The sequence below is a fragment of the Streptomyces cyaneofuscatus genome (assembly GCF_000718135.1).
Classification (GTDB): domain Bacteria; phylum Actinomycetota; class Actinomycetes; order Streptomycetales; family Streptomycetaceae; genus Streptomyces; species Streptomyces cyaneofuscatus.
This window is the reverse complement of record NZ_JOEM01000012.1, coordinates 1-112887: the sequence shown is the minus strand read 5'-3', so window position 1 is coordinate 112887 and position 112887 is coordinate 1. Positions and strand designations below refer to the sequence as shown.

The window sequence follows — 112887 nt, the reverse complement described above, 5'->3', positions numbered from 1 at the left end:
CAGCTCGCGCCGGGCGTCCCTCCTGGAGGCGCCCGGGCGGAACTCCTCGGCGAGGGCGGCGGCGGTGCGCAGCGCCTCGGCGTCGTCGCGGATCACCCGCGCGGTGAGGGGTGGTCGTCGGGTCGGCGCGGTCACGGGGCCAGCCTCCAGGAGCGGTACGGATCAGGAGTGGTACGGGTCAGGAGCGGTACGGATAGGGAGCGGTACAGGGGTCAGCGGGTGGCGGGGACCGGAGCGGTCCGGTCCAGGGCGGCGGCGAACTGGGCGACCACCTGGTCGAGCGGGGCGGCGGACGCGGGGTCGAGGACGACCGAACCGTCGTCGCCCGCCGTGATGTGCCGGTCCAGGACGAACCAGCCCGGGACGATGTGCGCGGCGCCCATGGAGGAGAGCACCGGGCGCAGGGCGTAGTCGAGGGCCAGGACGTGGGCGGTGGTGCCGCCGGTGGCGAGCGGGAGGACGGTCTTGCCGGTCAGGGCGTACTGGGGCAGCAGGTCCAGGAGGGTCTTGAGGAGCCCGGAGTAGGCGGCCTTGTAGACGGGGGTGCCGATGACGATGCCGTCGGCGCGGGCGAACAGTTCGGTGGCCCGGACGATCTCGGGGTGCGCGAAGTCGGCGCCGAGGAGGGCCTCGGCGGGCAGCGTACGGACGTCGAGCGGTATGACCTCGTGGCCCTGGGCGCTCAGGTCGGCGTCGAGGTGACGCAGGAGGCGGGCGGTGCGGGAGGTGGCGGAGGGGCTGCCGGAGACCGACAGGACGGTGGCCATGGGACCTCGTTTCTGGGCCGGGGGCGGTGGATGGTCCGCCCCCGGCCCGGCGGGAGCGGGTCAGGAGTACCAGGTGGGTTCGGGCAGTTCGCCGGTCAGGACGTGGCGTCCGACCTCGCGGCGCTTGTAGGCGACCGGGTCGTGCAGGGTGTGGGTGCGGACGTTGCGCCAGAAGCGGTCAAGCCCCTCGGCGGAGGCGGTCGCGCGGGCCCCGGTGACCTCGAAGATGCGGCTGGTGACCTCCAGGGCCACCTCGGTGGCGCGGGCCTTCGCCGCCGCGACCCGGACCTCGAACTCGCCGCGTGCCTGCTCGGTCACCTCGTCCGGGGCGTCGTGCAGTTTCTGCCCCTCGGCGGCGACGGCGTCGGCCAGGGCTTCGACGGCCCAGAGTTTGGCGGTCAGGTCGCCGTACGTGTCGATGACGTACGGCTCGTCGACCGCCTGCTCGTACCCGCCGTGCAGCCAGGAGCGGGCCTTGGTGCGGGTGTAGGTGGCGGCGGTCTCCAGGGCGCCGGCGGCGATGCCGAGGTAGAAGCTGATGAAGACCAGCTGGATCGTCGGCACGTTGAGGGTGTTGTAGACGCGGGGCCGGAACTCCTTGTCCACGTAACCGGCGGCGGAGGCCCACGGGGTGCGGACGCCGTCGATGGTGACGCCGCCGCTCTCGGTGAGGCGCTGGCCGATGTTGTCCCAGTCGTCGTGGAAGACCAGCCCCTCGCTGTCGGAGGGCACGATGGCGAAGATGTGCTGGTCGGTGCCTTCCAGGACGCCTTCGAGGACGGTGACGTCGGAGACCTTGCTGCCGGTGGAGAAGGTCTTGGCGCCGGTGAAGACGAGGTCGTCGCCGTCCTCGGTGACCACGACGTCGCTGTCGCGCGGATTGACGGCGCCGCCGAAGAACCAGGTCTGCCGGACGGCCTCGGCCTCGACGTGCTCCCACTGCTCGCGGGTGCCGACGAGGCGGGCCGCCCAGTTCCAGAGGTAGTGGTAGCCGAGGAGCTGCCCGATGGAGCCGTCGGCCTTGGCGACCTCGCGGATCACCCGGTAGGCGGTCGTCCAGTCCTGGCCCCCGCCGCCGTGTTCGGCCGGGCCGAGCAGGGTGACGAGCCCGGAGTCCTTGAGCAGCTGGATCTCGGTGTACGGGGTGGCGCCCGCCTTGTCGCGGGCGGCGGCGTCGGTGGCGAGGAGGGCGGCGACCTCGGCCGCGCGGCCGATCCACCCCTGGGGGCTGTCGGGGGCGGGGAGGGTCTTCCACTGGGTGGGTGCTGCGGTGCTCATGCTGAACCTTCCGACGACGAAGTGGCCTGGTGGTGCTGCGGCCCGTGTTCCTCCAGCTCACGGACGAGCGGCAGGACGTTCTTGCCGAAGTACTCGACCTCCTCGTGGTAGTGCAGGAAGCCGAGGAGCAGCAGGTCGACGCCGAGGCGCTTGTAGGCGACGATGCGCTCCGCGATCTGTTCCGGGGTGCCGATGAGTCCCGTACGGAAGCCGTCGTTGTACTGGACGAGGTCCTCGAAGGAGGAGTCCTGCCACATGCCCTTGCCGTCGGCGGTGGAGCTCCCGGCCTGCTTGACGGCCGAGCCGAAGCCGTGGACAGCCTCGGTGTCGGCCTTGGCGACGATTTCGCGGAGGGTGTCGCGGGCCTCCGCCTCGGTGTCGCGGGCGATGAGGAAGCCGTTGAGGCCGAAGCGGGGCGGGGTGCGTCCGGCGCTCTCGGCGGAGGCCCGGACGTCCTCGATCTGCTCGGTGACGCCGTCGAAGTCCTTGCCGTTGGAGAAGTACCAGTCGGAGACCCGTCCGGCCATCCGCCGGGCGGCGGTGGAGTTGCCGCCCTGGAAGATCTCCGGGTGCGGGCGCTCCGGCGAGGCGATCGGCCTGGGCTTCAGGGTGAAGTCCCGGATGCGGTAGAAGTCCCCGGCGAGTTCGGCGTGGTCCTCGGTCCAGACGGCGCGCAGGGCCCGGATGAACTCCTCGGAGCGGCGGTAGCGCTCGTCGTGCTCCAGCCAGGGTTCGCCGAGCGCGGTGAACTCGTCCTTGAACCAGCCGCTGACCACGTTGACGGCGAAGCGTCCGTTGCTCAGGTGGTCGGCGGTGGCGCCCAGTTTGGCGAGGACGCCGGGGTGCCAGAGGCCGGGGTGGACGGCGGCGATGACCTTGAGCCGCTGGGTCGCGAGCAGCAGGGCGAGGCTGAAGGAGGTGGACTCGTGCTGGTACTCGGCGCCGTAGCTGGCCATGTAGCGGACCTGGCTGAGCGCGTAGTCGAAGCCGTTGTTCTCGGCGAGGACGGCGAGTTCGCGGTTGTAGTCGTACCCCCAGTCGGTGCGCTGCTCGATCGTGCTGGTGACGAGGCCGCCGCTGACGTTGGGCACCCAGTACGCGAAGCGGACCGGGTCGGCGGAGGAGGACGTGGGCATGGGGTTCTCCCGGAAGGCTGAGCATGGCGGAGGGGCCCCGGTGATCGAGAAACCCGATCAGGGGCGAGGGGCGCGGGAGGAGAGGAGCGTCCGGGCTGCGGTGGTCACCGCACGAGCGCGACGGCGTACGCGGAGGTGCACGGCGTACGCGGAGGTGGACGGCGTACGGGCACGGCTCACGCGGGCGGGCACGGCTCACGCGGGGGCGCGAAGGAGGGAGGCGCTCCTCAGACTTCGCAACAACAGAAGGCGCTGGAAACGCGGCCGAGGTCGATGTGGCGGCGACGGGTCAAGCGGCGCACATCCCTCTCCTTTCGCGTTCCGCGGCGGACTCCCGGTGGACCCGGGGACGCCTTCGGGTTCCAGAGTAGGGCGCCGGAACGCTCCGGGTCGAGAAGGCATCGACGAGGGAGCGATAGGGTTTCCCTTCCACCTGATGCCCGGTCGAGGGAAGGGCCGCCGTGCGGATCGAACAGCTGGAGTACATCGAGGCCGTCACCCGGCTCGGGTCGCTGCGCCGGGCGGCGGAGGAACTGCACCTGTCCCAGCCCGCGTTGAGCGAGACCGTACGGAACCTGGAGCGCGAGCTCGGGGTGGCCGTGCTGGACCGGAAGCGGTCCGGGGCGACGATCAGTGACGCGGGGCGCGAGCTGCTGCCGCACATCATCGGGGTGCTGGATGCGGTCGACCGGCTGCGCCGGGCCGCCGACGAACAGCACCGCACCAGCCGCACGGTCCGGCTCGGCACGGTCTTCGCGGCGACGGTCCCCCTTCTCGTACCGGCGATCCGGGAGTTCCACGCGCTGCACTCGGCCACCGAGGTGGAGGTGATCGCCGCCCAGCAGTCGGTGATCCACCGCTCCCTGCTGGAAGGTGGTGTGGACCTCGGCCTGGTGAACTACCTGGAGGGCGACGACCTGGCCCCCGACCTGCACACCACGGAGCTGCTCCGCGGCCGTCCGGTCGTCTGCCTGCGCCCCGACAGCCCGCTGGCGTCGCTGGAGTCGGTCGGGGTGGACGACCTGCTGAGCGAGCCGCTGATCGTGATGCGGGCCGGCTATCTGATGCACCGCTTCACCCACCGGCTACTGAAGGGCCGGGTGCCCTCGTTCTCGTACTCCGCCGACGGTGCCGAGATGGGCAAGCTGATGGTGGCGGAGGGGCTCGGGGTCACCGTGCTCCCGGACTACAGCGTGGTCGGGGACCCCCTGGAGCGCACCGGCGCGATCACCTGCCGCCCGCTGAAGGACGACACGACCACGGTGCTCCTGGTGGTGCAGCGCAGCCGCTCGGGCTCGGTCACCCGGGCCGCCCGCGACCTGCACCGGATCTTCGTGGAGCGCGCGGAGGCGCACCGCACGGCGCAGCCGTAGGGCATCCGCCCGATGCCCCCGGGCCGCCTTACTCCCCAGCATGAGCCGCACGGGCAACAGGTGCGAGGGGCGGGGCGGCGGCATGGGCGGCGGCATGAGCGGTTCGGCGACGATGCGGGTCCTGCGGGACCGGACGGCGGGGCGCTGCCTGGCGGGGGTGGTCGTCTCCGGATTCGGTACGTCGGCGATGTGGCTCACCGCCGGGATCTGGGTCAAGTCGCTGACCGGCTCGAACAGTCTGGCGGCGCTGACCGTCTTCGCGCTGTGGGCCCCTGTGCTGGCCGGACCCGCGCTCGGCGCCCTCGCGGACCGGCTGCCCCGCAAGGCCCTGCTGGTCCGGGTCAATGCGGCGCTGGCCTGCCTGCTGGCCTCGCTGGTGCTGGTGGATTCGGTACGGAGCGTCTGGCTGCTCTTCGTGGTGCTGGTGCTCTACGGCACGGGCGGGGTGCTCCTCGACGCGGCGGAGTCGGCGCTCGTGGCGCGGGCGGTGGACACCCCGCTGCTGGCGGAGTTCAACGGGCTGCGGATGACGGCGAACGAGGGCATGAAGCTGGTCGCCCCGCTGGCGGGGGCGGGCCTGTACTCCCGGTTCGGCGGCCCGGCGGTGGCGCTGCTGGACGCGGCGACGTGCGCGCTGGCCGCCCTGCTCTTCGCCCGGCTGCCGGTACGGGAGCCTCCCCGCCCCCCGGCGGGCGCGCGGCGCGGTGATCTCGCCGCCGGGCTGCGGCGGATCCGCACGTCGGCTGTGCTGCGCCCGCTGGTGGCGGCCGGGGCGGCGACGATGCTGGTGGCGGGGGTGAACGGGGCGATGACGTACGCGTACGTGGACGAGGTGCTCGGGCGGGCGCCGGCGTACGCGGGGGTGCTGTACGCGGTCCAGGGCGCCGGTTCGGTGGCGGTGGGGCTGCTGGCGGGACCGCTGCTGCGCCGGCTGCCGGAGCGGGTGTTCGCGGCGGGCGGGATGGCGCTGTTCGGGCTGGCGGTGGGGGCGCGGGCGGTGCCGCAGGAGGCGGTGGCGCTGGCGGCGAGTACGGCGATCGGGTTCGGGCTGCCGTGCGTGCTGGTCGCGGCGGTGACGGCGGTGCAGCGGGAGAGCCCGGACGCGGTGCTGGGCCGGACGGCTGCCACGGCGGGCTCGCTGATGACGGTCCCGAACGCGGTGGCCCTGGCGGTGGGGGCTGGGCTCGTCGCGGTGGTGGACGCCCGGGTGATCGCGGTGGTCGCGGGGGCGGTGGGGGTGGTGGCCGCGGCGGTGCTGGCGCGCGGGGCCTTCGTACGGCTCTGACCACACCGAAGTCGGCCGCGCGCACTCCGGCGCGCCTGACACGTCCACTTATATGAATGGACGCGGGGGCGACCGGAGCGGCAGGATACGGACATGCCGCGACCTTCCGGATTCCAGTACGAACAGCACGGCGACCGGAGTGTCACCGTCACCCACCACGGCCGCCCGGCGGGCACCCTGCGGGGCGGCCGGGCGGAGAAGTTCCTGGCCGAGGTGGCGGCGGGCGACGCCCAGCTGGTGATGGCGCGCTGGACCGGCGCGTACAAGCACGGCAACGAACGTACGGCCCGCGACCATCCGCGCAACCGCCGCTGAGGACGCCCCGACGGCCGCGGAGGCGGACGCCGGCAGAAGTGGCTGCCGAACGGCCAAAGGTAAGGGAACGGCAAAGCGGGGTCGTTCGTTACCCCGTGCATGACCGCAATGACCCCCGGCTCGAACATCCCTCTCTCCGCCGTCCGTGTGGCGGTGGACGTCGCCGCTCCGGTGCGGCTCGACGTCTCGGGCCTGCTGCTCACCGCCGACGGCAAGGTGCGCTCCGACGACGACTTCATCTTCTACAACCAGCCCTCCGGCCCCGGTGTGACCTATCGCGCCGGCGGGGGCTCCGCACCCGACGCCATCGTGGTGGACACCACCGCGGTCCCGCCCGGCATCGAGAAGATCGTGGTCACCGCGAGCCCCGACGCCGCAGACCAGACCTTCCAGGGCATCGAGCCCACGGCCACCGTGCGCAACGCCGACGACGGCACCGCGCTGGCCACGTTCACCCCGCCCCAGCTGGGCGGCGAGACGGCGCTCGTAGTCATCGAGGTCTACCGGCGCAACGGTGCCTGGAAGGCCCGCGCGGTCGGCCAGGGGTATGCGAACGGGCTGGCAGGCATCGCCACGGACTTCGGCGTATCGGTCGAGGAGCCGGCCGCCCCGCCGGTCCCGGCCGCAGCCGCCCCGCCGGTCCCGGCCGCGGCCGCCCCGGTGGCTCCGGCGGCCGCCCCGGTCGACCCGAGGATCGCCCCGCCGGCCCCCGCCGCTCCCCCGGCACCGCCCGCCGCCGCGCCCGTGGGCGCCGGGAAGATCAACCTCGACAAGGGCCGGGTCAACCTCCAGAAGAACCAGACGGTCTCCCTGGTCAAGGGCGGCGCCCCGCTCCTCTCCCAGGTCAAGATGGGCCTCGGCTGGGAGCCCGCGTTCCGCGGCAAGGACATCGACCTGGACGCCTCGGTCATCGCCTACGGCCCCAACCGGAACCACCTGGACAGCTGCTACTTCGGCAAGCTCTCCATCCTCAACGGGGCGATCAAGCACTCCGGCGACAACCTCACGGGTGAGGGCGCCGGGGACGACGAGACGATCGTCGTGGACCTGGGCCGCATCCCGGCCGAGGCGACGGGCCTGGTCTTCACGGTGAACTCGTTCACCGGCCAGAAGTTCAACGAGGTCGCCAAGGCCTACTGCCGCCTGATCGACGCGGCCACCGGCGAGGAGCTGGTCCGCTTCGACCTGACCGGCGCCGAGCCGCAGACCGGCGTCATGATGGCCAAGCTGATCAAGCAGTTCACCGGTGAGTGGGAGATGACGGCCATGGGCGAGTTCGTGAAGTCCCGCACCGTACGGGGCATGGTGAAGCCCGCCGCCAAGTCCCTCTGACCTCCGGGGCCCGGTAGCCCTTCGGGGCCCGGTAGCCCTTCGGGGCCCGGGCCACAACGGCATCCGGGGCACCTGATGTGATTCAGGTGCCCCGGATCCGGAGGAGGAGGAGACGGGCGCTGGCGCTGCTCGTGCTCGTCCGGTCTCTCAGAGCTTGGTCAGCTTGGAGTACGGGCTCAGGATCCTCCCCTGTCGCCCGGAGAAGTCGATGAGGACTGCGTCGTTGTCGCCCTCGACAGCAAGGATTCTGCCGAGCCCGAACTGGTCGTGCGACACCCTGTCGCCCACATCGAAGCATTCGACCGGTGGGGCCTCCTGGGCCGGGCGGTTGAAGGGACTGGAAGGCAGGTATCGCCGGGAGCCGGCTGACTGTTTCATTAAGTCGAGTATGCGCCCTGTGAAGGCCCGACGCCATGCCCGTTTGCCGCCCGAGCCCCAGAAGTGCCGGATTCGTGACCCGTGCTCACCAGGGCCGGTCAGCGCTTACCCCCGCCTCCAGCAGCGGAACCATGCGGAACGCGGCGTCGGAAAGCCCCCCGAACGTGTGGCGGTTTCCGTCGCCGGACGGGGCGTGGCCGAGCCGGTATCCGGCCAGGTTCCAGGTGTAGACGGGCACCGTGTCCGGAACGCTGCGGGTGGCATCGCCACGGTAGGTGTACGAGGCCTGCTCGTCGGTGACGATGAGCACCCGGTCGTGGCCCCGGTAGTGGCGCTCCACGGCACGTACGGTGTCGGTGCCGCCCAGGTTGCCGAAGCGCTCCAGGACCCTGAGCACCGATTCGCCCGTGCGGTACGCCACCGGCGCGCTGGTCGTGCCGAACTCCACCAGGTCCGCGTCGGCGGCGCGCAGCGCGAGGGCGGCGCCGAAGACGGCGGCGGCGTCGGCCCGGTTCAGCTGGGAGCGGTCGGAGAGCGGCGACCACATGGAACCGGAACGGTCGACCAGGACCAGGGTGCGCCCGGGCAGCACCGGAACTTGGCTCAGCGAGTGGCCGAGCGCCTGCTCCAGCGGGTACGCCCAGCGCAGCGAGGGCGCGTGCCGGTGGGCGGCGAGGTAGCGGAAGGGGAACTGCCGGGACGCGGCGACGGCCTCGGGGTCGCGGATCCGCTCCGCCGCCCCGGCCGCGACCTCGTCGCTCACTCCGGCCTCGTCGAAGTTCCGCAGATTACGCACGAGCGCCATCGTCCCCATGGACGGGATCACCGCCTCCCACGCCTCCGCGTCCATCGGCCCCTGCAGCCAGCCCGCCAGCGCCTCCCAGGTCATCCCGGCCTCGGCCAGCCGCTCGGCGCCGCCGGGCCCGGTGACGACCGCGCGACGCTCGGCGACCGGCAGCTCCATGAGGGCCCGGTGCGCGTTCAGGGTGCGGTCGCCGACGGGCGGCACGGCGCTCTCGGGCCGGTGCCTGCGGTCCAGCGCGTACCGGAACAGCTCGCCCTGCCAGGGCTTGGCCGGGTCCGGAGCGGCGTGCACCAGGTTGAGGACGTCACCGAAGCGGAACCCCTTGGAGGCGGTGTCGTACTTCAGCAGGGACCGGCCGCTGTAGAGGCGGCGTACGGCATCGGCGATGCCCCGCTTGAGGGGCTTGGGCAGGGCCCGCCCGTAGCGGGAGGTCCAGTAGCCGAGCAGCTCGCCCGGCTCGTCGGCGCGCAGCAGTACGGAGTCGATGACCTGCCGGTTCGCCGGCCCCTCGGTGCACCCCGCGTCCAGCCGCGCCTTCACGTACTCCGCGCCGCCGACCAGCGAGGCGGTCCGCATCTGCCCGTCACGGCGCAGCCAGTGCAGGAGCCCCGCGGTCCAGGCGGGGTCCTCGACGGCGAGGCGGCGCACGAGGGCGGCGAACCGGGTGTCGCGCTCCTCGCCGCCCTCGTAGAAGGTCTCCTGCGCCACGAAGTTGGCGACGGCCAGAAGGAAGAGCTCGGACCGCGCGTCCCGCACCCGCCCGGTCCCGCCCTGGTGGTTGGCCGCGAGCGCACCGGTCGTGGTGACGGGCGAGGTGGGCCGCGAAAGGGCGGAACGGAGCTGGGTGACGCGCTGGTTGAAGCGGGCCATGAGAATTCCCCCGAATTCCTGAATCCTGGTTCGTGGTTCCTGGGGGAGGGCGCGGCGGCGGAACGGGGTGCCCGAGATCGGGGCCGGTGAACGGCCCGGGGTCGACGACGGAGAACATTCTGGTGCTCTACCCGCTTGAGCTACCGGCCGGAGCCGGGCGGGACTCGAACCCGCAACCGCCAGATCAAGGAAGTATCCGTTGTCTGCGCACCGGGCACCCCGGCGCTCGCGCCTCCCGAGATCAACAGTGGCTGCGGCGTATTTCGTGAAAGGAAGGAGCCGCGGCCTTCGCACCGGGAGGTGCATGTCCATGACCTTAGGGAACAACTTCCGTGGACGCGAAGGGATTTCTGCGCGCAATCGCATGTGATGGTGCGGGCACCGCTGGCCCGGACCGTTGTCAGTGCCGCCTGTGTCAGTGCCTCTTGCTAGATTGCCTGGTGGATGGAGACCGGTCAGAGAACCTTCGAGGTCCGCGGTCAAGGGGGGTGGGCACAAAGGTCCCCGGGAGCCACCTCGGGACTATGTTGCAGGCCGTAGATCCCCACCTCCCTCATCGCGGCCTCGACAGATGCACGCCGCCGGTCACGCCTCGGACTCGTGCCACCAGTTCAGCGGCTCCTCGTCCGCTCCGAACACGTTGCTGAAGCCCCACTCGACCAGCACGCTCACGCTTGCTGCCCACCTTTCCATCACGGCTTCGACCGCGGGGAATCCGGCAGCGGCCGACACCGTCACCACGATGAACCGCCGGTCGGCGGGCGCCTCCACCAGGCCGCCCAGGGGGACGAAGCCGCTGTTCAGGGATTCAAGCGACTCGGCGTCGAAGGACGGCCGGCCGAATGCCTGGATGCAAAGGTTCGGGCCTCGTCGCACGACCTGGAACAGGCCATCGGCATCGATCTCCAACAGGTCACCTGCCGCGCAGCCCTCGACCAGCCCGGGCTGCCGGTCAGTTCGTAGCTGCCGGAACCGACGGCCCTGGCAGGAAGTGTCTCGAACACCGGCTTCCCGGAACTGGCAACGCCGACGCGGAGTGCCACGTGGCAGTGGCGGGGAGGGTGCGGGGCTCTCGATGTTCATGTCAGCATCCTCGCGTAGGCCGTTCGGAGCTGGGAAACCCACCTACTTCGTCGTCGGGCTGCTCATGAGGCGCCCTGTCCGAGGCAGATGTCGAAGGCCATCCAGGAACGTTCCTGGATGGCCTCTTCGCTCGCACCCCCGGCAGGATGCGAACCCTCGACATCTGCTTTGTAAGAGCAGCGCTCTACACCAGAGCTACGCTCCTCAGCCCCCCGCGCGCGACCGGGCCTTGAACGCCGCCTTCCGGGCCTCCTTCGCCGCCTTCTTGTCGCTGTGCAGGCGGCCCATGGCCTCCAGCACGTCGGCGGTGGCCGGGTGGTCGACGCGCCAGATCTCGTCGAAGAAGCCGCTGTGCTGGGCGGAGAGCCCCTCGACCAGGCCTTGGAGCTCGTCGAGTTCGCCGTCGGCGTCCAGTTGGGCGGCGATCGTGTCGATGGCCAGCCAGAAGATCATCGCCTCCGGCGGGGGCGGGACGTCGGTCGCGCCGTGCTCGGCGAGCCAGACCCGGGCCAGGCCGCCGAGTTCCTGGTCGCCGAGGACCGCGCGTACGGCGGGTTCGGCCTCCGCGCCGGCGAGGGCGAGTGCCTGCTGGCAGTGGAGGCGGCGCAGCGGTGCGCCCTCGTCCGTGCCGCGTGCCGCCGCCAGCAGTTCGGCTGCCGCCGCGACCGCGCCCTGGCTGCCGCGCCCGGCGAGCCAGAGCTGGATCTCGGCGCGGGCGGCGGCCTCCGGGTAGTGCGCGATGCCGTCGAGGAGGGTGTCGGCGCCCTTGTCGGCGAGGTCGCCGACGGCGGGGGCGTCCACCCCGGCCTCCAGCATCCGGGCCCGGACCCCGTACAGGCCGAGCGGGGTGAGCTTGACCATCCCGTATCGGGTGACGTCCTCCTCGTCGGCCCCGGCGGCGGAGGCGTCCACCGCCTCGCCCTCCTCGACCATCAACGCCTCGTCGACCGGCTGGTACGCGACGATCCCGATGGGTTCGAGGAGCCGGAACTGGTCGTCGAGGCGCATCATCGCCTCCGACACCTGCTCCAGGATGTCGTCCGTGGGCTCGCCCATGTCGTCGGGGACGATCATCGACGCGGCGAGGGCGGGCAGCGGCACCGGGCCGTCGCCCGCGCCGTTGTCCGCGAGGGTGAGCAGGTAGAGGTTGCCGAGGACTCCGTCGAGAAACTCCGCCTCGGCCTCCGGGTCCCAGTCCAGGGCGTCGAAGTCGATCGAGCCGTCCTCGCCGACGAGGTCCGCGAAGTCGTCCAGGACGGGCGCGGTGGCGTCGGCGTGCACGGCGTCGAGGCCGTCGAGCCAGATGGAGAGGATGTCCTGCGGGGAGCCGGAGGTGATCAGCGCCAGGTTCTCGCCCGCGGTGACGGTGCCCTCGGTCTCCGCTTCCTGCGAACCGCCCGTGCCGTCCGGAAGCGCCCCCTCCTCCGGGTCCGTCACGTCGAGGAGCCCGGTGTCCACGGCGAGCCGCCAGGCCTCGCTGGCGTACGCGGCGCCCTCCTCGTCGGCGGGGAGGCCGAGGTGCTCGGCGGCGGCGGGCAGGTGAGCCTCGACGAGTTCGCCGCCCGCGCCGACACGGGTGTCCGGGCCGGCCCAGCGGGCGAGCTTCACGGCGCGGACGAACAGCGGTGCGGCGAGCGCCTCCCGCGCCAGTTCGGCCTCGGAGTGCAGCCGCACCGGCGGCAGGATGGGGCGCTCTGCGGACATCGGGAGTTCTCCTCGGTGCGTGCTCGGGAGCGTACGGAGGGCGTACGCGGTTCAGCCGTCCAAGCCTAGACGTCATTCGCCGCCCGCCGCCCGGCGCGCCCTTCATGCGCCCGCGCCCGCCGCCATGCTGAGCGCGGGCGTGTAGCGGTTCACGCCCCCGCCGGCCATCCCCGGGTACTTCTGGACGCGTTCCCACAGCGGTGACGGGGAGCCGATCCTTTCGCCGGGTGCGGCCAGTGCCGCGATGTGGTGTCCGGCGCTCTCCCACTCGGCATAGTTGAGGACCCGGGTGCCGTCGGTGCTGACGTGGAAGTGTGCGGCGATGCCGCCGGCGGGGGTGTGGGGGTCCTCGCCGAGCGCCTCGAACACGGCGTCCACCCAGTCCCGTTGCCGGGCCGGGTCGGGGCCGGCGAACTCCACGTCGACGATCACGACGCACCCGGGCTCGCGGGTGTCGCCCTCGGCCCGGAGCCCGGAGCGGTACAGCTCGTACGTGTGCAGGGCGAGGCGTTCGATGCCCGGCACGGCGGCGTCGATGTCGGCGTTGCGGGCGTCACGGCTCTCCCGGACGAAGTCCTGGTAGGCCTGCTCGCCGGACCACTGGGAGTAGTGCAGCAGGGTCCTGCCGTCCTCACCCGCGTAGACGCTGTACGAGAGCAGCCCGGGGTGCGGCCACTCCCGGCTCTCCCACGCCTTCCGGATGGCGTCGACGGCCTGCCGCTGCCGCTCCGGCGTACCGACGTCCCAGGTACTGGCCTTGGCGATCCCCGCGTCGTCACGGGCCGGGTCCGGGCGGTCGGTGAAGTGCACGGTCATGGTGGCTCTCCCCTCTCACGCGCACCGTCCGGTGCGCCGTCGCCACCACCGTCACACCTCAAGTCCGCTCGAGGTCAAGAGAGCCCTGCCCCTGCCGCCGTTCGCCCCCGGCGAGACCGCGTGCGTCGGGGGAACACCCGGGGAAGGGCCGGGGCAAGACCCTCTCCGTGGCGCACCTGAGCAACCCCCACATCACCACCGGCCCCTCGGCACAGGCCCCGGCGGCAGGGCTGCGCGCCGCCCTGCACCACGTGCTCGCGCTGGACCCGCCCCCGGAGTGCGTCGTGATCACCGGCGACCTCACCGAGCGCGGGGAGCCCGAGGAGTACGCGGCGGTGGGCGAGGCACTCGGCGCGTTCCCGCGGCCGCTGCACCTGGTGACGGGGAATCACGATGCGCCGGAGGCACTCGTGGAGGCGTTCGGCGGGACGCGCTTCCTCGGTGGGGGAACGACGACGACGTACGAGGTGGAGCACCCGGCGCTCACCGTCGCGGTGCTGGACTCGAAAGTGTCCGGTTCACCCGGCGGCCGCCTGGGGCCCGCACAGCTGTCCTGGCTGGACCGGGTCCTCTCCCGGCGCCCCGGCGTACCGGCCGTCGTGTGCCTGCACCATCCTCCGGTCCCGGTCGGCATCCCTTTCCTGGACGCGATGGGTCTGGCGGACGGCCCCGCACTGGCCGAGGTGGTCGCCGCACACCTCCGGGTCGTCCGCGTGCTGGCGGGCCATGTGCACCGCCCGGTCACGGCGGCCTTCGCTGGCAGCACGGTGGCCGTCGCGCCGAGCACGTACCGGCAGAGCGGGCTGGTGCGGCGGGAGGGGCCGCCCGGCTACACCGGCGAACTCGCCTCGTTCCTGCTGCACGTGGCGCCGGAGGGGCCGCCCGGCACGGCCTGGGTCACCCACACCGTGCCGGTGGACGGCGGGTGAGGACCGGGCCCCCGGCGTCACTCGGGCAGCTCCGCCCGCCAGGCCGTGATGTTCAGCTCGTCCATGTACCGGATGTCATGGCCCTCCAGCGGATAGACCCGCGCCCCGGCGTCGGGCGCGGCGGCCAGTTCCAGCGCGTCGGCCATGACGAGTTCGCCGCCCTCCTTCGTGGAGACCCAGGCGAGCATTGACTTCACGGCGGCGCCCGGCTTCAGCGTGCGCGGCTCGGGGCCCTTGTCCTGGCCGAATACCGACCCGGCCGGGTTGACCTTCACCGGGAGGCGCTCGCCGTCCTCGCCGAGCGCCTGGACCGAGGGGTAGCCGTCGACCCGGTAGGGCTTCGAGCCGCAGTTGGTCAGGGTGAGGACCACGGCACGGCTCATCATCACGGCCTGCACCTCCCCCATGGTCACCACGGCGCCGGAGGCGGGGCACGTGCCGGTGGGCGTGGGGGTGGCGGTGCGGGACGGCGTCGGGCCCTGCGCCGGTACGTCGGCGACCGGTGGCGGGGTGACGGAGGGCGGGGGCGGAGTCGCGGCCGGGGCGGTCGGGGTGGGCTCGCGTTCGCCCTCACCGGCCGGGACGAGGAATCCCGAGCAGCCGGTCAGCGCCGTCAGGAGCACCATCACCGCGGCCGGTCTCCACGCCTGCGCCCGTCCCCGCTCCCGCCCCGGCACTCGCGCCCGTCCCCGCACCCGCTCGCCCATCCCGCCCATCCCTCGCCCGCCCCTCATCACAGCCCTCCGGCCGTACGCCGTCCGCGTGTTCGATCATGTCAGGGGCGGGCTCCCCACGGCACTGTTCAGCATCTCTTCCCGGTCCGGACAAGCAGATCTAAGTGGACCTTCACGCTCACCGGAGCCGACACTTCGGACATGACTGCCACCGCGCCCCGCCCCTTCGGCCGCACCCTCTGCGCCATGATCACGCCGTTCACCGCCACCGGGGCGCTGGACCTCGACGCCGTCCGCGCCCACGCCGCGCATCTGGTGGCCGAAGGGTGCGACGGACTGGTGCTCAGCGGCACCACCGGGGAGTCGCCCACCACGTCGGACGCGGAGAAGTCGGACCTGCTGCGGGCGGTCCGGGCGGAGGTCGGTGACGGGGTGCCGCTGCTCTCCGGGGTCGGCAGCGCGGACACCACGCACGCGGTGCGGCTCGCGCGCGAGGCCGAAGAGGCGGGCGCGGACGGGCTGTTGGTGGTGCCGCCGTACTACAGCCGCCCACCGCAGGCCGCCGTGGAGACGTACTTCCTGCGGATCGCCGAGGCCACCGGCGTACCGCTGATGCTGTACGACATCCCCGGCCGCACCGGCGTCCGGATCGAACCGGAGACCCTGCTGCGGCTCGCGGACCACCCGCGCGTCGTCGCGGTGAAGGACTGCGCGTACGACCTGCTCGGGTCGACGAAGGTGATCGCCCGCACCGGGCTGGCGTACTACTCGGGGTGCGAGGAGCTGAACCTCCCGCTGTACGCGCTGGGCGGCGCGGGCTATGTCAGCACGGTCGCCAACGTGGCCCCGCGTCAGATGCGGGCCCCGCTGGACGCGTTCGACGCGGGGCGGACGGACGAGGCGGCGCGGCTGAACGGGCTGACGGTCCGGCTGGCCGAGCTGATGATGGCGGGCGGGCTGCCCGGCACCGTCACCGCGAAGGCCCTGCTGGACGCGGGCCCGGTCCGGGAACCGCTGCAGCCCGCCGGCCGCGAGGCGGTCGACGGGCTGCGTGCGGCGTACGAGGAGCTCCTGGCCTCCGCCTGAAAAGCTAGTTGTGGGCGTGCAGGACGTCGTTCAGGCCGCCCCACACCGCGTTGTTCGGGCGGGCCTCGACGGTGCCGGTGACCGAGTTGCGGCGGAAGAGGATGTTGGAGGCGCCGGAGAGCTCGCGGGCCTTGACGACCTGGCCGTCCGGCAGCGTGACGCGGGTGCCGGCCGTGACGTACAGCCCGGCCTCCACGACGCACTCGTCGCCCAGCGCGATGCCGACGCCGGCCTCCGCGCCGACCAGGCAGCGCTCACCGATGACGATGCGGACGTTGCCGCCGCCGGAGAGGGTGCCCATGGTGGAGGCGCCGCCGCCGATGTCGGAGCCGTCGCCGACGACGACGCCCGCGGAGATGCGGCCCTCGACCATGGAGGTGCCGAGGGTGCCCGCGTTGAAGTTGACGAAGCCCTCGTGCATGACGGTGGTCCCGGCGGCGAGGTGCGCGCCGAGGCGGACCCGGTCGGCGTCGGCGATGCGTACGCCCTTGGGGGCCACGTAGTCCGTCATGCGCGGGAACTTGTCGACCGAGGTCACCTGGAGGTGCAGCCCCTCGGCGCGGGCGTTGAGGCGGACCCGCTCCAGGTCGTCGACGGCGACCGGGCCGAGCGAGGTCCAGGCGACGTTGGCCAGCAGGCCGAAGAGGCCGTCGAGGTTCTGGCCGTGCGGCTGGACGAGCCGGTGCGAGAGCAGGTGCAGGCGCAGGTACGCGTCGTGCGCGTCGAGCGGCTTGTCCTCCAGCGAGGAGATGACCGTGGAGACGGCGACGACCTCGACGCCGCGCCGGGCGTCCACGCCGATGGCCTTGGCGGCGCCCTCACCGAGGCGGTTGACGGCCTCGTCCGGGGTGAGCCGCTGCGTACCGGCCGGGCCGGGCTCGGGCTTGAGCTCGGGGGCGGGGAACCAGGTGTCGAGGACGGTGCCGTCACCGGCGACGGTGGCGAGGCCGGCGGCGACGGCGCCGGTGGTACGGGAAGTGGCCTGGGAAGTCGTGTCGGTCATGGACAGAAACCTAACCGGCCGGGGCCCGCTCGGGCGAACCGGTCTCAGCTTCCGGCCCCTCCCGCGGCGGCCCCCGCGACCGGGGCGCACACCGGCCGGAGCAGCGTGCGCGCCGCCCTGGAGACCGTACGCGGCCTGGGCTGACCCGCACCCGCCCGCCGCCGGCCCGGCCCGCGCCCCTCAGGCCCGGCCCCGGACGCTCAGGCGCAGCCGTCCACCACCCGCGCCAGCATCTCGCGGGTGTAGGCCGGATCGAAGGCGGAGCCGGTCAGCAGCACCTGGAGGCAGACGCCGTCCAGCAGCGCGACCAGCGCCCGCGCGGTGGCCGGGTCCGTGCGCGCGGACAGCACCTCGACCGCCGACGCGGTCCACTCCGCGGCGACGGGACGCAGGGCAGGGCGGCGCAGGGCCGCGAGGTACAGCTCGTACTCCAGCTCGATCGCGCCCCGGTCGCCCTCGAACCACTCCCCCAGCACCCGGGTCAGCTCATCGGCGAGACCGGAGGCGGAGGACGCGTCCCCGGCGCACACCTCGCTGGCGCGCAGCGCCCGGGCGAAGTTCTCGTTGGACCGGCGCAGGGCGGCCGTCAGCAGCTCGTCCAGCGAGCCGAAGTGGTACGTGGTCGAGCCGAGCGGCACGTCGGCCTCGGCGGCCACCGTCCGGTGGCTGAGCCCGGCTATCCCGTCGGCCGCTATCACCCGCAGCGCCGCGTCGATGATCCGCGTCCGCCGGTCGGGGTCGTACCGGCGGGCCATCAGTGGGCTCCTCCCAGGTTGAGCACGACGACCCCGACGACGATCAGACCGACCCCCACGATCTTGACCAGGCTGCTGGACTCCCCCAGGAACAGGATCCCGATGAGGGCCACGGCCGCCGTGCCGACGCCGGCCCAGATCGCGTACGCGGTGCCCACGGAGAGCGTCTTGAGGGTCTGCGCTAGCAGGGTGAAGGCGATCAGATACCCCACCGCCGTGCCGATCGAGGGCCAGAGCCGGGTGAACCCCTCGCTGTACTTCATGGCCGTCGTCCCGGCCACCTCCGCCGCGATCGCCGCGGCCAGCAGTCCGTATGCGTATCCCATGTGTACGAGTGTACGCATCGTTGCGTACGACCGTACATATCATCGGCCCACACCAGGGGCGCTACGGTGTGCCGACCGATGACACGGCCCGGGACCACGGGCCGACGACAGGAGCGGAGTGACAGTGGCGCAGGATGCAGGGTGGGGCGGTGGCCCGTACGGGGGCGCGCCCCACGGTGGGGGGCCCTTCCACGGGGGAGCGCAGGGACCGGGTGACTGGATGGGCGGATGGGCGGCACCGCCCAAGCCGGGGGTGATACCCCTGTCGCCGCTGAGGGTCTCGGACATGCTCAGCGGCGCCTTCGCGACGATCGGCGGCTACTGGAAGCCGCTGGTCGGGATAGCGCTGGCGCTCTTCGGCGCGGCGACGGCCGTGCTGGGCATCGGGGTGGCCATCGCCTTCTCCACCGTGGCGGCCAACTGGGACGACCTGACCGGGCCCGGCGAACCGGACACGGCCCAACTGGTCCCGCTGGGCATCACGTTCGGTGTCCTGATGGTCATCGGCGTCATCGCCTACCTGCTGGCGTCGGCCGTCGTCCAGGCGGCGGTCCCGGTCGTCCTCCAGGAAGCGGTCCTGGGCCGCCCGATCGGCTTCGGCACCGTCTGGAAGCGGGCCTGGTCGCGGGTGTGGGCCATGATCGGCACGGTGTTCCTGCTGGCCCTGGCCGTGGCCATCCCCTTCCTGGTCATCATGTTCACCATGGTCGCGACCGTGGTCTATTTCGTCTCGCTCGGTGACTCGGACACCGGGGGGACGCTGCTCCTGTTCGGCCTCCTCGGCTGGCTGGTGCTCGCCCCGCTCTCGATCTGGCTCTGGGTGAAGTTCTCCCTGGCCCCGACGATCGTGGTCTTCGAGGCCCAGCGCCCGGTCGCGGCGCTCCGCCGCTCGGCCCGGCTGGTGCAGGGCAGCTGGTGGCGGGTCCTCGGCATCACCCTGCTCGCCTTCGGGCTGGCGTCCGTGGTCGGCTACATGATCCAGATGCCGTTCCAGGCGCTCGGCATGATCCCCGGCTCCCTGGACAGCACGGAGATGACAGGCGAACCGAGCGGCGGGGAGATCCTCGCCCTCTTCGGCGGCTTCGTGGTGCTGTCCATGATCAGCGGGCTGGTCAGCCAGCTCTTCTCGTCGATCTTCCCGCCCCTGATGACCGGACTGCTGTACGTGGACCTCCGGATGCGCAACGAGAACCTGGCCCCGGTCCTGGCGGAGGCGGCGGCACAGAATGTGCCGGAGCAGTACGGGCCGCCCCCGACCGCCCCGGCGTAAGGCCGCACAAGCCCGGCGTAGGTCCGCACCGGCCCGCCGGGGCTCAGTCGGTCAGCGTCCGCTTCGGGCGCAGCACACAGAACTCGTTGCCCTCGGGATCGGCCAGCACCACCCAGGTGGCTTCCGGTCCCTGCCCGACGTCCAGCCGCCGTGCGCCGAGCGCGAGGATGCGCTCCACCTCGGCGTCCTGGTCGTCGGGGGTCAGGTCGATGTGCAGCCGGTTCTTGACGGTCTTCCCCTCCGGCACGGGGAGGAAGCACATGCCCGGCAGCGCGGTCTCGTGCGCGCCGATGACGATCTCGTCCTCGTCCTCGAAGAGCACCTGCCAGTCCAGCACCGCGCTCCAGAAGCGGGCCAGGAGCGGCAGGTCATGGGCATCGACGGCGAGGTGGTACATGCGGACGGCCATGCCGGACAGTGTGCCCGGCGGTCACGGCGCCCGCACCCGCACCCCACTTACGAAGCACCTTTCGGAGACCACACGTGAAACGCCTGCTCATCCACGGGGTCGCGCCCGTCCTGCTCTGCCTCCAGGTCGCCTACCTGGGCTTCTTCGGGCTGCTGTTCGCCCTGTCGGGGCACGGCAGCGCCGAGATCGACCACACGGACCCCTCGCCCGTCGCCCACGCCCTGTTCGACGGGCTGCTGCTGGCGTTCGTCCTGCCGGCCGTCGGCGGGGCGGCGCTGCTGGGCTCGGAGGCCGTACGGGCCCGGGTGCCGGGTGGCGCACGGGCCGCGTGGCTCGCGGTGCTCGGGGTCACCGAGATCGTCGTCGCGGTGAGCTTCGCGACGACGGCCCTGCGGGAGTCCCCGGGGCCGGACAGCCTGGTCGCGGTGGTGGCCGTGGCGGCCTGTGCGGTGATCGCGCTGGTCTGCGCCGGGGAGGTCCGGGGCACGCTCCGTGCCGCACGGCCCGCGCCCCCGCTCGCCTGAGCGCTTCCCGTACGACGCGCTTCCCGTACGACGCGAACGGCCGTGCCCGCCAGCAGGACTGGCGGGCACGGCCGTTCGTGTGGTGCCGAAAAGCTCGGGGTCAGACGTTGAAGCCGAGCGCGCGGAGCTGCTCGCGTCCGTCGTCCGTGATCTTGTCCGGGCCCCACGGCGGCATCCAGACCCAGTTGATCCGGAGCTCGTTGACGATGCCGTCCGTGGCGGACTTCGCCTGGTCCTCGATGACATCGGTCAGCGGGCAGGCCGCGGACGTCAGGGTCATGTCGAGGGTGGCGATGTTGGCGTCGTCGACGTGGATGCCGTAGATCAGGCCCAGGTTGACGACGTCGATGCCCAGCTCGGGGTCGACGACGTCGTACAGCGCCTCGCGGACCTCCTCCTCGGAGGCCGGCTTCATGGTCGCGGTCTCGTTCTCGCTCATGCGGTCTTCCCTTCGGACAGCGCCTTCGCCGTCGCGTCCTTCCACGCCATCCAGCTCAGCAGCGCGCATTTGACCCGGGCGGGGTACTTGGAGACACCGGCGAACGCAACGGCGTCCTCCAGCACCTCCTCCATCGCGTCGTCCGGCTCCAGCTGGCCCTTGGACTGCATCAGCTCCAGGAAGGCCGCCTGGATCTTCTGCGCCTCGGCCAGCTCCTTGCCGACGAGCAGCTCGTTCAGCACGGAGGCGGAGGCCTGGCTGATGGAGCAGCCCTGGCCCTCGTAGCTCACGTCGGCGATGGTCTCGCCGTCGTACTTCACCCGGAGCGTGATCTCGTCGCCGCACGTCGGGTTGACGTGGTGCACCTCGGCGTCGCCGTCCCGCAGGCCGCGCCCGTGGGGGTGCTTGTAGTGGTCCAGGATCACTTCCTGGTACATGGAATCAAGCTTCACCAGTCAGCCCTCAGCCGAAGAAGTTCCGGACGTGCTCCAGCCCGTCCACCAGTGCGTCGACCTCGGCGGGCGTGGAGTACAGATAGAACGACGCTCGCGTCGTCGCGGGAATTCCGTACCGCAGGCAGACCGGGCGGGCGCAGTGGTGGCCGACCCGGACGCAGATGCCCATCTCGTCGAGGACCTGGCCCACGTCGTGCGGGTGGATGTCGCCGAGCGTGAAGGAGATCGTCGCCCCGCGGTCCTCGGCCGTCGCCGGACCGATGATCCGCAGGTCCGGGACCTCAAGGAGGCGCTTCACCGCGTACTGGGTGATCGCCTTCTCGTGCTGGTGGATGTTCTCCATACCGATCGAGGTGAGGTAGTCCACGGCCGCGCCGAGGCCGACGGCCTGGGCGATCGGGGGCGTACCGGCCTCGAACTTGTGCGGCGCCGGGGCATAGGTGGACGAGTGCATCGACACGGTCTCGATCATCTCGCCGCCGCCGAGGAACGGCGGCAGGTCCTCCAAGAGCTCCTGCCGTCCCCAGAGCACGCCGATACCCGTCGGGCCGACCATCTTGTGGCCGGTGAAGGCCACGAAGTCGGCCTGGAGCGCCTGCACGTCCAGGACCATGTGCGGGGCGGCCTGCGAGGCGTCGATGCAGACCAGCGCGCCGACCTGCTGGGCGCGGCGGATGATCTGCTCGACCGGGTTGACGGTGCCCAGGATGTTGGAGACCAGCGTGAAGGAGACGATCTTCGTCTTCTCGGTGATGATCTCGTCGATGTTCGACAGGTCGAGCCGGCCGTCGTCGGTGATGCCGAACCACTTCAGCTTCGCGCCGGTGCGCTGCGAGAGCAGCTGCCAGGGCACGATGTTGGAGTGGTGCTCCATCTCCGTGGTGACGATCTCGGTGTCGCGGTCCACCCGGTAGGGCTCGTCCGCCCAGCCGAGCATGTTGGCCACGAGGTTGAGCGACTCCGAGGCGTTCTTGGTGAAGATCACCTCGTTGCGGCTCGGCGCGTTGATGAAGGCCGCGACCTTGTCACGGGCGCCTTCGTACAGCGCGGTGGCCTCCTCGGCGATCGTGTAGACGCCTCGGTGCACGTTCGCGTTGTGGCGCTCGTAGTACGTGTTGAGCGCGTCGAGGACCTGGCGCGGCTTCTGCGAGGTCGCCGCGGAGTCCAGGTAGAGGATCTTCTTGCCGTCGTGGACCGTGCGGTCCAGGATCGGGAAGTCCTTGCGGATCGCCTCGGTGTCGAGGAGGCCGGTGAGCCCCTGTCGGGCGTCAGTCACGCGGAAGCGCCACCCTTCGTGTATGCCTCGTAGCCCTCGTTCTCCAGCTGGTCGGCCAGCTCGGCACCGCCGGAGGCCGCGATACGGCCGTTGGCGAACACGTGCACGAAGTCGGGCTGGATGTACTTCAGGATGCGGGTGTAGTGCGTGATCAGCAGCGTGCCGACCTCGCCGGTCGCGCGGACCCGGTTGACACCCTCGGAGACGGTCTTGAGCGCGTCGACGTCCAGGCCGGAGTCGGTCTCGTCCAGGACGGCGATCTTCGGCTTGAGGAGCTCCAGCTGAAGGATCTCGTGGCGCTTCTTCTCACCGCCGGAGAAGCCCTCGTTGACGTTGCGCTCGGCGAAGGCCGGGTCCATCTGGAGCTCGGCCATCGTCTCCTTGACCTCCTTGACCCACGTACGCAGCTTGGGCGCCTCGCCGCGGACGGCGGTGGCGGAGGTGCGCAGGAAGTTGGAGACCGAGACACCGGGGATCTCGACGGGGTACTGCATGGCCAGGAAGAGGCCGGCGCGGGCGCGCTCGTCGACGGACATCTCCAGGACGTCCTCGCCGTCCAGGGTGACCGTGCCACTCGTGATCGTGTACTTGGGGTGACCCGCGAGCGAGTACGCGAGGGTGGACTTGCCGGACCCGTTGGGGCCCATGATGGCGTGGGTCTCGCCCTGCTTCACGGTCAGGTCGACGCCCTTGAGGATCTCCTTCGTGGCGTTGTCGGCCTCGACGGAGACGTGCAGGTCGCGGATTTCAAGCGTTGCCATGGGTGACTCAGGACTCCTGGGTGACGGAGACGAGCACATCGTCCCCTTCGATCTTTACGGGGTATACGGGGACGGGGCGCGTCGCGGGAAGGCCGGACGGCTTGCCGGTGCGGAGGTCGAACGACGAGCCGTGCAGCCAGCACTCGATCGCACAGTCCTCCACCTCGCCCTCCGAGAGCGACACGTTCGCGTGCGAGCAGATGTCGTTGATCGCGAACACCTCGCCCTCGGTGCGGACGACGGAGACCGGTGTGCCGTCGAGCTCCACCCGCTTCGGGGTGTCGTCCTCCAGCTCACTCAGCGCGCACGCCTTGACGAAGGACATCAGACGGACGCCCTCAGCTCGGTCTCGATCTTGTCGAGCAGACGCGCTTCCACGTCGGGCAGGCCGATCTGCTGGACGAGCTCGGCGAAGAAGCCGCGCACGACCAGGCGGCGGGCCTCCTCGGCCGGGATGCCGCGGGACTGGAGGTAGAACAGCTGCTCGTCGTCGAAGCGGCCGGTCGCCGAGGCGTGGCCGGCGCCGACGATCTCGCCGGTCTCGATCTCCAGGTTGGGTACGGAGTCGACCCGGGCGCCGTCGGTGAGGACGAGGTTCCGGTTCATCTCGTAGGTGTCGGTGCCCTCGGCCGCGGCCTGGATGAGGACGTCGCCGATCCAGACGGCGTGCGCGCCGTCGCCCTGGAGTGCGCCCTTGTACACCGCGTTGGACTTGCAGTGCGGGGTGTTGTGGTCGACCAGGAGGCGGTGCTCCTGGTGCTGGCCCTTGTCGGTGAAGTACAGACCGAAGAGCTCCGCCTCGCCGCCGGGCGCCGCGTAGGCGACCCGCGGGTGCAGGCGGACCAGGTCGCCGCCGAAGGTGACGACGATCGACTTGAAGGAGGCGTCCCGGCCGACCAGCGCGTTGTGCTGGCCGACGTGGACGGCCGTGTCGTCCCAGTCCTGGACGGAGACGACGGTCAGTTTGGCGCCGTCACCGAGGACGTAGTCGACGTTGGCGGCGAGCACCGCATCACCGGTGTGGTCGATGACGACGACGGCCTCGGCGAAGGCCTTCAGCTCGATGAGCTGGTGGCCGTAGGCGGTGCCGCCCTCGCCGTGCACGGTGATCCGGATCGGCTCGGCGAGCACGGCCTCCTTGGCGACGGTGACGACCGAGGCCTGCTCGAAGGAGCTGTACGCCTGGGCGGCGACCCGGTCCACCGGCGTACCGGCCTTGCCGAGCCGCGCGTCGTCGCGGCCGACGGTCTCGACGGTGACGCCGTCGGGCGCGTCGATCGCGACCTTCACGCCGCTGCCCGTGGCGACGGCGGTGCCGTCGTGCAGGCCGCGCAGCCGCTCCAGCGGGGTGAAGCGCCACTCCTCCTCGCGACCGTGCGGGACGGGGAAGTCCGCGACGTCGAAGGACGGGGGTGCGCTCATGCGCGTGGCGACGGTCGACTCGGCGGCCACCGCGATGGAGCCGGCGGTGGTGGAGCCCACCGGAGTGTTCTGAGCCTCAGCCATGGCTGTCGTAGTGCTCGCTTTCTCAGTCAAGAAGGGGGGTGGTTCGGTGGGGGCGGGGGCGGCCGCGAGGGCCGCCCCACAGGATCCTCGTACGAGGACCTAGCCGACCGAACCCTCCATCTGCAGCTCGATCAGCCGGTTGAGCTCCAGGGCGTACTCCATGGGCAGCTCCTTCGCGATCGGCTCGACGAAGCCGCGCACGATCATCGCCATGGCCTCGAACTCGGTGAGTCCGCGGCTCATGAGGTAGAAGAGCTGGTCCTCGGAGACCTTGGAGACGGTCGCCTCGTGGCCCATCGACACGTCGTCCTCGCGGACGTCGACGTAGGGGTAGGTGTCCGAGCGGGAGATCGTGTCGACGAGCAGAGCGTCGCAGAGCACGTTGGACTTCGCGCCCGGCGCGCCCTCGCCGATCTCGATCAGACCGCGGTAGGACGTACGGCCGCCGCCTCGCGCCACCGACTTGGAGACGATGTTCGAGGAGGTGTTCGGCGCCATGTGGACCATCTTGGCGCCGGCGTCCTGGTGCTGGCCCTCGCCCGCGAAGGCGATGGAGAGGGTCTCACCCTTGGCGTGCTCGCCCATCAGGTAGATGGCCGGGTACTTCATGGTCACCTTGGAGCCGATGTTGCCGTCGACCCACTCCATGGTCGCGCCCTCGTAGGCCACGGCGCGCTTGGTGACCAGGTTGTAGACGTTGTTCGACCAGTTCTGGATCGTCGTGTAGCGGCAGCGGCCGCCCTTCTTCACGATGATCTCGACCACGGCGCTGTGCAGCGAGTCCGAGGAGTAGATCGGGGCGGTGCAGCCCTCGACGTAGTGGACGTAGGCGTCCTCGTCGACGATGATCAGCGTCCGCTCGAACTGGCCCATGTTCTCCGTGTTGATACGGAAGTAGGCCTGGAGCGGGATCTCGACGTGGACACCCTTGGGCACGTAGATGAACGAGCCGCCGGACCACACGGCCGAGTTCAGCGAGGCGAACTTGTTGTCACCGACGGGGATGACGGTGCCGAAGTACTCCTTGAAGAGCTCCGGGTGCTCCTTCAGCGCGGTGTCGGTGTCCATGAAGATGACACCCTGCGCCTCCAGCTCCTCGTTGATCTGGTGGTAGACGACCTCGGACTCGTACTGCGCGGCGACACCGGCGACGAGGCGCTGCTTCTCCGCCTCGGGGATGCCGAGCTTGTCGTACGTGTTCTTGATGTCCTCGGGCAGCTCCTCCCAGGAGGCCGCCTGCTTCTCCGTGGACCGCACGAAGTACTTGATGTTGTCGAAGTCGATGCCCGACAGGTCCGAGCCCCAGTTCGGCATGGGCTTCTTGCCGAAGAGCTTGAGGCCCTTGAGCCGCAGCTTCAGCATCCACTCGGGCTCGTTCTTCTTCTCCGAGATGTCGCGGACGACAGCCTCGGACAGGCCGCGCTTCGCCGCCGCGCCTGCCGCGTCGGAGTCGGCCCAGCCGAATTCGTACGTACCCAGACCCTCGAGCTCAGGGTGGGCAGTCTCCGTGGGGAGCGTCATGCGGGGTTCCTCCCGGCCGTGCTTGCAGATGCTGAATGGGTGGTCTGTGGGGGTGCTGCCTGGCCGCTGCGCGGCACATATGTCGTGCACACGCCGTCGCCGTGGGCAAGGGTGGCCAGACGCTGCACATGGGTCCCGAGGAGGCTGGAGAAGAATTCCGTCTCCGCCTCGCACAGCTGTGGGAACTGCTCGGCGACATGCGCCACCGGGCAGTGGTGCTGGCACAGCTGCTCGCCCTGCTGCGGGCCCGGCGCGCTGCGCGCCGTAGCAGCGTACCCGTCGGCGCTCAGGGCCCTGGCAAGGGCCTCGGTGCGCTCCGAGGGCTCCGCGGCCTCGACCGCGGCGCGGTACGCCTCGCCCATCGCCGCCATCCGGGCCCGGGCGAAGGCGGTGACCGCCTCGTCCCCGCCGGATTCGGCGATGAAGCGCAGGGCGTCCGCGGCCAGCTTGTCGTAGGACTGGTCGAAGGCGTCCCGGCCGCAGTCCGTCAAGGCGAACACCTTGGCGGGCCTGCCGCGGGTCCGCGCCCCGTAGACCCGCTGTTCACGGGCTTCCACGACCCCGTCGGAGACGAGGGCGTCCAGGTGGCGGCGGACGGCGGCCTGAGTGAGACCGACGCGCTTGGCCAGATCGGCGGCTGTGGACGGACCGTGGTCCAGGATGGAGCGCGCGACCCGGTTGCGCGTCGAGCGCTCACCGGTCGCGAGTTCCTCCTGAGGAGACCCACCGTCGTATTTCACAACACCATTGTTGCGTAATTCATTCGGCCATGACAACCACGGTCCGAAACGATCTACGGTGTGGTTCGTCACTTAGGGTTACCTAATCTGGCCCCGGCAGAGGGGCGGCCTGAACCCCTGCCTAGACTTACGCGCCATGGAGAACGAGCCCGTCGTACAGGTCAAGGGCCTGGTGAAGCGGTACGGCACGAAGACCGCGGTGGACGGCCTCGATCTGGTCGTGGCGTCGGGCGCGGTGACGGCCGTCCTCGGCCCGAACGGCGCCGGGAAGACCACCACGGTCGAGACCTGCGAGGGTTACCGCCGCCCCGACGCCGGCACCGTACGGGTCCTCGGACTCGACCCGGTCGCCGACGCGGAGCGGCTGCGCCCCCGGATCGGGGTCATGCTCCAGTCCGGCGGCGTCTACTCCGGCGCCCGCGCCGACGAGATGCTCCGCCACATGGCCAAGCTCCACGCCCACCCACTGGACGTGGACGTCCTGATCGAGCGCCTCGGCCTCGGCTCCTGCGGCCGCACCACCTACCGCCGGCTCTCCGGCGGCCAGCAGCAGCGCCTCGCCCTGGCCCTCGCGGTCGTCGGCCGGCCCGAGCTGGTCTTCCTGGACGAGCCGACCGCCGGGCTCGACCCGCAGGCCCGCCGCTCGACCTGGGACCTGGTGCGCGAGCTGCGCGCCGACGGCGTCTCCGTGGTGCTGACGACCCACTTCATGGACGAGGCCGAGGCCCTGGCCGACGACGTCGCGATCATCGACGCGGGCCGGGTCATCGCCCAGGGCTCCCCCGAGCAGCTCTGCCGGGGCGGCGCCGAGAACACCCTGCGCTTCACCGGCCGTACGGGGCTCGACCTCGGCTCCCTGGTCAAGGCGCTGCCCGACGGCTCCGAGGCCGCCGAGCCGGTCCCGGGGACGTACCGCATCACCGGGACCGTCGACCCGCAGCTGCTGGCCACCGTCACCTCCTGGTGCGCCCAGCACGGTGTGATGCCCGAGGGCATCTCGGTGGAGCGGCACACCCTGGAGGACGTCTTCCTCGAACTGACCGGCAAGGAGCTGCGCGCATGAGCGCCGGTACGTACACCCCGCGCCCCGGCGCCGCCCCGCTCCCCCGGATGATCGCCGCGCAGACCGCGCTGGAGACCCGGATGCTGCTGCGCAACGGCGAGCAGTTGCTGCTGACGGTGATCATCCCGACGCTGCTGCTCGTGCTGTTCAGCGCGGTCGACATCGTCGACACGGGCTCGGGCGCGTCGGTCGACTTCCTGGCCCCGGGCATCCTCGCCCTCGCCGTGATGTCGACCGCCTTCACCGGCCAGGCCATCGCCACCGGCTTCGAGCGCCGTTACGGAGTCCTCAAGCGCCTCGGGGCCTCCCCGCTGCCCCGCTGGGCGCTGATGGCGGCGAAGACCCTGTCGGTGCTGGTCACCGAGGTGCTCCAGGTGCTGCTGCTGACGGCGATCGCCTTCGCGCTGGGCTGGTCGCCGCAGGGCAACCCGCTCTCCGTGCTGCTGCTCCTGGTGCTGGGGACCGCCGCGTTCTCCGGGCTCGGGCTGCTGATGGCCGGGACGCTGAAGGCCGAGGCGACGCTCGCCGCCGCCAACCTGGTCTTCCTGCTGCTGCTGGTCGGCGGCGGGGTCATCGTGCCGCTGGACAAGTTCCCGGACGCGGTGCAGTCGGTGCTGGGGCTGCTGCCCATCTCGGCGCTCTCCGAGGGGCTGCGGGACGTCCTCCAGCACGGCGCGTCGATGCCGTGGGCCCAGGCCGGGATCCTGGCGGTGTGGGCGGTGCTGGGGCTAGGCGCGGCGGCGAAGTTCTTCCGCTGGGAGTAGCGGGACCAGCCAGGGCAAGCCGCCACGAACCCACCCCTCGTGAAAACGCGCACAAGCCCCGTCCTACGATGGTCCGCGTGGAAACCCCCATCTCTGCCATCGCCAAGCGCTGGACGCCCTCCACCAAAGTGGTGAAGCGTGCCGCGCTCTCCGCCGTGATGATGAGCGTCTTCATCATCGTGACCGGCGGCGCCGTCCGGCTGACCGGTTCCGGTCTCGGCTGCGACACCTGGCCCAAGTGCACCGACGACAGCCTCTTCGCGACGCCCGAGCAGGGTCTGCACGGCGCGATCGAGTTCGGCAACCGGCTGCTGGCGTACGTCCTGTCGGCCGCCGTCGGCTGGGCGATCATCGCCGTCAGTTCGATGAAGCCGCGCCGCCGCAAGCTGACCCGGCTGGCCTGGTTGCAGTTCTGGATCGTGCTGGGCAACGCCGTCCTCGGCGGGATCACGGTCTGGGCGGGACTCAACCCGTGGACGGTGGCCGGGCACTTCCTGCTGGCCAACGTGCTCCTGGCGATCGCCGTGATCACCTGGGTCCGGATCGGCGAGGGCGACGGCCCGGCCCGCCCCCGCGCTCCCCTGCCGGTACGCCGGCTCTCCTGGGCCATCCTGGCGACCACGGTGGTCCTCATCGTGCTCGGCACCTCGGTGACCGGTTCCGGCAAGCACGCGGGCGACAGCAGCGACGTACCGCGCATGCCGTGGGACTGGTCGGCCGCCGCACACGTCCACGCCATCGCCGCCTGGGTGGTCTGCGCGCTGGCCATCGCGATGTGGCTGGCCCTGCGGGTGGTCGACGCCCCCGCCGACACCCGGGCGCGCGCCCGTGACCTGCTGGTCGTGCTGCTCGCCCAGGGCGCGATCGGGTACGTGCAGTACTTCAGCGACGTCCCCGAGATCCTGGTCGGCATCCATATGTTCGGCTCCGCCATCCTGTGGATCGCCGTGATCCGCCTGGTGATGAGCATGCGCGAGCGCGGCGACGAGGAGCTGGCCGTGCTGCCGGGCCCGTCCGCCTCCGACGAGCAGCGGGAGTCGGCTCAGGCACTCTGAACGGCCGTACGACGAAGGGGCGGCGGGCCTGTGCCCGCCGCCCCTTCGTCGTACCCGCTCAGCTGTCGTTGGACGGGCCGCCGACCTGGATCCCGGCCATCCGCGACCACTCGTAGGGACCCGTGCGGACCTTGAGGGCGAAGTCGCCGTCGAACTCCTCGTGCATCGTGATCCCGGACTTCTCCGCCGCGCTCTCGGCCACGGCGTACGTCGGAGCCACCAGGTCGCCCCAGGCGCCGTCCTGGCCGACCAGGACGATGCGGGCGCCCGCCTGGCCGATGTAGGCGAGCTGCCCTTCGGCGCCGCCGTGCTCCTTGGCGAAGGACCCGATCTCGCGGGCCAGCTTCGCCGCCCTGCGCTCCGCGCGGGCCGCCTTCCTGGCGTCCGTCCGCGAGGTCTGCCCGGTCTCTGCTGCGTCTGCTGCCGTCTCTCCCATGAACAGGATGCTACCGACGGGTAGGGGGAACGGCGACGGGCGGGTCACGTGGCTTGTGCCACGTGACCCGCCCGGGAAGATCTGGGCTAGCGGAGGAAGGGATCCACCGCGACGGCCAGGAAGAGCAGTGAGACGTAGGTGATGGACCAGTGGAACAGCCGCATCTCCTTGAGCTTGGCGCCGCTCACCCCGGCCCTGGCCCGGTTCTGCAGCCCGTGGGCCTCCCAGAGCCAGAAGCCGCCCGCCAGCAGCGCCACCGACAGGTAGAACCAGCCGGTGTAGCCCAGCGGGGTGAGCAGCAGCGAGACGCCGACCATCACCCAGCTGTAGATGACGATCTGCCGGGCCACGACCTGGTTGGAGGCGATGACCGGGAGCATCGGGACGCCGACCCGGGCGTAGTCGTCCTTCACCTTCATGGAGAGCGGCCAGTAGTGCGGCGGCGTCCAGAAGAAGATGACGGCGAAGAGGATGACGGCGGCCCAGGAGAGGGAGTTCGTCACGGAGGACCAGCCGATGAGCACCGGCAGGCAGCCGGCGATGCCGCCCCAGATGATGTTCTGGGAGGTGCGGCGCTTCAGCAGCATCGTGTAGACGACGACGTAGAAGAGCAGCGCTCCGAGAGCGAGCGCGGCCGACAGCCAGTTGACGAGCAGTCCGAACCAGAGCGTCGAGATCACCGCGAGGGCGATACCGAAGGCCAGGCACTCGCGCGGGCTGACCATGCCGGTGACCAGCGGACGCTGCGACGTACGGTCCATCAGCGCGTCGATGTCGCGGTCGATGTACATGTTCAGCGCGTTGGCGCCGCCCGCGGAGAGATAACCACCCAGCGTGGTGGCGAGCACCAGCCACAGGTCGGGTACGCCCTGGGCGGCGAGGAACATCACCGGAACGGTGGTGATGAGCAACAGCTCGATGATCCGTGGCTTGGTAAGCGCCACGAATGCCTTGACACGGGCCCCGTACGGGCGATGGCCCCTTGGGCTGGGAGTCAAGGCGACCCCTGCGGGTCGGGACTCGACGGCCGTCACGCACACCCCTGACAGAGAAATCCCAGCAAGCTCCGGGCCGAGCGGCCCTTGTGAAGACTTGCGCGAACTCGACCACTCTAGACGCTGGGGATACACCGTCCTTCGCGGGGGTGGGGTCGTGTTGAGGGTGACTGTGCGATGTACGGAGTCCGTCCGCCGGGAGGCGAAGTGCGCGGGCCGCCCGCACCCTGGAAAGTGCTCGGGAAGTGTGCCCCGCGGCGGGGGTAGGCTCGGCAACGCCCGGTGCGGTAACAGTCACCGGTTTACAACAGTGGAGAGGAGCCCTGACTCAGGGTGAGCAACAAGCCGACCACCACAGACCTCCAGTGGACCGATTTGGACCAGCGGGCCGTGGACACCGCCCGCGTCCTCGCCGCGGACGCCGTACAGAAAGTCGGAAACGGCCACCCGGGTACGGCCATGAGCCTGGCTCCCGCCGCGTACACCCTGTTCCAGAAAGTCATGCGGCACGACCCCGCGGACGCGGAGTGGACCGGCCGCGACCGGTTCGTCCTCTCGGCGGGCCACTCCAGCCTGACCCTGTACATCCAGCTCTACCTCGCCGGTTACGGCCTGGAGCTGGACGACCTGAAGGCGTTCCGGACCTGGGGCTCCAAGACCCCGGGGCACCCGGAGTACGGGCACACCACCGGTGTCGAGACGACGACCGGCCCGCTGGGCCAGGGTGTCGCCAACGCGGTGGGCATGGCCATGGCCGCCCGCTACGAGCGCGGCCTGTTCGACCCCGAGGCGGCCCCCGGCACCTCGCCCTTCGACCACACGGTCTGGGTCATCGCCGGTGACGGCTGCCTCCAGGAGGGCATCTCGGCCGAGGCGTCCTCGCTGGCCGGCCACCAGAAGCTCGGCAACCTGGTCCTGCTCTGGGACGACAACCACATCTCCATCGAGGGCGACACGGAGACCGCGGTCTCCGAGGACACCCTGAAGCGGTACGAGGCGTACGGCTGGCACGTCCAGCGCGTCGAGCAGCTGCCCAACGGTGACCTGGACCCGGCGGGCCTGTACGCGGCGCTCCAGGCGGCCAAGGCCGAGACCGGGCGCCCCTCGTTCATCGCGGCCCGCTCGATCATCGCCTGGCCCGCCCCGAACGCCCAGAACACCGAGGCGGCCCACGGCTCGGCGCTCGGCGACGACGAGATCGCGGCGACCAAGCGGGTCCTCGGCTTCGACCCGGAGCAGACCTTCGAGGTCTCCGACGCGGTCATCGGCCACACCCGTGAGGCCCTGGACCGCGGCCGCGAGGCCCGTGCCGAGTGGGACAAGTCGTTCGCCGCATGGCGCACCGCCAACCCCGAGCGCGCCGCCGACTTCGACCGGATCGCCGCGGGCGAGCTGCCCGCGGGCTGGGAGGAGAAGCTCCCGGTCTTCGAGGCCGGCAAGTCCCTGGCCACCCGTGCCGCCTCCGGCAAGGTGCTCCAGGCGCTCGGCGATGTCGTGCCCGAGCTGTGGGGCGGCTCCGCCGACCTGGCCGGCTCGAACAACACCACGATCGACAAGACGTCGTCGTTCCTCCCGGTGGGCAACCCGCTGCCCGAGGCCGACCCGTACGGCCGCACGATCCACTTCGGGATCCGCGAGCACGCGATGGCAGCCGCGATGAACGGCATCGCGCTGCACGGCAACACCCGCATCTACGGCGGCACCTTCCTGGTGTTCTCCGACTACATGCGCAACGCGGTGCGGCTCTCCGCGCTGATGCACCTGCCGGTGACGTACGTGTGGACGCACGACTCGATCGGCCTCGGCGAGGACGGCCCGACCCACCAGCCGGTGGAGCACCTGGCCGCGCTGCGCGCCATTCCGGGCCTGAACGTCGTGCGCCCGGCCGACGCCAACGAGACGGCCATCGCCTGGCGCGAGATCCTGCGCCGCTACACCAAGGAGTTCGGCGTGGGCGCCCCGCACGGTCTGGCGCTGACCCGCCAGGGCGTGCCGACGTACGAGGCGAACGAGGACGCGGCCAAGGGCGGTTACGTCCTGTTCGAGGCCGAAGGGCCCTCCGGGCAGAACACAGAGCCGCAGGTGCTCCTCATCGCGACCGGCTCCGAGGTCCACGTCGCCGTCGAGGCGCGTGAGCAGCTCCAGGCGGCCGGTGTGCCGACCCGGGTCGTCTCGATGCCGTCCGTCGAATGGTTCGAGGAGCAGGATCAGGGTTACAAGGAGAGCGTGCTCCCGCAGTCGGTCAAGGCGCGGGTCGCCGTGGAGGCGGGCATCGGCCTGACCTGGTACCGGTACGTCGGGGATGCCGGCCGGATCGTCTCGCTGGAGCACTTCGGTGCCTCGGCCGACGCGAAGGTCCTCTTCCGCGAGTTCGGCTTCACCGCCGAGAACGTGGCCGCCGCCGCGCGGGAATCCCTCGAAGCCGCAGCGCGCTGACGCCGTATATACGACGTAGATATACGACTAGTAGGAGATGCAACCCATGACAGACGCACTCAAGCGCCTCTCCGACGAGGGCGTGGCGATCTGGCTCGACGACCTGTCGCGCAAGCGGATCACGTCCGGCAACCTGGCCGAGCTGATCGACCAGAGCCACGTCGTCGGCGTCACCACCAACCCGTCGATCTTCCAGAAGGCGATCTCGCAGGGCGACGGTTACGAGCAGCAGCTCACCGACCTCGCCGCCCGCCGGGTCACCGTCGAGGAAGCGGTCCGCATGATCACGACGGCGGACGTCCGCGACGCCGCCGACATCCTGCGTCCGGTCTTCGACGCGACCGGCGGCCAGGACGGCCGGGTCTCCATCGAGGTGGACCCGCGCCTGGCGCACAACACGGTGGCCACCGTCGCCGAGGCCAAGCAGCTGGCGTGGCTGGTCGACCGGCCGAACACGCTCATCAAGATCCCGGCGACCAAGGCCGGTCTCCCGGCGATCACCGAGACCATCGGCCGGGGCATCAGCGTCAACGTGACGCTGATCTTCTCGCTGGAGCGCTACCGCGCGGTCATGGACGCCTACCTGGCGGGCCTGGAGAAGGCGAAGGCCGCGGGCCTGGACCTCTCCAAGATCCACTCGGTGGCGTCCTTCTTCGTGTCCCGCGTGGACACCGAGATCGACAAGCGCCTGGACGCCATCGGCTCCGACGAGGCGAAGGCCGCCAAGGGCAAGTCCGCCCTGGCCAACGCGCGCCTGGCCTACGAGGCGTACGAGGAGGTCTTCTCCTCCGACCGCTGGGCCCCGCTGGACAAGGCGCAGGCCAACAAGCAGCGCCCGCTCTGGGCCTCCACCGGCGTCAAGGACCCGTCCCTCAAGGACACCCTGTACGTCGACGACCTGGTCGCCCCCAACACGGTGAACACCATGCCGGAGGCGACCCTGGAGGCCGTGGCCGACCACGGCGAGATCACCGGCAACACCGTCGCCGGCGGCTACGACCAGGCCCGCGCCGACCTCGACGCGATCAAGAAGCTCGGCATCTCGTACGACGACGTCGTGCAGGTGCTGGAGGACGAGGGCGTCGAGAAGTTCGAGGCGTCCTGGACCGACCTGCTCAAGTCGACCGAGGCGGAGCTCTCGCGCCTCGCCCCCTCGGAGGGCTGACCACTTTGTCTGCTGTTCCCGGAGCCAACCCGCTCCGTGACGCACAGGACCGACGGCTCCCGCGTATCGCGGGGCCGTCGGGCCTGGTCATCTTTGGCGTCACGGGCGATTTGTCCCGTAAAAAGCTGATGCCTGCTGTCTACGACCTGGCCAACCGCGGCCTGCTGCCACCGGGCTTCTCGCTCATCGGCTTCGCGCGCCGCGACTGGGAGGACGAGGACTTCGCGCAGGTCGTCCACGACGCCGTCAAGGAGCACGCCCGTACGCCGTTCCGCGAGGAGGTCTGGCAGCAGCTCATCCAGGGGATGCGCTTCGTCCAGGGCAACTTCGACGACGACGAGGCCTTCGAGACGCTGAAGTCCACCATCCAGGAGCTCGACAAGGCACAGGGGACGGGCGGCAACTTCGCCTTCTACCTCTCCGTGCCGCCGAAGTTCTTCCCCAAGGTCGTCCAGCAGCTCAAGAAGCACGGCCTGGCCGACCAGAAGGAGGGCTCCTGGCGGCGTGCCGTCATCGAGAAGCCCTTCGGCCACGACCTGGCCAGCGCGCAGGAGCTCAACCAGCTCGTGCACGACGTCTTCCCGCCCAACGAGGTCTTCCGGATCGACCACTACCTGGGGAAGGAGACGGTCCAGAACATCCTGGCGCTGCGGTTCGCCAACACGATGTGGGAGCCGATCTGGAACCGGTCCTACGTCGACCACGTACAGATCACGATGGCCGAGGACATCGGCATCGGCGGCCGGGCCGGCTACTACGACGGCATCGGCGCCGCCCGTGACGTCATTCAGAACCACCTGCTCCAGCTGCTGGCGCTCACCGCGATGGAAGAGCCCGGCTCCTTCCACCCGAAGGCCCTGGTCGCCGAGAAGCTCAAGGTGCTCACCGCCGTCGAGCTGCCCGAGGACCTCGGTCTGCACACCGTGCGCGCCCAGTACGAGCACGCCTGGCAGGGCGGCCAGGAGGTCCTCGGCTACTGCGAGGAGGAGGGCATCGACCCCAAGTCGACGACCGACACCTTCGCCGCGATCAAGCTGACGATCAACAACCGCCGCTGGGCGGGCGTGCCGTTCTACCTCCGTACCGGAAAGCGGCTCGGCCGCCGGGTCACGGAGATCGCGGTCGTCTTCAAGCGCGCGCCCTACCTGCCGTTCGAGTCCGGTGCCACGGAGGAGCTCGGCGGCAACGCCCTGGTCATCCGGGTCCAGCCCGACGAGGGCGTCACCGTGCGCTTCGGCTCCAAGGTGCCCGGCACCTCGATGGAGGTCCGGGACGTCACGATGGACTTCGCGTACGGGGAGTCCTTCACGGAGTCCAGCCCGGAGGCGTACGAGCGGCTCCTGCTGGACGTACTGCTCGGCGACGCCAACCTCTTCCCCCGCCACCAGGAGGTCGAGCTCTCCTGGACCATCCTCGACCCGATCGAGGAGTACTGGGAGAAGCACGGCAAGCCCGCCAAGTACGCGGCCGGCACCTGGGGTCCGGCCGAGGCCGACGAGATGCTCGCACGTGACGGACGGAGCTGGAGGCGGCCATGAAGATCGATCTCACGGAAACCACATCCAGCAAGATCAACCAGGCGCTGGTGTCGGCCCGCCGGGCCATCGGCACCCCCGCCATCGGCATGGTGCTCACGCTGGTCATCGTCACCGACGAGGAGAACGCGTACGACGCGCTCAAGTCGGCCGGTGACGCTTCCCGCGAGCACCCCTCGCGGATCATCGCGGTGATCAAGCGGGTCAGCCGCTCGCCGCGCGCCCGGCGCGACGCCCGGCTCGACGCGGAGGTCCGGGTCGGCTCCGACGCGGGCACCGGCGAGACCGTCGTCCTGCGCCTCCACGGCGAACTGGCCAACCACGCCCAGTCGGTGGTGCTCCCGCTGCTGCTCCCCGACGCCCCGGTCGTGGTGTGGTGGCCCGAGGACGCGCCCGCCGACGCGGCGAAGGACCCGCTGGGCGCGCTCGCCCAGCGCCGGATCACCGACGGCTACTCCGCCGAGCGCCCGCTCGACGAGCTGGCGGTGCGGGCGGCGACGTACAGCCCGGGCGACACCGACCTGTCGTGGACCCGGATCACGCCGTGGCGCTCGATGCTGGCCGCGGCCCTGGACCAGCAGCCCGCGCAGGTCATCGGCGTCACCGTCGAGGGCGAGAGCGACAACCCGAGCTGCGAGCTGCTCGCGATGTGGCTCGCGGACCGGCTCGCCGTCCCGGTGGAGCGCACGTACTCCGGCGGCCCGGGGCTGACCGCCGTCCGGATGGAGACGAAGAACGGCGTCATCGTCCTCGACCGGGCCGACGGCTCGCTGGCCACGCTCTCCATGCAGGGCCAGCCGGACCGTGCCGTGGCGCTCAAGCGCCGCGACACCGCCGAGCTGCTGGCGGAGGAGCTGCGCCGGCTCGACCCGGACAACACCTATGAGTCCGCGGTGAAGTTCGGGGTGGAGAAGCTCCACACGGGCGGCGAGGTGAAGGCCGCAGCGGCGGAGAAGCCCGCCGAGGGCGAGCAGAAGGCCCCCGCCGCGAAGAAGGCCCCGGCGAAGAAGGCGGCCGCCAAGTGACGCCTCCTCAGCTGGTCGTGCACCGCGACAAGGAGCTGATGGCGCAGGCCGCGGCGGCCCGGCTGATCACGAGGATCGTGGACGCCCAGGCCGCCCGGGGCCACGCCTCGGTGGTGCTGACCGGCGGGCGCAACGGCAACGGCCTGCTGGCCGCACTCGCCGCCGCGCCCGCCCGGGACGCCGTCGACTGGGCGCGCCTGGACCTGTGGTGGGGCGACGAGCGGTTCCTGCCCGAGGGCGACCCCGAGCGGAACGTCACCCAGGCCCGTGAGGCGCTGCTCGACGCGGTGCCGCTCGACCCGGCCCGGGTGCACGCGATGCCCGCGTCGGACGGCCCGTACGGCAAGGACGTGGACGAGGCGGCGGCGGCGTACGCGGCCGAACTGGCCGCCGCCGCGGGGCCGGAGGACCACGGCGGGGTTCCGGCGTTCGACGTGCTGATGCTGGGCGTCGGCCCGGACACGCATGTCGCCTCGCTCTTCCCGGAGCTGCCTGCGGTACGGGAGACCGAGCGCACCGTCGTCGGTGTGCACGGGGCCCCCAAGCCGCCGCCGGTCCGCGTCTCGCTCACGCTCCCCGCGATCCGCGCGGCGCGTGAGGTGTGGCTGCTGGCGGCGGGCGAGGACAAGGCGGAGGCCGCGGCCATCGCGCTGTCGGGCGCCGGGGAGATCCAGGCCCCGGCGGCGGGCGCGTACGGCCGCAGCCGGACGCTCTGGCTGCTGGACGCGGCGGCGGCTTCGCAGCTGCCGCGCGCGCTGTATCCGCCAGCGTCCGCCTGAAAGTTGCGTATGACCAGGCCCGGCCCGCTTTTTCTCAGCGGGCCGGGCCTGCGGCGTGAAAAGCTCGCCCCCATGGTGCATATCGGAACCGTGGTGATGGGTGCGACCGACGTGGCGAGGGCCGCCGCCTTCTGGAAGGCGGCGCTCACGTACACCGAGCGCGAGCCGGGGACGGACGACTGGGTGGTGCTGGTCCCGGTCGAAGGGCCCGGCGTCGGCGTGGCGTTGGGGCGCTCCGCCTCCCCCGTCCAGGAGGTCCCCCGGGTCCACCTCGACCTCTACTCGGACGAGCAGGAGGCCGAGGTGGAGCGGCTGATGGGCCTGGGCGCCGAGCGGGTCGCGTGGGAGCTCTACCCGCCGGACCCGGACTTCGTGGTCCTCGCCGACCCCGAGGGCAACCGTTTCTGCGTCATCGACACGACGCACGGCGGCTGAGGGGCCCGCAGATCAGAGGATGACCTGGTCCGTGCCCTGCTCCAGCTTGGTGATCGCGGCTCGGCAGGCGCCGACGAAGCGGTCGAAGACCGGCGTCGTGGAGCCGGCCCGGCCCGGCCGGGTGTTGTTCGTGAACATGGCGGCGCGCAGCTCCGTGGTGAGCTCCAGCTGACCGCCCTTGGAGAGCATGGTGCGGTTGACGGGGTTGGCGGGGTTGACGCCGGCCAGGTCGGGCGTCTCGTTCCCGTCCCGCCAGGCGATGCCCACCTTGTCGAACTCCGCCTTGAGCAGGGTTTTGAAGCGGGTGTTGAGCCCGCCGACCACCACAGCCTGCGGGACGGTGCCGGCCTGTGCCGACGTACAGCCGTGCAGGCTCAGGACGTTGAGGCTGGAGGCCGCCATGGAGATGGCGACATGGTCGTCGCAGTTCTTGGCGGTGACGTGCAGGTCGCGGTTGCCGGAGGAGCGCAGTCCCTCGAACATCCAGTAGTCGTGCACGCCGTGGCCGTCCTGGAGCGGGGCGAGCGTGGCCGGGTGGTAGCCGGCTATGCCGAGGCACAGTTCGGAGGTGCCGGTCTCGATGCCGCCGCCGTGCAGGGCCATGACGGTGGTCCGGTTGTACGGGTATCTCTGCGGCGCCGAGTGGTCGGCGTACTCGTGTCTCTTGTAGCGGCGGGCGAACTCGACGCCCTCCTGCCCGGCGAGCTTCTTGTAGAGGTCGGTGTTGGAGGTGTAGATGTCCAGGTCGTCCGTGGCGTGGGCGGGCGTCGCGGTGAGCGAGCCGAGCAGCGGGCCGCTGACGGCGGCGGTGGCCAGGGCGGTGAGGACCGTACGACGGTGGGTGAAGGTCATGATCACTATCGTCGCCCACGCGGGGACGGGAGCCCAGACGGCCGATTGTGCCGTCCGTCACGGGCCGGGGCGCGCCTCGCGTTCCTGGGACCGTCCGTCACGGGCCGGGGCGCACATCCCGCTCCAGGAAGGGCTCCAGCAGCCCGGGGACGGCTTCGGCGGCGAAGGTGAGGCCCTCGGCCGCATCGGTGTCGTACGCCGAGTACGCGCCCCCTCCGGCGGCCGTGGTGGCCGTGAGGGTGAGCAGCCCCGCCCGCCGCTGGAAGTACGACTGCTTGACGGTCCAGCCGATCACCCCGGCCCGCTCCAGGGCGGCGGTGGAGCGGCGGAGCGTGCCGGAGCGGGTGACCAGGTAGCGGCCGGAGAGCGCGTGGCCGAGGTTCCGGTACGCGTCCAGCGCCAGCGCCACCGCGAGCGGCAGGAACACCACCGCGCAGCCGAGCGCGATCCACAGGAGTACGGGGGTGAGCAGCGCCCCGAGCAGGGTGAGCAGCAGGACCGGGGCGAGGGCGGCGGCGAGCGACCAGCGCAGCCGACGGCCCCGGGCGGCGCGCGGGTGGCGGGTCAGCGGGGCGCCGGTCGGGGTGGCCTCCTCACGCAGTATCGCGGCGGCCACGGAGTCGGCCAGCGGGCGCGGCACGGCCGGGAGGACCGTGTTGTGGTCGGCGTTCTTGGACTCGTTGTCCTGGGCGAGCCCGGTGGTGATGGCGTCCAGCCGGGCGGCGCCGACCAGCCGTACGCCGAGGGGTTCGACCAGGTCCACACCGCGCAGCCGGGCCTCCTCGACGGAGATGGACCGGGAGGTGAACAGCCCGCGCCGGACCCGGATGGTGCCGCCGGGCTCGCGCTCCAGGCGGTAGTTCCACCACATCTCGATCCAGAGGCCGAGCGCCCCGACGACACCCGCGGCCAGGGCGGCCGCGACGAGGGTGACGATCACCCACAGGAGCGGGGTCTCCTGGAAGCGGTCGCCGACCCAGGCGATGACCTCGCCCTGCGCGCCCACCCACTCGCTGATCTGCATGACGGCACCGACGGCCGCGCCGCCGAGCATGGGGGCGACGAAGGAGACCGGTGCGTAGCGGATCCAGCGGGGGTCCAGCGTGGCCAGTTCGCCGTCGCGGTGTTCCCCGGGCTGGGGGGTGGTGGCGCGTTCCAGCAGGAGGAGGCGGAGCCGTTCGCCCTCGGCGCGGGTGACCGGGTCCAGCTCCAGGGTGGAGTCGCCGCCGTGCTCGCCGGTGCCGATCCTGACGGTGACGAGGCCCAGGAGGCGCAGCAGCAGGTTGGCGGTGAGATCGACGGTGCGGATGCGCTCGCGGGCCAGGGAGCGGCGCTTGACGAGGAGGAGGCCGGTGTGGAGGTCGACGCGCTCCGCGCCGATCCGGTAGCGGGTGCGGTGCCAGCGGACCCGGTCGGCGCCCGCCGCGACCCCGATGATGCCGACGGCCGCGGCGAGCGCCCATAGCACCGCGCCGGGGAGCCCGAGCCAGCGGGCGAGGCCGAGGGTGGCGGGCACGGCGGCACCCGCGACGACGCCCGCCACGACGAGGGCGGTGACCAGGACCGTACGCGGGTCGAGCCGGCGCCAGCCGTCCTCGGGGGCGTACGGGGTCTGCGGGGTGCTCATGTGGCGTCGCCGGGGGTGGCGCGGGTGATGCGGGTGAGCCGTTCGGCCAGTTCGGCGGCGATCTCGTGGTCCAGGCCCTCGATCCGTACCGCGCCCTTGGAGGAGGCGGTGGTGACCGTGACGGTGGCGAGCCGGAAGAGCTGTTCCAGCGGGCCGCGCACGGTGTCCACGGTCTGGATGCGGGACATCGGCGCGATCCGCCACTCCTGCCAGAAGAACCCCGTGCGTACGTACACCGCGTCCTCGGTGACCTCCCAGCGGTGGGTGCGGAACCACCAGAGCGGGAGGAGGACGGCGGCCCCGCCGCCCGCCGCGGCGAGAACCACGGCGGGCAGCAGCAGCCAGAAGCGGGCGGGTTCGATCAGCGCGCCCAGGACGGCCAGCGGGACGACGGGTACCGCCGTCATCAGCAGCCACTGGACCCGCCACCAGCTGACGACCCGCTCGTTCAGCGTGTTGCGCGGCGGCCGCAGCCATATCTCCGCCGTCCCCTCCCCCTCCGGCATGGGCTCAGCGCCCCCGCAGCGTGCGGTAGGCGGTGACCAGGGCGGCGGTGGAGCTGTCGAGCTCTCCGGTGGAGGCCTTCCCGGTCAGGACGGGCTCGATCTTCTTGGCGAGGACCTTGCCGAGCTCGACGCCCCACTGGTCGAAGGAGTCGATGTTCCAGATGGCGCCCTGGACGAAGACCTTGTGCTCGTAGAGCGCGATGAGCTGGCCGAGGACCGAGGGGGTCAGCTTGTCGGCGAGGATCGTGGTCGTCGGGTGGTTGCCGCGGAACGTCTTGTGCGGGACGAGCTCCTCCGGTACGCCCTCCGCGCGGACCTCGTCGGGCGTCTTGCCGAAGGCGAGCGCCTGGGTCTGGGCGAAGAAGTTGGCCATCAGCAGGTCGTGCTGGGCGATCAGGCCGGGCAGCAGGTCGTGGACCGGGGCGGCGAAGCCGATGAAGTCCGCCGGGATCAGCTTGGTGCCCTGGTGGATCAACTGGTAGTACGCGTGCTGCCCGTTGGTGCCGGGGGTGCCCCAGACGACCGGTCCGGTCTGCCAGTCGACCGGGTCGCCCTCGCGGTCGACGGACTTGCCGTTGGACTCCATGTCGAGCTGCTGGAGGTAGGCGGTGAACTTCGACAGGTAGTGGCTGTAGGGCAGCACCGCGTGCGACTGGGCGTCGAAGAAGTTGCCGTACCAGACGCCGAGGAGGCCGAGGAGGAGCGGGGCGTTCTCCTCGGCGGGGGCGGTACGGAAGTGCTCGTCGACGAGGTGGAAGCCGTCGAGCATCTCGCGGAACCGGTCCGGGCCGATGGCGATCATCAGCGAGAGGCCGATCGCGGAGTCGTAGGAGTAGCGGCCGCCGACCCAGTCCCAGAACTCGAACATGTTGGCCGTGTCGATGCCGAACTCCTCGACCTTCTCCGCGTTGGTCGACAGCGCCACGAAGTGCTTCGCGACGGCGTCCTGACCGGCCCGCAGCTCGGTGAGGAGCCAGTCGCGGGCGGAGGTGGCGTTGGTGATCGTCTCGATCGTGGTGAACGTCTTCGAGGCGACGATGAACAGCGTCTCGGCGGGGTCCAGGTCGCGGACCGCCTCGTGGAGGTCGGCGCCGTCGACGTTGGAGACGAACCGGACGGTGAGGGAGCGGTCCGTGAAGGAGCGCAGCACCTCGTACGCCATGGCGGGGCCGAGGTCGGAGCCGCCGATGCCGATGTTGACGATGTTCTTGATCGGTTTGCCGGTGTGGCCGGTCCACTCCCCCGCCCGGACCTTGTCGGCGAAGGCGGCCATCTTGTCCAGGACGGCGTGCACGGCGGGCACGACGTTCTCGCCGTCGACCTCGATCACCGCTCCGCGCGGGGCGCGCAGCGCGGTGTGCAGGACGGCCCGGTCCTCGGTGGTGTTGATCTTCTCGCCGCGGAACATCGCGTCCCGCAGCTTCTCGACCCCGGTGGCGGCGGCGAGCTCGCGCAGCAGGCGCAGCGTCTCGTCGGTGACCAGGTGCTTGGAGTAGTCGAGGTGGAGGTCGCCGACCCGGAGGGTGTAGGCGGTGCCCCGGTCCGGCTGCTGCGCGAAGAGTTCGCGCAGCTGGGCCGCGCCGAACTCCTCACGGTGCTTGGCGAGAGCCGTCCACTCGGGGGTCTGGTTGAGCTTGGTTCGGCTTGCTGCGTTCATCCCGGATATCAGCCCACTTCTTCTTGTACGTCAGCATCCCCGCTGCCCCTCCAACCTAATTGATCGAGGAGGCGGGTGGCGCGGACGCGGGCCACGGCGCGGAAAAGCAGTCCGGCCGGACACCCGTGGGGTGTCCGGCCGGTGAACGACTGGGGTGGTCCGTGGAGCTGCGCGGAACGTCAGATCTCGCCGCGGAGCTTGGCCAGCGCCTCGGCGAGGATCGCCTCGCCGTCCTCGTCGCTGCGCCGCTCGCGTACGTACGCGAGGTGCGTCTTGTACGGCTCGGTGCGGGGCGGGTCCGGGGGGCTGTCCTTGTCCTGGCCGGCCGGGAAGCCGCAGCGCGGGCAGTCCCAGGTGTCCGGCACCTGCGCGTCATGGGCGAAGCTCGGCTGCGTCTCGTGCCCGTTCGAGCACCAGAAGGAGATGCGGAGGCGCGGCGCGGACTCGCCCCGCTCGGCCTCACCCATCGGCCCCGCTCCGACCCGGCTTCCCCGGATCGCGTTGCCACTTGCCACGGTCGTAACTCCCTGCCTGATGGTGCTCGACGAAGCCCCAGTCTACGTAAGGCCCAACGCGCGTCCAGTGAAAGGAGTTACACCTTCACCGGCAATCGCGGGCGTCGGGTCAGTCGCCCAGCTTGACCAGCAGACCGAGGACGACGACGCACGCGAACCAGACCAGGCCCACCACGACGGTGATGCGGTCGAGGTTACGTTCGGCGACGGAGGAGCCACCGACGGACGACTGCATTCCGCCACCGAACATGTCGGAGAGGCCGCCGCCCTTGCCCTTGTGCATGAGCACCAGCAGCATCAGCAGCAGGCTGAAGACGATCAGAGCGATCTGGAACGCCATAACCACGGCTGGTCCCTACTTTCAGAATTCTCGACTACTGCCTGTACGTACAGCGGGGGCCGGAGGGTGACAACCCCCTCGGCCCCCGCAAGGGTACGACGGATCCGCGCTACCGCATACTCACTGGTCGCGGAAGCGGACGATCTTGACGAACTCGTCGGCGTCCAGCGCGGCGCCGCCGATCAGGGCGCCGTCCACGTCGGGCTGCGCCATGATGGCCGCCACGTTGCCGGACTTCACCGAGCCGCCGTACTGGATGCGGACGGCGTCGGCCAGCTCCGGCGAGTACAGCTCGGCCAGCCGGCGGCGGATCGCACCGCAGACCTCCTGGGCGTCCTCGGGGGTGGCGACCTCGCCGGTCCCGATCGCCCAGACCGGCTCGTAGGCGATGACGATGGACTCGGCCTGCTCGGCCGGGATGTCCTTCAGGGCGCCGTCGAGCTGCGCGAGGGTGTAGGAGACCTGGTCACCGGCCTTGCGGATGTCCAGGCCCTCGCCGACGCAGAGGATCGGGGTCAGCCCGTGCTTGTAGGCGGCCTTCACCTTGGCGTTGCAGATCTCGTCGCTCTCGCCGTGGTACTGGCGGCGCTCGCTGTGGCCGACGGCCACGTAGGTGCAGCGCAGCTTGGCGAGCATGGCGCCGGAGATCTCACCGGTGTACGCACCGGAGTCGTGCGCCGAGATGTCCTGGGCGCCGTACTTGATCTTCAGCTTGTCGCCGTCCACCAGGGTCTGCACGGAGCGCAGGTCGGTGAAGGGCGGCAGGACGGCGACCTCGACGGCGTCGTAGTCCTTGTCGGCCAGGGCGAAGGAGAGCTTCTGGACGTGGGCGATGGCCTCGAGGTGGTTGAGGTTCATCTTCCAGTTGCCCGCCATCAGCGGGGTGCGGGTGGTCATTGAGGTTCAGTCCTCCAGTGCGGCGAGGCCGGGAAGCGTCTTGCCCTCGAGGTATTCGAGGCTGGCGCCGCCACCGGTCGAAATATGTCCGAAAGCATTCTCGTCGAAGCCCAGGATGCGGACGGCCGCGGCGGAGTCGCCACCGCCGACGACGCTGAGGGCCGGGGAGTCGACGAGCGCCTGGGCGACCGCGCGGGTGCCGTCGGCGAAGTCGGGGTGCTCGAAGACGCCCATGGGGCCGTTCCAGAAGACGGTGGCCGCGTCGGCGAGCTTCGACGCGTAGAGCTTGTTGGTCTCCGGCCCGTTGTCCAGACCCATCTGACCGGCCGGAATGGCGTCGGCGGCGACGGTGGTGGCGTCGGCCGGGGCCTTGGTCTTCAGGTCGGGGAAGGCGGGGGCGACGACGACGTCGACCGGGAGGACGAACTCCACGCCCTTCTCCTCCGCGCGCCGCAGGTACTCCCGCACGGCGGGGATCTGGTCCTCCTGGAGCAGCGAGCTGCCGACCTCGTGGCCCTGGGCCTTGAGGAAGGTGTACGCCATGCCGCCGCCGATGAGGATGCGGTCGGCCCGCTCCAGCAGGTGGTCGATGACGCCGAGCTTGTCGGAGACCTTGGCCCCGCCGAGAACGACGGCGTACGGGCGCTTGACGTCGGTGGTGAGCTTCTTCAGCACGCCGACCTCGGTGGCGATGAGGTAGCCCGCGTAGTGCGGCAGCCGGGCCGGGAGGTCGTAGACCGAGGCGTGCTTGCGGTGTACGGCACCGAAGCCGTCGCCCACGTACACGTCGGCGAGCTCGGCGAGCTGGTCGGCGAAGGCGCCGCGCTCGGCGTCGTCCTTGGAGGTCTCACCGGCGTTGAAGCGGAGGTTCTCGACGACGGCGACCTGGCCGTCGGTGAGGCCCGCGACGGTGGAGCGGGCGGAGTCGCCGACGGTGTCGGTCGCGAAGGCGACGTCGGCACCGAGGAGTTCACCGAGGCGCGCGGCGGCGGGCGCCAGCGAGAACGCCGGGTCCGGGGCGCCCTTGGGGCGGCCGAGGTGCGAGGCGACGACGACGCGCGCGCCGGCCTCGGCGAGCTTGGAGACCGTCGGCAGGACGGCGCGGATCCGGCCGTCGTCGGTGATGGTGGTGCCGTCCAGCGGCACGTTGAGGTCGGCGCGGACGAATACCCGCCTGCCGGCGACCCCTTCGGTGAGAAGTTCGTCGATCGTCTTCATCTGTTCCGTTTACTCCTTGGGAGGACCGATGAGCATGCTAAGGGGCTCGGCCTGCGCGTCGTTGCGCCGACCGAGCCCCTTCACTCACATCGTTGTGCCTGCCGACCCGAGGGTCAGAGCTGCTCGCCGACGAAGACCGTGAGGTCGACGAGACGGTTGGAGTAGCCCCACTCGTTGTCGTACCAGCCGAGGATCTTCACCGTGTTCCCCTCCTGGACCATGGTCAGGGAGGAGTCGAAGGTGCAGGACGACGGGTCGCCGACGATGTCCGAGGAGACGATCGGGTCCTCGGTGTACGTCAGGAAGCCCTTGAGGTCGCCGTCGTCGGAGGCCTTCTTGAACGCGGCGTTGACCTCGTCCTTGGTGACCTCGCGGTCCAGGGTGACGACGAGGTCGGTGGCGGAGCCGGTCGGGACCGGGACGCGCATCGCAATGCCGTCGAGCTTGCCCTTGAGCTGCGGGAGGACCAGGGCGGTGGCCTTGGCGGCGCCGGTCGTCGTCGGGATGATGTTCTCGGCGGCGGCGCGGGCGCGGCGCAGGTCCGAGTGCGGGAAGTCCAGGATGCGCTGGTCGTTGGTGTACGCGTGGACCGTCGTCATCAGGCCCTTGACGATGCCGAAGTTCTCGTCGAGAACCTTGGCCATCGGCGCCACACAGTTGGTGGTGCAGGAGGCGTTGGAGATGACGTGGTGGTTGGCCGCGTCGTACTTGTCCTGGTTGACGCCCATCACGATGGTGATGTCCTCGTCCTTGGCCGGAGCCGAGATGAGGACCTTCTTGGCGCCACCGGCGATGTGCTTCTCCGCGTCGGCCTTCTTGGTGAAGATGCCGGTCGACTCGATGACGATGTCGACGCCCAGCTCACCCCAGGGGATGTCGGCCGGGTTGCGCTCGGAGAGCACCTTGATGGTGTGACCGTCGACCGTGATGGTGTCGGCGGTGTGGCTGACCTCTGCCTTGAGACGACCCAGGATGGTGTCGTACTTCAGCAGGTGAGCCGTGGTCGCAGTGTCACCCAGGTCGTTGACAGCCACGATCTCGATGTCCGCACCCTGCTCCAGCAGCGCGCGGAAGTAGTTACGACCGATGCGGCCAAAGCCGTTGATGCCTACGCGGATCGTCACGAACCGATCTCCTCGTATAGGTACGCCGGTTTTCGACGCCGGCGAGTTGTATAGGGATGTCCCCGACCGCCTCCGACCCTACCCCTCCTAGGGCTCCGGGGTGACATCGAGAGGGGCCGTACGCGCCACCGGGATACGCCGGGAGGCCCGTACTCCCCAGTAGGGTCACGGGCCTCCGTTCACGCTTCAGGACCTTGGTCCCGGTGCGGACCGGGACGTTGGTCCCGGGCCGCCGCTCGGCTCAGCCGACCAGGCCGTCCGCCAGCTCCTCGCTGAGCGTGGCCTCCGTGCCGGGGATGCCGAGGTCCTGGGCGCGCTTGTCGGCCATGGCCAGCAGGCGGCGGATCCGGCCGGCGACCGCGTCCTTCGTCAGCGGCGGTTCGGCGAGCGCTCCCAGCTCCTCCAGCGAGGCCTGCTTGTGCTCCATGCGGAGCCGGCCGGCCGCCGCGAGGTGCTCGGGGACCTCCTCGCCGAGGATCTCCAGCGCGCGCCCCACCCGGGCCCCGGCGGCGACCGCCGCGCGGGCCGAGCGGCGCAGGTTCGCGTCATCGAAGTTGGCGAGGCGGTTGGCCGTGGCGCGGACCTCGCGCCGCATCCGGCGCTCCTCCCAGGCCAGCACCGACTCGTGGGCGCCGAGCCGGGTGAGCAGGGCGCCGATGGCGTCGCCGTCGCGGACGACGACCCGGTCCACGCCGCGCACCTCGCGGGCCTTGGCGGCGATGGAGAGCCGGCGGGCCGCGCCGACCAGGGCGAGGGCCGCCTCCGGTCCTGGGCAGGTGACCTCCAGCGAGGAGGAGCGGCCGGGCTCGGTGAGGGAGCCGTGCGCGAGGAACGCCCCGCGCCAGGCGGCCTCGGCGTCGCAGGTGGCCCCCGAGACCACCTGCGGCGGCAGCCCGCGGATGGGGCGGCCGCGGCCGTCCACCAGGCCGGTCTGGCGGGCCAGCTGGTCGCCGCCCGCCACCACCCGTACGACATAGCGCGAGCCGCGCCGCAGTCCGCCCGGGGCCATCACGATCAGCTCCGAGCTGTGCCCGAAGATCTCGAGGATGTCGCGCTTGAGCCGGCGCGCCGCCATCGCGGTGTCCAGCTCCGCCTCGATCACAATGCGGCCGCTCACCAGGTGCAGCCCGCCCGCGAACCGAAGAATCGCCGAGACCTCTGCCTTCCTGCAGCAGGTCCGGGTGACGGGAAGCCGAGAGATTTCGTCCTTCACCGCTGGCGTCATCGCCATGGGCCGATCCTTCCATGCATCCGAAAAATACGGTCGTACGCGGCGGCCAACAGCTCCTGATCATGGACCGGAACGCCGTCGGGCGATGCCACCGGCGCCAGCTCGACCGCCGCCCCGAGCCGCTTGGCGGCGTCGTCGAGCGATGCGCGGTCGGGCACGGCTGCCTCGTCGGCCAGCACCACGTCCAAGGCGAGTTTAGGGGCGTGTCGTCCCAAAACCTCCAAATGACGCTGCGGTGAGAACCCCTCGGTTTCACCGGGCTGTGGTGCGAGATTCAACGACAGCACCTTGCGGGCCTTCGTGGTGACCAGTGCGTCGAGCAGTTCCGGCACCAGGAGGTGCGGGATCACCGAGGAGAACCAGGAGCCCGGGCCGAGCACCACCCAGTCCGCGTCGAGGACCGCCTCGACGGCTTCCGGGACGGCCGGCGGGTCGGGCGGGACGACGTGCACGGACTGCACCTCGCCCGGGGTGAGCGCGACGGTGGCCTGGCCGCGCACGGTGACGATGGCGTCGGGCAGCTCCGGGTCATGGCCCTTGACCAGCGCCTGGAGCTCCAGCGGCACGGCGGACATGGGCAGCACCCGGCCCTGCGCGCCGAGCAGCTTGCCGACCAGGTCGAGGGCCTGGACGTGGTCGCCGAGCTGCTCCCAGAGGGCGACGATCAGCAGATTGCCGACCGCGTGCTCGTGGAGGTCGCCCTTGGACTCGAACCGGTGCTGGATGACCCGGGACCAGGTGCGGCCCCAGTCGTCGTCGCCGCAGAGCGCGGCGAGCGCCTTGCGCAGGTCGCCGGGGGGCAGGACGCCCAGCTCCTCGCGGAGCCGGCCGCTGGAGCCGCCGTCGTCGGCGACGGTGACCACGGCCGTGAGGTCGCCGGTGATCCGGCGCAGCGCCGCCAGGGACGCCGAGAGGCCCATGCCGCCGCCGAGGGCGACGACCTTGGGCTGTCCACCGCGTTTGCGGCCGGAGAGCGCCGAGGTGGCGCGGCTCAGCCGCCGCATCCGCAGATTGCGACCGGTCACTCGCGCCCCATGTCCCGGTGGACGAGGACGGTCTCGATACCTTCGGCGGCGAGGCGGGCGGAGAGCTTCTCCGACATGGCGACGGAGCGGTGCTTGCCGCCCGTGCAGCCCACGGCGATGGTCACGTACCGCTTGCCCTCGCGGCGGTAGCCGGCGGCGATCAGCTGGAGCAGCTCCGTGTACTGGTTGAGGAACTCCTTGGCGCCCGGCTGGTCGAAGACGTAGGCGGAGACCTCCTCGTTGAGGCCGGTGAAGGGACGCAGCTCCGGGACCCAGTGCGGGTTGGGCAGGAAGCGGCAGTCCACGACCAGGTCGGCGTCGACGGGCAGGCCGTACTTGTAGCCGAAGGACATCACCGTGGCGCGCAGCTCCGGCTCCGACTCGCCCGCGAACTGGGCGTCCATCTTGGCACGCAGCTCGTGCACGTTGAGGCTGGAGGTGTCGATGACCAGGTCGGCGTCGCCGCGCAGCTCGCGCAGCAGGTCGCGCTCGGCGGCGATGCCGTCGACGATGCGGCCGTCGCCCTGGAGCGGGTGCGGGCGGCGGACGGACTCGAAGCGGCGGACCAGGGCGTCGTCGGAGGACTCCAGGAAGACGATCCGCCGGGTGACGTGCTTGGCCTCCAGGTCGGCGAGGGATTCGCGGAGGTTGTCGAAGAAGCGCCGGCCGCGCACGTCGACGACGACGGCGATCCGCGCCACATTGCCCTGGGAGCGGGCGCCGAGCTCCACCATGGTGGGGATCAGCGCGGGCGGCAGGTTGTCGACGACGAACCAGCCGAGGTCCTCCAGACACTTGGCGGCGGTGCTGCGTCCGGCGCCGGACATGCCGGAGATGATCACCAGCTCGGGAATGGCCGGCGCCACTGCCTCGCCCGTCTCGTTCGTGGTGTTCGTACTCACGTCTGCTCCGTCTGCTCGGTCTGTTCGTTCGTGCTGCCGGTCGTCGGTGGGCGCGCTGTCGGCGTCGCCCCCGCCGTCGGCCCGGCGGGTGTGCTCGGTCATGACGTGCCCCCGTCGTCCTCTTCCATGATCTCTCCTGTGGCCGTGTTCACGGCAGGGGCCGCGGGGGCCGCCGAGGCGAGGGCTACCGCCACCGATTCGGCCGTCCTGCGCCCTATCCCGGGGACCTCGCAGATCTCCTCGATTGTCGCCTGCCGGAGCTTCTTCACGGAGCCGAAATGCTTGATCAGGGCCTGCTTGCGGGTCTCGCCCAGGCCCGCCACGTCGTCCAGGGGGCTCGTACGGATGCGCTTGGCCCGCTTGGCGCGCTGGTAGGTGATGGCGAAGCGGTGGGCCTCGTCCCGGACGCGCTGGAGGAGGTAGAGGCCCTCGCTGGATCGGGGCAGGACGACGGGGTCGTCGTCATCGGGGAGCCAGACCTCCTCCAGCCGCTTGGCCAGGCCGCAGACGGCGATGTCGTCGATGCCCAGCTCGTCCAGGGCGCGCTTGGCGGCGGCGACCTGGGGCTGCCCGCCGTCGACGACGACGAGCTGCGGCGGGTAGGCGAACCGCTTCGGCCGGCCGTCGTCCTCCCGGGGGTCGATCTCGTCGGCCGGGGAGGCGGCGGGGTGAGCGGGGACGGGGCCGGTGGGAGCGGGGACGGGGCCGGTGGCGGCTGGGTCGGTCGCCGAGGGGGGCTGTTCCCACTCCCCCATGCGCTCCTTCTCCTGGAGGTAGCGCTTGAAGCGGCGGCCGATCACCTCGTGCATCGAGCGGACGTCGTCCTGGCCCTCGAAGCCCTTGATCTGGAAGCGGCGGTACTCGCTCTTGCGGGCGAGGCCGTCCTCGAAGACCACCATGGAGGCCACCACGTCATCCCCCTGGAGGTGGGAGATGTCGTAGCACTCGATGCGCAGCGGGGCCGCGTCCAGGCCGAGCGCCTCGGCGATCTCCTCCAGGGCCCGGGAGCGGGTGGTGAGGTCGGAGGCGCGTTTGGTCTTGTGCAGGCCGAGCGCCTGCTGGGCGTTGCGCTGGACCGTCTCCATGAGGTCCTTCTTGTCGCCGCGCTGCGGAATGCGCAGGCTGACCTGGGAGCCCCGGCGCTCGGCGAGCCACTGGGAGACCGCTTCGGTGTCCTCGGGCAGGGCGGGGACCAGGACCTCCTTGGGGACGGCTTCGCCGCGCTCCTCCCCGTACAGCTGCTGGAGGGCGTGTTCGACGAGGCCGGCCGTGTCGACCGCCTCGACCTTGTCGGTGACCCAGCCGCGCTGGCCGCGCACCCGGCCGCCGCGCACGTGGAAGATCTGGAGGGCCGCCTCCAGCTCGTCCTCGGCGACGGCGATCAGGTCGGCGTCGGTGGCGTCCGCGAGGACGACGGCGCTCTTCTCCATGGCCCGCTTGAGGGCCACGGCGTCGTCCCGGAGGCGGGCGGCGCGCTCGTACTCCATCTCCTCGGCCGCCTGCGTCATCTCCTTTTCCAGGCGGCGGATGTAGGTGCCCGTGCGCCCGGCCATGAAGTCGCAGAAGTCCTCGGCCAGCTCGCGGTGCTCCTCGGGGGTGACCCGGCCGACGCAGGGGGCCGAGCACTTGTCGATGTAGCCGAGCAGGCAGGGGCGGCCGGTGCGGGCGGCGTTCTTGAAGACGCCGGCGGAGCAGGTGCGGACGGGGAAGACGCGGAGCATCAGGTCGACGGTCTCGCGGATCGCCCAGGCGTGCCCGTACGGACCGAAGTAGCGTACGCCCTTCTTCTTGGCGCCGCGCATCACCTGGACGCGGGGGAACTCCTCGTTCAGCGTGACGGCGAGGTAGGGATAGCTCTTGTCGTCCCGGTACTTGACGTTGAACCGGGGGTCGAACTCCTTGATCCAGGTGTACTCCAGCTGGAGCGCCTCGACCTCGGTGGAGACCACCGTCCACTCGACGGAGGCGGCGGTCGTGACCATCGAGCGCGTACGCGGGTGGAGATTGGCCAGGTCCTGGAAGTAGTTGGCCACGCGCTGGCGGAGGTTCTTGGCCTTCCCGACGTAGATCACCCGGCGGTGCTCGTCGCGGAACTTGTAGACCCCCGGGGAGTCGGGGATCTGCCCCGGGCTGGGGCGGTAGCTGGAGGGGTCTGCCATGGTTCACACCCTACTTGCGGGGTGTGACAGGACGTCGTCCTCCGGGTGACCGGTGCGCTCCGGGGCGCCGGGGGTGCCGGCGGCCCCGGAGCGCGGCTCCATGAACGGCCGTCCCGGGGCGTGCGTGCCCCGGAGCGATCCGATCAGGCGTCCGGCGCGGGGTTCTGCCGGGTGCGGACGCGGTGGCGTACGGCGGCGGCTCCGCCGAGCGCCAGGGCGAGCAGGGCCCCGGCTCCGGCCATCGTGGAGACGGTGGTCAGGGCGGTGTCCGGGGTGCCCGTACCCGCCGCGTCGGCGAGCGCGGAGCCGGGCGCCGGGGCCGGGCCCTCGGCGGCGGGGGCCTGGGCTTCGGTGCCTGCCGCCGCCCCGGGGCCGTAGCCTCCCGCCTTGCCGGACTTCGCGTAGCCGGAGCCGGGCAGCTTGTCGCCGTACGCCTCGTTCACCCGGGTCCGGTAGGCGTTCAGGGTGGTGCCCTTGGCGCCCACGGCCGCCGTCGCGTCCTCGTCCAGCGGGAGGACCCGGGAGGCGTCGTGGACGTACCAGGCGTCGATCTGCGGCTCCCGGAAGACCGTGCCGCCGGGGAGCGCGCGAGCCCCCCGCGCGGTGTAGTGGGCCTCGTCGTCACCGGTGGCGATGTTCACCACCTGCCACGCTCCGCTCGCGCCGGCCCAGGGGACGGTCCACAGGGAGGCCTTCTGGCCGTCGGAGGAGACGGCGGTGGCGGCGAGGTAGTCCAGGTTGCTGGGCGCGGCCCCCGGCTTCCCGGCGACGAACGCGGCCGAGAGCGTACGTACGGGGACGGTCTTCGCCTCGATGCGCGGGGCGGCCGCCGTACGCGCCACCGCGCCCTCCCGGGCGAAGAACCGGGACAGGGTGTCCAGGGTGGCCGGTGCGGAGGCGGCCTCGTGGGCGGCTTCGAGCGTGGCGGCGGTCAGCTTGGGCGGGGCGGGCGTCCCGTCGGCGGAGGCGACGGGTGCTGCGGCGAGCAGGGCGGTGGCGGCGAGTGCGGTGGTGACGGCGAGGCGCCGGGTGGTCGCGGTCATGTCCTCACGCCCCGATCCGGTAGAGCGAGTGGGTCCAGGAGAACTGGTTGTTGTTCACGTACCAGGAGTGCGAGGCCCAGTTGTAGCGGTCGCTGGAGGGCCACGGGTCGCCCCAGTAGACCCAGCTGTTGGCGTCGTCGTAGCCGTAGACGACGTGCATGTGGCCGCCGCCGGACGACCACTGGATGCGGGTCTCGATGGGCCGCTGGGCGGCTATCTCGGCCTGGACGGTCGGGTAGCGCAGCCAGCCGGTGACATAGCTGCCGGGCCGGACGCCGGTCCAGGACAGGCCGGTCTGGACGTTGCCGAGGGTGGCCTGCGAGTTGGGGCACTCGGTGTTCTGCGAGCGGTTGAAGGAGGCGTTGCAGAACTGGTTCTGGGAGTAGCTGCGGCCGAACCAGGCGGCGATGGTGTTGCCGCCGGCCGCCCAGCACCAGTTGGTCTTCTGCTGGGCCTGCATGGTGATGTTGAGGCGCTGGGCGGCGGCGACGGAGACACCGCTGTCCGACTGGGCCGCGGTGGCGGTGGCCGCGGGGACGGCGAGGAGGGCGGCGGCGAGAAGGGCCGTGAACGGCAGCCTTCGGCGACGGATTCTTCGGTTGCGCATGGCGTTCCTCCCAAGGCGGGGGGCGGGGATCGGAGGAGCGCGTCCGGACGCTGATGAGGAGCATCGAGCGTTGTCCGGAACAGGTCAACACGCTTCAATGCGGAGTGACATCACGGTGTGAACGGCGCGACGCCCGTGTGAACGGCGCAGCCCCGTCACCTGCTCCCCCGCATCCCCCGGGGGCGGTGTCCCCTCTCCCCCACGTGAACGTTCACCGGAGGCCCTTATGCGGCACACCGAGAGAGAACTGGCCCGGGTGCTGCACACCGGCCCCTTCCATCTGGCCCTGCGCACCGCCCTCTCCGTGCGCGGGCTGCCGCTGCACCGGGTGCAGCACCATCTGGCGCACCGGGGCGTCAAGCTCGGGGTGACCAGCCTGAGTTACTGGCAGCAGGGCGTACGGCGACCCCGTCGGCCGGAGTCCCTGCGGGCCGTCCGCGCACTGGAGGACGTGCTCGCGCTGCCGGACGACTCGCTGCTGCGGCTGCTGCGGGACCGGACGGAAGGGGCCGGCGGCGCGGACGGGGAGCGCCCGGCGGCGCGCTCGTACCGCTCGCTGCTGGAGTCCTCGGGGGCGGTGGAACGGCTGCTGGCGGCGATGGAGTCACCGGTGGACGGCGGACTGCACACGGTGGACCACCAGGAGCGGGTACGGATCGGGGCCCGGCGCGAGCTGGCGGGCCGGACCTCGCTCCATGTCGTACGGGCGCACCGGGACGGGGTCGACCGCTATCTGGCGGTCCACCGGGGCGATCCGGGGTGCGACCCGGCGCGGATCGCCGTACGGGCGGGAGAGAACTGCCGGACCGGGCGGGTGCGCTGGGACGCGGAGGCGGGGGTGCTGGTGGCGGAGCTGCTCTTCGACACCCGGCTGCGGTCGGGCGAGACGTACGTGTTCGGGTACGGCTTCGAGGACGGTACGGGCGGGGCGAGCGACGAGTACGTGCGCGGCTTCACCTTCGGCGGCGGGCAGTACGTGCTCCAGGTCGGCTTCGACGAGGGGGCGCTGCCGGTGCGGTGCCGCCGGTTCGAGCAGTCCTCGGCCGGTGCGGCACGGGCTGCCCGCAGGGACCTGACGCTGACCGGCCGGCACCGGACGGTGCATGTGGTGGAGGAGGGGGTGCGGCCGGGGCTCGTCGGCATCGACTGGGACTGGGCCTGACCGCCCGGTCCGCGTTACGGGAACGGGGTCGGGCGCCGGGGTCGTGCGGCGGGGTCAGGCGCTGGGGCCCGCGACGAGCTTTCCGCCCTCTGCGGTGACCGGGACGGCGGGCAGCGGCACGGTGGCCGGGCCCTGGACGACCTCGCCGGTGGTGGTGTCGAAGCGGCTGCCGTGGCAGGCGCAGTGGCCCTCGGTGCCTTCGAGCTTGCTCAGGACGCAGCCGCCGTGGGTGCACTGGGCGCTGAACGCCTTGTACTCGCCCTTCGCCGGGCAGCTCACGACGAGGCGCTGCTCGCGGTAGAGCTTGGCGCCGCCGACGGGCACCTCGGAGGCCTCGCCGAGCGCGACGGGGGCGGTGGGGGTGGGCGACTTGGCGTGGCCGAGCTTGGATTCGGTGGAGCAGGCGGCCGCTCCCAGCCCGGCGGCACCGGCGAGCGCGGCGCCCTTCAGCACGGTACGGCGGGCGGCGGGCAGGCCGGGCATGCGGACTCCACGGATCGTTGTTCGGGGTGGGGCGGGTGTCGCCGGGAAGCGGCGAAAGCTGTTGCCGCCGGTGACGGAACCGACGATACCGGCGGGGAACGGACGGCCTGCGGCCGGGCCCGGTCACGGCGGTGGCTCCCGGTCATGGCTGTGGCCCCCTCCTGGGCGGGAGGGGGCCACAGCCGTCGGCTCTCAGGCCTTGCGGGCGCGCGTCGCCTTCTTGGCGGCGGCGGTGGTGGCCTTGGTGGCGGTGGCTTTCTTCGCCGTCGCCTTTTTGGCCGCCGTGGCCTTGGTGGCGGTGGCCTTCTTCGCACCGGCCGCCGTGGCCTTCTTCGCCGTGGTGGTCTTGCGGGCGGCGGTCTTACGAGCCGTCCCGCGTCCCGACGGCACCGCGGCCTCACTGATCCGGTCCGCGTCCAGGATTCCCTGGAGGAACTTCCCGGTGTGGCTGGCGGGGACCGAGGCGACCTCCTCGGGCGTGCCCTCGGCGACGACCAGTCCGCCGCCGTTGCCGCCTTCGGGGCCCATGTCGATGACCCAGTCGGCGGTCTTGATGACGTCCAGGTTGTGCTCGATGACGATCACCGAGTTGCCCTTGTCGACCAGGCCGGAGAGGACCGTGATCAGCTTGCTGATGTCCTCGAAGTGGAGACCGGTGGTCGGCTCGTCCAGGACGTAGACCGTGCGGCCGGTGGAACGCTTCTGGAGCTCGCTCGCCAGCTTGACGCGCTGCGCCTCACCGCCGGAGAGGGTCGGCGCGGACTGGCCGAGCCGGACGTACCCCAGACCCACGTCGTTCAGCGTACGGAGGTGGCGGGCGATCGCCGGGACGGCCTCGAAGAACTCCAGGCCCTCCTCGATCGGCATGTCCAGCACCTCGGCGATGGACTTGCCCTTGTAGTGGACCTCCAGGGTCTCCCGGTTGTAGCGCGCACCGTGGCAGACCTCGCACGGGACGTACACATCGGGCAGGAAGTTCATCTCGATCTTGATCGTGCCGTCGCCGGAGCAGTTCTCGCAGCGGCCGCCCTTGACGTTGAAGGAGAAGCGGCCCGGCAGATAGCCGCGCACCTTCGCCTCCATCGTCTCCGCGAACAGCCTGCGGACGTGGTCGAAGACCCCGGTGTACGTCGCCGGGTTGGACCGGGGCGTCCGGCCGATCGGCGACTGGTCGACGTGGACCACCTTGTCGACGAGGTCGTCGCCGTCGACCCGGGTGTGGCGGCCGGGAACCGACTTGGCGCCGTTCAGCTCGCGGGCCAGGTGGGTGTAGAGGATGTCGTTGACCAGGGTCGACTTCCCGGACCCGGAGACGCCGGTGACAGCGGTGAGCACGCCGAGCGGGAAGGAGACGTCGATGTCGTGCAGGTTGTTCTCGCGGGCGCCGTGCACCGTGAGGCTGCGGGAGGGGTCGACCGGGCGGCGGACGTCCGGCGTCGGGATGGCCCGCTTGCCGGACAGATACTGGCCGGTGATCGACTCCTTGTTGGTCAGCAGCTCCTTGAGCGAGCCGGAGTGGACGACCTTGCCGCCGTGCTCACCGGCGCCGGGGCCGATGTCGACGACCCAGTCCGCGACCTTGATGGTGTCCTCGTCGTGCTCGACGACGATGAGCGTGTTGCCCATGTCGCGGAGCCGGACCAGGGTCTCGATCAGACGGTGGTTGTCGCGCTGGTGCAGCCCGATGGACGGCTCGTCCAGGACGTACAGCACGCCGACCAGGCCGGAGCCGATCTGGGTGGCGAGCCGGATGCGCTGGGCCTCGCCGCCGGAGAGCGTGCCGGCCGCGCGGTTCAGCGAGAGGTAGTCCAGGCCGACGTCGACCAGGAACTTCAGCCGCTCGTTGACCTCCTTGAGGACCCGCTCGGCGATCTTCTTGTCGCGGGCGTTCAGCTTGAGGCGGCCCAGGAACTCGGCGCACTCGCTGATCGACATCGCGGCGACCTCGGCGATGGACCGCTCCATCACCGTCACCGCGAGGACGATCGGCTTGAGCCGGGTGCCCTCACAGGTGGGGCAGGGCACCTCGCGCATGTAGCCCTCGAAGCGCTCCCGGCTGGAGTCGCTCTCGGCCTCGGTGTGGCGCCGCTTGACGAACTGGACCGCGCCTTCGAAGGCGGGGGTGGTGTAGGCGCGCTCGCGCCCGTACCGGTTGCGGTAGCGGACCTCGGTCTGGATCTTGTGGCCGTACAGCAGGGCCTTCTTGGCGCGCTGCGGCAGTCCGGCCCAGGGGATGTCCGTGCGGAAGCCGAGCGCCTTGGCCAGCGCGCCGATCAGCCGGCCGAAGTACTCCTTGGTGTGGCCGTGCGACCACGGGTGGATGGCGCCCTCGTCGAGCGACTTCTCCTCGTCCGGAACGATCAGCTCCGGGTCGACCTCCATCCGCGTACCGATGCCCGTGCAGTCGGGGCAGGCGCCGAAGGGCGAGTTGAAGGAGAAGGAGCGCGGCTCCAGCTCCTCGAAGGAGAGGTCGTCGTACGCGCAGTAGAGGTGCTCCGAATACATGCGCTCGCGCTCGGGGTCGTCCTCGGGGAGGTCGACGAAGTCAAGGACGACCATGCCGCCGGAGAGGCCGAGCGCGGTCTCCACCGAGTCGGTGAGCCGGCGCTTGGCGCTGTCCTTGACGGTGAGACGGTCGATGACCACCTCGATGGTGTGCTTCTCCTGCTTCTTGAGCGTGGGCGGCTCGGAGAGCTGGATGGTGGTGCCGTCGACCCGGGCGCGGCTGTACCCCTTGGTCTGGAGGTCGGCGAAGAGGTCGACGAACTCGCCCTTGCGCTCGCGCACGAGCGGCGAGAGCACCTGGAAGCGGCTGCCCTCGGGCAGGCCGAGGACCTTGTCCACGATGGCCTGCGGCGACTGGCGGGCGATGGGGCGCCCGCACTCGGGGCAGTGCGGCTTGCCGATCCGGGCGAAGAGCAGGCGGAGGTAGTCGTAGACCTCCGTGATGGTGCCGACCGTCGAGCGCGGGTTGCGCGAGGTCGACTTCTGGTCGATGGAGACGGCTGGGGAGAGGCCCTCGATGAAATCGACGTCCGGCTTGTCCATCTGGCCGAGGAACTGCCGGGCGTACGAGGAGAGGGACTCCACATAGCGCCGCTGGCCCTCGGCGAAGATCGTGTCGAACGCGAGGGACGACTTGCCCGACCCGGAGAGCCCGGTGAAGACGATGAGGGAGTCACGGGGGAGATCGAGCGAGACGTTCTTCAGGTTGTGCTCGCGCGCGCCACGGACGATGAGACGGTCGGCCACGCCGGTCCGCACCTTTCTAGAGAGAAACGGGGGGAACTGAGCCCCCGTTCCAGGTTATGGGGGGCGCCACAGCGATGTGGGAAGCTTTGTCTCCTCCGAGCGTATAGCACGCACATTCGATTTATGGTCGCGCTCGGACACCTTCACCCGAATGGGTGGCGGAGCTAGGCTCGGCCGCATGATGGATCATGCGCACGACCTGGGAGCTGTACGCGAAGCGACCGACCGGCTGCTCAGCGAAGCGGGCAAGTGGGACAACGCCGCACTCGCCGAGCCGTCACGGCTGCCCGGATGGAGTCGGGGCCATGTCCTGACCCACTTGTCACGTAACGCCGACGCGCTCGGAAATGTTCTCCGGGGCCTGCCGATGTACGCGAGCAGCGAAATGAGGGACGCCGACATCGCGGCCGGCGCCTCGCGCCCCGTGGACGAGCAGCTGGCCGATTTCCGGGAGAGCGCGGACCGCTTGCAGGCGGTGGCGGACGAACCGGCCGACTGGTCCCGTACGGTCACCCTGCGCAACGGCGTGACGGATTCCGCGTCCCGGGTCCCCTTCCGCCGGCTGATCGAGCTGGAGATCCACCACGTCGACCTGGACGCGGGCTACGAGCTGGAGGACCTGCCGGAGGGCTTCACCGAGCGGGAGATCGTCTTCCTCACCGACCGCTTCAGCGGCCACCCGGACGTTCCCGCCACCACGGTGACCGCCGAGGACGGCCGCACCTGGACCACGGGCGGCGGGTCGTACGGTCCGGCCGTGTCCGTACGGGGTACGGGGGCCGACCTCCTCGGCTGGCTGGCCGGCCGCCGCGACGGCTCGGCACTGACCGTGACCGGGGGCGCGCTGCCGACGCTGCCTCCGCTGTAGCGGCTGTCCGGACTCCGTCCCCGCGTACGTCACACGGATTAGGGTGATCCGTATGACGTACAGCGGAGCGGTGAAGGTCGGCGGACCGGCGAGCGTGCACGAACTGACGGATCTGATGATCTCCAAGGTCGCCGTCGGCGCGATGAACAACAACGCTTATCTGCTGCGCTGCCGGGCCACCGGCGAGCAGCTCCTGATCGACGCGGCGGCCGAGCCCGCCACCCTGCTGGCGCTGATCGGTGACGACTCCATCGCGTCCGTCGTCACCACCCACCGGCACGGCGACCACTGGCAGGCGCTGGCCGAGGTGGTGGCGGCCACCGGGGCCCGGACGTACGCCGGCCGGTACGACGCCGAGGGCATCCCGGTCGCCACGGACGTGCCCGTGGAGGACGGCGACACGATCACGGTGGGCCGGGTCGCGCTGACCGCCCGCCACCTGGTCGGCCACACGCCCGGCTCCATCGCGCTGGTCTACGACGACCCGCACGGGGCCCCGCACCTGTTCACCGGGGACTGCCTCTTCCCCGGTGGGGTCGGCAACACGCACAAGGACCCCGAGGCGTTCGCGAGCCTGCTGCACGACGTCGAGACGAAGCTGTTCGACCGGCTGCCGGACGAGACCTGGGTCTACCCGGGCCACGGCAACGACACGACCCTCGGCGACGAGCGTCCGCACCTGCCGCAGTGGCGGGCGCGCGGCTGGTAGCCGACGGAACCCTTGCGCTGCGGGCTGTGTCAGACCCGCACACCAGGGTCCGGAATGACCTTCACCGTGCCCGAGGCGACCCGCGTCGATCTGGACCTCGACGGGCGCCGGGCCGCGAGGCCCTGGTCGCGGGGCCCTGGTCGCGGGGCTGGGCGCGTCCGCGCGCTATCCGGGCGACGCGATCCGCTCGTACGACGACGGCTGGGGGCCGGCCGTCCGTCCGGAGGACATGGTCGCCTCGCAGCGGCTGCTCCAGGGCGATCACTGGGGCGACTGGCCGGCCACGGAGTGCCCGGCCCTCCTCGTCCACGGTGTCCGCAGCGACACCCTCTCCCCCGGGCACGCCCAGGCCTCTGACGACAAGCCTCCGACGGCACACACGCACAGCGGCCGGGGCGGACGGCTTGCGCCGTTCCAGCCCCGGCCGCTGCCGGTGAGGTCCCTGTGCCGCCGTGGGCGGCCCGGGGTCAGCTGCTGACGCTCTCCGTCTGCTCGTCGGACGCGTCGATGCCCTTCGCCTTGGCCGCCGCCTCGGCCTCGGCCGCCTCCTGCTTCTTGTTGGCGATCAGGCTGGTGATCGTGGTGACCACCAGGACGCCGCAGATGACGGTGAGGGAGAACGGGATGGAGATCTCGGGCACGTGCACCCCGGACTCGTGCAGGGCGTGCAGCACCAGCTTGACGCCGATGAAGCCGAGGATCACCGACAGGCCGTAGCTGAGGTGGACCAGCTTCTTCAGCAGACCGCCGATGAGGAAGTACAGCTGCCGCAGGCCCATCAGCGCGAACGCGTTGGCCGTGAAGACGATGTACGGGTCCTGGGTCAGGCCGAAGATCGCCGGGATCGAGTCCAGCGCGAACAGGACGTCGGTGGTGCCGATGGCGAGCATGACCACCATCAGCGGCGTCATGACGCGCTTGCCGTGCTTCTGGATGAAGAGCTTCGTGCCGTGGTACTGGTCGGAGACGCCGAAGCGCTTCTCGATCGACTTGAGGAGACGGTTCTCCTCGAACTCCTCTTCCTCCTCACCGGCCCGGGCTTCCTGGATGAGCTTCCAGGCGGTGTAGATCAGGAACGCGCCGAAGATGTAGAACACCCACGAGAAGTTCGCGATCACGGCGGCACCGGCGGCGATGAAGATCGCCCGGAGCACCAGGGCGATGAGCACACCGATGAGCAGCACGCGCTGCTGGAGGTGCGAGGGCACCGAGAACTTCGCCATGATCAGGACGAAGACGAAGAGGTTGTCGACGCTCAGCGACTTCTCGGTGATGAATCCGGCGAAGAACTCTCCGGATGCCTGGCTGCTGCCGAACACCAGCAGGCCGAGTCCGAAGAGGACGGCCAGGGCGATCCAGACGATCGTCCAGATTCCGGCTTCCTTGGTCGACACGTCATGGGGCTTGCGCCCGATGAAGAAGTCGACGGCGATCAGGGCTGACAGACCAATGATGGTCACAGCCCAAAGGGTCCATGAAACGTCCACTGCGCCTCCGGCAGTTCGCTACGGCTACTGATCAGCGTCGTCGCTGCCGGAGGTCTCTTCCACCCTGGCACACGGGATGCGTGCCGGGCCGACGCCCCGGGACCGGTCACGGTCCGTACTGACGGGAACGTCGCGTAAGGAGTACTCCCCTCCGTGCACCGAACAGTACAGGCACCACCAAGGAAAGGTAAAGAAAAAGGTAAAGAGTTCACCAAATTTGCAGGTCAGGGCCGGTGGAAAGATCAGCGGCCGGCAGCTCTGCGGGCGGCCGTGACCGCCGCGAGGACCTGTTCCAGGACACGGCTGCCCGGTGGCGTCACCGGCGGCTCATAGGTCCAGGCGTGACCGACCCAGGGGTCGGCGAGGTGGTTGTCGGCGACCGGGGTGATCCGCAGCAGCGAACGCCACAGGGGGTCGAGCACCGGTCCGTACGCACTCGCATCTTCGCGGTCCGCCACCATCAGCAGATGCACGCCGACCGCGGGGCCCTCGTCGGCGAGGTAGCGGAGCTGGGTGACGGCCCGGTCGTCGAAGCCGTGCGGGAAGTCGTTGACCACCAGGAGCTGCTCACCGGTGTCCAGGTCGGGCGGGAGCGAGTCGGCAGCCCCGGCCCGCACCGCCATCTGCACCAGGTCCACGCGGCGGGTGAGGTGGGCGAGGACCGAGGCAACCCCCTGGGGTCCGGCGGCCGGCGGCCCGGCGAGGACGCACGCGTCGACCAGCGGCGCCAGCGGCCCCGCCGCCGAACCCGCCGGGTCGATGACGTGCACCGAGAACTCGCCGGGCGGGTAGACCGCGAGCAGCCGGGCGGCGTGCAGGACGGCGGTCTCCATCGCCAGGCGGCGCAGCCGGTCGCTGTCCAGGAGGGCGGCCGCCTCGGAGGCCGTACGCCCGCTGTCGACCCATATCCCCCGCTCCAGCGGCAGCCGGACGAGCAGCGGGATGCGCAGGCCGGTGCGCTCGGGCAGATGGAGGTCACCGAGGCGCAGGGCCATCGGCAGCTCCATCGGGATGCGGTGGGCGTGCCAGACGGGGTTGTCCCAGCCGGCGTACGCGGCGGGGAGCGCGGGTTCGACGACGGCGGCTTCGGCCGCCAGCTGGGCGAGGTCGCGGTCGAGGACCTCGCGGGCCCGGGCGGTCAGCTCGTCGCGCTTGGCGCGGGCCTCCTCGCGGGCGCGGTCGCCCGCGCCGCCGATCCGGTTGCGCGGGTCGGACAGGGACCGGTCGAGCTCCTGGTCCATCCGTGACTCGGCGAAGTCCACCGCGCTGCGGTAGGCCGCGGCGGCCCGTGCCAGGTCCTCGAACATGCCCCAGATCTGGTTGTAGAGCCGCTCGTCCATCGACCAGCCGGTGGCGTCCCCGGCGACCGGCTGCGCGGCCTGCCCGGGCTGGGCGGGGGGCGCGGTGGGCGGCGGCGTCGGCGGGGCGGCGTGCTGCCGGCGCGGGTGCGCGTAGTTGATGGGGCCGCCTGGGGTGGGGGCGGAGGCTGTGCCGGGTTCGGCCGTCGGTTGTACGGGGCTGGCTGCCGGGGGCTGCGGGGGCACGGCGGGCGCGGGGCCGGGGTCCGACGGGCCGGAGGCCTGCCGTACGCGGTCGCCTTCGGGCGTGCGGGGCGGCGGCGGGGCCACCGAGCGGGCCAGGGACCGGGCGACCGCTTCCTGGATGGACGCGGCCAGCTCCGCGGCCCCGGCCAGGCCTTGGTCGGCGAGCATCTCGGCCAGCCCGGCCGCGTACCCCTGGCCGACGGCCCGGACCTTCCAGGCGCCCTGGCGGCGGTAGAGCTCCAGAGCGCTGACCGCCGACTCGGCGTCCAGGCCGGTGAGGGTGAAGGTGGCGATCTCGGTGCCGTCGAGCCCGGTGACGGCGACGAAGGGCGCGGCGGTGGTGCCGAAGCGGGTCGGGCCGCCCACCCCCACCGGGAGGGCGAGCAGCACGGTGACCCGGTGCACCGTCTCGGGCAGGGCCTCCAGGTCGACGGCGAGGCGGTGGCCGGCCGCGGCCTGCTGGGAGACTTCGAGGCCGGGGAGCTGGGGCGAGCCGGGGTGGGCGATCCACTCGGCGCCGCGCACCACGCCGTTCTCGTCGCCGAGGGTGGCGCCGGCCACGACGGGCGAGCCCGCCGACACCCGGATCTCCAGACGGGTCTGGGGCAAGGTGTGGTTCTGCCCCCGGACCAGTTCGGCCGTCATTGCGCTGTCCCCCTCGACGATGTGTTCTCCGCGCGGTCCCGCGCGGTGCGGCTCCCGGAGGCGGGTGCCTCCGGGAGCCGCACGTGCCGGTGCCGGCCTGATCCGGTCCGGTCCGCCTACAGGTGGGGCAGGATGGACGGCATCAGGTCCTGGAAGGTGCGGCCATTGGCCGGGTTCCCGAGGGCCGTCATCCGCCATCCGGTGCCCGCACGGTGCACCTTCGCCATGATCTGGGCGGTGTACTGGCCGCCGCCGTCCAGCGTGTACCGGGCGAGCTCCTGGCCGTTGGTCTCGTCGACGATGCGGCAGAAGGCGTTCTGGACCTCCTGGAACGTCTGCCCGGTGAAGGAGTTCACCGTGAAGACGATCTGGTCGATGTGGACCGGGACGCGCTGGAGGTCGACGAGGATCGCCTCGTCGTCACCGCCGGAGCCGGCGCCGCCGACCAGGTTGTCCCCGGTGTGCTTGACGGAACCGTCGTCGCTGACGAGGTGACGGAAGAACACGACGTCGACGGGCTGCTTGTCGGCGAAGAGCACCGCCGAGGCGTCCAGGTCGATCTCCCGGGTGCGCGAGCCGAACAGACCGCGGCGCGGAGCCGCCTGCCAGCCGAGCCCCATCCGTACCGCCGTCAGGGTCCCCCCGTCGCTCTTCTGCAGGTTGATGGCCTGACCCTTGGTCATGTTGACCGTCACGCGCTGTCCCCTCTCGGCATTGCCCCGCAACCGTCCGTGTGCGGTTTCCCCGCACCCTACGCATTCCCCCCGGGACGGCAGGAGGTTCGGTCCGTTTTTGTGTCGGTCTTGCAACACACCGGCTTGCGACACACCGGGCGTCAGGCGATCGCCGCGCGCCCGGTGTGCCGGGCCTCAGGCGAGGCCCGCCTCCTTCATCTGGCGCAGCTCCTTCTTCAGCTCGCCCACCTCGTCGCGCAGCCGGGCGGCCACCTCGAACTGGAGGTCGGCGGCGGCGGCCCGCATCCGGTCGGTCATCTCCTCGATGATTCCGGCCAGTTCGGTCGCGGGACGGTCGCTGACCACCGCGCCGGCCGACGTGCCCTTGCCCTTCGCGCCCTTGGCCGCCTTCACCCCGAGCGTCGGCACCGGGGTCTTGGCCTCCTTGCCCTGCCGGTAGCCGGTGCCGAGGAGCTGCTCGGTGTCGATCTCCTCGCGGGCGATGGTCGCGACGATGTCGTTGATCTTCTTGCGCAGCGGCTGCGGGTCGAGGCCGCGCTCGGTGTTGTAGGCGATCTGCTTCTCACGGCGGCGGTTCGTCTCGTCGATGGCCTGGGCCATCGCCGGGGTGACCTTGTCCGCGTACATATGGACCTGGCCGGACACGTTACGGGCGGCGCGGCCGATGGTCTGGATGAGCGAGGTGCCGGAGCGCAGGAAGCCCTGCTTGTCGGCGTCGAGGATGGCCACGAGGGACACCTCGGGGAGGTCGAGGCCCTCACGCAGCAGGTTGATGCCGACCAGGACGTCGTACTCGCCGGAGCGCAGCTCGCGCAGCAGCTCGATGCGGCGCAGGGTGTCGACGTCGCTGTGCAGGTACCTGACCTGGATGCCGAGCTCCAGGAAGTAGTCGGTGAGGTCCTCCGACATCTTCTTGGTGAGGGTGGTGACCAGGACCCGCTCGTCGCGCTCGGTGCGCTTGCGGATCTCGTGCACCAGGTCGTCGATCTGGCCCTCGGTGGGTTTGACGACGATCTCGGGGTCGACCAGGCCGGTGGGGCGGATGATCTGCTCGACGAAGCCGTCTCCGCGCGAGAGCTCGTACTTCCCCGGGGTGGCGGAGAGGTAGACCGTCTGGTCGATCCGCTTCAGGAACTCCTCCCACTTCAGCGGGCGGTTGTCCATCGCGGACGGCAGCCGGAAGCCGTGGTCGACGAGGGTCCGCTTGCGGGAGGCGTCGCCCTCGTACATCGCGCCGATCTGCGGCACGGTGACGTGCGACTCGTCGAGGACGAGCAGGAAGTCCTCGGGGAAGTAGTCGAGGAGGGTGTTGGGGGCGGTGCCGGGGGCCCGCTCGTCGAAGTGCATCGAGTAGTTCTCGACGCCGGAGCAGCTGCCGATCTGGTGGAGCATCTCGATGTCGTACGTGGTGCGCATGCGCAGCCGCTGGGCCTCCAGCATCTTGCCCTGCTTCTCCAGCTCGGCCAGGCGGGTTTCGAGCTCCTCCTCGATGCCCCGGACGGCCTTCTGGAGCCGCTCGGGTCCGGCCACGTAATGGCTGGCGGGGAAGATGTGCAGGGCCCGGTCCTCGCTGATGACCTCGCCGGTCAGCGGGTGCAGGGTGGAGAGGGCCTCGATCTCGTCGCCGAACATCTCGATGCGGACGGCGAGCTCCTCGTAGACCGGGAAGATCTCGATGGTGTCGCCGCGGACCCGGAAGGTGCCGCGGGTGAACGCGAGGTCGTTGCGCGCGTACTGCATCTCGACGAACCGGCGGAGCAGCTGGTCGCGGTCGATCTCCTCGCCGACCTTGAGCTGGACCATGCGGTCCACGTACTCCTGGGGCGTACCGAGGCCGTAGATGCAGGAGACGGAGGCGACCACGACGACGTCGCGCCGGGTCAGCAGCGAGTTCGTCGCCGAGTGGCGCAGCCGCTCGACCTCCTCGTTGATGGAGGAGTCCTTCTCGATGTAGGTGTCCGACTGCGGGACGTACGCCTCGGGCTGGTAGTAGTCGTAGTACGAGACGAAATACTCCACCGCGTTGTTCGGCAGGAGCTCGCGGAACTCGTTGGCCAGCTGGGCGGCGAGCGTCTTGTTCGGCGCCATCACCAGGGTGGGGCGCTGCAGCTTCTCGATCATCCAGGCGGTGGTCGCCGACTTGCCGGTGCCGGTCGCGCCGAGCAGGACGACATCCTTCTCACCTGCGCGGATACGCCGCTCCAGCTCGGCGATGGCCGCCGGCTGGTCGCCGCTGGGCTGGTAGGGACTGACGACCTCGAAGGGCGCCACCGAACGTTCGATCTGGGAAACAGGCCGCATGGAACCACCGTACGGCCCCCCACTGACAACGGCCTCGGATGCGCTCAGTCCGAGGACACGTGGCCGGAGGTGGGGCCGGGGGCGGTCGGATGCAGGTGCACGCCGAGCGCGGCCATGCCGGTGTAGTGCATCCCGGTCACCGCGACGGCCATCATGACGCCCGCGCCCAGGCCGGAGAGGAGGACCCGGGCGGAGAGGGCGGCCCGCAGTGCGGCGGTGGCGGCGATCGCGGCTATCAGGACCGAGAGGACGACGAGGGGTGTCTCGTACGTGAAGTGCCCCCGGAAGCGGATGCCCGCCATGCCCAGGTAGTGCGTGGAGGCGATACCGAGGCCGGTGAGGCTGCCGCCGGTGATCAACGCCATGCGGGTCGCGCCCCGGTACCCGACAATGAAGAGGCCGACGCCGGCCATCACCACGGCCACGGCCAGGGCGGCGAAGGTGTGGGGCTTGTCGTGCGAGAGCGGTGCCTCCACGACGGTGAAGCCCGTCATCGCCACGTAGTGCATGGTCCAGATCCCGCAGCCGATGGACAGCGCACCGAGCGCCAGCCGGCCGGTCTTGAAGGAGCGGTGCGTGCGCAGGGACCTGATACCGCAGCGGAGTCCGAGAGCGGCCCCAACACAGGCCGCGAGGAAAGCCAGGACCGGGATCACCGGCCCGTGGGTGAATCCCTCAACCGTTCCGCGCACGCCGTCACGCCCTTCGAGAAAGCCCGGGTTCGAGGGGGGTCCCCCAGGGCCCTGCAGGCATATGTAAGGAACACATTTTATCGGCACAGGACCGTGCTCCTGGCCCCCCGGGGTGCATCCCGGGGTGTTCTCGGACCACTCCGGTCGCGCGGATTTCCGTTCATTCCGTGGCCATCGCCGCCCCACCCGGCGTTGGTGGGCCGCTGCCAGTCTCGTCGTGTCCGCACCCTCCGATACGGGGAGTCCACGTGTTCGTACGCACCGCAACCGCCTCCACCGCCGCCGCGGCCATCCTCGGCGGCGGCGCCCTGCTGCTGCCCGTCGCCCCGCCGCAGGAGACGGCCGCCCGGACCCCGGACCGGCAGGCGAGCCCCGTCGTCGTGGCCCACCGGGGCGCGTCGGGGTACGCACCGGAGAACACGCTCGCCGCCGCGGACGCCGCGAAGGCGCTCGGCATCGAGTGGGTGGAGAACGATGTCCACCGCACCAAGGACGGCGTGCTCGTCGTGCTGCACGACACCGACCTGAAGCGCACGACGAACGTCGAGGAGGTCTTCCCCGGCCGTGCCCCGTGGGCGGTCAAGGACTTCACCGCCGCCGAGGTGGCGAAGCTGGACGCGGGCAGCTGGTTCGGGAAGCGGTTCGCGGGGGCCCGGGTGCCGACGCTCACCCAGTTCGTGAACCGCCTGGAGCGCAACCGGCAGAAGCTCCTCCTGGAGATCAAGAGCCCCGCGACCTACCCGGGCATCGAGCGGGACATCCTGCGCGTGCTGGGCAGGGAAGGGTGGCTGGACCGCTCGCACGTGCAAGGCCGCCTGGTCATCCAGAGCTTCGGCGCCGAGAGCGTCAAGAAGGTGCACGCCCTGCGCCCCGACATCACCACCGGCTTCCTGGGCACCCCGGCGGTGGCCGACCTCCCCTCGTACGCGGCGTTCACCGATCAGATCAACCCCTCGCACACCACGATCGGCGCCGACTACGTGGCGGCCGTGCAGCGGCTCAAGGGCCCGCACGGCAAGCGGCTGCGGGTGAACACCTGGACGGTCAACGACGCGACGACCGCGGCGAAGGTCCGCGGCTACGGCGTCGACGGCATCATCACCAACTACCCGGACGTGGTGCGCGACGCCACGCGCTGACGGGGCGGGCCGGACGGGGGCCCGGGTGGGTGGGGTCGGACGGGGCTGCTCGGACGGGGGATGCCGGGTTTCCGCCGACGGGACCGGCGTTGTCAGTGGCCGGTCGTACCGTGGACGGCATGAACAGCTACGGGGCCGGTGCGGAGCCGGCCGTCGAGTGGTCCGTCGTGGAGAGCGCCATCGGGCCGCTGCTGCTCGCCGCGACCCCCGCCGGTCTGGTGAGCGTCGCCTTCCACGCCCGCCCGGACGTGCGGGACGCGGCGCTCGCCCAGCTGCGGACCCGGCTCGGCACGGAGCCGGTGGAGGCGCCCGGCTCCCCGCGCCTCGCCGAGCCGATACGCCGGCTCGCGGCCTACTTCGCGGGGGAGCGGCAGGATTTCGGCCTGGAGCTGGACTGGTCGCTGACGGCAGGCTTCCACCGCGAGGTGCTCCGCGAGCTGGAGTCCGGCGTGCCGTACGGGACGGTCGTCGGGTACGGGGAGCTGGCCGCTCGGGTCGGCCGGCCGGAGGGGGCGCAGGCGGTGGGGGCCGCCATGGGGTCCAACCCGCTGCCGGTGGTGGTGCCCTGCCACCGGGTGGTGGAGAGCGACGGCGGCCTCGGGGGGTTCGGGGGCGGGCTGGAGACGAAGCGGCAGCTGCTGGCGCTGGAGGGGGTGCTTCCGCAGCCGCTGTTCTAGGGAAGTGGCCTGTTCACTCGTACGGGTGCAACACGCCGTTCATCTGATGGCACACTGCGCCGGTGACGCCATCTCTCCCCCACTCCGCCGTCCCCCCGGTCACGGCCGCCGGTCTGCCCGCCCTCCAGCGCCGGACGTCGGCCGTGCTCGTCGTCAGCCAGATACTCGGCGGCCTCGGGGTGGCCATCGGCATCGCCCTGGCTCCGATGCTGGCCACCGAGGTGACCGGCTCCGAGGCCCTGTCCGGGCTGGCCCCGACGGCCTCCGTCGCCGGTACGGCGCTGCTGTCGCTCCCGCTGGCCGCCCTGATGACCTCGCGCGGCCGGCGCCCCGGCCTGGTGCTCGCCTATCTGATCGGCGCGCTCGGCGGCGCCCTGGTGGTCCTCGGCACGATGGCGCGCAGCTTCCCGTTGCTGCTGCTCGGGATGGCCGCGTTCGGCGCCGGGTCCTCCGCCAACCTCCAGGCCCGGTTCGCGGCGGCCGACCTGGTCGGGCCGGAGCGGCGGGGCCGGGCGATCTCCACCGTCGTCTGGGCCACCACGATCGGCTCGGTGGTGGGCCCCAACATCGCGGCCCCGGCCGGCCGGCTGTTCCGCGGGAGCCCGGTGCCCGAGACCGCCGGCCCCTACCTCTGGTCCGCGGTGGCCTTCCTGGCCGCCGGGGTGACCGTGGCCGTGCTGCTGCGCCCGGACCCGCTGCTCACGGCGCGCGCCCTGGCCCCGCGGAGTCCGCAGGGAGAGGGGAAGCGCTCGCTGCGCGCCGGGGTCGCGGCCGTACGGGAGTCGCCGATGGCCAAGCTGGCCCTGGGGACCGTCACCGTGTCCCACACCGCGATGGTGTCGATCATGGTCATGACCCCGGTCCATCTGGGCGGGCACGGCGCCGGTCTCCAGCTGATCGGGCTGGTCATCAGCGGCCACATCGCGGGCATGTACGCGTTCTCGCCGGTGATGGGGTGGCTTGCCGACCGCTTCGGCCGGCTCTCGGTGATCGGCCTCGCGGTCGGTCTGCTGAGCTGCGCCGCCCTGCTCGCCGGCACCGCGGGGCCCCGGCACGGCCAGACCGCCCTGGGCCTCTTCGTGCTCGGCCTCGGCTGGTCGGCGGGGATGATCGCCGGTTCGGCGCTGCTCACCGACTCCGTACCGCAGGACGCCCGGGCGGCCGTGCAGGGCCTGTCGGACCTGACCATGAACGGGGCGGCGGGCATCGGCGGGGCGACGGCCGGGGTGATCGTCGCCCAGTGGGGGTACGGCCCACTGAACGCGATCGGTGCCGCGCTGCTGCTGCCGGTGGCCGCGCTGGCCCTGCGGCGGAGCATGAAGCCTTCCGCCGCCGGAGCCTGAGGCCTGTAGATCCCCCCGGCCCCACCAGCCCCACAGGCCCCACGAGCCCCACGAGCCTCAGAGGCTGATGTGGTACGCCTTGCGCAGCGTCTCGTGGACCGTCCACGTCGTCCGGTCGCCCTCGCGCAGGACGCAGGCGTCCCCCGGCCCGATCTCCAGCGTCGCGCCGCCCTCGACCGCCACGGTGGCCCGCCCGCTGACGACCACGAACAGCTCGTTCGCCTCGGTGTCGGTCACCACTCCCGGCGTGATCTGCCAGATCCCGCGCACCTGCTTGCCGTCGGCCGACTCCCACAGCACCTTGCCCGTCACCACGGGCTCGCCCGAGACGATCTGTGCCGGATCCAGCGGCTCCGGTTCGAGCTCGGCGTCCGGGATGTGCACGGCGAAGGAGGCGGCGGCCTGGTCATTTGTCGTCATGGCCGGTCACCTTAGCGACCACTTCCGGCCGACCCGCCACCAGGACCGGCCGGAACCGGTCCCCCCGTGGTTTGCGGCCCTCCTGCCCGCGACAGGGATGGGGGCATGCCACAGAACACCGACACCTCCTACGAGCCGGTCCTCTCCGCCGAGGTACGAGCGGCCCTATCCGGCGGGCTGCCCGTGGTGGCCCTGGAGTCGACGATCATCGCGCACGGGCTGCCGCGCCCCCGCAACCTCCGGGTGGCCATCGAACTGGAAGGGATCGTCCGGTCCGCCGGTGCGGTCCCGGCCACCATCGCCGTCCTGGACGGGCAGGCCCATGTGGGTCTGGAGAAGGACCAGTTGGAGCGGGTGGCCGGGGACCCGGCGGTCCGGAAGCTGGGCCACCGCGATCTCGCCCCCGCCCTCGCGCTCGGGGCGAGCGGAGCGACGACGGTCTCCGCGACGGCGTTCCTGGCGGCGCGGGCGGGCCTGCGCTTCTTCGCCACCGGCGGGCTCGGGGGCGTGCACCGGGAGTGGGCCGACAGCCAGGACGAGTCGGCCGATCTGCGGCTGCTCGCCCGCACCGGAATCACGGTGGTCTGCGCGGGCGTGAAGTCCATCCTCGACGTCCCGGCGACGCTCCAGCGCCTGGAGACCCTGGGAGTGGGCATCCTCGGTTACGGCACCGGCCACTTCCCCGGCTTCTACCTGAGCAGCTCCGGGCAGCCGGTCGACTGGACCGTGCACAGCCCCGAGGAGGTGGTGGAGGTGGTCCGGGCGAAGGAGGCGCTGGGCGGCCCGGAAGCGGCGCTGATCGTCGCCAACCCCGTACCGGAAGCGGACCAGTTGGATCCCGCGCTGCACGACCGGGTGCTCGCGGAGGCGCTCGACGCGTGCCGGGAGCGCGGGATCACCGGGCAGGGCGTCACCCCGTTCCTGCTGGAGGAGCTGATGCGGCGGACCGAGGGGGCGTCGCTGGAGGCGAACCTGGCCGCGGTGCGCGGGAACGTGGGGCTCGCGGCACGGATCGCAGCAGCCGCAGCGGCGGCCGTACGGTGACCGACGCCGCCCGGGCGCCCGGGCGCGGGCTCCTCGTGGTCGGGGACGTGGTCACCGACGTGGTGGCGCTCCACGGCTCGCCGCTCGTCCACGGCACGGACACCGCCGCCCGGATCCGGAGCGTGCCGGGCGGCGCGGGGGCCAACGTCGCGTGCTGGGCGGTGCGTTCGGGGTGCCGGGAGGTGGCGCTGCTGGCCCGGGCCGGGGCGGAGTCCGCCGGGTGGCACCGGGACGCGCTGGAGCGGGCGGGGGTGCGGGCGCTGCTGGCGGTGGACGAGAAGGTGGCGACCGCGACGGTCATCTCCCTGGTGGACGCCGCCTCCGAGCGGACGTTCCTCACCGACAGCGGCGCCGTGCTGCGGCTGGCCACCGAGGACTTCGCGCCCTCGATGCTGGACGGCGTGGGGTGGCTGCACCTCTCCGGCTATCTCCTGTTCGCCGCGACCAGCCGTGCCACGGCGCGGCTCGCCCTGCGGACGGCCCGGGAACGGGGCATTCCGGTGAGCGTGGATCCGGCGTCGGCCGGGTTCCTGGCGGAGCTCGGGCCGAAGCGGTTCCTGGAGTACGCCGAGGGGGCCGAGCTGCTGCTGCCGAACGCGGACGAGGCCCGGCTGCTGACCGGCCTGCCCGAACCGGAGGAAGCGGCGGCGGAGTTGAGCCGTACGTTCCCCCGGATCGCCGTCACGCTGGGCCGCGGCGGTGCGGTGCTGGCCGCCGGGGGCGCGGTGACGGGGCGGGTCCGCGCCCGGCCGGTCCTGGACCCGGTCGACTCGACGGGGGCGGGCGACGCGTTCACCGGCGGGTTCCTCGCGGCCCTGCTGGCCGGGGCGGACGACGAGGCCGCCGCGGCGGAGGGCTGCCGGGCAGGTGCCGAGGCGGTGACCACGGCGGGCGGACGCCCACCTCTCCCCTAGAAACCCAGCCCCGACCACGCCGGATGGCCCGGATCGTCCGCGCGCACGACCACGTCCGCGACGTCGGAGGGCGCCACCTCCTCCTCGTACCGGGCGAAGGCGGGCAGTGTCCACCGCTCCCCCTCCGCCGTGCGCCGCCGCAACGCCCCCGGCGAGAGCCGCACATGGACGCTCAGCGCGAACGGGAACCAGTGCCCCAGCAGCAGCGGCCCGTGCACGATCACCACCCCGCCCTCCGGCAGCGGGTGGTACGGAGTGCGCGTGGCCCGGTCGGTGACCGGGTCCCACAGGTCGGGCAGCACCCGCCCGGAGCCGCCCGCCTCCAGCGGCCCGAACACCTCGCGCCAGAGCGCGCCCGTGTCGAACCAGGATTCGGCGTACGCGTCCGGGTCCTCCTTGCCGTACTCGAACCGCAGGCTCGCCGGGCGCAGGAACCCCTCGGTGGGGACCACGAGCACCGACCGGCCGCGCAGCCTCAGCTCGTCGGCGAGACGTTCGGCCAGGTCAGCGGTGCGGGCGGCCGGGGCGCCGTCGATCCCGAGGGTGAGCCAGGGGGCTCCGTCGGCGGCGGTCAGGCCGTCGCTGTGCCGGGCCAGTTCGCCGGCCAGCCGTTCCCAGGTGATCGCTTCGAGTCGCACGCCTCCATCATCCACGCCGGAGCACGCCGTTCCGCAGGCGTCACCCGCCCCGCAGCTCGGCGGCGAGCGGGCCGTCCCCCGCCACCTCGATCCGCCCGTCCTTCACCGCCTCCGCGAGGGTGACATCGCCGCGCCCCAGCTCCAGGCACAGCTCGGCGTCGAGGGCGATGCGGGCGTCGGGCTGCGGGGCCGGACCGAACCCGTACGGTTCCACCGCCGCACCCCTCCCCGTACGGACATGGAACTCCCCCTCGTCCAGCCGCACTTCGAGAACGCCCTCCTGCGTGAGCCCGGTCAGCGCGCGCAGCAGCGGCAGGGCGAACCAGTGGGCCCGTACGGCGTCGGTGGGGCGGCGTCCGGTGAGGGCCGGGGCTCCCCACTCGGCGAGGGCGGCGAGGACCGGGAGCAGGCCGTGGCCCCGTTCGGTCAGCTCGTAGACCGAGGCGGCGGCGGGCGGCGGGAGTCGGCGGCGTACGGCGAGGCCGCCCTGCTCCATGTCCTTGAGGCGGGAGGCCAGGACGTCGGTGGAGACGCCGGGCAGGTCGGCGTGGAGGTCGGTGTAGCGGCGGGGTCCGGCGAGCAGTTCGCGGACGATCAGCAGCGTCCACCGGTCGCCGACGGAGTCGAGGGCGCGGGCGGAGGCGCAGAACTGGTCGTAGCTCCGGCGTCTGACGGGGCGTGCGGCGGCGGGCTGCTGACGTGGCATGCGACGCAGTCTAGACATGTTGTTGGACTTTCCAAGCTCCCACTTGGTAAAACCAAGTATCGCAGTTCGGCTCGGGGAGGCACCGCATGGAGTTCCGGCAGTCCAGCAAGCTCAACGAGGTCTGTTACGAGATCCGGGGCCCGGTCATCGAGCACGCCAACGCCCTGGAGGAGGCGGGCCACAGCGTGCTCCGGCTCAACACGGGCAACCCGGCGCTCTTCGGCTTCGAGGCTCCGGAGGAGATCGTCCAGGACATGATCCGGATGCTGCCCCAGGCCCACGGCTACACCGATTCGCGCGGGATCCTCTCCGCGCGGCGGGCGGTGGCCCAGCGCTACCAGGCCATGGGGCTCACCGAGGTCGGGGTGGACGACATCTTCCTCGGCAACGGGGTCTCCGAGCTGATCTCGATGGCCGTGCAGGCGTTGCTGGAGGACGGCGACGAGGTGCTGATCCCGGCCCCGGACTTCCCGCTCTGGACGGCGGTGACCACGCTCGCGGGCGGCAAGGCCGTGCACTACATCTGCGACGAGGAGTCCGACTGGAACCCGGATCTCGCCGATATGGCCTCGAAGATCACCGACCGGACCAAGGCCGTCGTGATCATCAACCCGAACAACCCCACCGGCGCGGTCTATCCGCGCGAGATCCTGGAGGGCATCCTCGATCTCGCGCGCCGGCACGGGCTGATGGTGTTCGCCGACGAGATCTACGACCAGATCCTCTACGACGGGGCCGAGCACCACAGCGCGGCCGTCCTCGCCCCGGACCTGGTCTGCCTCACCTTCAGCGGGCTCTCGAAGACGTACCGGGTGGCCGGGTTCCGCTCCGGCTGGATGGTGGTCTCCGGTCCGCACCAGCACGCCCGCAACTACCTGGAGGGCCTCACCATGCTGGCCTCCATGCGGCTCTGCCCCAACGCCCCCGCGCAGTACGCCATCCAGGCCGCGCTCGGCGGCCGGCAGTCCATCCGGGAGCTGGTGGCGCCGGGCGGCAGGCTGCACGAACAGCGGGACCGGGCCTGGGAGCGGCTCAACGAGATCCCCGGCGTCTCGTGCGTGAAGCCGAAGGGCGCGCTGTACGCGTTCCCGCGCATCGACCCGAAGGTCCACCCCATCGTCGACGACGAGAAGTTCGTCCTGGACCTGCTGCTGCGGGAGAAGATCCAGGTGGTGCAGGGCACGGGCTTCAGCTGGCCGCGCCCGGACCACTTCCGCATCCTGACCCTCCCGTACGCCGACGACCTCGACGCGGCGATCAGCCGGATCGGCCGCTTCCTGAACGGGTACCGGCAGTGAGCGGGCCCCAGGCCTCCAAGGCCCCGCGCCCTGAAACGGGAGCGGGCCCGGAGGCGTAGCCGGCCTCCGGGCCCTGAGTGTGCCGCCCATCGGGCACGCCGGCACGTTTAAGGGTCCGGGTCAGTCATGATGTCGTCGCGTCCTGCCTTTGGACCACCGCAGATCGAAAGCTCTGCGGGCCGGACTTGAACCGGCATCTCGACGCGCGCGGGCCCGGGCCCGTTCGATCCGGCGATCGGCGGCGAATGCTGAGTCTGGAGCAAGAGTCTGAGATTGACGGCGGTCTGCCTCTGCCTGCTTGGGCTACTCCGGCCCGTGCCGGAGGGAGGAGTCGAACCTCCACTGGAACCGCGCCTTCACGACAAGCTTCAGTTTCAGCTTGCGCTCCTCGCGCACCCCGGTCACCGTCATCGGCGGCCGGGGAATCCATGGTCGGTCACCCGAAGAGGTAACCGAACACCGCATCACCCACCCGCTGGTCGGTGACGTCCGCGCCGTTGGCCTCCTCGCGGGCGAACTTCACGGCCTGCTGGAGCTTCTCGACCCGGTCCAGCAGCTCGTTGACGCGCCGCGCGGGCAGCGCCCCGGAGAACTTGACGGTCGTCCAGTACCCGATCGGGATGTCCTCGTAGTACACCTCGACCTGCGCCGGGTGCTTCTCGGTGGCCTCCGCCTTCACGTGGTTGCGGGGCACCTTCTTCGTACGGAGCGTCCGGACCGGCTCGGTCTTCCAGGAGTCCGTCGACGGGTCCTGCACCCAGGACTCGGCGGCGTCCAGCACCGGGAGCTTGCGGATGAAGGTGTTGAGGTCGGTCAGCTGCTTCTCCAGGAAGAGCAGGTAGGAGACCGGGACCTCGGCGACCAGCACCCGGCCGTCGACCTTGACGTCGGCCCGGGCCGAGCAGTTCGCCCAGTCCTTCGTGGCGGTGACATCGAAGAGCCGGGTGAGCGTGGTCGCGGTGTCCCGCAGCACGTCCTCGGCCTTGACCTGGACCAGCGTCGACTCGGGCGGAAGCTGCTCGCCCTCCTCGTCCTTGGGCTGGTAGGTCCGGGAGATCCCGGCGAGCAGTCCGGCCTTCTGGAGGCCGTGGTGGGCCGCCGTCAGGTCCTGGTGCGCCTTGGACTTGACGCCCTTCTCCACTGCGATGATCTGATTGAGTTTCGCCACGTCGAGGACGCTAGCAGTGCCAACTGCGCCGTGGCCAAAGGATTTACCGTACGTAGGTGTCGTCGGGGGCCGCCGTGACCGTGTCGCCGGTCAGCAAGGCTTCTAGGGCGGCGACCGGGTCGGGGTCGGGGGTGGCGCGGGGCCACCAGTCGTCGGCGCCGGGGTCGGACTCGTACCCGTACCAGCGGGCGTCGTGGCCGAAGCGGAGCTGGAGCGTGCCGACCGGGTGGGTGAGGTGGTTGCGCCAGGGCGTGAAGCGCGGGAACTCGGCGGCGGCCAGCAGGGGCCTGGCCCGGTCGAAGGGGCCGGCCGGGGGGTCCCAGGGCGTCTCCAGGACCGTGAGGCCCTCGGCGCCGCCCTGCCGCCAGGCGGCCACCGCGCGGGCCAGGTCGGTGGTGTTGCGGCCGGTGGCGTGGGCCAGCTCCCGGTAGAGCGCGCGGGTGGTGGCGGTGAGCCCGGCGGTCGGGCGTGAGGCGGCGATCCGGACGGCGTCCTGCCAGGGGGTGAGCCCGGCGAGCGGGTCGCGGCCGGTCGTCAGGAGGGCGTGGGCGCGGGCGGCGGCGTCGGTGGCGAGGTGGTCCAGGCCCAGCGGATCGCGCGCACCCGGCAGGTCCGGGTAGGACGGCGGCTGGCCCGGATACGTCGGTACGGGGAGGGGCGCCGGGAGCGGCGGCAGGTACCGGTCCGCGAGGGCTGCCGCCGCCGGGACCGACGGCACGGCGGGGGCGGCGGGGCGCTCGCGGGCGGTGTGCTCGGCGTTGCGGCGGCCCAGCTCGTCCAGCAGGTCGCGCTCGCCCCGGCCCCGCATCAGCAGCAGGACGAACGGGTCGCTGTCGAGCAGCCGCGCGGTCTGGTAGCAGAGGGCGGCGACATGCTTGCACGGCCGGCCGTGGTCGGGGCACGTACAGCTCGGGTCCAGGTCGTCGCCGCCGGGCAGCAGCCGGACGTCGGCCTCCCGCGCGGTGGCGGGCAGGGAGTGCGGCATCTCCTTCGCCAGCAGCGCGGAGAGATGGCCGGGGTGGACGGCGACCGCGTCGAGCAGGGTGTCCCAGCCGGTGTCGGTGAAGGTGCGCAGGCGCAGCTCGGCACGGTAGGGGCGGGCGCGGCTGCCGTGCACATAGGCGACGACGCGGCCGGGGGTGACGGTGATCGCGGCGACCTTGCCCTCGTCCGCGTACGCGCGGCCGCGGGCGAGCCGGGCCCCGTCCATCGACAGGGACTCCAGCGCGGCCACCCAGGCACGGCCCCACCAGCTGTCGGCGAAGGGCTCGCCCTCCGGCGAGGTGCGGGCGGGCACCGCCTCGAAGGTGCGGCGCAGGTCGTCGGGGCCGGGGCGGGCGCGGGGGGCCGATCTCCGGGCGGCCGGGCCGGTGGTCGGGCGCGGGGCCGGACCAGGCGTCGGTCGGGGGCTCATGCCCGGGCTCATGCGGGCCTCCGCAGTGAGACGAGGTCGGCGAGGTCCCGGTCGCTCAGCTCGGTGAGGGCGGTCTCACCCGTGCCGAGGACCGCGTCGGCGAGGGCGCGCTTGGACTCCAGCAGCTCGCCGATCCGGTCCTCCACCGTGCCCTCCGCGATGAGCCGGTGGACCTGCACGGGCTGGGTCTGCCCGATGCGGTACGCCCGGTCGGTGGCCTGCTCCTCCACGGCCGGGTTCCACCAGCGGTCGTAGTGGATGACATGGGCGGCGCGGGTCAGGTTGAGCCCGGTCCCGGCGGCCTTGAGGGAGAGCAGGAAGACGGGGACCTCGGCGGACTGGAAGCGGTCCACCATCCGCTCCCGCTCGGCCACCGGCGTACCGCCGTGCAGGAGTTGGGAGGGGATCGCGCGGGAGGCGAGGTGGGCGGAGAGGAGCTTGGCCATGGTCACGTACTGCGTGAAGATCAGGACGGAGCTGTCCTCGGAGAGGATCGTGTCGAGCAGCTCGTCCAGCAGGGCGAGCTTGCCGGAGCGGCCGGTGAGCCGGGTGGGCTCCTCCTTCAGATACTGCGCCGGGTGGTTGCAGATCTGCTTGAGCGAGGCCAGCAGCTTCATGACGAGGCCGCGGCGGGCGATGCCCTCGGCCGCCTCGATCTGCGCCATCGTCTCGCGCACCGCCGCCTCGTAGAGCGTGGCCTGCTCCCGGGTGAGGGAGACGGGGTGGTCGGTCTCCGTCTTGGGCGGCAGCTCGGGGGCGATGCCGGGGTCGGACTTCTTGCGGCGGAGCAGGAAGGGGCGGACCAGCCGGGAGAGCCGCTCGACGGCCTCCTCGTTGCCCAGGCCGGCGGCCGTACCGGTGTTCTCCACGATCCGGGCGTGCCGGGCCCGGAACGCCTTGAGGGGACCGAGCAGTCCGGGGGTCGTCCAGTCCAGCAGGGCCCACAGCTCGGAGAGGTTGTTCTCCACCGGGGTGCCGGTCAGAGCGACCCTGGCCGGGGCGGGGATGGTGCGCAGGGCCTTGGCGGTGGAGGAGTGGGGGTTCTTGACGTGCTGGGCCTCGTCGGCGACGACCAGGCCCCAGGTGTGCGCGGCGAGCTGGGCGGCGCTGGAGCGCATCGTGCCGTACGTGGTGAGGACGAAGCCGCCGTCCTGCTCGCCGAGGGTCCGGTCGGTGCCGTGGAAGCGGCGGACCGGGACGCCGGGGGCGAAGCGGTTGATCTCCCGGTGCCAGTTGCCGAGGAGGGAGGCGGGGCAGATCACCAGGGTGGGGGCCTTCCGCGCGCGGTGCAGGTGGAGGGCGATGAGGGTGATCGTCTTGCCGAGGCCCATGTCGTCGGCGAGGCAGCCGCCGAGCCCGAGCGAGGTCATCCGGTCCAGCCAGGCCAGGCCGCGCAGCTGGTAGTCGCGCAGGGTCGCGTCGAGACCGGGCGGCGGTGCGATCACCGCGTCGTCGGCGAGGATCCTCGTACGGAGCGCGGCGAGGGCTCCGACCGGGACGGCCTCGACCTGCTCCCCGTCCACCTCGGCGCTCCCGGTGAGGGCGACGGCCAGCGCGTCCACCGGATCAAGCAGCCCCAGCTCCCGCTTGCGCGCCTTCCGTACGAGGGCGGGGTCGACGACCACCCACTGGTCGCGCAGCCGCACCACCGGGCGGTGGGCCTCCGCGAGGATGTCCATCTCGGCCTCGGTCAGCCGCTCGTCGCCCAGCGACACCTGCCAGTTGAAGGCGAAGAGCTGCTCGGCGTCGAAGAACGAGGTGCCGTCGGTGGCCGATCCGGGCGCGGGCCGCACGACGGCGGCGGCAGTGAGCGAACGGGCCAGCTCGCGCGGCCAGTGCACGTGGACCCCGGCGGCGGCCAGCCGGGCCCCCGCGTCGCTCAGCAGCTCGTACAGCTCGTCCTCCGTGATCGCGAGGACATCGGGGACGGGCTGGTCCAGCAGCCGCTCCAGCGGGGCCCAGACCCGGGCGGCCCGGCGCAGCGCCAGCACCGCGTCGACCCGGGCGCGCGGCCCGAACGGCTCGCCCGCCAGCCCGTTCCAGAGGCCGGCGGCGTCGACCACGTACGTCGGGTCGGCGAGGCTGTGCACCTGCACGACGGCCGCGGCGGCGTGGCGGACCGCCGGGTCGTCCGGGTGCGCGGGGGCGTCCGGGGCGCCTTCGTCGGGGCCTTCCCGGGAGGCCGTGACGGCGTAGGTGTCGGCGGTGTCGAACAGCTCGTAGGCGGAGAGGTCGAGCCGGAGCGAGACCCGCACCCCCGCGTCCAGTCCTGAGGCCACCTCGACGGCCCAGGCCGCCGCGTGCGGCAGGTGCTGGGGCTCCCGGGCGGCGAAGGGCGCGCCCATCGCGAAGGCGGCGGCGGGGGTGCGCGGGAGCGTGTCGGCGACCGCGTCCAGGAAGGACCCGATCAGCGCCTCCGGGTCGGGGAGCCGGGGCGGATCGAGCTCCGGGAGCGGCACCGCGTATCCCTCGGAGGGCATCGCGGCGGCGGTGGCCCGCAGGTGTGCGATGTCCTCGGCGTCCCGTGGGCCCGCCCGCCAGGCGTCGTGGCCGCCCGCCGTGAGACCGGGCAGCAGCCTGCCGCGCGCGACCAGGTGGAGGGCGTGGAGCGCGGCCGCGCCCCAGCAGCGGGTGGCGGGGTGGACGGACGCCTGGTGCCGGGCGCGGACGAGCACGGGGAGCGCGTCGGCCACGGAGAGCAGCGCGGCGGGCACCTCGGCGCTCCGGAGACCGGTGGCCGCAGCCTGGTCCCGCCGGACGACCGTGAGCAGAGAAGCGCTGTACGGCACGGCGTCGGCCAGGGCCCGGTCGTCGGAGTGGGCGCCCTTGGCGTAGGCACCGTCCCCGTAGGCACCGTCCGCGTAGGCGAAGGAGGAGGACCCGTCCCGCGCGGGCGCACCGGGCTCCGCGTGCGGGTCCCAGAAGGCGATCCGGCCCTCGCGCGGGACCGCGCCCGGCAGGAAGACCGCCGCACAGCGCAGCAGGCGGCCGATGTCCGCGGTGCGCGGCTCGCCGGCGCGCGGGTCCCGTGCGCCCTGTGCCGTCGGCTCTGCCATTCCGGTCACCCCCTCCCACCTGGTCCGCTGATCCTGCCGGCACGGTTCATGCTGACTCTGCGAGTCTAGGCGGGAGGTCTGACAACCCCTCCCCCGGCCGCGTCACCGCAGCTCAGAGCGGTATACGGGGGGCTCGGGACCGGTTCTGCACCCGTTACGCCCCGTGACGGGCGAACGGTCTGCCGCATCGCCCGTCCCTCGCCCGGTCGGCCGCGCACGAAATGCCGGGGCGGTGGGGAGCGGGCAGGGTGGCCAGCGCCAGCACGTCTCCCCGGCGCACCGATGAGGGCCGCAGACGTACCGATGAGAACCGGACGAGCACCGGTGTGAGCCGGACGAGCGCCGGACGAGCAGACGAGGACCCGCCCATGTCCGTGACCGCGCCCGATCCCCGCCGCCGACGCCGTCTCGGCGCCGTCGCCGCAGCCTCGCTCCTCGCCCTCACCGTCTCGGGCTGCTCCGGTCTCGGCCGCACCGCCGTCGGCCCGGTGACCTACCACACCGACCGCGAGGCGGTGGTGCAGGTGAACAGCCCCTCCGTGCGGGGCTGCCACCGGCTGTCGCCCGCCGGTGCCCGCAAGGTCGAGAACGGCACGCTGGTCGACATCGTCCTCTACCCGACCCGCGACTGCACAGGTCAGGGCACGGCCTATGTGGCCACCCGGTTCAGCGATGTGGCGCCCGAGAGCGGCCCGCCCTGGCGCAGCTACACCTTCGTGCACTGAGCGATTCACCGGGCGGGGAGCACAGGCGGAGCCCGTACGTCAGGACATGCGCCGGGCCAGCAGCCATGTGCCGTCGTCGGTGAGGGTGCGGTCCACCGTCAGCCCCGCCGCCGCCAGGTGTCCGGCGAGCTGATCGTCGGACAGCTCCCGCGACCGGAACGTCTGCGTCCACCGGGCGTCACCGAAGTCGTACTCGGCGCGCACCGAGCGCACGCCGTCCCCCACCGGCTCCGCCGAGACGATACGGATGCGGCAGCCGGACCGGTCGACCCGCTCCCACGGCAGCCCGGAGCGGTGCGCGACGCCCTCGCGCTGGATGAGGACGATCCCGTCGTCCTTCACCTGCCGGCGGCAGACGCGCAGCATGCCGTCCCGCACCCGGTGCTCGCCCGCGTGGACCAGGAACGAGCCGAGCAGCACGACGTCGAAGCGCTCGGCGCCGAGGTCCAGCGTCTCGATGGGGCTGCGCACCGTCCGGGCGCCGACGATCTGCTCCAGCATCTGAGGCGACTCGTCCACCGCCGTCACCGTGAAGCCGCGCTCGACGAGCGGGTGCGTCACCCGGCCCGCCCCGCAGCCCAGTTCGAGAATGCTCGCGCCGGCGGGCGCGACCGACGCGATCACGTCCGGCTCGTCGCCGACGGCGAGGCGCCGGTAGAGCTCGACGGCGCACCCGTCCGGGGTGATGGCCCCCGGCCCCGTCCCGGTGTATCCCTCACGTACCAGTGATTCACCCATGAAGGACCAACGTTCCGCCCGGCGGCCCCGGTTCCCGCCGAAGCCCTCACGGGTCCATGCTGGAGGGGTGAGGTGATCGCCATGCGTACCGGCAGTGAGCCCGCGACCGCCCGCAGTCCGCTGCGGATGCGGCTCTGGCTGAGTCTCTGGGGGACGTTCTGGGCCCTCTTCGGCCTGCTGGCCTTCTCCCTGACCGGGCGGCCGGGGTGGGCGGCGGCCTGCGCGGTGCTCCTGGCCCTCACGATCCTCGACCTCGGTGTGGTCATCCACCGCATGCGTCAAGGGGCGCACTACCAGCCGGGCCGGGATGTGCCCCCGTACGAACCGGACCGGGGCGGGCGCCCGCAGTGGCGCAGGCCGGACCCGGGGGACGGTACGAAACCGCCGTAGGGCCTCGGGACCGTCGCAGGGCCTCCGGCACTCAGTCCCCCGCGTCGAACCTGGCGGCCTTCAGGTACTCCGGCCTGGGATCCAGCGCCGCCGCGAGCCGGAAGTGCCGCATCGCCGCTTCCGGGCGGCCCGCCCTCTCGAAGGTGCGGGCCAGCGCGTGGTGGGCGAACGCGTTGTCCGGCTCACGCTCCAGCACCAGCTCGAATTCCAGCTCGGCCGGGCGCAGTTGGGCGGAGGCGAAGAAGGCGCGGGCCCGCAGCAGCCGGGCGGCGGTGTTCTCCGGGTGGGCCGCGATCACCGAGTCGAGCAGTTTGACCGCGCCCCGGGGGTCCCGGGCGTCGAGCAGTTGCTCGGCCGCGCGGAAGTCGATGACATGGGTTTCCGGGTTGCTCTCGGGCACGGTCGCATCCTTCCCTTCGCTTCCGGGTTTCCAACATCCACCCCGGAGCGGGTATTCCGGCGCGGGGTCAGCCGGTGGCAGCGGCCCTGCGGAGGAGCTCCTCCCAGACCCCGCGGACCTGCGGCTCCAGCGCCTCCAGCGGCCCGTCGTTGTCGACGGTGAGATCGGCGACGGCGAGGCGTTCCTCGCGGGTCGCCTGGGCGGCCATCCGGGCGCGGGCGTCGGACTCGGTCATTCCGCGTACGTTCACCAGCCGGTCGAGCTGGGTCTCGGGGGACGCGTCCACGACGACGACCAGGTCGTAGAAGGGGGCGAGTCCGTTCTCGGCCAGCAGCGGTACGTCATGGATGACGACGGCGTCCGCACCCGCCTCCCGCTCCAGCTCGGCGGCGCGGGCGCCGACCAGGGGGTGGACGATCGCGTTCAGCGCGGCGCGGCGGTCCGGGTCGGCGAAGACGACAGCGCCCAGTGCCGGGCGGTCCAGGGTGCCGTCGGCGGCCAGGACGTCCGCCCCGAACTCCTCGACCACGGCCGCGAGACCGGGGGTTCCGGGTTCCACGACCTCGCGCGCGATCCGGTCGGAGTCGATCAGCACGGCACCGTACTCGACGAGTCGCCGCGACACTTCGCTCTTGCCGGCGCCGATCCCGCCGGTCAGGCCCACTTTCAGCATGGGCCGCAGCCTACGGGTCCTGCCGGCACGCGCGAAGGCCGCCCTCCCGCTCGACGGCCCGGCGGCTCAGCCGTCGCCCTCGCGCTCGGCCAGGAAGCGCTCGAACTCGCGGCCGATCTCGTCGGCGGACGGCAGGTCGACCGGCTCGGCGACGAGGTTGCCGCGGGTCTCGGAGCCGGCGACGGCGTCGTACTGGTGCTCAAGGCCCTCGACGAGGGAGACGAGCTCCTCGTCGCCCTGGCCGATCTGCCGGTCGATCTCCGTCTGGGTGCGGTGCGCCTCGGTGCGCAGGGAGTGCGCGAGCGCGGGCAGGACCAGGCCGGTCGCGGCGGTGATCGCCTCCAGCGCGGTCAGGGCCGCGTCCGGGTAGGCGGACCGGGCGACGTAGTGCGGGACGTGGGTGGCGACCCCGAGGACGTCGTGGCCGGACTCCATCAGCCGGTACTCGACGAGGGACTCCGCCGACCCGGGGACCTGGGCCTCGTCGAAGGGGCTGCGGTGACCCGGCATCAGGTCGGTGCGGTTGCCGTGCGGGGTGATGCCGACGGGGCGGGTGTGCGGGACGCCCATGGGGATGCCGTGGAAGTTGACCGTGAGGCGGACGCCGAGGCGCTCGACGATCTGCTCCACGGCGGCGGCGAACCGCTCCCACTCCACGTCCGGCTCCGGGCCCGACAGCAGCAGGAAGGGCGCTCCGGTGGCGTCCTGGACGACCCGGACCTCCAGGGTCGGGGCCTCGAAGGACGTCCAGCGGTCGCGCCGGAAGGTCAGCAGGGGGCGCCGCGCGCGGTAGTCGACGAGCCGGTCGTGGTCGAAGCGGGCCACGACCTGGTGGGGCAGCGTTTCGAGCAGGCCGTCGACGATCTGCTCGCCGGTCTCGCCCGCGTCGATGTATCCGTCGAAGTGGTAGAGCATGACCAGGCCGGCCGACTCCTGGGCCAGCGCCATGTCGACGACGGCCAGCCCCTTCGGCTCCCATTCGTACAAACTCTGCGGATCAGGCACGGTTACCGCTCCTCCTCGTGTTCCTTGGGAAGAACGCGGCCGGCTCCATGAGCATTCCCGGCGTCCGCACTTTCCGGCGACGGAGCTTCACGGCGCGTCAGCTATTGGTCCAGACCTTGACGTGCCCGGTGGCCGTCCCTACCGTCACTGGGCAACACGTTCAGGGATGCATCCCCCATTCACGTACAGGAATGTACGGGGAACGTCCCTGCCCCCTCCGACGGGAAGGCTTCCCCCCATGCGCCCCCGCACCCCCCTCACCGTCCTGTTCGCCGCCGCCCTCGCCACCGGCGGCCTGGCCCTGACCGCGGCCCCCGCCAACGCGGCGGCCGTGATCGACGTGTCCACCGCGGCCCAGCTGAAGTCGGCGCTCACCACCGTCTCCCCCGGCGACACGATCCGGCTCGCCGACGGCACGTACACCGGGAACTTCAAGGCCACCCGGCCCGGCACCTCCGGCGCGCGGATCATCCTGACCGGCTCCGGCAAGGCCGTCCTGACGGCGGGCGGCGGCTACGGGCTGCACCTCAACGGCGCCTCGTACTGGACGGTCCACGGGATGACGATCAAGGGCGGCCAGAAGGGCATCATGGCCGACACCGCGAACGGGGTCGTCATCGACTCGGTGACCGTCCACGACCTCGACATGGAGGGCGTCCACTTCCGTAAGTCCTCGCGCGACGGCGTACTGAAGAACTCCCGCATCTACGACACCGGGCAGAACGGGCGCGGCATGGGCGAGGGCGTGTACGTCGGGACGGCGAACGACCTCTCCGACCGGAGCGACAACGCGCAGATCCTGAACAACACGATCGGGCCGGATGTCCGCGGCGAGAACGTCGACATCAAGGAAGGCACCACCGGCGCCCGGATCATCGGCAACACCTTCGACGGCAACGGGCTCACCGGGGCCAACTACGACGACTCCTGGGTCGACGTGAAGGGCAACGACGTCCTGGTGGAGGGCAACCGGGGCTCCCGTACCACCAACAACGGCTACGAGACCCACACCCAGCAGAGCGGCTGGGGCTGCGGCACCGTCTTCCGGAACAACACCTCGAACCTGTCCGGCGCCACCGGCGACCGGCAGCTCGCCGTCAACGTCACCAACAACAGCGCCACGTGCCGCACCACGGTGTACGCGAGCAATACCGTGACCGGCGGCAGGGGCCTGACGAACGTCCCCGTGACGCCCTGATCAGACCTGATCAGACCTGATCAGCATCTGTATACGCGAGTGAGGCCCGCCCCCGAAGGGAACGGGCCTCACTCTTCGTGCTCTACAGCTTCACCGCAGCCGATGAGCCGCCGGGGTCCGGAGCGTCAGCTCTGGCCGCCCGCCAGCTTCTCGCGCAGGGCGGCGAGGGCCTCGTCCGACGCCAGGGCGCCGGAGTTGTCCGCCGACTCCGAGGAGTACGAACCGCCACCGGAGCCACCCGAGGCGGCCGGAGCGGCGCCGGCCGGGGCGGCAGCACCCTCGGCAGCGGCGGCCTCGTCGGCCTCGCGGGACTTGATGACCTGGGCCTGGTGCTGCTCGAAGCGCTGCTGCGCCTCGGCGTACTGGGTCTCCCAGACCTCGCGCTGTGCCTCGAAGCCCTCGAGCCAGTCGTTGGTCTCGGGGTCGAAGCCCTCGGGGTAGATGTAGTTGCCCTGGTCGTCGTACGACGCGGCCATGCCGTACAGCGTCGGGTCGAACTCGACCGAGGCCGGGTCGCCACCGAAGGACTCGTTGGCCTGCTTCAGCGAGAGGCTGATGCGGCGGCGCTCGAGGTCGATGTCGATGACCTTGACGAAGATCTCGTCGTTGACCTGGACGACCTGCTCCGGGATCTCCACGTGGCGCTCGGCCAGCTCGGAGATGTGGACCAGACCCTCGATGCCCTCGTCGACGCGGACGAACGCACCGAACGGAACGAGCTTCGTGACCTTACCCGGGACGACCTGACCGATCTGGTGCGTCCGGGCGAACTGCTGCCACGGGTCTTCCTGCGTCGCCTTGAGCGACAGGGAGACGCGCTCGCGGTCCATGTCGACGTCGAGGACCTCGACGGTGACTTCCTGGCCGACCTCGACAACCTCGGAGGGGTGGTCGATGTGCTTCCAGGAGAGCTCGGAGACGTGCACGAGACCGTCGACGCCACCCAGGTCCACGAAGGCACCGAAGTTGACGATCGAGGAGACGACGCCGGAGCGGACCTGACCCTTCTGCAGGGTGGTGAGGAACGTCTGGCGAACCTCGGACTGGGTCTGCTCGAGCCAGGCGCGGCGGGACAGGACCACGTTGTTGCGGTTCTTGTCCAGCTCGATGATCTTCGCCTCGAGCTCCTTGCCCACGTAGGGCTGGAGGTCGCGGACACGACGCATCTCGACGAGCGACGCCGGGAGGAAGCCACGGAGGCCGATGTCGAGGATGAGACCACCCTTGACGACCTCGATGACGGTACCGGTGACGATGCCGTCTTCTTCCTTGATCTTCTCGATGGTGCCCCAGGCACGCTCGTACTGAGCGCGCTTCTTCGAGAGGATCAGGCGGCCTTCCTTGTCCTCCTTCTGGAGAACCAGGGCCTCGATCTCGTCGCCGACCTTGACGACCTCGTTCGGGTCGACGTCGTGCTTGATCGAGAGCTCGCGGCTCGGGATGACGCCTTCGGTCTTGTAACCGATGTCGAGGAGAACCTCGTCCCGGTCAACCTTGACGATGACACCGTCAACGATGTCGCCGTCGTTGAAGTACTTGATCGTCTCGTCGATCGCCGCGAGGAACGCGTCCGCGTCGCCGATGTCGTTGACCGCAACCTGCGGAGTGGTGGCGGTGGTCTCGGTGCTGCTCGTCATGTGGGAAAGGGCTCCGGTACGGACAGAGAGTCGTAGGTACTGCTACGCCGAAAGCCCGTATCGCCTCTGCAGAAGCCGGACAGCCTGGAAAGCGCGCAATCCGTTTCCGGAGAGACGCCTCGACAACCGAGGGGACATGCAACAGACGCGAGCGCGGCCTGCTAGGTCTGAGGCGCGCAGGCTCGCAGCGCAACTTGTAGCATACGGGGGCAGCCGGACAGGGTCAATGCGCGCAGGCGCGGACCGGGGACGCGACGGCCCCTCAACGGCCCTGTACCGGAGCAACTCCTGTTCTCCGAGGCGCGTTCGGGCCGATTCGACCCGGACACAATACGGCAGTGCGGCAAGGCGTCGCGCACACGCGTCCGTCTCCCGGCACCTACCCCTGGTACGTACCGCGTGCGGCGAGTGAAGGCAAACTACAACGGCGGGCACGATGAGCCAAGAGATCCACGGGACCTACACAGAGGAACCCGCAGAACCCGAAGCGACCCGGCGGGTGGCGGACGAGGCCGAGAGCAGCCGGGCCAGCCGCGGGTGGTGGGACCGGAACGCCGACGAATACCAGAACGATCACGGCTCCTTCCTGGGGGACGACCGCTTCGTCTGGGGCCCGGAAGGGCTCGACGAGGCGGACGCCGCCCTCCTGGGGCCCGCCGCCTCCCTCAAAGGGCTCGACGTCCTGGAGATCGGCGCCGGCGCCGCACAGTGCTCGCGCTGGCTCGCCGGACAGGGCGCCCGCCCGGTGGCGCTCGACCTCTCCCACCGCCAGCTCCAGCACGCCCTGCGCATCGGCGAGGGCCTCCCCCTCGTCGAGGCGGACGCGGGCCGGCTCCCCTTCCGGGACGCCTCCTTCGACCTGGCGTGCTCCGCGTACGGGGCGGTGCCCTTCGTCGCCGATCCCGTACAGGTCTTCCGCGAGGTCCACCGGGTGCTGCGGCCCGGCGGGCGCTGGGTCTTCTCCGTGACGCACCCGATCCGCTGGGCGTTCCCCGACGAGCCGGGGCCCGAGGGCCTCTCCGTCGCCGCCTCCTACTTCGACCGCGTCCCCTATGTCGAGCAGGACGAGCGGGGCAACGCCGTCTATGTGGAACACCACCGCACGCTCGGTGACCGGGTGAGGGACGTGGTGGCGGGCGGTTTCCGTCTGGTCGACCTCGTCGAACCGGAATGGCCCGCGTGGAACGACCAGGAGTGGGGCGGCTGGTCCCCGCTGCGCGGCAACCTGATCCCGGGGACCGCGATCTTCGTGTGCGAGCGGGACTGATGTCCTTCGTGGGCGAGCCGGGCCGACGTCCGGCCCGGGGAAGCGCCCGTACGACACTGGGGGCGTGATCCGCACCGAAGCCCTGGACCGTCTTCCCGTCCGCACCGCCGTCCCCGCGCTCCGGCGCGCGCTGGACGACCGTGGCGTCGCCGTCCTCTGCGCCCCGCCCGGCACCGGCAAGACGACCCTCGTGCCGCTGGTCCTGGCCGGGCTGACCGGGGACGGGCCGGTGCGCCGGGTCGTGGTCGCCGAGCCGCGCCGGATCGCCGCGCGGGCGGCGGCGCGGCGGATGGCGTGGCTGCTGGGCGAGCAGCCGGGCGGGCGGATCGGTTTCACCGTGCGCGGGGAGCGCGTGGTCGGGCGGGACACCTTGGTGGAGATCGTGACCACCGGGGTGCTGCTCCAGCGGCTCCAGCGGGACCAGGAGCTGGCCGGGGTCGACGTGGTGATCATCGACGAGTGCCATGAGCGTCATCTGGACGCCGACACGGTGGCCGCGTTCCTCCTGGACGTACGGGAGGCGATCCGGCCCGATCTGCGGCTGGTGGCGGCGTCCGCGACGACGGACGCGGAGGGGTGGGCGCGGCTGCTGGGCGACGCCCCGGTGATCGAGGCCGAGGGGGTCTCGTACCCGGTGGAGGTCGTCTGGGCGCCGCCCGCCCGGCCGGTGAAGCCACCACACGGGATGCGCGTGGATCCGGTGCTGCTGACGCATGTGGCGGCGACCGTGCGGCGGGCGCTGGTGGAGCGGGACGGGGACGTGCTCTGTTTTCTGCCCGGGGTCGGGGAGATCTCGCGGGTGGCCGGCCAGCTCGCCGGGGTGGACGCCGAGGTGCTCCAGGTGCACGGGCGCGCCCCGGCCGCCGTGCAGGACGCCGTGCTCGCCGGGTCGTCCGGCGTACGGCGGGTGGTGCTGGCGACCTCGGTGGCGGAGTCGTCGCTGACGGTGCCGGGCGTGCGGGTCGTCGTCGACTCGGGCCTCGCTCGGGAACCCCGTACCGACCATGCCCGGGGCCTGAGCGCCCTGACCACCGTACGGGCCTCCCAGGCGGCCGGACGGCAGCGTGCGGGGCGGGCCGGGCGGGAGGCGGCCGGGGCGGTGTACCGGTGCTGGGACCAGGCCGAGGACGGGCGGCTCGCGCGCTTCCCCTCCCCCGAGATCAAGGTGGCCGACCTCGCGGCGTTCGCGCTCCAGGCGGCGTGCTGGGGCGACCCGGACGCCTCCTCGCTCGCCCTGCTGGACCCGCCGCCCGCCGGGGCCATGGGCGCCGCCCGCGAGGTGCTGGAGGCGATCGGCGCGGTGGACGAGGCGGGCCGGGTCACGGAGCGCGGCGTACGGATGTCCCGGCTCGGGCTGCATCCCCGGCTGGCGCGGGCGTTGCTGGACGGCGCCTCGGAGGCCGGGGCGCGGCGGGCGGCGGAGGTGGTGGCGCTGCTGAGCGAGGAGCCGCCCAGGGAGTACGGGGACGATCTGGCGGCGGCGCTGCGGACCGCCCGGCGGGGGCAGGACGGGTACGCGGCCCGCTGGAAGCAGGAGGTGCGGCGGCTGTCGTCGTCCCTGGGCTCCGATTCCGGCGGCACGAAAGGCGTTGGCTCCGACGACGCCGTCGTCGGGCTCGTCGCCGCCCTGGCGTTTCCCGAGCGGGTGGCGCGGGCCCGGGGCGACGGGGCCTTCCTCATGGTGTCGGGCACGGGCGCGGAGCTGCGGGACGGATCGCGGCTGCGCAGCGCGCCCTGGCTGGCCGTCGCCGTCGCGGACCGGCCCTCCCACGCGGCCTCGGCCCGGGTGCGGCTGGCGGCGGTGGTCGACGAGCCCACCGCCCTCCTGGCCGCCGGGCATCTGCGAGTGCGGGGCGAGGAGGTCCGCTGGGTGGACGGCGAGGTGGTGGCCCGGTCGGTGGACCGGGTGGGGGCGGTGGAGCTGGCGGTACGGCCGCTGAGGCAGCCGGATCCGGAGCTGGTGCGCGGGGCCCTGGTGGAGGGGCTGGGGCGGGAAGGGCTCGGGCTGCTGCGGTGGACCCGGGACAGTGAGCAGTTCCGGCTGCGCCTGGCGTTCCTCCACCGGGTGCTGGGGGCGCCGTGGCCCGACGTGTCGGACGAGGCGCTGCTGGCGGAGCCCGGGGCGTGGCTGGAGCCGGAGCTGTCGCGGGCCCGGCGCCGCTCCGACCTGGGCCGGATCGACGCGGGGCAGGCGCTGCGCCGGCTGCTGCCGTGGGCGACGGGTGAGGCGGTGCGGCTGGACGAGCTGGCGCCGGAGCGGATCGAGGTGCCGAGCGGCTCCCGTATCCGGGTCGAGTACGGCGGCGAGCAGCCCGTACTGGCGGTGAAGCTCCAGGAGTTGTTCGGGCTGAGCGAGACGCCCACGGTGGCCGGGGTGCCGGTCCTGGTCCACCTGCTCTCCCCCGCCGGGCGCCCGGCGGCCGTCACGGCGGACCTGGCCTCGTTCTGGCAGGACGGCTACAAGGCCGTACGGGCGGAGCTGCGCGGCCGCTACCCGAAGCATCCGTGGCCGGAGGACCCCGCGACCGTACAGGCGACGCGGTACACCTCGGCGCGCCTCAAGCGTTCGTAGGGCTCTCAGGGACCGTAGAGCTCTCCGTCGCCGCCGGCCGCCGTGACCGCGCCTCCAGCCACAGCGCCAGCGCGAGCAGGCCGATGCCGAGGCCCAGGAAGCCCCAGGGCAGGTACGAGGTGAGCAGGAGGACCAGGACGCGCTGGGACTTCACCAGCTCGACGGTGTCCACGATGTAGTCCTCGCGCATCTTCACATGGCCGGAGAACGCGGTGACGGTGTCCTCGGACATGCCCATCTTCTTGGCGTTGCGCAGCTCCTCCTCGTGGATCTCCTCGCCGTTGACCGGCGCTCCGGTGACGGGGTCGACCCAGAACATGCGCTGGGTGGTGTACCAGCGGGTCATGCCGGTCTGCGCGATCTGCTCGGCGGTGACGCCCTCGATGGGCATCTTCTTCGGCATCGGGACCTTGGTCCACGGGATGGTCTGCTCGAAGTAGTAGACCTCCAGGCCGCGGAAGGTACGGGTGCCCTTGTAGTGGATGGGCGCGGTGGTACGGGACTGGGCGTCGAAGTACTCGTAGTCCCGCTTCTCGGTGAGGAAGGGCCATTTGAACTCGATGCCGGTGCGGCGGACGGGGTCGCCGTCGACCATCTCGCCCGTGGCGTTGACGGGGGCCTGGGTGTGGGCGTCGAAGATGTAGCGCTCGGGGATCTCGGAGACCATCTTGCCGTCGGGGCCCTCGATGTAGGAGAGCGCGTCCCAGACGACGACGTCCCGTCCGGCGCTGCGTTCGATCTTCTCGGACTCCTCCACGTTGCCCTTGAGCGTCTGGACGATGGTGACCTTCTCGACCTCCTTCGCCTTGAGGGTCGTGTAGTCGAGGAGAGTGGCGGGCTTCGCCTCCAGGACGACCTCCTGGTACTGGTTCGGCGGGACCTTGGCCAGCCGGGGGAAGGCGTACCAGCGCAGCAGCGGGGACAGGGCGGCGAAGAAGACGGCGAAGGCGAGGAGGACGAGACCGGCTCGGCGGCGCATGGTGGTGGACCTCTCCTTTGCTGGGCTGCTGCTGGCTGGGCTACTGCTGGCTGGGCTGCTGCTTGCCGGGCTACTGCTTGGGGCCCGGGACGGTGGTGAGCAGCGGTTTCGGTGAGGTCTCGCCCGGCGGGGAGCCGACGGCGGAGAGCGTGAACACGAGCGCGAGGGCGGCGGCCAGACCGATGGCGGCGGCGACGAGGGCACGCATGCTCGACCTCCCGGGACGGTGAACTGACGGTGCGTCAGGGGTGGGGCACCGTAGCAACCGGGGCGCGAGATGAGAACACAGCGGACAGCCCCCGCGCCGGGCGGGCGCGGGGGCTGTCGGTGGAGCGGGGGCTGCCAATGGGGCGGTGGGTCAGGCTTCGGGGGTTTCCGTCTCCTCCGGGGCCGTCTCCTCGGGGGCCTGGACGGTCAGCTCGATGACGACCGAGCCGCCGCCCTCGGTGGTGAGCCGCAGCTTGTATGTGCCCGGGTTCTCGTCGGCGAAGATCTCCGGGAGCTGGAGCAGGCCGTCGGCGCCCGTGGTGAGGTCCAGCGTCCGCAGCGGCTTGCCGTCCGCGTCCTTGAAGTACGGGCCCTTGTCGTTGTCGATGAGCCCCAGGCTGTCCTTGACCATGGTGGCGGTGACGGCCACTCCCGGGGCGGCGACGCCCTTGTGCGTGGCCTTGACGGTGACGGCGTCGGCGAACTTCTCGCCGGGTGCGGCGACGAGCGCCCTGTCGCCGACCCGGACGATCTTGTCGGCCTGGCGGGCGGTGACGCTCGCCGCGTAGGTCAGGGTGCGCGGCCGGGTGGTGCCCGCGGTGGCGGTGACGGCGAACTCGCCGGTCTTCTCGCCCGCCTTGAGCGCGGGTGCGGTGGCGGTGCCGTCGGCCTTGCTGATGACCGTGACCGTCTTCTTGCCGCCGTCGAAGAGGGTGCCGGTGGTCCCGGTGACGGTGAAGGTGACGGGCACCTTGGCCATCGGGGCGCCGAGGGCGTTGCGGGCGCGGACGGAGACCCGCTCGTCGAACGTGGAGCCGGCGGTGGCGGTGAGGGGGCCGGTGCCCGCGTTCTCCAGGGAGCCGAAGGTCTCGGCCGGGGACGGGGGCGGCGTCGGGCGGGGAGGCGTCGGGGTCGGGGTGGGGCTGGTGGTGCCGTCGCCGGGCTTGGAGGGGCCGGGGGTCGGCTTCGTACCGCCGGGCTTGGACGGAGACGGGGAGGGCTTCGGGCTCGTCGTCCCGCCGGGGGTGGGGCTCGTCGTCCCACCGGGGCTCGGGGTGGGGCTCGGCGTCGGGGTGCTCGGCGCGGTGGGGAGGACTCCGCTGCCGTCGGGCACCTCGTGCGTGCCGCGCTGGTAGTACGCGAACCAGGAGCGGACCGTACGCAGGTACTCCGTCGACTGGTTGTAGCTCAGCACCGCCCGGTCGAGATCGGCGGCGACGGCGAGGTTCCGGCCGCCCGCGCAGAGGTAGCGGCCGGCGGCGAGCGCCGCGTCGTAGATGTTGTTGGGGTCCTTGCGGCCGTCGCCGTTCGCGTCCTGGCCCCAGGTGGCCCAGGTGGACGGGATGAACTGCATCGGGCCGACCGCGCGGTCATGGACGGCGTCGCCGTCGTACGCCCCGCCGTCGGTGTCCTTGATCAGCGCGAAGCCCTGGCCGTTGAGGGCCGGGCCGAGGATCGGGGTGGGGGTGGTGCCGTTCGCGTCGACCTGGCCGCCGCGGGCCTGGCCGGACTCGACCTTGCCGATCGCCGCGAGGAGTTGCCAGGGCAGCCGGCAGGCCGGGTCGGTGGTCCCGACGGTCCGCTCGGCCTGCTTGTACGCGGCCAGGACGGAGGCCGGTATGCCCGCTTCCGCGCTGCCGGTGGCGGCCGGGAGGTTGCTGGACGAACCGGGGCGATTGGGCGTGACCAGGGGCGGAAGGTCGGTGTAGTACGGCGAGTTGCCGGTGGCGGCGCCGTCCTCCGGGCCGCCCGACTCACCGCCGGCGGTCTGCTGGTCGCCGCCCATGGACCCTTCGGCCAGCGGGGCCGCGGGTGCCTGGGACGCCGCGAGCGCCGCCACGGCGGCCGCCGCCACCGCGGTGGTCGTGGCCCCCTTGCGCAGCCGTCGGCGAATGTGCGCTGCCATACGTTCCGGTCCCTCCCCCTCGAAGGCTGCTCGCGCTCCCCAGCGCAGGACTCAAGCGACCCTACGGCACCATGTGGCGCCCGAGCACCGCACCCTGACCGCTTCTTACTGTTTTTTCACGTTCCAGCGCCGGCGTGGTCCGGGAGGGCAACGGAGGGTGCCCTGAGGGACGGCTCCGGACGTTCGCGCATACTTGCCGCCATGCCGTTCACCCTCAGCCATGCTGCCGCCGTGCTCCCGGCGGTCCGCCGGAACGGGACCGCCCGCTGGGGGTTGTTCCCCTCGGCCCTCATCGCCGGTTCGTTCGCGCCCGACGTCACCTACTTCGCGGACACCGTGATCCCCGGGGCCATGAGGTTCGGCGACTTCACACACACCTTCCTCGGTGTGGTCACCGTGAACGTGCTGATCGCCGCCGTGCTGGTGGCGGTGTGGGCAGCACTGCGCGAACCGCTGGTGGCACTGCTTCCGGTACGCGTACGGGGCCGCGTCCACACCTTCGTACGAGGACAGCGGTGGAGCCGGGAGTCGTTCGGGCCGCACGCCTGGCTGGTGTTCGTGGGGTCGGCCGCGCTCGGGGCGGCCACGCATGTGGTGTGGGACGCGTTCACCCACCACAGCCGGTGGGGCACGGAGTTGCTGCTCCTCGACCGGAGCGTCGGGGGCTTCCCGCTCTACCAGTTCGCGCAGTACGGCAGCTCGGCGCTGGCGCTGGTGGTGCTCGGCTGGTTCCTGCTCACCGCGCTGCGGCGCACGGTCGCGACCCCGGTGCCGGAGGCGCTCCCGGCGCTCGGCCGGGGTGAGCGCTGGGGTGCGCTCGGGCTGTTGGCCGGCTGCATGGTGCTGGGGATCGTCCACCGGTGCCTGCGCTTCTACGCCCACTTCGGGGGCATCGAGAACCCGCTCGACATCATCCCGACGGCCTGCTTCGGCGCGGGCGCGGGGCTGGCGGCGGGGCTGCTGCTGTACGGGGTGTGGATGCGGCTGCTACGCGGGCGCGGGCGGCCGGCGGAGAGCCCGGAACCCGTGCCCGTACCGGACGGATCCCGTGCCGGGGAGTCCGCCGCCGACCGGACGTAGCAGGACGAGGAGGGGCCCGGAACCGTGGTGCGGTTCCGGGCCCTTCGGCTTCCGTGGCCCAGCTCGGCTTCCCGTGGCTCAGTGGGCCGCGGACTCCCAGTCCTTGCCGACGCCGACCGAGACGTCCAGCGGGGCGCGCAGCTCCACCGCGTTCGCCATCTCGTGGCGCAGGATCTCCTCCACCTGCTTCCGCTCGCCCTTCGCGATCTCCAGCACGATTTCGTCATGGACCTGGAGCAGCATCCGCGAGGTCAGCTCCGCCTCCCGCAGCGCCTTGTCCACCCGCAGCATCGCCACCTTCACGATGTCCGCGGCGGTGCCCTGGATCGGGGCGTTGAGCGCCATCCGCTCGGCGGCCTCGCGGCGCTGGCGGTTGTCGCTGTTCAGGTCGGGGAGGTAGCGGCGGCGGCCGAGGATCGTCTCCGTGTAGCCGGTGGCCCGCGCCTCCTCGACGACCCGGTGGAGGTAGTCCCGTACGCCGCCGAACCGCTCGAAGTAGGTGTCCATCAGCACCCGTGCCTCGGCCGGGTCGATGTTCAGCTGCTGGGAGAGGCCGAACGCGGAGAGGCCGTAGGCCAGTCCGTACGACATGGCCTTGATCTTGCGGCGCATCTCCGGGTCGACGGCGTCCTTCTCGACGCCGAAGACCTGGGAGGCGACCGTGGTGTGCAGGTCCTCGCCGGAGGTGAAGGCCTCGATGAGACCGGCGTCCTCGGAGAGGTGGGCCATGACCCGCAGCTCGATCTGGCTGTAGTCCGCCGTCATCAGCGTCTCGAAGCCCTCGCCGACGACGAAGCCCCGGCGGATGGCCCGGCCCTCGTCGGTGCGGACCGGGATGTTCTGCAGGTTGGGGTCGGTGGAGGAGAGCCGGCCGGTCGCCGCCACCGTCTGGTTGAACGTGGTATGGATGCGGCCGTCTGCGGCGACCGTCTTGATCAGGCCCTCGACCGTGACCCGGAGCTTGGCCTGCTCGCGGTGGCGCAGCATGAGGACCGGCAGCTCGTGCTCGGTCTGCGCGGCCAGCCACGCCAGCGCGTCCGCGTCCGTGGTGTATCCGGTCTTGGTCTTCTTCGTCTTCGGCAGGCCCAGCTCGCCGAAGAGGATCTCCTGGAGCTGCTTGGGCGAACCGAGGTTGAACTCCCGGCCCACCGCCGCGTGCGCCTCCTTCACCGCCTGCTGCACGGTCCCGGCGAACTGCTGCTCCATGCCTTCCAGATGGACACGGTCCGCGGCGATGCCGTGCCGCTCCAGACGGGCCAGGAGGATCGAGGTCGGCAGCTCCATGTCGTGGAGCAGCTCGGTGGCGTTGACCTCCTTCAGACGGGTCGTGAACGCGTCCCCCAGGTCCAGCACCGCGCGGGCCTGCGCCATCAGGGCGTCCGCCTCGGCCCGGTCGTCCGCGCCGAAGGCCAGCTGCCCGTCGGAGGCGGCGGCCGGGGCCAGCTCACGGCCCAGATACTCCACGGCCAGCGCGTCCAGGGCGAAGGAGCGACGGCCCGGCTTCACCAGATACGCGGCGAGCGCGGTGTCCATGGTGACGCCTTCGAGCTGCCAGCCGTGCTCGGGGAAGACCCGCATCACGTTCTTCGCGTTGTGCAGCACCTTCGGTCGCTCCGGGTCCGCCACCCACGCGGCGAACGCCCGCTCGTCGGCCTCCTCCAGCTGCGTCGGGTCCAGCCACGCGGCGGCCCCGTCGGCGGCGGCGAGCGCGACCTCGGTGACCGTACCGGCGCCCAGCGACCAGGTGTCGACGGTCATCACGCCGAGCGGCTGCGCACCGTGCGCCTCCAGCCACGGGGCGACCTCACCCGAGCCGAGGACCGTGCCGTCCAGCTCGATACCGGCCGCCAGGGCCGGCGGCTCGGCCTCCGCGGCGCCCGGGTCGACGGCGAGGAGACGCTCGCGCAGGCTCGGGTTGCGGATCTCCAGTATGTCCAGAATGCCGGTGACCGCCGAGCGGTCGTAGGGGGCCCGCTCCAGGTCGGTCGCGGACTTCGGCAGCTCCACGTCCCGGACCATCTCGGTCAGCACCCGGTTCATCTTCACCGCGTCCAGGTGGTCGCGGAGATTCTGCCCGGCCTTGCCCTTGACCTCGTCGGCCCGCTCCATCAGCTCGGTGAACGAACCGAACTGGTTGATCCACTTCGCGGCCGTCTTCTCACCGACGCCGGGAATGCTCGGAAGGTTGTCCGACGGGTCGCCGCGCAGGGCCGCGAAGTCCGGATACTGCTGCGGGGTGAGCCCGTACTTCTCGACGATCTTCTCCGGGGTGAACCGGGTCAGCTCGGAGACCCCCTTCGTGGGGTACAGCACGGTCACGTTCTCCGTGATCAGCTGGAAGGAGTCCCGGTCACCGGTGACGATCAGCACCTCGAACCCGGCCGCCTCGGCCTGGGTCGCCAGCGTCGCGATGACGTCGTCCGCCTCGAACCCGTCCACCGCGAACCGGTCCGCGTGCATCGCGTCCAGCAGCTCGCCGATCAGCTCGACCTGCCCCTTGAACTCGTCGGGGGTCTTGGAGCGGTTCGCCTTGTACTCCGGGAACTCCTGCGCCCGCCACGTCTTACGGGACACGTCGAACGCCACCGCGAAGTGCGTGGGCGCCTCGTCACGCAGGGTGTTCGCCAGCATCGACATGAAGCCGTACACGGCATTCGTCGGCTGCCCCACCGCCGTCGTGAAATTCTCCGCGGGCAGGGCGAAGAACGCCCGGTACGCCAGGGAGTGCCCGTCCATGAGGAGCAGGCGCGGTCGGTTGTCTGCCGTCTTCTTCGATGCCGTCTCAGCCACGCCCCCGATCCTGCCACGCCCCACTGACAATCCGGACCGGGCACGGCCTTGCGCACCCGTGACAGGATCGGTGGTGAGGACACAGAACATGTGGACAGCGCTCGAAGGGGAGCAGCATCATGGCCAGCAAGCCGCCGACCGGTGACCCGGTCCAGGACGCCCCGCAGGTCGAAGCGGCCCCGCACGCCGCCGCCGGGCTGCCCGCCGTCGCCCACTCCCTGCGCATCGCGAGGCAGCAGATGGGCGTGCGCCGCACCGCGCAGACCCTCCTCAAGGTCAACCAGAAGAACGGCTTCGACTGCCCCGGCTGCGCCTGGCCCGAGGGCGACAAGCGGCACACCGCCGAATTCTGCGAGAACGGGGCGAAGGCCGTCGCCGAGGAAGCCACTCTGCGCCGCGTCACCCCCGACTTCTTCGCCGCCCACCCCGTCGCGGACCTCGCCGGACGCAGCGGCTACTGGCTGGGCCAGCAGGGCAGGATCACCCAGCCGGTGTACCTCCCCGAAGGCGCCGACCGGTACGAGGCGATCAGCTGGGAGCGCGCCTTCGCGATCATCGCCGAGGAGCTGACCGCGCTCTCCTCCCCCGACGAGGCCCTCTTCTACACCTCCGGACGCACCAGCAACGAGGCCGCGTTCCTCCTCCAGCTCTTCGCCCGCGAGTTCGGCACCAACAACCTCCCCGACTGCTCCAACATGTGCCACGAGTCGTCCGGCTCGGCGCTCAACGAGACCATCGGCATCGGCAAGGGCAGCGTCTCCCTGGAGGACATCCACCAGGCCGACCTGATCATCGTCGCCGGGCAGAACCCCGGCACCAACCACCCCCGGATGCTCTCCGCCCTGGAGAAGGCGAAGAACGCGGGCGCGAAGATCATCTCGGTGAACCCGCTCCCCGAAGCCGGCATGGAGCGGTTCAAGAACCCGCAGACCCCGCACGGCATGCTCAAGGGCACACCGCTCAACGACCTCTTCCTCCAGATCCGCATCGGCGGCGACCAGGCCCTCTTCCGCCTCCTCAACAAGCTGATCCTCTCCACCGAGGGCGCCGTCGACACCGCGTTCGTCACCGAACACACCCACGGCTACGAGGAGTTCGCCCAGGCCGCCGAGGCCGCCGACTGGGACGAGACCCTCACCGCCACCGGCCTCACCCGCGCCGAGATCGAACAGGCCCTCGCCCTCGTCCTCGCCTCGAAACGCACCATCGTCTGCTGGGCCATGGGCCTCACCCAGCACAAGCACTCCGTTCCCACCATCCGGGAAGTCGTCAACTTCCTTCTCCTGCGCGGGAACATCGGCCGCCCCGGCGCCGGGGTCTGCCCCGTGCGCGGCCACTCCAACGTCCAGGGCGACCGCACCATGGGCATCTTCGAACGGCCCGCACCGGCCTTCCTCGACGCCCTCGACAAGGAGTTCGGCATCACCTCGCCCCGCCACCACGGCTACGACGTGGTGCGCGCCATCCAGGCCCTGCGCGACGGCGAGGCCAAGGTCTTCTTCGCCATGGGCGGCAACTTCGTCGCCGCCACCCCCGACACCGCCGTCACCGAGGCCGCGATGCGCCGCGCCCGCCTCACCGTCCACGTGTCGACCAAGCTCAACCGCTCCCACGCCGTCACCGGCACCCGCGCGCTGATCCTCCCCACGCTCGGCCGCACCGACAAGGACGTCCAGGCGGGCGGCAAGCAGTTCGTGACCGTCGAGGACTCCATGGGCATGGTCCACGCCTCCCGAGGCAACCTCACCCCCGCGAGCCCCCACCTCCTCTCGGAGCCCGCGATCGTGGCCCGCCTCGCACGGGCGGTGCTCGGCGCCGTCTCCCGTACGCCGTGGGAGGAGTTCGAGCGGGACTACGCCACCATCCGCGACCGCATCTCCCGCGTCGTCGCCGGCTTCGAGGACTTCAACACCCGCATCGCCGCCCACCCCGGCGGCTTCGCCCTGCCCCACGCCCCCCGCGACGAGCGCCGCTTCCCCACCGCCACCGGCCGCGCCAACTTCACCGCCGCCCCCGTCGAGTTCCCCGAACTCCCCGCAGGAAGGCTCCTGTTGCAGACGCTGCGCTCCCACGACCAGTACAACACCACCATCTACGGCCTGAACGACCGCTACCGGGGCATCAAGAACGGCCGCCGCATCGTCATGGTCAACCCCGACGACGCCGCCGCCCTCGGCCTCACCGACGGCGCGTACACCGACCTCGTCAGCGAGTGGAAGGACGGCGTCGAGCGCCGGGCCGAGGGCTTCCGCGTCGTCCACTACCCCACCGCCCGCGGCTGCGCCGCCGCCTACTACCCCGAGACCAACGTCCTGGTCCCCCTCGGCTCCACCGCCGACACCAGCAACACCCCCGCCAGCAAGTCGGTCGTCATCCGCTTCGAGAACCCCCGGAGCGACTCCGAGGCCCCTCGGGAAGACTGAAAACCGCCACCCCCTAAGCGTCCGCTCAGCCGTCTGGTAAGAACAGTGCACACAGCAATGAACCAGCGCAGACGATCGGAGCCGGACCCATGGGCGAGCACACCGCACCCCTCTTCCCGCAGGAAGTCATCGACGAGTACGCGGCACTCGGCGTCGACCTGCCCGCCCTCTTCTCCGCCGGCCACCTCGGCGAACGCATGGGCGTGACCATCGTCGAGGCCGCCGCCGACCGCGTCGTCGGCACCATGCCCGTCGAGGGCAACACCCAGCCCTACGGCCTCCTGCACGGCGGCGCCTCCGCCGTCCTCGCCGAGACCCTCGGCTCCATCGGCTCCATGCTCCACGGCGGCGCCACCAAGATCGCCGTCGGCGTCGACCTCAACTGCACCCACCACCGAGGCGCCCGCAGCGGCCTCGTCACCGGCGTCGCCACCCCCGTACACCGCGGCCGCTCGACCGCCACGTACGAGATCGTCATCACCGACGAACAGGACAAGCGGGTCTGCACCGCCCGCCTCACCTGCCTCCTCCGCGACACCCCCCGCCCCGACGCCGGCTGACCGCCCGCACCCCGACGCGACCCCACCACCGCACCCCGACGGCACACCCCGTCACCCCCGCACCACCGCCGCAAGACCCCCTGCCCGGCCGGAAAACGCACCTCGCAATCCGGCCGGGCAGCGCCATATCCCCACCAAATCCAGCGGTGTTGATCACCACCCTCGGTCAACACCCTTGACGGCGAACCACGTTCCATGAGCCACTCAGCAGCCACATTGGCCTCAGCGAACTCGAACGCACCTTCGCCGTTGTAACACTGCGTAACAACCACGAAATGTGAAAACCAGCCGCCACCCCGGCCCGAGGCCCCCGGGGCACTCCAGCACGCCCGACGCCACCCCCACCCCGCGTCAGCACCAAGATCACCCCAAGCCCCTTAACAGAGCTGCGCGTTCTCAGCATGTGGTCATTCCGCACTCCGTGCCAAAGCCACACATCCACACCCGGAAACCTCAAGCCTTGCTCAACGGCATAACAAGAGCGTCACATCCGTCGCCGACCCATCCCGGAGGCCCCCAGCTGCGCTTAGAGTCACCGCCAGTCACCGCGCCGCCGGGCACGTCTGCAGCACAGCCCCTCGCACCACCCCAGTACGACCCGGCGACCGACACGGCACCTCAAGCAGAGGAGGCCGCGCCAGGGAAAGGACTTTTCGTGCGACACCGTTCTTTGCTCATACTCACCGCCGTGCTCACCACCGGAGCACTCACCCTCACCGCCTGCGGTTCGCGCGACGACAGCAACAACAGCAGCGGCAGCGACGGCGGCACCACCACCGTCGTCATCGGCGTCGACGCCCCGCTCACCGGCGACCTCTCCGCCCTCGGCCTCGGCATCAAGAACTCCGCCGACCTCGCCGCCAAGCAGGCCAACGCCAAGAAGTACGTCGACGGCGTCACCTTCGAGATCCAGGCCCTCGACGACCAGGCCCAGCCCTCGTCCGGCCAGCAGAACGCGAGCAAGTTCGTCGCCGACAAGAAGGTCCTCGGCACCGTCGGCCCCCTGAACTCCTCCGTCGGCGAGTCCATGCAGAAGGTCCTCGCCGACGCCAAGCTCGTCCAGGTCTCCCCCGCCAACACCTCGCCCTCCCTCACCCAGGGCCAGAAGTGGAACGAGGGAACCAAGGAGCGCCCCTTCGCCTCCTACTTCCGCACCGCCACCACCGACGCCGTCCAGGGCCCCTTCGCGGCGCAGTACCTCTTCAACGACGCCAAGAAGAAGAAGGTCTTCGTCATCGACGACAAGAAGACCTACGGCGCCGGCCTCGCCGGCACCTTCAAGGCCGAGTTCACCAAGCTCGGCGGCAAGGTCGTCGGCACCGAGCACATCGACCCCGAGACCAAGGACTTCTCCTCGGTCGCCACCAAGGTCAAGAGCGCCGGCGCCGACGTCGTCTACTACGGCGGCGAATACCCTGCGGCCGGCCCGCTCAGCAAGCAGATCAAGAAGGCCGGCGCCAAGATCCCGCTCGTCGGCGGCGACGGCATCTACAGCGCCGAGTACATCAAGCTCTCCGGCGCCGAGGGCGTGGGCGACCTCGCCACCTCGGTCGGCGCGCCGATCGACACCCTGCCGTCCGCCAAGGAGTTCGTCGCGAACTACGAGAAGGCCGGCTACAAGGAGCCCTTCGAGGCCTACGGCGGCTACTCCTACGACGCCGCCTGGTCGATCATCGAGGCCGTCAAGGCCGTCGCCGACGCCAACGACGGCAAGCTCCCCGACGACGCCCGCGCCAAGGTCGCCGAGGCCGTCGGCAAGGTCGACTTCGAAGGCGTGACCGGCAAGGTCTCCTTCGACGAGTACGGCGACACCACCAACAAGCAGCTCACCGTCTACGAGTACAAGGACGGCGCCTGGGCCGCGGTCAAGTCCGGCGAACTCACCAGCTGACACCACCCAGCCTGACCTACCACCGGCAGCGCGGGGCGCCGCACACCATGCGCCCCGCGCTGTTCTATACCCGGCGAAAGACACGGAGGACCCGCGGTGAACGAACTGCCGCAACAGCTGGTCAACGGCCTGCTACTCGGATCGATGTACGGGCTCGTCGCCATCGGCTACACGATGGTCTATGGCATTGTCCAGCTCATCAACTTCGCCCACGGCGAGATCTTCATGACCGGCGGCTTCGGGGCCCTCACGGTCTGGCTCATACTCCCCAGCGGCACCAGCGTGCTGCTCGCACTCCCCCTCATGCTCATCGGCGCCATCCTCGTCGCCACCCTCATAGCCGTCGGCGCGGAACGATTCGCCTACCGACCGCTCCGCGGCGGACCACGCCTCGCACCCCTCATCACCGCCATCGGCCTCTCGCTCGCCCTCCAGCAAGCCGTATGGGCCTGGTACCCGGGCGCCAAGTCCGCCCGCACCTTCCCCGAAATCCCCGGCGGCCCCTTCGAGCTCGGCCCCGTCACCATCCAGACCGGCGACGTCTTCCTGCTCATCGCCGCCCCCCTGTCGATGGCCGTCCTCGGCTACTTCGTCATCAAGACCCGCACCGGCCGCGGCATGCAGGCCACCGCCCAGGACCCCGACACCGCCAAGCTCATGGGCATCAACACCGACCGCATCATCGTGGTCGCGTTCGCCCTCGGCGCCACCTTCGCCGCCATCGGCGCCGTCGCCTACGGCCTCAAGTACGGCGAAGTCCAGTTCCGCATGGGCTTCCTCCTCGGCCTCAAGGCCTTCACCGCGGCCGTCCTCGGCGGCATCGGCAACATCTACGGCGCCATGATCGGCGGCCTCACCCTCGGCGTCGCCGAGACCATGGCCGCCGCCTACATCGCCGAAGTCCCCGGCCTCGAACAGCTCGGCGGCCAGTCCTGGGCCAACGCCTGGGCCTTCGTACTCCTCATCCTCGTGCTCCTCTTCCGCCCCCAGGGCATCATGGGCGAGCGCGTCGCGGACAGGGCGTGACCACCATGACCACCACACAGACCACCACCACGGTCACCGCACCCGCACCGACCGCACCCACCACCCGCGGCCCCCTCACCCTCCCGCCGCACATAGCCCGGGCCACCGCCACGGCCGGCGGCGCACTCACCATCATCTCCGCCTTCCTCGCCTGGACCTGGACCTCCGCCTTCCCCGGCGACCTCACGGTCTACGGCTACCCCGGCGGCCTCCAGTGGCTCGTCCTCGTCAGCGGCGCCCTCCTCGCCCTCTTCGGCCTCTCCTCCTACGGGATCAAGGGCCTCACCTGGCTCACCCCCCAGGGCGCCGACCCCGCGATCCGGCTCGCCTCCTACGCGGCCCTCGCCACCGCCTGGTTCTCGATCATCGCCATCAGCGTCAGCCTCGGCGGCGTCGTCAACCTCGAACCCGGCGCCTACGTCGCCGCCATCGCCACCCTCATCGGCTGGATCGGCGCCCGCTCCCTGCCCTACGAGCGGCCCGAGAACCACCCGGCCGACCCCGAGGACAGCGGCTTCGAGCAGTTCAAGCACAACCTGAGCAACCGCTGGACCACCTACAAGAGCGCCTTCGCCACCAACAGCGCCCGGCCCGCGAAGCCCCTCCCCTCGTACATCGAGATCCTGATCGTCGCGGTCGTCCTCGCCCTCGGACTCGTCGTCTTCACCTACGGCATCAGCACCGAGTACGACGAACTCTTCATCGGCTTCCTCATCACCGCCGGCTTCGGCTTCGCGGCGATCCAGAAAGCCGGCCTCATCCAGCGCGTGACCACCCTCACCGCACGCCACCGCAACGTGACCCTCGTCGGCGCCTTCGTCGCCGCTGCGGCCTTCCCGTTCACCCAGTCCGACGACCAGTACGCGACCATCGGCGTCAACATCCTCATCTTCGCCACCGTCGCCCTCGGCCTCAACATCGTCGTCGGCCTCGCCGGCCTCCTCGACCTCGGCTACGTCGCCTTCCTCGGCGTCGGCGCCTACGCCGCCGCCCTGGTCTCCGGCTCCCCGACCTCCCCGCTCGGCATCCACCTGCCGTTCTGGCAGGCCATCCTGGTCGGCGCCGCCGCCTCCATGGTCTTCGGCGTCCTCATCGGCGCCCCCACCCTGCGACTGCGCGGCGACTACCTCGCCATCGTGACCCTCGGCTTCGGAGAAATCTTCCGCATCGCCGTCCTCAACCTCGACGGCACCTCCGGACCCGACGTCACCAACGGCTCCAACGGCATCTCCTCGATCCCGAACCTCTCCCTCTTCGGATTCGACTTCGGCGCCACCCACACCATCGGCGGATTCACCATCGGCCGCTTCGCGAACTACTTCTTCCTGATGCTGCTGGTCACCCTCATCGTGGTCGTGGTCTTCCGCCGCAGCGCCGAATCCCGCATCGGCCGCGCCTGGGTCGCCATCCGCGAGGACGAGACAGCCGCCGAAGCCATGGGCATCAACGGCTTCCGCACCAAGCTCATCGCCTTCGCCCTCGGCGCCACCCTCGCCGGCCTCGCCGGAGCCGTACAGGCACACGTCACCTACACCGTGACCCCCGAGCAGTACCAGTTCGCCCACGCCGTACCCCCCAACTCCGCCTTCCTCCTCGCAGCGGTCGTCCTCGGCGGCATGGGCACCATCAGCGGCCCCCTCATCGGCGGAGCACTGCTCTTCCTCATCCCGAACAAGCTCCAGTTCATGAGCGACTTCCAGCTCCTCGCCTTCGGGCTCGCACTGGTCCTCCTCATGCGCTTCCGCCCCGAGGGACTCATCGCCAACCGCCGCCAGCAACTCGAATTCCACGAGAAGGACGAAGCGCCCGCCACTCTCACCAAGGCAGGGGCCTGACGATGACCACCGACACCACCACCGCCGAGGCCACAGCCGTGAGCACCCCCGGCGAAACCGTCCTCGACGCCCGCGGCGTCACCATGCGGTTCGGCGGCCTCACCGCCGTCCGCTCCGTCGACCTCACCGTCAACTCCGGCGAGATCGTCGGCCTCATCGGCCCCAACGGCGCAGGCAAGACCACCTTCTTCAACTGCCTCACCGGCCTCTACACCCCCACCGAGGGCGAAGTCCGCTACAAAGGCACCGTCCTCCCCGCCAAATCCTTCAAGATCACGGCGACCGGCATCGCCCGCACCTTCCAGAACATCCGGCTCTTCTCCAACATGACCGTCCTGGAGAACGTCCTCGTCGGACGCCACACCCGCACCAAGGAAGGCCTCTGGTCCGCCCTCCTCCGCGGACCCGGCTTCCACCGCGCCGAAGCCGAATCCAAGGCCCGCGCCATGGAACTGCTGGAGTTCATCGGCCTCGACCACAAGGCCGAACACCTCTCCCGCAACCTCCCCTACGGCGAACAGCGCAAGCTGGAGATCGCCCGCGCGCTCGCCAGCGAGCCCGGCCTCCTCCTCCTCGACGAGCCCACCGCCGGCATGAACCCGCAGGAGACCCGCGCGGCCGAAGAACTCATCTTCGCCATCCGCGACAAGGGCATCGCCATCCTCGTCATCGAGCACGACATGCGGTTCATCTTCAACCTCTGCGACCGCGTCGCCTGCCTCGTCCAAGGCGAGAAGCTCGTCGAAGGCACAGCCGCCGAAGTCCAGGGCGACGAACGCGTCGTCGCCGCCTACCTCGGCGAACCCTTCGAAGGCGACCCCGGCGCAGCCGAAGTCGCCGAGGTCGAAGCCGCCGAAGCCGCCGCCGCACCGGAGACCACCACCCCGGGAACCACCACCCCCGAGGCAGCCACTCCGACCACCCCCGGCGAAAGCACCAGCAAGGAGAACGACCGATGACCGCACTTCTCGAAGTCGAGGACCTGCGCGTCGCCTACGGCAAGATCGAGGCCGTCAAAGGAATCTCGTTCAAGGTCGACGAAGGCGAAGTCGTCACCCTCATCGGCACCAACGGCGCCGGCAAGACCACGACGCTGCGCACCCTCTCCGGACTGATCAAGCCCCTCACCGGCCAGATCAAGTTCAACGGCAAGTCCCTCCGCAAGGTCCCGGCCCACCAGGTCGTCTCCCTCGGACTCGCCCACTCCCCCGAGGGCCGCCACATCTTCCCCCGCATGTCCATCGAGGACAACCTGCGCCTCGGCGCGTTCCTCCGCAAGGACAGCGACGGGATCAACAAGGACATCCAGCGCGCCTACGACCTCTTCCCCATCCTCGGGGAACGCCGCAAGCAGGCCTCCGGAACCCTCTCCGGCGGCGAGCAGCAGATGCTCGCCATGGGCAGGGCCCTGATGTCCCAGCCCAAGCTGCTCATGCTCGACGAGCCCTCCATGGGCCTCTCCCCGATCATGATGCAGAAGATCATGGCGACCATCACCGAACTGCGCGCGCAGGGCACCACCATCCTGCTCGTCGAGCAGAACGCCCAGGCGGCGCTCTCGCTCGCCAACCACGCGCACGTGATGGAGGTCGGCAACATCGTCCTCTCCGGCACCGGCCAGGACCTGCTGCACGACGACTCGGTCCGCAAGGCGTACCTGGGCGAGGACTGAGGTCCTTCCCTCCGTACGCGAAGAGGCCCGCACCCGGTTCTTCCGGGTGCGGGCCTCTCGCTTTGGTACGTACGCGGCTACTCGGCCGCCTTCTTCTTCTCCTCGGCGTCCTCGATCAGCGCCTCCGCCAACTGCTGCATCGACATCCGGCGGTCCATCGACGTCTTCTGGATCCACCGGAACGCGGCCGGCTCGGAGAGCCCGTAGTCGGTCTGGAGAATGCTCTTCGCCCGGTCCACCAGCTTCCGCGTCTCCAGCCGCTGGGACAGGTCCGCGATCTCGCTCTCCAGCGCCTTCAGCTCCGCGAACCGGGAGACGGCCATCTCGATGGCCGGCACCACGTCGCTCTTGCTGAACGGCTTCACCAGGTACGCCATCGCCCCGGCGTCCCGGGCCCGCTCGACCAGGTCGCGCTGCGAGAAGGCGGTGAGCATGAGGACGGGTGCGATGGACTCCTCGGCGATCTTCTCGGCGGCGGAGATCCCGTCGAGGACCGGCATCTTCACATCGAGGATCACCAGGTCCGGCTTGTGCTCCCGGGCCAGCTCGACGGCCTGCTGCCCGTCGCCCGCCTCACCGACGACGGAGTAGCCCTCCTCCTCCAGCATCTCCTTGAGGTCGAGGCGGATGAGGGCCTCGTCCTCGGCGATGACGACGCGGGTCGTCAGCGGCGGGACGTGCGACTTGTCGTCGTCGACGGCGTCTACGGGCTGGGGCGACTCGGGGGTGGTCACGGGGCTCCTTGATATGGGGCAGATACTGCTGCCACGAGCCTACCTAGCTCCTGTAAGGTGGTGACCCGCAGGGCAGCAATGACCCTTCCTTTCTAAGGCCCCAGTACTCCAACTGGTTAGAGAGGCCGCTCTCAAACAGCGGACAGTGTGGGTTCGAATCCCACCTGGGGCACTTTTCCTTCGATTCCAAGGCGTGACGCCGGTGATCGAAGTTCACTTGATCTGGGTACTGGCGTTCCATTCCGCACCGGATCATCATCTGTGCGACAAGACTCGTCGCCATGTACGACGTGAAAACGCGCGAGCGAGTCCTGGCTCTGGTCGCCCAGGGCCGCAGCCTCAATTCCGTGAGCAAGCAGACCGGCATATCGCGCGCCGCGATCCGATCCTGGCAGACGCGCCTCGAACCGCTCGAAACGGACCGGGGCAAGCCCTGCCCGAGGTGCTCCGAGGAGCCCACGGCGATCGAGAACCCATCCGCGTACGCCTACTTACTGGGGCTCTACCTCGGAGACGGCTGGATCAGCACTTCTCGACGCGGGGTGCACTTTCTCCGGATCGCCTGCGATGACGCCTGGCCTGGGCTCATCGACGCATGCGCAGACGCCGTACAGCTTGTTCGACCGGACAATAAGGTCTTCCGGCTTCAGCGGGAAGGCTGCAAGAACGTCACCTCCTGGAGCAAGCACTGGCCCTGCCTCTTCCCCCAGCACGGCCCCGGCAGGAAGCACGAGCGCAGGATCGCTCTCGAACCGTGGCAGCAGGAGATCGTGGACGCCCATCCCTGGCAATTCATCCGCGGGCTCATCCACTCCGACGGCTGTCGCATCATCAACTGGGCCACACGCATGGTCGGCGGTGAACGCAAGCGCTACGAATACCCGAGGTACTTCTTCACGAACCGGTCCGACGACATCCGCAAGCTCTTCAGCGACACTCTCACCGCCGTAGGTGTTGAGTGGACCACCCTCGCGCGCGGCAGCAAGCCGCTCAACATCTCCGTAGCCCGACGGGCATCCGTCGCCCTCATGGATGCGCACGTCGGGCCGAAATACTGAGCCGTCCTACTTCGGGCTGTCGTCCTCGCCCACGTGGTGGACGCGGACCAGGTTCGTGGAGCCCGAGACGCCGGGCGGGGAGCCGGCGGTGATCACCACGATGTCGCCCTTCGCGCAGCGGCCGATGCGCAGGAGTTCCTCGTCGACCTGGGCGACCATCGCGTCCGTGGAGTCGACCTTCGGGCCGAGGAAGGTCTCGACGCCCCAGGTGAGGTTGAGCTGGGCGCGGGTCGCTTCGTCGGGGGTGAAGGCGAGGAGCGGGATGGGTGAGCGGTAGCGGGAGAGGCGCTTGACCGTGTCGCCGCTCTGGGTGAAGGCGACGAGGAATTTGGCGCCGAGGAAGTCGCCCATCTCGGCGGCGGCCCTGGCGACGGCGCCGCCCTGGGTGCGGGGCTTGTTGCGTTCGGTGAGGGGTGGGAGGCCCTTGGCGAGGATGTCCTCCTCGGCCGCTTCGACGATGCGGGACATGGTGCGGACGGTCTCGATGGGGTACTTGCCGACGCTGGTCTCGCCGGAGAGCATCACCGCGTCGGTGCCGTCGATGATCGCGTTGGCGACGTCGGAGGCTTCGGCGCGGGTGGGGCGGGAGTTGTCGATCATCGAGTCGAGCATCTGGGTGGCGACGATGACCGGTTTGGCGTTGCGTTTGGCGAGTTTGATGGCGCGCTTCTGGACGATCGGGACCTGTTCCAGGGGCATTTCGACGCCGAGGTCGCCGCGGGCGACCATGATGCCGTCGAAGGCGGCGACGATGTCGTCGATGTTCTCGACGGCCTGGGGTTTTTCGACCTTGGCGATGACGGGGAGGCGGCGGCCTTCTTCGTCCATGATGCGGTGGACGTCGTCGATGTCGCGTCCGGTGCGGACGAAGGAGAGGGCGATGAGGTCGGCGCCGGTGCGCAGGGCCCAGCGGAGGTCGTCGATGTCCTTCTCGGAGAGGGCGGGGACGGAGACGGCGACGCCGGGGAGGTTGAGGCCCTTGTTGTCGGAGACCATGCCGCCTTCGATGACGGTGGTGTGGACGCGGGGGCCGTCGACGTCGGTGACTTCGAGGGTGACGCGGCCGTCGTCGACGAGGATGCGTTCGCCGGTGGTGACGTCGGCGGCGAGGCCGTCGTAGGTGGTGCCGCAGATGTCGCCGTCGCCTTCGTTTTCGAGGGGTTCGACGGTGATGGTGAAGGTGTCGCCGCGTTCAAGGAGTACGGGGCCTTCGCGGAAGCGTCCGAGGCGGATCTTCGGGCCTTGAAGGTCGGCGAGGATGCCGACGCTGCGGCCGGTCTCTTCGGAGGCTTTGCGGACGTGGTGGTATCGCTGCTCGTGTTCGGCGTAGGAGCCGTGGCTGAGGTTGAAGCGGGCGATGTCCATTCCCGCTTCGACCAAGGCCTTGATCTGGTCGTATGTGTCGGTTGCGGGTCCCAGGGTACAAACGATTTTCGCTCGGCGCATGGTTCGAGCCTAAACCTTACCTACGGGTAGGTATTTGGCTCGGCATGACACCTCAACAACCTTTGGGTGAAGGGTTATTGACAAGTGTTGAATTGTGCAGCGGTCCGCTCCGATGAGCGTTTATCCGAGGGCCGGCGGGATGAGGGTGAAGGACGCTTCGACCTGGGCGTCGATGTTCTGGCGTACGGGTTCGAGGTTGATCGGGGCGGCGTCGGCGGCTTCGGCTCCGCCCGCGGCTGCGGCGTAGGGCATGGACTCGGCGAAGGCGGCGCGGCCGAGGGGGCTGTGGCGGGTGCCGGTGTCGCTGAGTTCGAGGAGGGCGCCGAGGCGGGTGTCGAGGGCTTCGGCGTATTCGCGGGCACGTTGGAGGGCTTCGCGGACGGCCTGCCTGCGCGCTGTGGCGTGGTGGGGGGAGGTGGGGCGCAGGGACCACCAGGGGCCGTCGATGCGGGTGAGTTCGTGGTCGGCGAGGCGGGTGATGAGTTCGCCGAGGGTGGTGAAGTCGTTGAGGGTGGCGGTGAGTTGGATGTGGCCGTGGTAGGCGCGGATGCGTTCGGCGCGGCCGTGGCGGGTGAGTTCGGGGTTGATGGTGAGGGTGCCGGTTTCGAGTTTTTCGATGGTGTCGCCGTAGCTCTTGATGAGGTCGAGGGTGGTGGTGTTGCGGTGGGTGAGGTCGTCGAGGGTGGTGCGGCGGTCGGTGCCGCGGGCGGTGAGGGTGATGGCGATGTGGGCGAGTTCGGGGTCGACTTCGAGGTGGGCTTCGCCGCGGACGGTGACGTGGGGGGTGTCGGGGGTGCCGTAGGGGCTGTCTCT

General features: G+C 71.2%; 104 protein-coding genes, 1 tRNA gene and 1 pseudogene (1 of these 106 only partly in view). 41 read left to right on the top strand and 65 right to left on the bottom strand.

The window, feature by feature from the left end; genetic code table 11:
* The 5 genes from IF17_RS0120750 to IF17_RS1000000140420 all read right to left on the bottom strand — a co-directional run.
* Positions 1-96 carry the 5' portion of an SfnB family sulfur acquisition oxidoreductase gene (locus IF17_RS0120750; RefSeq protein ID WP_030568095.1) on the bottom strand. Its footprint begins 1077 nt before the window's first position, so 96 of the gene's 1173 nt are visible here — the first part of the coding sequence; it begins with the start codon at positions 94-96; its stop codon lies off the left edge, out of view.
* A gap of 116 nt (positions 97-212) precedes the next feature.
* Positions 213-767, bottom strand: coding sequence for an NADPH-dependent FMN reductase (gene ssuE / locus IF17_RS0120745; protein ID WP_018512187.1), 555 nt, complete (start codon positions 765-767; stop codon positions 213-215).
* Between the two features lie 60 nt (positions 768-827).
* The gene (locus tag IF17_RS0120740; RefSeq protein ID WP_030568094.1) at positions 828-2045 is read right to left on the bottom strand and encodes an acyl-CoA dehydrogenase family protein; all 1218 of its coding nucleotides are present in this window, start codon (positions 2043-2045) and stop codon (positions 828-830) included.
* A complete protein-coding gene (sfnG, locus tag IF17_RS0120735) occupies positions 2042-3181 on the bottom strand; it encodes a dimethylsulfone monooxygenase SfnG (protein ID WP_032772323.1) in 1140 nt (379 codons plus the stop codon). The genes IF17_RS0120740 and sfnG overlap by 4 nt, the downstream gene beginning before the upstream one ends.
* 227 nt (positions 3182-3408) lie before the next feature.
* Positions 3409-3483, bottom strand: a complete 75-nt coding sequence (locus IF17_RS1000000140420) for a putative leader peptide (protein WP_425315173.1) — start codon at positions 3481-3483, stop codon at positions 3409-3411.
* Between the two features lie 159 nt (positions 3484-3642).
* Between IF17_RS1000000140420 and IF17_RS0120730 the strand changes: the two genes are divergently transcribed.
* The 4 genes from IF17_RS0120730 (at position 3643) to IF17_RS0120715 (ending at position 7486) form a co-directional block, all read left to right on the top strand.
* Positions 3643-4554 (top strand): LysR family transcriptional regulator, encoded by a 912-nt coding sequence (locus IF17_RS0120730; RefSeq protein WP_030568091.1) that lies wholly within the window; start codon positions 3643-3645, stop codon positions 4552-4554.
* 82 nt (positions 4555-4636) lie between these two features.
* Complete coding sequence (locus IF17_RS0120725) at positions 4637-5839, top strand: MFS transporter (protein ID WP_030568089.1); 1203 nt, start codon at positions 4637-4639, stop codon at positions 5837-5839.
* Between the two features lie 93 nt (positions 5840-5932).
* Positions 5933-6154, top strand: a complete 222-nt coding sequence (locus tag IF17_RS0120720; RefSeq protein WP_018512182.1) for a hypothetical protein — start codon at positions 5933-5935, stop codon at positions 6152-6154.
* 99 nt (positions 6155-6253) lie between these two features.
* Positions 6254-7486, top strand: a complete 1233-nt coding sequence (locus IF17_RS0120715) for a TerD family protein (RefSeq protein ID WP_030568086.1) — start codon at positions 6254-6256, stop codon at positions 7484-7486.
* Between the two features lie 147 nt (positions 7487-7633).
* Here IF17_RS0120715 and IF17_RS1000000139850 read toward each other — a convergent pair whose 3' ends face one another.
* The 5 genes from IF17_RS1000000139850 to IF17_RS0120690 form a co-directional block, all read right to left on the bottom strand.
* Entirely contained in the window at positions 7634-7864 is a 231-nt protein-coding gene (locus IF17_RS1000000139850; protein ID WP_015607807.1) for a hypothetical protein, read from the bottom strand.
* Between the two features lie 85 nt (positions 7865-7949).
* Positions 7950-9539 carry a TROVE domain-containing protein gene (locus IF17_RS0120705; protein WP_030568084.1) on the bottom strand — a complete coding sequence of 530 codons (1590 nt, stop codon included), beginning with the start codon at positions 9537-9539 and terminating at the stop codon, positions 7950-7952.
* Between the two features lie 585 nt (positions 9540-10124).
* On the bottom strand, positions 10125-10622 hold the full coding sequence (locus IF17_RS0120700; RefSeq protein ID WP_106980217.1) for a DUF4265 domain-containing protein: 498 nt from the start codon (positions 10620-10622) through the stop codon (positions 10125-10127).
* A 204-nt stretch (positions 10623-10826) separates the two neighbouring features.
* Positions 10827-12326 carry a hypothetical protein gene (locus IF17_RS0120695; protein ID WP_030568080.1) on the bottom strand — a complete coding sequence of 500 codons (1500 nt, stop codon included), beginning with the start codon at positions 12324-12326 and terminating at the stop codon, positions 10827-10829.
* A gap of 102 nt (positions 12327-12428) precedes the next feature.
* Positions 12429-13142 (bottom strand): antibiotic biosynthesis monooxygenase, encoded by a 714-nt coding sequence (locus tag IF17_RS0120690; protein ID WP_030568078.1) that lies wholly within the window; start codon positions 13140-13142, stop codon positions 12429-12431.
* 167 nt (positions 13143-13309) lie between these two features.
* Between IF17_RS0120690 and IF17_RS0120685 the strand changes: the two genes are divergently transcribed.
* On the top strand, positions 13310-14071 hold the full coding sequence (locus IF17_RS0120685) for a phosphodiesterase (RefSeq protein WP_030568076.1): 762 nt from the start codon (positions 13310-13312) through the stop codon (positions 14069-14071).
* Positions 14072-14088: 17 nt separating this feature from the next.
* Here the strand turns inward: IF17_RS0120685 and IF17_RS0120680 are convergent, their stop codons facing one another.
* A complete protein-coding gene (locus IF17_RS0120680) occupies positions 14089-14697 on the bottom strand; it encodes a DUF4232 domain-containing protein (protein WP_030568074.1) in 609 nt (202 codons plus the stop codon).
* A gap of 249 nt (positions 14698-14946) precedes the next feature.
* Between IF17_RS0120680 and dapA the strand changes: the two genes are divergently transcribed.
* The gene (gene dapA / locus IF17_RS0120675; protein WP_030568072.1) at positions 14947-15831 is read left to right on the top strand and encodes a 4-hydroxy-tetrahydrodipicolinate synthase; all 885 of its coding nucleotides are present in this window, start codon (positions 14947-14949) and stop codon (positions 15829-15831) included.
* A 4-nt stretch (positions 15832-15835) separates the two neighbouring features.
* Here the strand turns inward: dapA and dapD are convergent, their stop codons facing one another.
* The 3 genes from dapD to IF17_RS0120660 all read right to left on the bottom strand — a co-directional run bounded on the left by dapD (position 15836) and on the right by IF17_RS0120660 (position 17915).
* Positions 15836-16834: a 2,3,4,5-tetrahydropyridine-2,6-dicarboxylate N-succinyltransferase gene (dapD, locus tag IF17_RS0120670; RefSeq protein WP_030568070.1), complete on the bottom strand. Its 999-nt coding sequence runs from the start codon at positions 16832-16834 to the stop codon at positions 15836-15838.
* Positions 16835-17034: 200 nt separating this feature from the next.
* Positions 17035-17589 (bottom strand): TetR/AcrR family transcriptional regulator, encoded by a 555-nt coding sequence (locus IF17_RS0120665; RefSeq protein ID WP_030568067.1) that lies wholly within the window; start codon positions 17587-17589, stop codon positions 17035-17037.
* On the bottom strand, positions 17589-17915 hold the full coding sequence (locus tag IF17_RS0120660) for a DMT family transporter (RefSeq protein WP_018512172.1): 327 nt from the start codon (positions 17913-17915) through the stop codon (positions 17589-17591). The genes IF17_RS0120665 and IF17_RS0120660 overlap by 1 nt, the downstream gene beginning before the upstream one ends.
* A 286-nt stretch (positions 17916-18201) precedes the next feature.
* Between IF17_RS0120660 and IF17_RS0120655 the strand changes: the two genes are divergently transcribed.
* On the top strand, positions 18202-19185 hold the full coding sequence (locus tag IF17_RS0120655; protein WP_030568065.1) for a DUF7847 domain-containing protein: 984 nt from the start codon (positions 18202-18204) through the stop codon (positions 19183-19185).
* A 43-nt stretch (positions 19186-19228) separates the two neighbouring features.
* Here IF17_RS0120655 and IF17_RS0120650 read toward each other — a convergent pair whose 3' ends face one another.
* Positions 19229-19594, bottom strand: coding sequence for a VOC family protein (locus IF17_RS0120650; protein WP_030568063.1), 366 nt, complete (start codon positions 19592-19594; stop codon positions 19229-19231).
* Positions 19595-19668: 74 nt separating this feature from the next.
* On the opposite strand from IF17_RS0120650, the gene IF17_RS0120645 reads away from it, so the two are divergent.
* On the top strand, positions 19669-20118 hold the full coding sequence (locus IF17_RS0120645; protein WP_030568061.1) for a hypothetical protein: 450 nt from the start codon (positions 19669-19671) through the stop codon (positions 20116-20118).
* A gap of 100 nt (positions 20119-20218) precedes the next feature.
* Here IF17_RS0120645 and IF17_RS0120640 read toward each other — a convergent pair whose 3' ends face one another.
* The 8 genes from IF17_RS0120640 to IF17_RS0120605 form a co-directional block, all read right to left on the bottom strand.
* Positions 20219-20557 carry a metal-sulfur cluster assembly factor gene (locus tag IF17_RS0120640; protein ID WP_015607822.1) on the bottom strand — a complete coding sequence of 113 codons (339 nt, stop codon included), beginning with the start codon at positions 20555-20557 and terminating at the stop codon, positions 20219-20221.
* Entirely contained in the window at positions 20554-21009 is a 456-nt protein-coding gene (gene sufU, locus IF17_RS0120635; protein WP_032772319.1) for a Fe-S cluster assembly sulfur transfer protein SufU, read from the bottom strand. The genes IF17_RS0120640 and sufU overlap by 4 nt, the downstream gene beginning before the upstream one ends.
* A 10-nt stretch (positions 21010-21019) precedes the next feature.
* Positions 21020-22288 carry a cysteine desulfurase gene (locus IF17_RS0120630; RefSeq protein WP_030568057.1) on the bottom strand — a complete coding sequence of 423 codons (1269 nt, stop codon included), beginning with the start codon at positions 22286-22288 and terminating at the stop codon, positions 21020-21022.
* Entirely contained in the window at positions 22285-23049 is a 765-nt protein-coding gene (gene sufC, locus IF17_RS0120625; protein ID WP_030568055.1) for a Fe-S cluster assembly ATPase SufC, read from the bottom strand. The genes IF17_RS0120630 and sufC overlap by 4 nt, the downstream gene beginning before the upstream one ends.
* 7 nt (positions 23050-23056) lie before the next feature.
* On the bottom strand, positions 23057-23374 hold the full coding sequence (locus IF17_RS0120620) for a bifunctional 3-phenylpropionate/cinnamic acid dioxygenase ferredoxin subunit (RefSeq protein WP_003969893.1): 318 nt from the start codon (positions 23372-23374) through the stop codon (positions 23057-23059).
* On the bottom strand, positions 23374-24555 hold the full coding sequence (gene sufD / locus IF17_RS0120615; RefSeq protein WP_030568053.1) for a Fe-S cluster assembly protein SufD: 1182 nt from the start codon (positions 24553-24555) through the stop codon (positions 23374-23376). Before sufD ends, IF17_RS0120620 begins: the two co-directional genes overlap by 1 nt.
* A 99-nt stretch (positions 24556-24654) precedes the next feature.
* Positions 24655-26076, bottom strand: a complete 1422-nt coding sequence (gene sufB, locus IF17_RS0120610; RefSeq protein WP_030568051.1) for a Fe-S cluster assembly protein SufB — start codon at positions 26074-26076, stop codon at positions 24655-24657.
* Entirely contained in the window at positions 26073-26816 is a 744-nt protein-coding gene (locus tag IF17_RS0120605) for a helix-turn-helix transcriptional regulator (RefSeq protein ID WP_030568049.1), read from the bottom strand. The genes sufB and IF17_RS0120605 overlap by 4 nt, the downstream gene beginning before the upstream one ends.
* A 136-nt stretch (positions 26817-26952) precedes the next feature.
* On the opposite strand from IF17_RS0120605, the gene IF17_RS0120600 reads away from it, so the two are divergent.
* From IF17_RS0120600 to IF17_RS0120590, 3 genes are all read left to right on the top strand, one after another.
* On the top strand, positions 26953-27879 hold the full coding sequence (locus IF17_RS0120600) for an ABC transporter ATP-binding protein (RefSeq protein ID WP_030568048.1): 927 nt from the start codon (positions 26953-26955) through the stop codon (positions 27877-27879).
* A complete protein-coding gene (locus IF17_RS0120595) occupies positions 27876-28643 on the top strand; it encodes an ABC transporter permease (RefSeq protein ID WP_030568047.1) in 768 nt (255 codons plus the stop codon). The genes IF17_RS0120600 and IF17_RS0120595 overlap by 4 nt, the downstream gene beginning before the upstream one ends.
* 68 nt (positions 28644-28711) lie before the next feature.
* Entirely contained in the window at positions 28712-29698 is a 987-nt protein-coding gene (locus IF17_RS0120590; RefSeq protein WP_030568046.1) for a COX15/CtaA family protein, read from the top strand.
* Between the two features lie 58 nt (positions 29699-29756).
* On the opposite strand, the gene IF17_RS0120585 is transcribed toward IF17_RS0120590, so the two are convergent.
* Positions 29757-30134 (bottom strand): hypothetical protein, encoded by a 378-nt coding sequence (locus IF17_RS0120585; RefSeq protein ID WP_018512159.1) that lies wholly within the window; start codon positions 30132-30134, stop codon positions 29757-29759.
* A gap of 86 nt (positions 30135-30220) precedes the next feature.
* Positions 30221-31174 (bottom strand): heme o synthase, encoded by a 954-nt coding sequence (locus tag IF17_RS0120580; protein ID WP_030568044.1) that lies wholly within the window; start codon positions 31172-31174, stop codon positions 30221-30223.
* A 288-nt stretch (positions 31175-31462) separates the two neighbouring features.
* On the opposite strand from IF17_RS0120580, the gene tkt reads away from it, so the two are divergent.
* From tkt to IF17_RS0120550, 6 genes are all read left to right on the top strand, one after another.
* Positions 31463-33565 (top strand): transketolase, encoded by a 2103-nt coding sequence (gene tkt / locus IF17_RS0120575; RefSeq protein ID WP_030568042.1) that lies wholly within the window; start codon positions 31463-31465, stop codon positions 33563-33565.
* Positions 33566-33611: 46 nt separating this feature from the next.
* Positions 33612-34730, top strand: a complete 1119-nt coding sequence (gene tal, locus IF17_RS0120570; protein ID WP_030568040.1) for a transaldolase — start codon at positions 33612-33614, stop codon at positions 34728-34730.
* A gap of 5 nt (positions 34731-34735) precedes the next feature.
* Positions 34736-36268 (top strand): glucose-6-phosphate dehydrogenase, encoded by a 1533-nt coding sequence (gene zwf / locus IF17_RS0120565; RefSeq protein WP_030568038.1) that lies wholly within the window; start codon positions 34736-34738, stop codon positions 36266-36268.
* A complete protein-coding gene (gene opcA, locus IF17_RS0120560; RefSeq protein ID WP_030568036.1) occupies positions 36265-37290 on the top strand; it encodes a glucose-6-phosphate dehydrogenase assembly protein OpcA in 1026 nt (341 codons plus the stop codon). Before zwf ends, opcA begins: the two co-directional genes overlap by 4 nt.
* On the top strand, positions 37287-38069 hold the full coding sequence (pgl, locus tag IF17_RS0120555) for a 6-phosphogluconolactonase (protein ID WP_030568035.1): 783 nt from the start codon (positions 37287-37289) through the stop codon (positions 38067-38069). The genes opcA and pgl overlap by 4 nt, the downstream gene beginning before the upstream one ends.
* 72 nt (positions 38070-38141) lie before the next feature.
* Positions 38142-38504: a VOC family protein gene (locus IF17_RS0120550; protein ID WP_030568033.1), complete on the top strand. Its 363-nt coding sequence runs from the start codon at positions 38142-38144 to the stop codon at positions 38502-38504.
* A gap of 12 nt (positions 38505-38516) precedes the next feature.
* Here IF17_RS0120550 and IF17_RS0120545 read toward each other — a convergent pair whose 3' ends face one another.
* The 15 genes from IF17_RS0120545 to IF17_RS0120475 all read right to left on the bottom strand — a co-directional run bounded on the left by IF17_RS0120545 (position 38517) and on the right by IF17_RS0120475 (position 54207).
* Positions 38517-39356, bottom strand: coding sequence for a poly-gamma-glutamate hydrolase family protein (locus IF17_RS0120545; RefSeq protein WP_030568031.1), 840 nt, complete (start codon positions 39354-39356; stop codon positions 38517-38519).
* A gap of 97 nt (positions 39357-39453) precedes the next feature.
* Complete coding sequence (locus IF17_RS0120540) at positions 39454-40983, bottom strand: PH domain-containing protein (RefSeq protein ID WP_030568029.1); 1530 nt, start codon at positions 40981-40983, stop codon at positions 39454-39456.
* Positions 40980-41489: a PH domain-containing protein gene (locus IF17_RS0120535; protein WP_030568027.1), complete on the bottom strand. Its 510-nt coding sequence runs from the start codon at positions 41487-41489 to the stop codon at positions 40980-40982. The genes IF17_RS0120540 and IF17_RS0120535 overlap by 4 nt, the downstream gene beginning before the upstream one ends.
* A gap of 4 nt (positions 41490-41493) precedes the next feature.
* Entirely contained in the window at positions 41494-43146 is a 1653-nt protein-coding gene (pgi, locus tag IF17_RS0120530) for a glucose-6-phosphate isomerase (RefSeq protein ID WP_030568025.1), read from the bottom strand.
* Between the two features lie 179 nt (positions 43147-43325).
* The gene (locus tag IF17_RS0120525; protein WP_073217477.1) at positions 43326-43661 is read right to left on the bottom strand and encodes an RNA polymerase-binding protein RbpA; all 336 of its coding nucleotides are present in this window, start codon (positions 43659-43661) and stop codon (positions 43326-43328) included.
* A 109-nt stretch (positions 43662-43770) separates the two neighbouring features.
* Entirely contained in the window at positions 43771-44001 is a 231-nt protein-coding gene (secG, locus tag IF17_RS0120520) for a preprotein translocase subunit SecG (RefSeq protein WP_018512146.1), read from the bottom strand.
* A 120-nt stretch (positions 44002-44121) separates the two neighbouring features.
* Positions 44122-44898: a triose-phosphate isomerase gene (tpiA, locus tag IF17_RS0120515; protein WP_030568023.1), complete on the bottom strand. Its 777-nt coding sequence runs from the start codon at positions 44896-44898 to the stop codon at positions 44122-44124.
* Between the two features lie 6 nt (positions 44899-44904).
* A complete protein-coding gene (locus tag IF17_RS0120510; RefSeq protein WP_030568021.1) occupies positions 44905-46116 on the bottom strand; it encodes a phosphoglycerate kinase in 1212 nt (403 codons plus the stop codon).
* Between the two features lie 113 nt (positions 46117-46229).
* Entirely contained in the window at positions 46230-47240 is a 1011-nt protein-coding gene (gene gap / locus IF17_RS0120505; protein WP_015607849.1) for a type I glyceraldehyde-3-phosphate dehydrogenase, read from the bottom strand.
* Between the two features lie 241 nt (positions 47241-47481).
* The gene (whiA, locus tag IF17_RS0120500; RefSeq protein WP_026241502.1) at positions 47482-48471 is read right to left on the bottom strand and encodes a DNA-binding protein WhiA; all 990 of its coding nucleotides are present in this window, start codon (positions 48469-48471) and stop codon (positions 47482-47484) included.
* Positions 48462-49496, bottom strand: coding sequence for a gluconeogenesis factor YvcK family protein (locus IF17_RS0120495; protein ID WP_030568018.1), 1035 nt, complete (start codon positions 49494-49496; stop codon positions 48462-48464). The genes whiA and IF17_RS0120495 overlap by 10 nt, the downstream gene beginning before the upstream one ends.
* Positions 49493-50500 (bottom strand): RNase adapter RapZ, encoded by a 1008-nt coding sequence (gene rapZ / locus IF17_RS0120490; protein ID WP_237667026.1) that lies wholly within the window; start codon positions 50498-50500, stop codon positions 49493-49495. The genes IF17_RS0120495 and rapZ overlap by 4 nt, the downstream gene beginning before the upstream one ends.
* A complete protein-coding gene (gene uvrC / locus IF17_RS0120485; protein WP_030568014.1) occupies positions 50497-52557 on the bottom strand; it encodes an excinuclease ABC subunit UvrC in 2061 nt (686 codons plus the stop codon). The genes rapZ and uvrC overlap by 4 nt, the downstream gene beginning before the upstream one ends.
* Before the next feature lie 143 nt (positions 52558-52700).
* The gene (locus tag IF17_RS0120480) at positions 52701-53600 is read right to left on the bottom strand and encodes a hypothetical protein (RefSeq protein ID WP_030568012.1); all 900 of its coding nucleotides are present in this window, start codon (positions 53598-53600) and stop codon (positions 52701-52703) included.
* 4 nt (positions 53601-53604) lie between these two features.
* Positions 53605-54207, bottom strand: a complete 603-nt coding sequence (locus IF17_RS0120475) for a papain-like cysteine protease family protein (RefSeq protein ID WP_030568010.1) — start codon at positions 54205-54207, stop codon at positions 53605-53607.
* Between the two features lie 226 nt (positions 54208-54433).
* On the opposite strand from IF17_RS0120475, the gene IF17_RS0120470 reads away from it, so the two are divergent.
* On the top strand, positions 54434-55369 hold the full coding sequence (locus IF17_RS0120470; RefSeq protein WP_030568008.1) for a hypothetical protein: 936 nt from the start codon (positions 54434-54436) through the stop codon (positions 55367-55369).
* A 54-nt stretch (positions 55370-55423) separates the two neighbouring features.
* Here IF17_RS0120470 and IF17_RS0120465 read toward each other — a convergent pair whose 3' ends face one another.
* The gene (locus IF17_RS0120465) at positions 55424-55852 is read right to left on the bottom strand and encodes a Rieske (2Fe-2S) protein (protein ID WP_030568006.1); all 429 of its coding nucleotides are present in this window, start codon (positions 55850-55852) and stop codon (positions 55424-55426) included.
* A 192-nt stretch (positions 55853-56044) separates the two neighbouring features.
* Positions 56045-59104: an excinuclease ABC subunit UvrA gene (uvrA, locus tag IF17_RS0120460; protein ID WP_030568004.1), complete on the bottom strand. Its 3060-nt coding sequence runs from the start codon at positions 59102-59104 to the stop codon at positions 56045-56047.
* 178 nt (positions 59105-59282) lie between these two features.
* Here uvrA and IF17_RS0120455 point away from each other — a divergent pair, with 178 nt between their 5' ends.
* Together IF17_RS0120455 and IF17_RS0120450 are read left to right on the top strand one after the other, a co-directional pair.
* Positions 59283-59972: a maleylpyruvate isomerase family mycothiol-dependent enzyme gene (locus IF17_RS0120455; protein ID WP_030568002.1), complete on the top strand. Its 690-nt coding sequence runs from the start codon at positions 59283-59285 to the stop codon at positions 59970-59972.
* A 52-nt stretch (positions 59973-60024) separates the two neighbouring features.
* Positions 60025-60681 carry an MBL fold metallo-hydrolase gene (locus tag IF17_RS0120450; RefSeq protein WP_030568000.1) on the top strand — a complete coding sequence of 219 codons (657 nt, stop codon included), beginning with the start codon at positions 60025-60027 and terminating at the stop codon, positions 60679-60681.
* A 467-nt stretch (positions 60682-61148) separates the two neighbouring features.
* On the opposite strand, the gene IF17_RS0120440 is transcribed toward IF17_RS0120450, so the two are convergent.
* The 5 genes and pseudogenes from IF17_RS0120440 to IF17_RS0120420 all read right to left on the bottom strand — a co-directional run.
* The gene (locus tag IF17_RS0120440) at positions 61149-62168 is read right to left on the bottom strand and encodes a TerC family protein (protein WP_030567996.1); all 1020 of its coding nucleotides are present in this window, start codon (positions 62166-62168) and stop codon (positions 61149-61151) included.
* Between the two features lie 242 nt (positions 62169-62410).
* Entirely contained in the window at positions 62411-64357 is a 1947-nt protein-coding gene (locus tag IF17_RS0120435; RefSeq protein ID WP_030567994.1) for a TerD family protein, read from the bottom strand.
* A 116-nt stretch (positions 64358-64473) separates the two neighbouring features.
* On the bottom strand, positions 64474-65052 hold the full coding sequence (locus IF17_RS0120430) for a TerD family protein (RefSeq protein WP_030567993.1): 579 nt from the start codon (positions 65050-65052) through the stop codon (positions 64474-64476).
* A gap of 174 nt (positions 65053-65226) precedes the next feature.
* Positions 65227-67353 (bottom strand): excinuclease ABC subunit UvrB, encoded by a 2127-nt coding sequence (uvrB, locus tag IF17_RS0120425; RefSeq protein WP_030567983.1) that lies wholly within the window; start codon positions 67351-67353, stop codon positions 65227-65229.
* A gap of 71 nt (positions 67354-67424) precedes the next feature.
* Positions 67425-68045, bottom strand: a pseudogene (locus IF17_RS0120420) (MHYT domain-containing protein); the annotation flags it as partial.
* Between the two features lie 248 nt (positions 68046-68293).
* Between IF17_RS0120420 and IF17_RS0120415 the strand changes: the two are divergent.
* The 3 genes from IF17_RS0120415 to IF17_RS0120405 all read left to right on the top strand — a co-directional run bounded on the left by IF17_RS0120415 (position 68294) and on the right by IF17_RS0120405 (position 71204).
* Complete coding sequence (locus IF17_RS0120415; protein WP_030567979.1) at positions 68294-69184, top strand: glycerophosphodiester phosphodiesterase family protein; 891 nt, start codon at positions 68294-68296, stop codon at positions 69182-69184.
* Positions 69185-69303: 119 nt separating this feature from the next.
* Positions 69304-69861 (top strand): methylated-DNA--[protein]-cysteine S-methyltransferase, encoded by a 558-nt coding sequence (locus tag IF17_RS0120410; RefSeq protein ID WP_030567977.1) that lies wholly within the window; start codon positions 69304-69306, stop codon positions 69859-69861.
* Positions 69862-70004: 143 nt separating this feature from the next.
* Complete coding sequence (locus IF17_RS0120405) at positions 70005-71204, top strand: MFS transporter (protein WP_030567976.1); 1200 nt, start codon at positions 70005-70007, stop codon at positions 71202-71204.
* A 57-nt stretch (positions 71205-71261) separates the two neighbouring features.
* On the opposite strand, the gene IF17_RS0120400 is transcribed toward IF17_RS0120405, so the two are convergent.
* Positions 71262-71624 (bottom strand): cupin domain-containing protein, encoded by a 363-nt coding sequence (locus tag IF17_RS0120400; RefSeq protein WP_030567974.1) that lies wholly within the window; start codon positions 71622-71624, stop codon positions 71262-71264.
* 105 nt (positions 71625-71729) lie between these two features.
* Here IF17_RS0120400 and IF17_RS0120395 point away from each other — a divergent pair, with 105 nt between their 5' ends.
* Complete coding sequence (locus tag IF17_RS0120395; RefSeq protein WP_030567973.1) at positions 71730-72668, top strand: pseudouridine-5'-phosphate glycosidase; 939 nt, start codon at positions 71730-71732, stop codon at positions 72666-72668.
* Positions 72665-73582 carry a carbohydrate kinase family protein gene (locus IF17_RS0120390; RefSeq protein WP_030567972.1) on the top strand — a complete coding sequence of 306 codons (918 nt, stop codon included), beginning with the start codon at positions 72665-72667 and terminating at the stop codon, positions 73580-73582. The genes IF17_RS0120395 and IF17_RS0120390 overlap by 4 nt, the downstream gene beginning before the upstream one ends.
* On the opposite strand, the gene IF17_RS0120385 is transcribed toward IF17_RS0120390, so the two are convergent.
* Together IF17_RS0120385 and IF17_RS0120380 are read right to left on the bottom strand one after the other, a co-directional pair.
* Positions 73579-74220: a nucleoside/nucleotide kinase family protein gene (locus IF17_RS0120385; protein WP_030567971.1), complete on the bottom strand. Its 642-nt coding sequence runs from the start codon at positions 74218-74220 to the stop codon at positions 73579-73581. The two genes, IF17_RS0120390 and IF17_RS0120385, sit on opposite strands and share 4 nt — an antisense overlap.
* Before the next feature lie 40 nt (positions 74221-74260).
* Positions 74261-74926 carry a winged helix-turn-helix transcriptional regulator gene (locus IF17_RS0120380; protein WP_030567970.1) on the bottom strand — a complete coding sequence of 222 codons (666 nt, stop codon included), beginning with the start codon at positions 74924-74926 and terminating at the stop codon, positions 74261-74263.
* Between the two features lie 86 nt (positions 74927-75012).
* On the opposite strand from IF17_RS0120380, the gene IF17_RS0120375 reads away from it, so the two are divergent.
* Complete coding sequence (locus tag IF17_RS0120375; RefSeq protein WP_018512117.1) at positions 75013-76224, top strand: pyridoxal phosphate-dependent aminotransferase; 1212 nt, start codon at positions 75013-75015, stop codon at positions 76222-76224.
* A gap of 436 nt (positions 76225-76660) precedes the next feature.
* On the opposite strand, the gene IF17_RS0120365 is transcribed toward IF17_RS0120375, so the two are convergent.
* Genes IF17_RS0120365 through IF17_RS0120355 form a run of 3 tightly spaced genes read right to left on the bottom strand, consistent with a single transcriptional unit; the run spans position 76661 to position 81862 of the window.
* A complete protein-coding gene (locus IF17_RS0120365) occupies positions 76661-77392 on the bottom strand; it encodes a DUF7873 family protein (RefSeq protein ID WP_030567969.1) in 732 nt (243 codons plus the stop codon).
* Positions 77393-77435: 43 nt separating this feature from the next.
* Positions 77436-78806 (bottom strand): SWIM zinc finger family protein, encoded by a 1371-nt coding sequence (locus tag IF17_RS0120360; RefSeq protein WP_032772311.1) that lies wholly within the window; start codon positions 78804-78806, stop codon positions 77436-77438.
* A gap of 8 nt (positions 78807-78814) precedes the next feature.
* On the bottom strand, positions 78815-81862 hold the full coding sequence (locus IF17_RS0120355; protein ID WP_030567965.1) for a DEAD/DEAH box helicase: 3048 nt from the start codon (positions 81860-81862) through the stop codon (positions 78815-78817).
* A 368-nt stretch (positions 81863-82230) separates the two neighbouring features.
* Between IF17_RS0120355 and IF17_RS0120350 the strand changes: the two genes are divergently transcribed.
* Complete coding sequence (locus IF17_RS0120350) at positions 82231-82587, top strand: hypothetical protein (RefSeq protein ID WP_030567963.1); 357 nt, start codon at positions 82231-82233, stop codon at positions 82585-82587.
* Positions 82588-82626: 39 nt separating this feature from the next.
* On the opposite strand, the gene IF17_RS0120345 is transcribed toward IF17_RS0120350, so the two are convergent.
* Complete coding sequence (locus IF17_RS0120345; protein ID WP_030567961.1) at positions 82627-83325, bottom strand: class I SAM-dependent methyltransferase; 699 nt, start codon at positions 83323-83325, stop codon at positions 82627-82629.
* A gap of 81 nt (positions 83326-83406) precedes the next feature.
* On the opposite strand from IF17_RS0120345, the gene IF17_RS0120340 reads away from it, so the two are divergent.
* On the top strand, positions 83407-83715 hold the full coding sequence (locus IF17_RS0120340; RefSeq protein WP_030567959.1) for a DUF6343 family protein: 309 nt from the start codon (positions 83407-83409) through the stop codon (positions 83713-83715).
* A 31-nt stretch (positions 83716-83746) separates the two neighbouring features.
* Here IF17_RS0120340 and IF17_RS0120335 read toward each other — a convergent pair whose 3' ends face one another.
* From IF17_RS0120335 to IF17_RS0120325, 3 genes are all read right to left on the bottom strand, one after another.
* Positions 83747-84115, bottom strand: coding sequence for a tetratricopeptide repeat protein (locus IF17_RS0120335; protein WP_030567957.1), 369 nt, complete (start codon positions 84113-84115; stop codon positions 83747-83749).
* A 67-nt stretch (positions 84116-84182) separates the two neighbouring features.
* Positions 84183-84788: a dephospho-CoA kinase gene (gene coaE / locus IF17_RS0120330; RefSeq protein ID WP_030567955.1), complete on the bottom strand. Its 606-nt coding sequence runs from the start codon at positions 84786-84788 to the stop codon at positions 84183-84185.
* Between the two features lie 66 nt (positions 84789-84854).
* Complete coding sequence (locus tag IF17_RS0120325; protein WP_015607883.1) at positions 84855-85793, bottom strand: PAC2 family protein; 939 nt, start codon at positions 85791-85793, stop codon at positions 84855-84857.
* A 238-nt stretch (positions 85794-86031) separates the two neighbouring features.
* On the opposite strand from IF17_RS0120325, the gene IF17_RS0120320 reads away from it, so the two are divergent.
* On the top strand, positions 86032-86991 hold the full coding sequence (locus IF17_RS0120320) for a right-handed parallel beta-helix repeat-containing protein (protein ID WP_030567953.1): 960 nt from the start codon (positions 86032-86034) through the stop codon (positions 86989-86991).
* A 125-nt stretch (positions 86992-87116) separates the two neighbouring features.
* Here IF17_RS0120320 and rpsA read toward each other — a convergent pair whose 3' ends face one another.
* A complete protein-coding gene (gene rpsA / locus IF17_RS0120315) occupies positions 87117-88628 on the bottom strand; it encodes a 30S ribosomal protein S1 (RefSeq protein ID WP_018512105.1) in 1512 nt (503 codons plus the stop codon).
* Between the two features lie 436 nt (positions 88629-89064).
* Between rpsA and IF17_RS0120310 the strand changes: the two genes are divergently transcribed.
* Together IF17_RS0120310 and hrpB are read left to right on the top strand one after the other, a co-directional pair.
* Positions 89065-89895 (top strand): class I SAM-dependent methyltransferase, encoded by an 831-nt coding sequence (locus IF17_RS0120310; protein ID WP_030567951.1) that lies wholly within the window; start codon positions 89065-89067, stop codon positions 89893-89895.
* Between the two features lie 64 nt (positions 89896-89959).
* Positions 89960-92467, top strand: coding sequence for an ATP-dependent helicase HrpB (hrpB, locus tag IF17_RS0120305; RefSeq protein WP_030567949.1), 2508 nt, complete (start codon positions 89960-89962; stop codon positions 92465-92467).
* On the opposite strand, the gene pgfA is transcribed toward hrpB, so the two are convergent.
* From pgfA to IF17_RS0120290, 3 genes are all read right to left on the bottom strand, one after another.
* Entirely contained in the window at positions 92454-93446 is a 993-nt protein-coding gene (gene pgfA / locus IF17_RS0120300; protein ID WP_030567947.1) for a cell envelope lipid trafficking protein PgfA, read from the bottom strand. The two genes, hrpB and pgfA, sit on opposite strands and share 14 nt — an antisense overlap.
* 70 nt (positions 93447-93516) lie before the next feature.
* A complete protein-coding gene (locus IF17_RS1000000138645; protein WP_018512101.1) occupies positions 93517-93654 on the bottom strand; it encodes an SPW_0924 family protein in 138 nt (45 codons plus the stop codon).
* Positions 93655-93804: 150 nt separating this feature from the next.
* Positions 93805-95559 (bottom strand): lytic transglycosylase domain-containing protein, encoded by a 1755-nt coding sequence (locus IF17_RS0120290; protein WP_030567945.1) that lies wholly within the window; start codon positions 95557-95559, stop codon positions 93805-93807.
* A 201-nt stretch (positions 95560-95760) separates the two neighbouring features.
* On the opposite strand from IF17_RS0120290, the gene IF17_RS0120285 reads away from it, so the two are divergent.
* Positions 95761-96639 carry a DUF4184 family protein gene (locus IF17_RS0120285; RefSeq protein ID WP_030567944.1) on the top strand — a complete coding sequence of 293 codons (879 nt, stop codon included), beginning with the start codon at positions 95761-95763 and terminating at the stop codon, positions 96637-96639.
* A 78-nt stretch (positions 96640-96717) separates the two neighbouring features.
* Here the strand turns inward: IF17_RS0120285 and polA are convergent, their stop codons facing one another.
* Positions 96718-99429 carry a DNA polymerase I gene (polA, locus tag IF17_RS0120280; protein ID WP_030567942.1) on the bottom strand — a complete coding sequence of 904 codons (2712 nt, stop codon included), beginning with the start codon at positions 99427-99429 and terminating at the stop codon, positions 96718-96720.
* Positions 99430-99548: 119 nt separating this feature from the next.
* On the opposite strand from polA, the gene IF17_RS0120275 reads away from it, so the two are divergent.
* The 7 genes from IF17_RS0120275 (at position 99549) to IF17_RS0120245 (ending at position 108836) form a co-directional block, all read left to right on the top strand.
* The gene (locus IF17_RS0120275; RefSeq protein ID WP_030567940.1) at positions 99549-101852 is read left to right on the top strand and encodes an FdhF/YdeP family oxidoreductase; all 2304 of its coding nucleotides are present in this window, start codon (positions 99549-99551) and stop codon (positions 101850-101852) included.
* An 89-nt stretch (positions 101853-101941) separates the two neighbouring features.
* Positions 101942-102412, top strand: a complete 471-nt coding sequence (locus IF17_RS0120270) for a PaaI family thioesterase (protein ID WP_018512096.1) — start codon at positions 101942-101944, stop codon at positions 102410-102412.
* 655 nt (positions 102413-103067) lie between these two features.
* A complete protein-coding gene (locus IF17_RS0120265; RefSeq protein ID WP_030567938.1) occupies positions 103068-104303 on the top strand; it encodes a branched-chain amino acid ABC transporter substrate-binding protein in 1236 nt (411 codons plus the stop codon).
* Positions 104304-104399: 96 nt separating this feature from the next.
* On the top strand, positions 104400-105329 hold the full coding sequence (locus IF17_RS0120260; protein ID WP_030567936.1) for a branched-chain amino acid ABC transporter permease: 930 nt from the start codon (positions 104400-104402) through the stop codon (positions 105327-105329).
* Entirely contained in the window at positions 105326-107164 is a 1839-nt protein-coding gene (locus IF17_RS0120255; protein WP_030567934.1) for a branched-chain amino acid ABC transporter permease, read from the top strand. The genes IF17_RS0120260 and IF17_RS0120255 overlap by 4 nt, the downstream gene beginning before the upstream one ends.
* Positions 107165-107166: 2 nt before the next feature.
* Positions 107167-108123 carry an ABC transporter ATP-binding protein gene (locus IF17_RS0120250; RefSeq protein ID WP_030567932.1) on the top strand — a complete coding sequence of 319 codons (957 nt, stop codon included), beginning with the start codon at positions 107167-107169 and terminating at the stop codon, positions 108121-108123.
* Positions 108120-108836, top strand: a complete 717-nt coding sequence (locus IF17_RS0120245; protein WP_030567930.1) for an ABC transporter ATP-binding protein — start codon at positions 108120-108122, stop codon at positions 108834-108836. Before IF17_RS0120250 ends, IF17_RS0120245 begins: the two co-directional genes overlap by 4 nt.
* Before the next feature lie 77 nt (positions 108837-108913).
* Here IF17_RS0120245 and IF17_RS0120240 read toward each other — a convergent pair whose 3' ends face one another.
* Complete coding sequence (locus tag IF17_RS0120240; protein ID WP_030567928.1) at positions 108914-109570, bottom strand: ANTAR domain-containing response regulator; 657 nt, start codon at positions 109568-109570, stop codon at positions 108914-108916.
* 97 nt (positions 109571-109667) lie between these two features.
* Between IF17_RS0120240 and IF17_RS0120235 the strand changes: the two genes are divergently transcribed.
* Positions 109668-109742 (top strand) — tRNA-Leu (locus IF17_RS0120235).
* Between the two features lie 109 nt (positions 109743-109851).
* The gene (locus IF17_RS0120230; RefSeq protein ID WP_030567926.1) at positions 109852-110628 is read left to right on the top strand and encodes a helix-turn-helix domain-containing protein; all 777 of its coding nucleotides are present in this window, start codon (positions 109852-109854) and stop codon (positions 110626-110628) included.
* A 6-nt stretch (positions 110629-110634) separates the two neighbouring features.
* Here IF17_RS0120230 and pyk read toward each other — a convergent pair whose 3' ends face one another.
* Together pyk and IF17_RS0120220 are read right to left on the bottom strand one after the other, a co-directional pair.
* Positions 110635-112074 carry a pyruvate kinase gene (gene pyk, locus IF17_RS0120225; RefSeq protein ID WP_030567923.1) on the bottom strand — a complete coding sequence of 480 codons (1440 nt, stop codon included), beginning with the start codon at positions 112072-112074 and terminating at the stop codon, positions 110635-110637.
* Between the two features lie 120 nt (positions 112075-112194).
* A partial coding sequence (locus tag IF17_RS0120220) for an SIMPL domain-containing protein (protein ID WP_030567921.1) occupies positions 112195-112887 on the bottom strand: 693 nt, incomplete at its 5' end.

What these genes read in the sequence shown, in the direction of transcription:
- ssuE (WP_018512187.1), bottom strand. Translation starts at nt 767, where the DNA reads ATGGCCACCGTCCTGTCGGTCTCCGGCAGCCCCTCCGCCACCTCCCGC.
- IF17_RS0120740 (WP_030568094.1), bottom strand. Translation starts at nt 2,045, where the DNA reads ATGAGCACCGCAGCACCCACCCAGTGGAAGACCCTCCCCGCCCCCGAC.
- sfnG (WP_032772323.1), bottom strand. Translation starts at nt 3,181, where the DNA reads ATGCCCACGTCCTCCTCCGCCGACCCGGTCCGCTTCGCGTACTGGGTG.
- IF17_RS0120725 (WP_030568089.1), top strand. Translation starts at nt 4,637, where the DNA reads ATGGGCGGCGGCATGAGCGGTTCGGCGACGATGCGGGTCCTGCGGGAC.
- IF17_RS0120720 (WP_018512182.1), top strand. Translation starts at nt 5,933, where the DNA reads ATGCCGCGACCTTCCGGATTCCAGTACGAACAGCACGGCGACCGGAGT.
- IF17_RS0120715 (WP_030568086.1), top strand. Translation starts at nt 6,254, where the DNA reads ATGACCGCAATGACCCCCGGCTCGAACATCCCTCTCTCCGCCGTCCGT.
- IF17_RS1000000139850 (WP_015607807.1), bottom strand. Translation starts at nt 7,864, where the DNA reads ATGAAACAGTCAGCCGGCTCCCGGCGATACCTGCCTTCCAGTCCCTTC.
- IF17_RS0120705 (WP_030568084.1), bottom strand. Translation starts at nt 9,539, where the DNA reads ATGGCCCGCTTCAACCAGCGCGTCACCCAGCTCCGTTCCGCCCTTTCG.
- IF17_RS0120700 (WP_106980217.1), bottom strand. Translation starts at nt 10,622, where the DNA reads ATGAACATCGAGAGCCCCGCACCCTCCCCGCCACTGCCACGTGGCACT.
- IF17_RS0120695 (WP_030568080.1), bottom strand. Translation starts at nt 12,326, where the DNA reads ATGTCCGCAGAGCGCCCCATCCTGCCGCCGGTGCGGCTGCACTCCGAG.
- IF17_RS0120690 (WP_030568078.1), bottom strand. Translation starts at nt 13,142, where the DNA reads ATGACCGTGCACTTCACCGACCGCCCGGACCCGGCCCGTGACGACGCG.
- IF17_RS0120680 (WP_030568074.1), bottom strand. Translation starts at nt 14,697, where the DNA reads ATGGTGCTCCTGACGGCGCTGACCGGCTGCTCGGGATTCCTCGTCCCG.
- dapA (WP_030568072.1), top strand. Translation starts at nt 14,947, where the DNA reads ATGACTGCCACCGCGCCCCGCCCCTTCGGCCGCACCCTCTGCGCCATG.
- dapD (WP_030568070.1), bottom strand. Translation starts at nt 16,834, where the DNA reads ATGACCGACACGACTTCCCAGGCCACTTCCCGTACCACCGGCGCCGTC.
- IF17_RS0120665 (WP_030568067.1), bottom strand. Translation starts at nt 17,589, where the DNA reads ATGGCCCGCCGGTACGACCCCGACCGGCGGACGCGGATCATCGACGCG.
- IF17_RS0120660 (WP_018512172.1), bottom strand. Translation starts at nt 17,915, where the DNA reads ATGGGATACGCATACGGACTGCTGGCCGCGGCGATCGCGGCGGAGGTG.
- IF17_RS0120655 (WP_030568065.1), top strand. Translation starts at nt 18,202, where the DNA reads ATGCTCAGCGGCGCCTTCGCGACGATCGGCGGCTACTGGAAGCCGCTG.
- IF17_RS0120650 (WP_030568063.1), bottom strand. Translation starts at nt 19,594, where the DNA reads ATGGCCGTCCGCATGTACCACCTCGCCGTCGATGCCCATGACCTGCCG.
- IF17_RS0120640 (WP_015607822.1), bottom strand. Translation starts at nt 20,557, where the DNA reads ATGAGCGAGAACGAGACCGCGACCATGAAGCCGGCCTCCGAGGAGGAG.
- sufC (WP_030568055.1), bottom strand. Translation starts at nt 23,049, where the DNA reads ATGGCAACGCTTGAAATCCGCGACCTGCACGTCTCCGTCGAGGCCGAC.
- IF17_RS0120620 (WP_003969893.1), bottom strand. Translation starts at nt 23,374, where the DNA reads ATGTCCTTCGTCAAGGCGTGCGCGCTGAGTGAGCTGGAGGACGACACC.
- sufD (WP_030568053.1), bottom strand. Translation starts at nt 24,555, where the DNA reads ATGGCTGAGGCTCAGAACACTCCGGTGGGCTCCACCACCGCCGGCTCC.
- sufB (WP_030568051.1), bottom strand. Translation starts at nt 26,076, where the DNA reads ATGACGCTCCCCACGGAGACTGCCCACCCTGAGCTCGAGGGTCTGGGT.
- IF17_RS0120600 (WP_030568048.1), top strand. Translation starts at nt 26,953, where the DNA reads ATGGAGAACGAGCCCGTCGTACAGGTCAAGGGCCTGGTGAAGCGGTAC.
- IF17_RS0120595 (WP_030568047.1), top strand. Translation starts at nt 27,876, where the DNA reads ATGAGCGCCGGTACGTACACCCCGCGCCCCGGCGCCGCCCCGCTCCCC.
- IF17_RS0120590 (WP_030568046.1), top strand. Translation starts at nt 28,712, where the DNA reads ATGGTCCGCGTGGAAACCCCCATCTCTGCCATCGCCAAGCGCTGGACG.
- IF17_RS0120585 (WP_018512159.1), bottom strand. Translation starts at nt 30,134, where the DNA reads ATGGGAGAGACGGCAGCAGACGCAGCAGAGACCGGGCAGACCTCGCGG.
- tal (WP_030568040.1), top strand. Translation starts at nt 33,612, where the DNA reads ATGACAGACGCACTCAAGCGCCTCTCCGACGAGGGCGTGGCGATCTGG.
- opcA (WP_030568036.1), top strand. Translation starts at nt 36,265, where the DNA reads ATGAAGATCGATCTCACGGAAACCACATCCAGCAAGATCAACCAGGCG.
- IF17_RS0120550 (WP_030568033.1), top strand. Translation starts at nt 38,142, where the DNA reads ATGGTGCATATCGGAACCGTGGTGATGGGTGCGACCGACGTGGCGAGG.
- IF17_RS0120545 (WP_030568031.1), bottom strand. Translation starts at nt 39,356, where the DNA reads ATGACCTTCACCCACCGTCGTACGGTCCTCACCGCCCTGGCCACCGCC.
- IF17_RS0120540 (WP_030568029.1), bottom strand. Translation starts at nt 40,983, where the DNA reads ATGAGCACCCCGCAGACCCCGTACGCCCCCGAGGACGGCTGGCGCCGG.
- IF17_RS0120535 (WP_030568027.1), bottom strand. Translation starts at nt 41,489, where the DNA reads ATGCCGGAGGGGGAGGGGACGGCGGAGATATGGCTGCGGCCGCCGCGC.
- pgi (WP_030568025.1), bottom strand. Translation starts at nt 43,146, where the DNA reads ATGAACGCAGCAAGCCGAACCAAGCTCAACCAGACCCCCGAGTGGACG.
- secG (WP_018512146.1), bottom strand. Translation starts at nt 44,001, where the DNA reads ATGGCGTTCCAGATCGCTCTGATCGTCTTCAGCCTGCTGCTGATGCTG.
- tpiA (WP_030568023.1), bottom strand. Translation starts at nt 44,898, where the DNA reads ATGACCACCCGCACCCCGCTGATGGCGGGCAACTGGAAGATGAACCTC.
- IF17_RS0120510 (WP_030568021.1), bottom strand. Translation starts at nt 46,116, where the DNA reads ATGAAGACGATCGACGAACTTCTCACCGAAGGGGTCGCCGGCAGGCGG.
- whiA (WP_026241502.1), bottom strand. Translation starts at nt 48,471, where the DNA reads ATGGCGATGACGCCAGCGGTGAAGGACGAAATCTCTCGGCTTCCCGTC.
- rapZ (WP_237667026.1), bottom strand. Translation starts at nt 50,500, where the DNA reads ATGACCGAGCACACCCGCCGGGCCGACGGCGGGGGCGACGCCGACAGC.
- uvrC (WP_030568014.1), bottom strand. Translation starts at nt 52,557, where the DNA reads ATGGCAGACCCCTCCAGCTACCGCCCCAGCCCGGGGCAGATCCCCGAC.
- IF17_RS0120480 (WP_030568012.1), bottom strand. Translation starts at nt 53,600, where the DNA reads ATGACCGCGACCACCCGGCGCCTCGCCGTCACCACCGCACTCGCCGCC.
- IF17_RS0120475 (WP_030568010.1), bottom strand. Translation starts at nt 54,207, where the DNA reads ATGCGCAACCGAAGAATCCGTCGCCGAAGGCTGCCGTTCACGGCCCTT.
- IF17_RS0120470 (WP_030568008.1), top strand. Translation starts at nt 54,434, where the DNA reads ATGCGGCACACCGAGAGAGAACTGGCCCGGGTGCTGCACACCGGCCCC.
- IF17_RS0120465 (WP_030568006.1), bottom strand. Translation starts at nt 55,852, where the DNA reads ATGCCCGGCCTGCCCGCCGCCCGCCGTACCGTGCTGAAGGGCGCCGCG.
- IF17_RS0120455 (WP_030568002.1), top strand. Translation starts at nt 59,283, where the DNA reads ATGATGGATCATGCGCACGACCTGGGAGCTGTACGCGAAGCGACCGAC.
- IF17_RS0120450 (WP_030568000.1), top strand. Translation starts at nt 60,025, where the DNA reads ATGACGTACAGCGGAGCGGTGAAGGTCGGCGGACCGGCGAGCGTGCAC.
- IF17_RS0120435 (WP_030567994.1), bottom strand. Translation starts at nt 64,357, where the DNA reads ATGACGGCCGAACTGGTCCGGGGGCAGAACCACACCTTGCCCCAGACC.
- uvrB (WP_030567983.1), bottom strand. Translation starts at nt 67,353, where the DNA reads ATGCGGCCTGTTTCCCAGATCGAACGTTCGGTGGCGCCCTTCGAGGTC.
- IF17_RS0120410 (WP_030567977.1), top strand. Translation starts at nt 69,304, where the DNA reads ATGAACAGCTACGGGGCCGGTGCGGAGCCGGCCGTCGAGTGGTCCGTC.
- IF17_RS0120400 (WP_030567974.1), bottom strand. Translation starts at nt 71,624, where the DNA reads ATGACGACAAATGACCAGGCCGCCGCCTCCTTCGCCGTGCACATCCCG.
- IF17_RS0120395 (WP_030567973.1), top strand. Translation starts at nt 71,730, where the DNA reads ATGCCACAGAACACCGACACCTCCTACGAGCCGGTCCTCTCCGCCGAG.
- IF17_RS0120380 (WP_030567970.1), bottom strand. Translation starts at nt 74,926, where the DNA reads ATGCCACGTCAGCAGCCCGCCGCCGCACGCCCCGTCAGACGCCGGAGC.
- IF17_RS0120375 (WP_018512117.1), top strand. Translation starts at nt 75,013, where the DNA reads ATGGAGTTCCGGCAGTCCAGCAAGCTCAACGAGGTCTGTTACGAGATC.
- IF17_RS0120360 (WP_032772311.1), bottom strand. Translation starts at nt 78,806, where the DNA reads ATGAGCCCCCGACCGACGCCTGGTCCGGCCCCGCGCCCGACCACCGGC.
- IF17_RS0120355 (WP_030567965.1), bottom strand. Translation starts at nt 81,862, where the DNA reads ATGGCAGAGCCGACGGCACAGGGCGCACGGGACCCGCGCGCCGGCGAG.
- IF17_RS0120350 (WP_030567963.1), top strand. Translation starts at nt 82,231, where the DNA reads ATGTCCGTGACCGCGCCCGATCCCCGCCGCCGACGCCGTCTCGGCGCC.
- IF17_RS0120345 (WP_030567961.1), bottom strand. Translation starts at nt 83,325, where the DNA reads ATGGGTGAATCACTGGTACGTGAGGGATACACCGGGACGGGGCCGGGG.
- IF17_RS0120340 (WP_030567959.1), top strand. Translation starts at nt 83,407, where the DNA reads ATGCGTACCGGCAGTGAGCCCGCGACCGCCCGCAGTCCGCTGCGGATG.
- coaE (WP_030567955.1), bottom strand. Translation starts at nt 84,788, where the DNA reads ATGCTGAAAGTGGGCCTGACCGGCGGGATCGGCGCCGGCAAGAGCGAA.
- IF17_RS0120320 (WP_030567953.1), top strand. Translation starts at nt 86,032, where the DNA reads ATGCGCCCCCGCACCCCCCTCACCGTCCTGTTCGCCGCCGCCCTCGCC.
- rpsA (WP_018512105.1), bottom strand. Translation starts at nt 88,628, where the DNA reads ATGACGAGCAGCACCGAGACCACCGCCACCACTCCGCAGGTTGCGGTC.
- IF17_RS0120310 (WP_030567951.1), top strand. Translation starts at nt 89,065, where the DNA reads ATGAGCCAAGAGATCCACGGGACCTACACAGAGGAACCCGCAGAACCC.
- pgfA (WP_030567947.1), bottom strand. Translation starts at nt 93,446, where the DNA reads ATGCGCCGCCGAGCCGGTCTCGTCCTCCTCGCCTTCGCCGTCTTCTTC.
- IF17_RS1000000138645 (WP_018512101.1), bottom strand. Translation starts at nt 93,654, where the DNA reads ATGCGTGCCCTCGTCGCCGCCGCCATCGGTCTGGCCGCCGCCCTCGCG.
- IF17_RS0120290 (WP_030567945.1), bottom strand. Translation starts at nt 95,559, where the DNA reads ATGGCAGCGCACATTCGCCGACGGCTGCGCAAGGGGGCCACGACCACC.
- IF17_RS0120285 (WP_030567944.1), top strand. Translation starts at nt 95,761, where the DNA reads ATGCCGTTCACCCTCAGCCATGCTGCCGCCGTGCTCCCGGCGGTCCGC.
- IF17_RS0120275 (WP_030567940.1), top strand. Translation starts at nt 99,549, where the DNA reads ATGGCCAGCAAGCCGCCGACCGGTGACCCGGTCCAGGACGCCCCGCAG.
- IF17_RS0120270 (WP_018512096.1), top strand. Translation starts at nt 101,942, where the DNA reads ATGGGCGAGCACACCGCACCCCTCTTCCCGCAGGAAGTCATCGACGAG.
- IF17_RS0120250 (WP_030567932.1), top strand. Translation starts at nt 107,167, where the DNA reads ATGACCACCGACACCACCACCGCCGAGGCCACAGCCGTGAGCACCCCC.
- IF17_RS0120245 (WP_030567930.1), top strand. Translation starts at nt 108,120, where the DNA reads ATGACCGCACTTCTCGAAGTCGAGGACCTGCGCGTCGCCTACGGCAAG.
- IF17_RS0120230 (WP_030567926.1), top strand. Translation starts at nt 109,852, where the DNA reads ATGTACGACGTGAAAACGCGCGAGCGAGTCCTGGCTCTGGTCGCCCAG.
- pyk (WP_030567923.1), bottom strand. Translation starts at nt 112,074, where the DNA reads ATGCGCCGAGCGAAAATCGTTTGTACCCTGGGACCCGCAACCGACACA.